A 108941-nucleotide genomic window follows, 5' to 3' on the forward strand; every position below is an offset into this window, starting at 1 on the left:
TTGAAACCTTGGCCCGCGTCACCGACAATCCAACCGTCAGGCTGCCCGCAGTGGCATCCTGATCAGGCCCGGACCTCTCCGAAGGTCGACGCTCCTACACCATGCCGTGGGGCACTATCACGCGAAGCGATGTCCGACCTTCGGGTTGTCAGGCAGAGCATCCAGCTTGCCCCGATCCCTGCCTTTGAGGTGAACAGGTTTGCCGAAGTTAGCCCGTACACGCTCATCCTGCTGGACCAATTTGTAGAGGCTTTCGGCAGCGTTCGTCAGTTTGCTCTTGTAAGTCTCCGCACCCGTGATCTCGTGCCACAGAAGGAAATTCGAGCGGAAATCACGACTGGACCAATTCGAGGGGGCTGCCCCGACCTCCTTTGCGAGCTTGCTGAGCTGCTCAGCGGTTAGTTTGGCGTGCGGGTTTGGCAAGGTTCAGCACCTCTTGGAAGGGAGGGATCGTGCTGCCCCTTTAATGCAGACACAAATATCGATCAAGCCCTTGAAAATAAACCTTAATTAAGGTCCGAATGAGACCCTGAATGGGGTTTCGCAGGGGCATGCAATCTGGCCCACCTTCCGCCCGCAAGGCATATAAGAAGCGACGCGGCGCTGCGTCCCCGTAGAGGCCGATTTTAGCTCCCTAGCGCTTACGGCCACCAAGGGACGCGGTAGATCACCCAAGCCCTCTCTGCGGCGCGTTGAGGCTTCCCGAAAAACGCATTGCAGCTGCTCACCACGCGGCACAGCCGAACCTTTGAGTGCCGGGACCTCGCTTTCCAACGCCAGCACTTGGGATCACTACGGATCCGCCAAGGAATAAGCAGCCAGAGAGGCTGTATGCTGACCGCAGGGCGTCTCGCTGCCTCTTCGTCAGGGGGGGGCAACCAAATGCAAGTCCGCGCCTCCTTGGGCGGTTTTGCGGTATGTCAGGGGCCTTGCAGGTCTTGCTCGAAGCGCGAAAGCACTCGGCACAGAGCTAGCGTCGAATGCGGCGTATAGGCTGAGTGCGTTGACAAGCTACAAGCTCTGTCCGTGATCCTAGCTATGCACGGTAACCGGGGTACCCCGGGTGGCACTCGCCCGGCATGCAGAGCTACCAGACTCGGAAGTTGCGCAGGTAGAAGGTAAGTGCTGTCTTGATTTCAAAGTGGGATTTCAGGCTAAATCAATGACAAGCAATGGAGAAAGCTATGTGTACGGTCACAACATTTATCAAGCTCTGCACGTGCGGAGACAAGATCCCGGAGGACAGCTATTGGGAGCTTTTCCCCGGTGGGGCAGTGGAGAAGCTTGCCGCCGTAGGATCTTTCGCACCGCCTCCTGACCTTCCGCTAGAAACAAGGTTCTTGAACGCGAAGATTGAAGAAGACCTGAACAGCCATAATTGCTTCGACTTTGCCTATACTGCGAAAGGCGACGACGTTCTGCGAGTTCACTTCGGAGGTAGAACATTAGAGTTCCACTACTCAGAGGGCCGTTCGAGCGATCGACCGGGGATGTGGGCTTCGTCGAGGACTCCAGTCTTGGGTGCAATCCAGCCTGAGAGAAAGGGTTCCATTAGCCTAGAGCATGGCGTGAGGTGACCGCAAAGGTATACCCCAACGAACATCATCAATGACGACATGAGGGACGTACGTAAGGGTTGATACAAGTCAACGGACATGTATTTATACAGTCACCACCCTAACGTACAGGCTTCCTTATGCCCCAGACCATTCTCTACGCCCGCGTCAGCACCGCCGACCAAACTCTCGATCATCAGAAGACACTGGCAGAGGCCGCAGGCTTCGCCATAGACGACGTGATCGCCGACCAAGGGGTCTCAGGCATTTCCACGCGACTATGCGACAGAGAGGGCGGAAAACGGCTGTATGACCGTCTCCGGGCTGGAGATACCCTCGTCGTGCGGTGGGTGGATCGTCTGGGACGGAACTACCAGGATGTGACTGACACGATCCGGGAGTTCATGCGCCGCAGAGTGATCATCCGAACCGTGATAAACAGGATGACCTTCGATGGATCTACAACAGACCCCGTACAGCAGGCCGTAAGAGACGCGCTGATCGCTTTCATGGCCGCGACGGCACAGGCCCAGGCAGAAGCGACAAAAGAGGCTCAGAAAGCCGGTATAGAGGCTGCCAAGCGCGATGGGATGAAGTACCGGGGGAAGAAGCCCAGCTATTCGAGAGAGCAGCTGGAGGAGGTATTTCGGCTTATTAGCGAGGGTGTTGGCACCTCCGCAACGTCTCAACAGACCGGGCTAACGCGGCAAACTGTTCTGCGGGCGAAAAACGACCCAGCCAAGGCGGAAGCCGCGCTGGATCGTTGGGGCCTTTAGATTGCGCATACCCTCGAAAGGTAAGGTCAACCTTCGAGCATGGGGCAATCAATCGTAACAGTTTGAGCCTATCATATACCCACCACGGGATTGGCAAAGGCGTCTTTGAGACCGACGAAGGTCTTCCACCTCATCTCGAAGCTCATCGAGTTCGCGGTCACGCTTATAGGCACTGTATGCGTAGGGGTCTTCTCGCATCATTCGATCTTCTCTAGCCGCTTCTGCAAAGCCACCCATGGTTGAAGCGTTACACCCAGCCAAGGTCGTGCAGCAGCTCAAAGCAAGAAGGAAACCTCGCGGAATCATTTTCGTCCTCCAGTCATTCTTCATCAGAGAAGATCAGCAAGAGTCCGCCGGCACCACATACGCGGCCCTATATTTGCGCAATGTGGCGCCAAGGCATCACACTCGTGTGAGTGGTTCCAATTTGTCGAGCCTATCGGCCCTGTGGACGCTAGCGCCGGAGCAGCAGGGGAGGTCGTGGGCGGCTAAGCGCTTTCGCAACGACCGAATCTTCTGGCACCTTGAGTTAAAACCCGAAGCGGAGACCGCCCGAATATTGAAACCACAAGCAGCAGAACCCCCGGGATTATTACTTATCCCCGCCCCCATCAAATGCGCGCTTGGTTTCCGGAGATTTAATCCTGAAAGCCTGACTAAGCAAAGCAGAGTACTCCTCCTGAACACTCCTCTTCACCCCTTCATCTCCGTACATTTCAGCAAATGCACGCCCTTCAAGCCAAGTTTTCTCGGCGAGCCAATCGTCAAATTTCGTAACTCCGCCCCCTTGATCCGGACGCTTCGAAACATTTTGAATTTTGTTCAACATCTCCTTGAGCGAGACCTTCTTTGCCGCATTTCCCACGCCAGCCACAGCGAATGCAGGTGAGTAAAACTGCGTCTGCCCCAGTTCGTGGAGCTTAACACCTCTATGTTGCGCGCTTGCGAGGTAGGCCAGAGTGATAATATCAATCCTCAAATCGCCGTGCGGCCAGAGGGCGACAAAAGTAGATATGATATCAATTGTCTGCAATATATCCCGCGCCGGAGTCGCATCACTCTTGAAAGCGGACGACAATACATTCTTTGCAGAGAGCCGCGGTGGAGTCGAAAAAATCTCCTCCGACAAGCCCAAACGATCTAGGCAAAACTCAACAAGCCCATCCAATTCGCTGTCTTGAAACTTATATGTTCGATCAATGAAACGCCTCAGGTACCTCCGACCATCGAAGCCCTCCCCATAGACACCTCGTACAGCGTGCGAGAGCTGCTCGGTGTCTGTTCCCAAGATAAAGACGATATCCTCTACAGAAAAAATGTGTTTAACACGCTCAAGAAGCTCTATGGCGTAGCTTGGGCGGCACCGATCCAGTTCGTCGACAAGTACAAAAATCGGCGCCTCAACTCCAGATATTCGGATGGCTTCTTGAGAAATTTCCGAGAGGGCTTTCTTGAAACGCCCCTGTGAACGCCGGTATTTTCTGAAATTATCGAGGATCTCAGACCCTGCTGCATCTATCGCGGCGTCTATTGCTTTTTGAGTACTGTCCGAGAAAACTTCCTCGCCAGAAGTCAGCTCATCACCTGGACCTGCCTCAGAGAAAAACGTTTTGAACTCTGAAAGCGCCTCCTGCCCTATCATCTTTGCAAGATAATGTTTGCCCCCAGCATAGGCAGCACGCCCGGCGACCTTAGCGGCGGAGAATGCCAGAGGCTTCAGATGGTCCTTCACCTGCGACATGGGCCTCCCGGCCGTTATGAGGGCGTGCTGGACCTCACTCTGAACTGCATCGACTACAGTCAGGAACGGGTCCTGAGAATAATCGTTCTCCCAAGCGTTGACGTATACTGCTATATGCCCTCTGATCCGTAGATCCTCTTTAAATCTATTTAAGAAGAACGTTTTCCCGCTACCCCACTCGGAATCCAAATTAAGCACATAGGTCCGCGGCCTGTTGGCCCGATCCTGCAGTGCGAGGTGGCCAATCGAAAATCTTCGAATATTTTCAGCATCGTTCCGCCTCCCGAGTTTATCGTCCAGCCAGATTTCTTCCAAACCCTCTTCGAGTTTAGACACACCCGAATTACTCACCTAACGGTCTCCTGCCAATTCTCGATAGAATGCCTCAGTCGCCTTTGAATTATTGAATATTTCAACTCAAGTTCGGCTTCAACTGTCGTTGCGATTGCCGCAACCCATCGCCCTGATCTCAACGAGGCCATGTCAACCTCTAAGATGGAGGTACACATGACATTACAGGCGACACTACACCCCCCAGGGAAAGTTTTACTAAATAATTGTTAATAAATGAAAATTTAAGAATCTCCACTACAGACAGCTAATCCGGTACTCGCCTCCATCCCTTCATGATGGCTCTGAACCCCTTGCTTTGCATGCAAAGCGAGCGGGTTTTCGCCAGCCGTCTCACGCGCCCCCCTCATATTCGTGGCAAGCAAGGCGCTACAGAGCCGACACTGGTGCGTGCTGTCACCACCTTACATTTCGGCGCAGAGCTAGGGTGTTCCCCGCTCCGCACCTGTTGCCGCCAGCCCTCAGCCGCGCTGCGGCACGCCCGGCAGGGCGCAGAGCATCTCGTAGAGGTAGTTCGCCGCGATCACCGAGGTGTTGCCCGCCGGATCGTAGGGCGGCGAGACCTCGACCAGATCGCAGCCCACGAGGTTCAGCCCCGCGCAGCCGCGGATGATCTCGAGCCCCTGCATGGTGGTCAGCCCGCCGACCTCGACGGTGCCGGTGCCGGGCGCGAAGGCCGGGTCGAGACTGTCGATGTCGTAGGTCAGGTAGACCGGCGCATCGCCGATCTTGGCGCGGATCTCGGCCATCAGCGGCGCCAGCGACTTGTACCAGCACTCCTCGGCCTGAATGCAGGTCCAGCCCTGCTTGCGCCCCCAGTCGAAATCGTCGGCGGCGTAGCCGGTACCCCGCAGCCCGATCTGGAACACCTTGTCGTTGATCAGGCAGCCATCCTCCCAGGCCCTGCGGAACGGGCAGCCATGGGCGACGGTCTCGCCGAACATCTCCTCGTTGGTGTCGGAATGCGCGTCCACGTGGATCAGCGCCACCGGCCCGTGGCGCTCCTTGATGGCGCGCAGGATCGGCCAGGTCAGCGTGTGATCACCGCCAAGCGTCAACGGGATCGCGCCGTGGGCGAGGATGCCGCGGTAATGCTCGGTGATGATGTCGACGGATTTCTTCAGGTCGAAGAGGTTGATCGGCACGTCGCCGATATCGGCCACCTGCAGGTGCTCGAAGGGGGCGGCGCCGGTGGCCATGTTGTAGGGCCGGATCATCCGGCTCTCGTCGCGGATCTGGCGCGGGCCAAGCCGGGTGCCGGGGCGGTTCGAGGTGCCGATATCCATCGGGATGCCGACGAAGCAGGCGTCGAGCCCCGCGGCGGTCTCGGCGGCGGGCAGCCGCATCATCGTGGCGGGGCCTCCGGTGCGGGGCATCTGGTTGCCCCCGAGGGGCTGGTTCAGGCTGCGCTCGGTCAACGCGTTCTCCTTGCTTCCGGGGCCGGCGCCTTGCCTGCCCATGGGTGTTCTTGTGGCGCCCTCAGAGGCCCTTCTCGCGCAGCCAGCCCGTGACGATCTCGCGCAGTCGCTCGCCCGAGAAGGACGGGAAATGGCCGCCATGCACCACCCGCGCCGGCAGGTCGGCCAGGCGCTTCATCGAGCGGATATAGGCCTCGGCATCGGCGTGATAGGTATCCTCGATCAGCGGCCCGTCATAGACGATATCGCCCGAGATCAGAACGCCCGAGGCAGCTTCCCAGAGCGCGATGCCGCCGGGGCTGTGGCCGGGGGTGTGGATGACCTCGAACTGCCGGTCGCCAAGGTCGATCACGTCGCCATCCTCGAGAAGCCGCGTCGCGGGCGCGCCCTTCACTGCGTAGCTCGTCGAGCTGTAGGGCACATCGGGCAGCGCGTCGAAGATGTCGTCGGTGACATAGGGGTCGGCCAGCGTGCTGGCACGGGTCGGGTAGGCGAGGATCTCGGCCTCTGCGGAGTGACAGAGCCGGCAGGGAAACTCGTGGTGGCAACCGACATGGTCGAAATGGGTGTGGCTCGCCACCGCGTCGAGCGGGCGCTCGGAGACCAGCGGCACCCATTCACGCAGGGAGACGACGCCCATGCCGCTGTCGACCATCAGGTCGCGGTCGCGGCCGCGCACGTGCCAGATGTTGCAGCGGTAGAATTCCTGGATATGGGGCTCGTCGATCCAGGTGATGCCGTCGTCGAGCTTGCGCTGGCGGTACCAGTCCTTGGGCGGGATCCGGGTCATGCGGCCTCCGAAGCGAGCACGACGGGGTTGCGCCCGAAGAGCTCGACCTCGTCGCCGAGGCCCGGGTGGGCGCCCTGCGGCAGGTGCGCGGTGAGCAGGATGTCGGGCGCGGCGAGCGGGCGGAAATGGCAGCGATGGTAGGAGCCGTAGAACGCCGCCTCGACCAGCGTGGCGCGGCCAAGACTGAAGCCCTCCGCAAGGCCGATATTCTCGGGACGTAGGCAGAGCATCCCCTCGGCGGGCGCGATGGCCAGCGGCCCGAGCGGGGAGCTGACGCCGCCGCCGGACGGCGTCACCGGCACGCGGTTGGTCTCGCCCATGAAATCCGCGGAGAACATCGTGCGGGGCCGCAGGTAGACCTCTTCGGGCGAGCCGCAATGCTCGACCCGGCCGTGGTTCATCACCACGATGCGGTCGGCGATGGCCATGGCCTCTTCCTGATCGTGGGTCACGTGCACGAAGGTGGTGCCGACGCGGCGCTGGATCGCCTTCAGCTCCTCCTGCATCTGCCGGCGCAGCTTCAGGTCGAGCGCGCCCAGCGGCTCATCGAGCAACAGCACATCCGGTTCGACCGCGAGCGCGCGGGCCAGCGCCACGCGTTGCCTCTGCCCGCCCGAAAGCTCGTGCGGACGGCGCCCGGCCTTGTCGGCCAGCCCCACCATCTCGAGCATTTCCAGCGCCTTGGCGTTGCGCGCGGCGCGCCCGACACCGCGCATCCGTAGGCCGAAGCCCACGTTGTCGCGCAGCGACATGTGCGGGAACAGCGCATAGTCCTGGAACATCGTGGTGGTCGGCCGGTCCTTCGGCGCCACATGGGTCATATCGCGCCCGCCGATCAGCACCTGCCCTTCCGAGGGCGTCAGGAAGCCGCCGATGATCGACAGCAGCGTGGTCTTGCCGCAGCCCGAGGGCCCCAGCAGCACGATGAACTCGCCCGCGGCGATCTGCAGGTCGACCCGGTGCAGGGCGGTGAAGGCGTTGAACCGGTGCTCGACGGCCTTGATGTGAACATCCGCGGTCATTTCGATCCCTTCCGGAAAAGCGTGAGTTCGAGCGCCACCACCACGATGACCGAGACGAGGAAGACCAGCGAGCCCACCGCGTTGGTGGCGGGCGAGAGGCCCGAGCGCAGCATCGACCAGATCTCGACCGGCAGGGTGACATCGAAGCGGGTCAGCAGGAAGGCGATGATGAACTCGTCCCAGCTGAAGGTGAAGGCGAGGAAGAAGGCGGCGGCCAGCGCCGGGGTCAGCATCGGAGCGGCGACGAACCAAAGCACCTGCCATTCCTTCGCACCGAGATCGCGCGCCGCCTTGAGAGCGCTCTTCTGGTGCTCGCCGATGGCGGCGTAGAGGATGGCGAAGCAGAGCGGCAGGTTGATCACCACGTGGCCGATGCCGGTGGCCAGCAGCGACGGCCGGACGCCCACCTTGTTGAACATCTGCAGGAGGCCCAGCGCGATGATCAGGTAGCTCACCGTCATCGGCGCGATCAGCAGGCCGCGCATCACCACCGAGCCCGGCAGCGCCACGCGGGCGAGCCCGGAGGCCGCGAGAAAGCTCAGCGTCAGCGCCACCAGCGCCGACAGCAGCGCCACGATCAGCGAGTTGCCCAGCGCCTCCATCAGGGCCCGGTCGGTGAGGATCTCGCGATACCAGTCGAGCGTCGCGCCCTTGAAGGGCGGCACCGGCAGGCGGCCATCCTGAAAGGAGAAGATCACCAGCGTCACCACCGGCAGCAGGATGAAGGCGAAGAGCGCCAGCAGGTAGGCCCAGGAGAGATAGCGCATCACAGCCGCTCCATCTTGAGCCAGCGCGCGCAACCCGCATAGGCCAGCGTCACGATCACCATGAGCACCACCGACAGCGCCGAGGCCATCGGGAAGTCGCCGCGCCGTCCGAGCTGCAGCATGATCAGCTGCGGCAGGCTGAGCTCGTTGTTGCCGCCAAGGATCTGCGGCGTGATGTAATCGCCGATACAGAGCACGAAGGTCAGGAAGGCGCCGGTCATCACCCCCGGCAGGGTCAGCGGCAGGATCACGAGCCGGATCACCTGCCAGCGCGAGGCGCCGAGATCTTCCGCCGCACGGGCGTAGTTCGGCGAGAGCTGGATCAGGTTGGAATAGATCGTCAGCGTCAGCAGCATGACGAAGAAATGCACGAAGCCGATCACGGTGGCGGCGCGGGTGGCCATGATCTGCACCGGCTCGGCCAGCAGTCCGAGGCCCACGAGCGCATTCATCACCACGCCCTTCTCGCCCAGCACCAGCGCCCAGGAGTATGAGCGCACCACGTAGGAGGTCCAGAACGGCAGCACCGCCAGCAGCAGTGCCATGCGCCGCCAGCGCGCCGGCACCCGCGTGGCGATGATCCAGGCCAGCGGCCAGGCCAGTAGCACCGAGATCAGGGTCACCACCACGGTGATCTCCAGCGACACGAAGATGCCCCGGAGCAGCGACGGATCGGTGAAGATCTTCAGGTAGTTGCCGAGGTCATGCCCCTGCACGATGTCGCGCCCCTCCATGTGGGCGAGGCTCATCATCACCATCGCCGCAAAGGGCACCACGAAGAACGCCAGCGTCCACAGCAGCGCGGGAGCGACCAAGGCCGCTCCCTGCTGTCTTTCCTGTCTCTCGATGCTCATCATCGGGCCTTAGTTCTGGAGCATGTCGGTCCAGAGGTCCTGCATCGCCGTATCGGTCTCGGCGTCGGGCACCGGGTAGAGCTGGGCGCGGGCGAGGTAGTCGGCCTGGTCGTCCCAGCGCAGGATCGCCTTCTGCTCGTCGCTCAGCACGTCGCCGGCGGCTTTGTTGGCGGGCATGCCCCAGTAGCAGGACGAGGTCGCGAGCCGCGCCTGCCCCTCGGGCGATGTCACGTACTTGATGAACTCGAGCGCCAGCTCGGGCTTTTCGGTGCCTTCGACGATGGCCAGCGACTGCGCCCAGAGCAGGCCACCCTCCTCGGGGATGGTCCAGTCGAGATCCGGGTTCTCGGCGTTCAGCACCGCGGTCAGCCACTCGCCGCCGCCGATCAGCACGTCGACCTCGCCGGTGGCGAGCGCGGTCTGGCTGCCGACCACGTCCGAGACCTGCTTGGACGCCGCGCCGAGCTTCATCAGCGGCTCGCGCAGGGTCTCGAGCGCTGCGGCATCGAGATCGGCGGTGGCAACACCCGCCTCGAGGCCCACGAGCCCCAGCACCGGCAGGTAATAGTCATAGATTGCGATGCGGCCGTCATACTTGCCCGACCACAGCGCATCGAGGCTCTCCATGTCGGCCGGATCCACCGCCGCCTTGTTGTAGGCGATGGTGTTGTAGCCGAATTTCTCGGTCACCGCGTAAGTGGTGCCATCGACGGTGGTGTGATCGGCGAGCACGGCTTCGGGGAAATAGCTGCCGGTGGCGAGGTCTTCGGTCGGCAGCGGCGCCAGCAGGCCACGCTCGACCGCACGGCCCACATCGACCGCGTCGATCACCATCACGTCCCAGTCGCCGGGTCGCGATTGCTCGAGCAGGGTCAGGCCCGCGGCGGTGCCCTCGTATTCCTTCACGTTGACGCGCACGTCATGCGCCTCTTCGAACGGCTGCAGCAGCTCGGGGTCGGCATGGTCACACCAGATCAGCGCGTTGAGGTCCTCGGCCTGCGCCGCGGAGGCGAGGCCGGCCGTCACGGCCAGCGCCGAGCAGGTCAGTTTGATGAGCATTTGTCCTCTCCTGTGGTTTTTGGCGGCACTTGGCGGCCGCGTCACACAAAAAAGTTGAGGCCATTCATTTTTACAGTCAATACTAATTTTGAAGACCCAGAGGAGACCCCATGGCCGGACTTCGCGAAAGACAGAAAGCGAAACGCAATCGCGCCATTCTCGAAGCGGCGAGCACGCTTTTTAAGCAGAATGGGTACGAGGCGGCCCGGATCGAGGCCATCGCCGAGAGCGCCGAGGTCTCGGTGGGGACGCTCTACAACTACTATGCCCACAAGGCCGACTTGCTGCTCGCCATCGTCTCGATGGAGGTCGAGGAGGTTCTGCATCAGGGCGAGAGCGTGGTCGCAGCACCGCCCGGCACGGCACAGGACGCGATCTGCGCGCTGATCGCGACCTATTACGATCACTCTCTGGTCTACCTGACCAAGGAGATGTGGCGCACCGCGATGGCGTTCTCGATCCAGAGTGCCGACACCAAGTTCTCGCGCCGCTACCACGCGCTGGACGCGGCGCTGTCCGAGCAGATGGTGGCGCTGATGGAACGGCTGCAGGGCGAGGGTCGGATCGACGCAGCGGCGGATGCACGGGCGCTTGGCGAGGTGATCTTCCTCGCGCTGAACGGGCTCTTCACGATCTACACGGTGTCCGAGGACATGAGCCTCGACGCGTTGAAGGCCGCCATGTTCCACAAGGTCGCGGCGCTGACGGAGCTGGTGGCGGTGCCGGAGGAAAAGCTGCGGGAGCAGGCGGCGCGGTAAGAGCCCCTGCCCTGCGGTCGATAGGGACAAACCGCAAAGCCAGCGCCGCCGCGCATCGTTGGGCCGCGGACTGGCGAGCCTACCGAGGAATCCCTTGATTTATCCCGGCCACGTCCGAAGGACCTCCAAGCTCGGCGCTTGCGTCACCAAATCGCCGGTCCGGGGGGCGGGTCATGCCGAAGGCATGCTATCAGCGTGACCGATGCCCGGCGGCGCGTGCCGCGCCTTGATTCCGCGCGAGGGCACCGCTTGACCGTCTGTAAGAAAAGCCCCCGCCTCTCGACGGGGGCCTCCCCAATGTCAGACCGTAGCCCGCCCGAGCAACCGCTCCAGCGGGTCGTGCTCGGCCACCAGATGCCCGCCGCCAACGTCATCCAGCCGCGGCACGTAGACCGCCTCTTCGCCGTCCCTCAGCTTCGAGGGCAGGAAGCGCAGCGACGCGCGCGGGTCGAGCGGCGAGGGCAGCTCGCCGGGGATGCGGATCCGGGCCCGGGCGCGCTCTGCCTCGGGGTCCGGGATCGGCACCGCCGAGATCAGCGCCTGCGTGTAGGGATGGCGCGGCGCGTCGCAGACCGTGCCGGCATCGCCCAGCTCGACGATGCGCCCGAGATACAGTACCATGATACGGTTCGAGATCGCCCGCACCACCGACAGGTCGTGGCTGATGAACAGCATCGACATGCCGAACTCGGCCTGCAACTCCTTCAGCAGCTGCACGATCTGCGCCTGGATCGAGACGTCAAGCGCGCTCACCGCCTCGTCGCATATGATCAGCCGCGGCCTGGTGATCATTGCCCGCGCGATGCCCACCCGCTGGTTCTGCCCACCCGAGAGCTCGTGCGGGTAGCGGTTGTACATGATCGGATCGAGCCCGACCCGCTGCATCATCGCCACCACCGCCTCGCGGCGCTCGCGGCCCGTCATCTCGGGGCGATGGGTCTTCAGCGGTTCGGCGATGGAATCCGAGATCGTCAGCCGCGGGTCGAGGCTCGCCAATGGGTCCTGGAAGACGATCTGCAGATCCTGGCGCTCGCGGGTGAGCGCCTTGCGGTCCATCTCGTTCAACGGCTTGCCCAGCCACGAGACCGCGCCCGCAGAGGGCTCGATCAGCTGCAGCACGGCGCGGGCCAGCGTGGACTTGCCACAGCCCGACTCGCCCACGATGCCCAGCGTCTCGCCCTCCTGCAGCGAAAAGCTCACGCCGTTCACCGCCTTCAGCGGCACCTTGCGACCGAACAGCCCGCCCTTCTGGTGGATGTCGAAATGCACCTTGAGGTCGTCGACATCGAGGATCGTCTTGCCGCTCACCTGCCCCGGCGCGTCGCCGGTATCGATGCGCGGCATCGCCTCGAGCAGCTTGCGGGTGTAGTCGTGCTCGGGCGCGGCAAAGATACGCTCCACCGCCCCCTCCTCGACGAAGGCGCCCTTGCGCATGACCTTCACCCGGTCGCACATCCGCGCCACCACGCCCATGTCATGGGTGATCAGCGCAATCGCCGTGCCCAGTTCGTGCTGCAGCCGCGCCATCAGGTCGAGCACCTCGGCCTGCACCGTCACGTCGAGCGCGGTGGTCGGCTCGTCGGCGATCAGCAGCTTGGGCTCGCAGAGCATCGCCTGCGCGATCATCACGCGCTGGCGCATCCCGCCCGAAAGCTCATGCGGATACTGGTCGAGCCGGCGCTCGGCTTCGGGGATCTGCACGCGGTTGAGCCAGTCGAGGCAATGCTTCCGCGCCGCAGCGCCGCGCATCCCCTTGTGGACCCGCAGCACCTCGGCCATCTGCACGCCGATCTTGAGATGCGGCGTCAGCGCCGTGAGCGGATCCTGGAAGATCATGCCGACATCGGCACCCCGGATGGCATTGAGCTTGCCGATCGGCAGGTTGAGGATCTCGTTCCCCGACAGCGTCACCGAGCCGCTGGCGCGGCCGTTGGGGGGCATCAGCCCCATCGCGGCCATGAAGCTCTGGCTCTTGCCTGAGCCACTCTCGCCCACGATGCCGAGGCATTCGCCCGGCGCGATGTCGAAGGACACGCCCTTGACCGCCTCGACGGTGCCGTCGGGCGTGTCAAAGGACACTTTCAGATCGGATACGGAAAGAACGGTCATGTCAGCGATCCTTCGGGTCGAGCGCGTCGCGCAGGCCGTCGCCCACGAAGAACATCGCAATGATCAGCGCAACGTAGAAGAAGAGCGGGAAGAGCAGCTGCCAGAGCGTGCCGTAGGCCATGGTCCCTGCCCCTTCGGCGATCAGCCGGCCGAGCGAGGTGTTGGGCTCGGAGATGCCCAGGCCGAGGAACGAGATGAACGATTCCGCGAGGATCATCTCGGGCACCAGCAGCGAGGCGTAGACGATCACCACGCCGGCGAGGTTGGGCAGGATGTGTCGCCAGATGATGGTGCCTTCCGACACGCCGGTGGCGCGCGCCGCCTCGATGAACTCGCGGCTCTTGAGCGCCAGCGTCTGGCCGCGCACGATGCGGCTCATGGTGAGCCAAGACACCGCGCCGAGCCCGAGGAACAGCGCCGTGAAGCTGCGCCCTGCCACCACGAGGATCAGGATCAGCACCAGCGTCAGCGGGATCGCCAGCAGGATGTCGACGAAGCGCATCATGATGCTGTCGAGCCTGCCGCCGTAATAGCCTGCCACGACACCCCAGAAGGTGCCGACGAGCAGCGCCATGGCGGCGCCGATCAGGCCCACCAGCAGCGAGGTCTGGGTCGCCTGGATGGTGCGGGCGAAGAGGTCGCGACCAAGGTCGTCGACGCCGAAATAGTGCCCTGTCTCGAGCGACGGGCCGCCCATGCCCTTCACGTCGCCCATAACGACCCAGTCGATCTCTTCGTTCGACCATTGCGAGAAGAACGGACCAAGGACCACGAAGGCCACGATCAGCACGAGGATGAAAAGGCTCGCCATGGCGGCCTTGTTGCGCAGGAAGCGGTTGAGCGCGTCGCGAAACAGCGACCGGCCCCGCACGGCGGTGAAATCGGTGATCTCGTCCGCCAGCTCCGCGGCTTTGGGGGAAGTGCCGAAGAATGCCATGTCAGTACCGGATCTTGGGATCGAACCACGCATAGGCGAGGTCGGTCAGAAGGTTTACGATGACGGTCAGGGCGCCATAGAGGATCGTCACGCCCAGCAGCACCGCATAATCGCGGGTCAGGGCGGAGTTCACATAGGCCTGCCCGAGGCCGCCGGTGGAGAAATACAGGTCGACGAAGACCGAGCCGGTCAGCACGTAGACGAAGACCGGACCAAGGTAGGAGACCACCGGCAGCAGCGTCGGCTTCATCGCGTGGCGCCAGATGATCGAGCGCTGCGGCAGGCCCTTGGCCCGCGCGGTGCGGATGAAGTTGGCGTTCATCACCTCGAGCATCGACGAGCGCGTGATGCGCGCGATCGAGCCCATGTAGGAGGTCGAGAGCGCGATCACCGGCATGATGAGATACTGCCACTGGCCACCGTTCCAGCCGCCGCCGGGCAGCCAGCCGAGCCAGAGCGTGAAGGTCAGGATCAGGATCGGGCCCATGATGAAGTTGGGCAGCGCCTGCGCCGCGATGCCAAGGCTGACGGCGAAATAGTCGATCCAGGTGTTGTGGCGGATTGCGGCGGCGATGCCGAGCGCGACACCCACCAGCGTGGCCGCGAGAAAGGCCAGCGAGCCGTAGGTCAGCGAGATCGGGAAGCCGGTCGCGATGATGTCGTTCACGTCGCGGTCCTTGTAGACGAAGGACGGCCCGAAATCGAAATGCAACACGATGTTGACGAAATAGTCCCAGAGCTGCTTCCACAGCGGCTGGTCGAGCCCGTAGCGGGCCTCGATATTGGCCAGAACGTCCGGCGGCAGCGGCCGCTCGGAGGTGAACGGGCCACCCGGCGCGAGGTGCATCATGCAGAAGGCGGCGATGACCAGAAGCGCAATGGTGGGAATGGCGACCAGAAGCCGCCGGATGATATAGATCAGCATGTCAGGGGTTCCCCGTGGGGGAGCGCCCCTGCCGGATGGCGGGGCGCTCGGGTCGGTTTACTCGGCGGCCTTGTAGAGGTCCTTGGAGTACCAGTTGAACTGGATGTTGTTCACCGGGAAGTTCTTCAGCGAATCGTCGATCATGTAGACGCCCGCATAGTGGTAGAGCGGGATCACCGGCATGTCCGCGGCGAGGATTTCTTCCGCCCGGGTGTAGAGCGGCGCGGTGTCCTCGGCGGTCAGCGCGTCCTCGAGCAGCTGGTCGTACTCGGCGTTCGCGTACTTGCCGTCGTTGTAGCCCGAGTCGGACTGCAGCAGGTCGAGGAAGGTCGACGCCTCGTTGTAGTCGCCGCACCATGCGCCGCGGGCCAGCTCGAAGTTCTGGTTGCCGCGCTCCTCGAGGAACACCTTCCACTCCATGTTGGAAAGCTGCGCCTCGACACCGAGTTTCTGCTTCCACATCTGCGACAGCACCACGGCCACCTTCTGGTGCGCCTCGGAGGTGTTGTAGACCATGTCGAAGCTCAGCGGATTGTCCTCGCCGAAGCCGGCCTCGGCCAGCAGTTCCTTGGCCTTCGCATCACGCTCGGCCTGGGTCATGCCCGCCATCTCGGTCTCGGGCGCGTTGAAGCCCGCGGTTGCCTCGGGGGTGAAGACGTAAGCCGGGGGCTGGCCACCGGCCATGACGTTGTTGACGATGATGTCGCGGTCCACCGCCAGCGCCAGCGCCTTGCGGACGTTGGGATCCTTGAAGGCCTCAGGGCCGCTCTCGGAAAGGTTGAAGGTGTAGTAGTAGTTGCAGAGCTTCGGGAAGCTGTGCGCCTCCTCGCCATACTCGTCGCGCAGGCGCGGGAACTGGCCGGCGGGAATGTCGGTCATGTCGAGCTCACCGGCGCGGTACCGGGTCAGCGCCACGTTCTCGTCGTTGATGATCAGCGCCACCGACTTGTCGAGGATGACGTTCTCGGCATCCCAGTACTGGTCGTTCTTCTCGCGCACGATGGACTCGCCGGGGTTCATCTCGGTCAGCACATAGGCGCCGTTGCCGACGAAGTTCTCGGGGCTGGTCCATGCCGAGCCGTGCTCTTCGATGACGCTCTGCGGCGACGGGAAGGTGGTCGAGTGCACCACCATCTGCGGGAAGTAGGGCAGCGGCGAGGTCAGGCGCACCTCGAGCGTGGTGTCGTCGATGGCCTCGACGCCGAGCTCCTCGGGGGCCATGTCACCGGCAACCACGGCATCGCCGTTCTCGAGCGACATCAGCGAGATGAACCACTGGTAGGGCGAGGCGGTGGCGGGATCGGCGGCGCGGCGCCAGGCATAGACGAAATCGCCGGCAGTGACCGGATCGCCGTTCGACCACTTGGCGTCGTCGCGCAGGTGGAAGGTGTAGGTCATCTTGTCGTCCGAGACCTCCCAGTCGGTGGCCACGCCGGGGACCAGTTCGCCGTTCTCATCCTGATTCAACAGGCCCTCGAACAGATCGCGCACCACGTCAGAGCCGTCGGTATCCTCGACGATCTGCGGGTCGATCGAGGAAATGTTGTCGAGGATTCGGTAGGTGAAGGTCTGATCCGCCGCCAGCGTGTCGCCGGTCTCGGGATGGGTCTCCTGCGCCACCGCGCTGGCGGCAAGGCCGGCGCTGAGGAACGTGGTCAGGGTCAGTCGGGTCAATCGCGTCATGGCATGTGCCTCCCTGTTCTGGGGTCGGGAGCGGTGCGCCCCCTTCTCGCCAAGGTAAAGTGAATTCGAGCCACAGCAATCATCACGTGAAACGTGTGGCTGCGCATTGCAGAACCACGGATCCTGCGGTCTCGATGACATGGGGCGGACCAACATCCGATTCCGCTGCCGCAGACAAGGGGGCACAACGCGACGTAATCGCGCATCGGGCGAAATGCAGCGACGATTGGGCGAGTCCTTGCCGCCGCCCATCGGGGCTCTCGGGACAGCCGCCGGCTGTGAAGCCCCCCTGGCACACGCATTGCGTGAGCATTCCAAGGCCCGCGACCGCGCCGAAATCGGCAACGCGGACGGATTTGCCGACAATCATGCCGCAGCTGCGAGATTGTTGGCACAGAAACGATCCAGGCGCTTAAAGGTCTATCTGTCGCCCAACTTTTTCCACGCTTCGCCCGCAGGCAAAAGCCGTTACGATCAGAAAGGTTAACAGAATGCTAGGTATGATAACGAGCGCCGCAGCGGGCCTCTTCTCCCCCTCCGCGGCGCAGCCTGTGGCCAAGCCTGCAGAGCCCGAAACCACCGCCCCCGTGACTGTTTCCGCGGTCGAAACCGCCATCGAGGAGACGACAGCCAGCGCTGGCGCGACGCCGGTCGCGGCAAACTCGGGTAGCGACGAAACCGCGAGCACCGCCGCCAAGCCGTCCGAGCGGTCTGGCGCCGCAAGCGCCAGGGCCGACGCCCCCTCGGGCGCCACCGGGACGGCAGCCGCCCCCGAGACCGCCTCGGAGGATGACCTTGCGGCGGCCCGTGCCGAGGCCATCGCCACGCAGGAGAGCTTCAAGAAGAGCCTGCTGGTGGCCAGCATGAGCACCGAAACCGGCGAATCCGCCCCCGAGCTCGGCGCACCCCCGAGCCGTGGCGCCGCGAGCTATGCCGCCGCCCGCAATGCGGAAGCGGAAGCCCCGAACGGCCGCAGCATCGCGGCCTGAGGGCTGGCAACGACACTGTCGTGGCGCGGCAAGATCGCGCCACGGTGCGCCCATCCGGCAGGTTCAGGGACCGGATCAGGGGGCGCTGCCCCCTCTTGGCGCAAGCGCCAATTCACCCCCGAGGTATTTTCCGAACCAGAGAAGACAGGGATGTCGCTCGGTCAGACCGGCTGATGCGCGCGTGCCCGGTCTTGGGTGCCGAGAGCGGCGCGCCAGCGGGCGGCATAGTCGCGGTAGGGCGCCGGGTCCGCCGGTCCGTCGTGGCGCGCGGTGGCGCTGCTGTGTCCGGGCGCGAAGAGCAGCGCCGCGCCGATCGAGGTGCCGGTGGCAGAGGCGGCGGTCTCGACCCCGCCGGGACGCAGGGCAGAGAGCATGTCGAGCACGTCGCGATTGCGCGCGAAGGGGCCCTCGATGAGCTGGGGCCCTTCGGCGCCGATGAGCCCGAGACAGGTGTCGGTCATCAGCCCGAGATAGAGTGACAGCGCGAAGAGGCGCTCTCCGTCGCTGCGCGGCTCGCGGCTCCAGCGATGCGTCCGGCCGGCGAAGGGGCCGCTTTCGGGGACCACCGCGGGCAGCAGCATGATGCCGTCGCGCAGCACCGCCTCGCGCTCGGCCCCGGTCGGGGCGCCGGTGAGGCCCTCGCTCATCAGCTGGTATTCGCGCCCCCCCATGAAGCGCGCCGAGGGCACCGGCTGACCGAAGGCGTCGACATTGATCAGCGTGTCGCGAGCGGGGTCCAGCGCCGGGGCCGTGGCGCCCACCGACATGGCGATCACCCAGGTGCCGGTGGAGACCACCGAAACCGGCCCGGCGCGGCCCAGCAGGTGGGGCAGCAGCGAGGCGTTGCTGTCGTGGATGCCGCAGACCACCTGCGTGTCGGCGGGCAGGCCGGTGCGATGGGCGATCTCGGCGCTGATCGGGCCCAGCACCTCGGTGGCGCGGCGCGGAGGGGCGATCTTTCCCTCGAGGCCAAGGCGGCCCGGCAAGTCGGAAAACCGGCCCTCGCGGGGGCGCCAGAGATCTGTGTGGCAGCCCAGCGAGGACATGTCCGTGGCCAGCGCGCCGCTGAGGCGGAAGCCCCAGTATTGCGGGTAGGTCACGACGTGGGCGATGCGGTCTTTCAGGGACGGGTCGCAGGCCAGCTGCCAATGCAGCTGCGCGCCCAGGTTCAGCCCCATAGGCAGGCGCGGACTGCCGGTCTCGGCAAAGGGCGGGCGCAGCGCGTCGTAGGCCTCGGCCATCGCATCAGGGCCGGTGTGTTCATAGTCCAGCATCGGTGCGGCGAGCCCGCCGTCCGCGTCGAGCAGCACCGCCGCAGCCCCGTGCGTGGTGACCGAGATGCCGTCGATCCCGTGGCTTTCGTGGAACGCCGCCAGATGCTCGAGGAAGAACGACCAGTGGCCCTCGAGGTCGAAATGCGGATAGGGCGGGCCCGGGCGCACGGCGTTGGGACGGGTGACCACGGCCAGTTCCTCGAGCCGTTCGAGATCGACCAGCGCGAGCTTGACGTTGGTCTTGCCCACGTCGATCACGGCGATGTTGCGCGGCGCGCTCATGGCAGGTGAAACACCGGTACGAGCGGCGTCTCTACGGGGCTGTTGTCGGGGTTGGTCTGCATGATGTCGGCCATGTAGGCCCACCATTTCTGCACCGCCGGATGCGCGGGCAGCGCCGCCATGCCGTGATCCTCACGCCGCCAGAGCACCGCGAAGAGATGCCGGGTTTCGGGGTCGTAATGGATCGAGTAATCCTCGACCCCGGCCGCTTTCAGCGCCTCGACGAGCTCGGGCCAGATGGCGTCGTGGCGGCGCTTGTACTCGTCGAGCTGGCCTTCGTTCAGGACCATGCGGAAGGCGTGCTTCTCCATGCTCATGCCCCCCAGCGCAGCTTCGACCAGAGCCGCGGCAGCGCGATCACCCCGATCAGCAGTGCGCCGATGACGATCGACATGACGATGCCCGGCACGTTCAGAAGGCCCAGCCCGAAGGTCACCATGCCCATCACGAAGGCCGCGATCACCACGCCCGGGATCGAGCCCGAGCCGCCAAGGATGCTGACCCCGCCCAGCACCACCATCGTGACGACCTCGAGCTCCCAGCCGAAGCCGATCGAGGGGCGCGTGGAGCCCAGTCGCGAGGTCAGGCAGATCGCAGCCACACCCGACATCAGCCCGGTGAGCAGGAACAGGACGAAGCGCACCCGCTGCACCCTGATGCCCGAGAACAGCGCCCCTGTGGGGTTGTTGCCGATAGCATAGACGGAGCGGCCGAAATTGGTCTTGTGCAGCAGCACGCCGTAGATCACCGCCAGCACCGCGAAGAGCACGAACTCGAAACTGATCACCCAGAAAACGTAGCCCTGCCCGAAGAAGGCAAAGCTCTCGGGGTAGCCGCGATAGGCCTGATCGCCGAGCACGATATAGGCGATGCCGCGGAACAGGCTCATGGTACCGATGGTGACCACGATCGAGGGCAGCGCCAGCCGCGTCACCAGCACGCCGTTGAACGCACCCGCCGCCAGCCCGGTGGCAAGGCCGATGGCCACCAGCCCCGGCGTGCCGACCCCGGCCTGCACCGCGGCCCCCATGGCGGTCGAGGCCAGCGCGATGATCGAGGCGACCGAGAGGTCGATGTCGCCGGCGATGATCAGCAGCGCCATGGCGAAGGCGATCATCGCCTTCTCGGTGAAGTTGAAGGTGGCGTCGCTCAGGTTCCAGGCGTTGAGGAAGTAGGGCGAGGCGAAGCAGTTGGCGATGAAGATCGCCACCGCCACCACCAGCAGCAGGCTCTCCCAGCTTTTCAGTCGCTTTGCCAGCGGCGAGACCAGCGTGTCGGGGATGTGATGGGTGGAACTCGTGCTCATGCTGCGGCCTCCGCCTGCTTGAGGATGACCCGGCCCTTGGTCCTGTTGGCCTGCGCGTTGAAGGCGACGGCGACGATGATCGCGCTGCCCGAGATCGCGAGCTGCCAGAAGGGCGAGATGTTGACGACCGGCAGGGCGTTCTTGATCACGCCGAGGAACAGCGCCCCGAGCACCGCGCCGAAGACCGAGCCGACGCCGCCGGCGATGGAGACGCCGCCGATCACCGCCGCGGCGACGGTGTCGAGCTCGAAGCCGCCGGCGATATCGACATAGGCCACCGCGTAGCGGCTGACCCAGAGATAGCCCGTCAGGCCCGCGAGCGCGCCGGAGATGGTGTAGGCGGTGAACTTGGTCCGACCGACGTCGATGCCGGTATAGACCGCCGCGTGAGGGTTGCCGCCCACCGCATAGACCGCGCGGCCGAGGCTGGTGCGGGTCATCAGCACGAAGAAGGCGAGGATCACGAGGATGGCGACCCAGCTCATCATCGGCAGACCCAGCAGCTCGGCGCGGGGGAAGGCCTTGAAGGCCGGCGACATCTCGTGCGCGTTCACCCACTTGCCGTTGGAGATCAGGAAGATGATGCCGCGGAAGATGGTCATCGTGCCAAGCGTCACGACGATCGGCGGGATGTCGAGCTTCCACACCAGCAGGCCGTTGATCATGCCCATGAGGGTGCCGAGCGCCACCGCAATGACGATGATGACCGCCACCGGCAGGCCCGGCATCATGATGTTGAGCATCGCCACGCACATGCCGGTGAGCGCGAGGTTGGCGGCGACCGAGAGGTCGATGCACTTGGTCAGGATGACGATCATCTGCCCCAGCGCCAGAAGCATCAGCGGCGAGGTGTCGTTGAACACCGCGATCAGGTTCGAGGGCGCCACGAAGGCCGGGAAGCGCATGGCGATCAGAACCAGAAGCGCCAGGATGGCGGCGGCAAGGATGGTTTCGCGCGCGGTGAGGATACGTTTCAGCATGTCAGCTCTCCCGAATGCCTGCGGCGTGACGGACAAGGGTTTCGGGGGTCATCTCGTCGCCCCCGAGCTCGGCGACCATGCGGCCTTCGCGCATGACGATGACCCGGTCGGACATGCCCAGTACCTCGGGGATCTCGGAGCTCACCATGATCACCGCGAGCCCCTGCCCGGCCAGTTCGGCCATGAAATCGTGCACCGCGGCCTTGGAGCCGATGTCGATGCCCTTGGTCGGCTCGTCGAGGATGATCACCTTGGGCTGGGTGGCGAGCCACTTGGCGATCACCACCTTCTGCTGGTTGCCGCCCGAGAGATTGCCCACATCGGTGTCGAGCGAGGCGGCGCGCAGGTCGAGCCGCTCGCAATAGGTGCGCGCCAGCTTGAACTCCTCCGCCAGCCGGATGAAGCCGCTGCGCGAGGTGCGCCCAAGTGACGGCAGCGTGACGTTCTGGAAGATCGGCATGGCGGTGATGGCCCCCTGCTGACCGCGATCCTCGGGGACATAGACGATCCCCGCCCCCACCGCGTCGGCGGGCGAGGCGATCTCGCGGGCCTCGCCGTCGATGCGGATGCGGCCCGAGGAGGGCCGGGTGATGCCGAAGAGCGATTGCATGACCTCTGAACGCCCTGCCCCGACAAGGCCGTAGAATCCGAGGATCTCGCCCCTGCGCAGCGAGAAACCGACGCCCTCGAACTCGGTCGGGTGGCAATAGTTCTCGACCGCCAGCACCTCGTCGCCAAGCTCCGGCGTGCGCTCGGGGAAGATATGCGCCACCTCGCGGCCGACCATCAGCTTGACCAGCGCGTCGTTGTCTGTGTCTTCGATGCGCCCCTCGCCGACATACTGGCCGTCACGGAAGACGGTGTAGTTGTCGGCGATGCGGAAGATCTCGTCGAACTTGTGGCTGATGAACAGGATCGCCTTGCCCTGCGCCTTGAGCTGATCGACCAGCTCGTAGAGCTCTTCGATCTCCTTGTGCGACAGCGCCGCGGTGGGTTCGTCCATGACCACAACGCGGGCATCGATCGACAGCGCACGGGCGATCGCAACCATGTGCTTGCTGGCGATGCCGAGGTCGCGCAGCCGGGTGGCCGGATCGATCTCGGCGCCGATCCCGGTCAGGATCTCGGACGAGCGGCGGTGGATCTCGGCCCAGTCCAGCAGGCCCCAGCGGGTGCGGGGCGCATGGCCGAGAAAGATGTTCTCGGCCACCGACAGCTCGTCGAACAGCACCGTCTCCTGATGGATCGCGGTGATGCCGGCGTCGGCGGCGTCCTGAGCGGTGGGAAAGCGGGTCTCCTCGCCGTCGACGAGGATGCGGCCCTCGGTCGGCTGGTAGATCCCCGTAAGGATCTTGACCATCGTCGACTTGCCGGCACCGTTCTCGCCGATCAGCGCGGTGACCTCGCCGGGATAGAGGTTGAGCGACACCTCGGAGAGGGCGCGCACACCGGGAAAGGTCTTGGTGATGCCGTCGAGGGCCAAAACGGGCGTCGGGCGGGTCACTGGATCTGTCTCTGCCTGGGTCTGTGTTTGCATCAGCATGTCGTGGCGCCCCGTCGATTGGAGGGAGCGCCCCGGCGCGGCTTTGGCGCCGGGGTCGCGTCTGGCATGTCCAAAGTGGACGCGATCAGAAGATCGACTTGAACTCGTCGATGTTGCCGGCGTCGTAGACGAAAGGATCGGCCATCGCGCCATTGCCCTCGTCATCGAGCGTCACCTCGCCCATGCGGCCCATCGGCAGGGTCGCGCCAGGCTCGGCGGTGGCCTCGCCCGAGGCGAGCGCGTGGGCGATCATCGTGGCCGAGTACCCGAGATCGATCGGGTTCCAGATCGCGAAGGACTGCGACGCGCCGGACTCGATGGCGCCGGCCATCTCGGAGGGCAGGCCGAGACCGGTCACGTTCACCTCCCCCGCCTTGCCGGCGTCGGCAACGGCCTGCGCGGCGGCCACGATGCCGACCGAGGTCGGCGCGATGATGGCGTCGAGATCGGGATAGGTCGCCATCAGGCCCTGCGCTTCCCGGTAGGACTTGTCGGCGAGATCGTCGCCATAGACGGTCGCGACCAGCTCGATGCCCTCGTATTCGGGCAGCACCTTCTTCATCTCCTCGATCCAGATGTTCTGGTTCGTGGCGGTGGCCGAAGCCGACAGGATCGCCACCTGGCCACCATCGGGCAGGTGATCGGCGGCGAGCTTGACGCACATGTTGCCGATCAACTCGTTCGAGGACGGGTTGAGGTGCATCTGCCGGCCCTCCGGCGCCACACCCGAATCCCAGCTGATCACGGTGATGCCACGCTGCATGGCCTTCTTCAGCGAGGGCACCAGCGCGTCGTAGTCGTTGGCCGAGATCGCGATGGCATCGACGCCCTGCGCGATCAGCGAGTTGATCACCTCGATCTGCCCCTCGGCGGTGGTGTCGGTCGGGCCGGTATAGATGATCTCGGTGTCGCCAAGCTCGGCCGCGGCCTCTTCGGCGCCCTTGGCTGCGGCCTCGAAGAAACCGATGCCCAGCGCCTTCACCACGAGCGCGATGCGCGTCTCGTCGGCCGAGGCCGCCGTTGCGCCGAAGCCCGCCGCCATCGTTGCGGCCAGCGCCACCGTTCCAAGTACCTTGTTGATCACGCGCATAAGTTCCTCCCGTATGAAGCGTGTTGGGCGAAGACCTAGGAGGCCGCCCCATCCTCCTCGTTTGCCGCCGCGACCGGCGCGACGATCAGCTCCACATCCGCCGCCTCGAGCATCGCGGCGGCACGATCCGAAATCCCGTCATCGGTGATCACCACCTTCGCCCGCTCGAGCGGACAGAGCACCAGCGACGAGCGCTGTTCGAATTTCGTGCTGTCCACCAGCACCACCAGCTCGTCGGCCTGGCCGATCAGCTTGTGCTCGGCCTGGATCAGCAGCGGATCCGCCTCCATCAGACCCAGCGGCCCGACCCCCTGCGCGCCCATGAACATGCGCCGCGCATAGAAGTTGCGGGTCACGTCGTTCTCGAACGGGCTCAGCACGATTTGCTGCTCGCGGTAGATCACCCCGCCCGACAGCATCACCGTGTTCTTGGAGTGCTTGAGCAGGTGCTCGGCGATGGGAAACGAGTTGGTGAAGACCTGCACCCGGCGGCTGGCCAGCGGATGCACCATCTGAAAGGTCGTGGTGCCGCCGTTGATAATGATCGGATCACCGTCGTTCACCAGCTCGCAGGCAGCGCGGGCGATGGCCTGCTTCTGCTTGATCCGCATGGTTTCGTTGACCGCGAAGGTGCGACCGGCAAGGCCCACGAACTGCGGCGGGGCGATGGCCTCGGCGCCACCGCGCACACGACGCAGCTTCTTTTGCATGTGAAGGGTGGCGATGTCGCGGCGCACCGTCGCTTCGGATACGCCCGTCAGGTTCACCAGATCGACCACGGTTGCGACCGGTCGCTCCTGAACCGCTGACAGAATCAGCCTGTGGCGTTCGCTTTCGTGCATGCCGTCCTCCCTCTTGGCGAGAAACTTGCGCGGATTCCCGATCATCGTCAATCATTTTCTGTCATCAATGATCATTCTGCGGCGCAGAATGATTGAACATGATTGTTTGTGATTGACAGAGACGCCCGCGGGGCGCAGGTTTTGAGCAAGATTGAATCGGGCGCGCCGCGCCAATGGGAGGAAGCCATGCTCAAGACGACCGCCGCCCCGCGGCTCGAAACCCTGTGGGACGACTCGCGCGCCGCGTCGATGTCGGAGCCCGAAAAGCTGCTTTATCGCTCCAACCTGCTGGGCTCTGACAAGCGCATCACCAACTACGGCGGCGGCAACACCTCCGCCAAGGTGATCGAGACCGACCCGCTGACCGGCGAGGAGGCCGAGGTGCTCTGGGTCAAGGGCTCGGGCGGTGATGTCGGCTCGATCAAGATGGATGGCTTCGCCACGCTCTACATGGACAAGCTGCGCGCCCTGAAGGGCAAGTATCGCGGTGTCGCGTTCGAGGACGAGATGGTCGGCTACCTGCCGCATTGCACCTTCAACCTGAACCCGCGCGCCGCCTCGATCGACACGCCGCTGCACGCCTACGTGCCGCGCAAGCATGTCGACCACATGCATCCCGACGCGATCATCGCCATTGCCGCCGCCAAGGACAGCAAGGCGCTGACGCAGGAGATCTTCGGCAACGAGATCGGCTGGCTGCCATGGAAGAAGCCGGGCTACGAGCTGGGGCTCTGGCTTGAGACGTTCTGCCTCGAGAACCCCGAGGCCAAGGGCGTCGTGCTCGAAAGCCACGGGCTCTTCACCTGGGCCGACGACGCCAAGGACTGCTACCTTCTGACGCTCGAGATCATCAACAAGGCCATCGCCTATTTCGACGACAAGACCCGCGATGTGCCGGCCTTTGGCGGCGCGGTGCACGAAAGCCTCGCGCCCGAGGCCCGGCGCGCTGTGGCCGCCCGGCTGATGCCGGCGATCCGCGGCTTCGTCTCGGGCAAGCAGCACATGGTCGGCCATTTCGATGACAGCGATGCGGTGCTCGAGTTCGTCAACGGCACGGACATGCGCGCGCTGGCGGCGCTTGGCACCTCCTGCCCGGACCACTTCCTGCGCACCAAGATCCGCCCACTGGTGGTGGAGTTCGACCCGGCGCAGAACAACGTCGATGCCGTGCTCGAGGGGCTCGAGGCGCAGATCGCCGCCTATCGCGAGGACTACGCCGCTTATTACGAGCGCTGCAAGCATGACGACAGCCCGGCGATCCGCGACCCCAACGCGGTGGTCTACCTCGTGCCCGGCGTCGGCATGATCACCTTCGCCAAGGACAAGGCCACGGCCCGGATCTCGGGCGAGTTCTACACCAACGCGATCAACGTGATGCGCGGTGCGTCGGCCGTCAGCGAATATTGCGGCCTGCCCGAGCAGGAGGCCTTCGACATCGAGTACTGGCTGCTCGAGGAGGCCAAGCTGCAGCGCATGCCCAAGCCCAAGAGCCTCGCGGGCCGGGTGGCGCTGGTCACCGGCGGTGCCGGCGGCATCGGGGCGGCGACCGCCGAGCGCTACCTCGCCGAGGGCGCCTGCGTGATGCTGGCCGATATCAGCGCCGAGAACCTCAAGGCCGCCCGGGACGGGCTCGCCCAGCGCCACGGCAAGGACGTGGTGCGCACGGTGCTTATGAACGTCACTGACGAGAACGCCGTGGCCGCCGCCCATGACGAGACCGCGGTCGAATTCGGCGGGCTCGACATCCTCGTGTCGAACGCCGGCATCGCCTCCTCGGCTCCGGTCGAGGAGACCTCGCTGGCGCTCTGGTCCAAGAACATGGACATCCTGTCCACCGGCTACTTCCTCGTCTCGCGCGAGGCATTCAAGCTGATGCGCGCGCAGGGACTCGGCGGCGCCATCGTCTTCGTCGCCTCGAAGAACGGCCTTGCGGCCTCGCCCAACGCCTCGGCCTACTGCACCGCCAAGGCCTCCGAGATTCATCTTGCCCGCTGCCTCGCGCTGGAAGGTGCCGAGGCCGGCATCCGGGTCAACGTGGTCAATCCCGACGCGGTGCTGCGCGGCTCGAAGATCTGGGAGGGCGAATGGCTCGAACAGCGCGCCTCGACCTATGGCACCGACAAGGAAGGCCTCGAAGAGATGTACCGCAACCGCTCGATGCTGAAGCGCTCGGTGCTGCCCGAGGACATCGCCGAGGCGGCGTATTTCCTTGCCTCTGACCTGTCGGCGAAATCCACCGGCAACATTCTGAACGTCGATGCCGGCAACAAGGAGGCGTTCACACGCTGAGCGCGGGCGGGCCTCGGCCCGCCCCACCCGCCGCCCGGAGGAGACCATGCGGCATGTTCCCACAAGACCACCACTCACGGACCCGGTTCCCGGCGCGCGGCCGACACCTTGCGGCGTCGCTCCGCGATGCCGCCGGCGCGCCACCCCCATCTTCCCAATGACAACGTCGCAGGCCGGACGCCGCAGATGACTGCGCGCGCGCCTGCCCTGCCGGGATGCCAGCCGCACCCCGCCCCCTGATAAGGAGACCCGCCATGACCACCAAGAGCTACGAGATGGCCCGCGAGGCCTTTGCCGCTTGGGATGTCGATACCGAGGCCGCGCTTGCGACGCTGGCCACGATCCCGATCTCGGTGCATTGCTGGCAGGGCGACGACGTGGTCGGCTTCGAAACCCGCCACGGCAGCTCCGGCGGCGGCATTCAGGCCACCGGCAACCACCCCGGCCGCGCCCGCACCCCCGACGAGCTGCGCGCCGATCTGGAGTTCGCCTACGCGAAGATCCCCGGCCGGCACCGGCTCAACCTGCATGCCTGCTACATGGACACCGACGAGTCGCCAGACCGTGACGAGATCGAGGTGAAGCACTTCCAGCCTTGGATCGACTGGGCCGGCGACCAGGGCGTCGGGCTGGATTTCAATCCGACCTTCTTCGCCCACGAAAAGGCCGACGACAACCTGACGCTCAGCCACCCCGATCAGGGCATCCGCGACTTCTGGATCGAGCACGGCAAGCGCAGCCGCGAGATCGCGGCGGCCTTCGGGCGCGCGCAGGGCAGCGCCTGCGTCAACAACATCTGGGTGCCCGACGGCTCCAAGGACAATCCCGTCGACCGCATGGGCGCGCGCAAGCGGCTCGAGACCTCGCTCGACGCCATGTGCGCCGAGACGCGCAATAAGGCCGAGATGCTGGACGCGGTGGAATCGAAGCTCTTCGGCATCGGCGTCGAGGCGATGACCGTGGGCAGCCACGAGTTCTACATGGGCTACGCGATCCGGCGCGACACCCTGCTCTGCCTCGACATGGGGCACTTCCACCCGACCGAGAACATCGCCGACAAGCTCAGCGCGGTGGCGCTGTCGGTCGATGAGATCCTGCTGCATGTCAGCCGTCCGATGCGCTGGGACAGCGACCACGTCATCCTGCTCGACGACAGCATCCGCGCCATGGCGCAGGAGTTGGTCTTCGGCGACCTGCTCGGGCGCACTCATATCGGGCTCGATTTCTTCGACGCCACGATCAGCCGCACCGCCGCCTGGGTGATCGGGGTGCGCAACATGCAAAAGGCGCTGCTCGAGTCGCTGCTGATGCCGCAGGCGCGGCTCAAGGCGGCCGAGACCTCGCTCGACTTCACCACACGGCTGATGCTTACCGAAGAGATGAAGGACATGCCCTTCGGCGCAGTCTGGGCCGAGTTCTGCGACCGCATGAGCGTGCCCTCGGGCGCGCCGCTCATCTCCGATCTCGACGCCTACCAGGCGTCTGTCGCCTCGCGAGGATAGAGACCATGGCACCGTTCACGCATCCGATTTCCTTCGTCAAGGAAGCCGCTCCGCTGGCGCATCTGTGCTGGAAGATGGGCTGGAACGAGGCCAATGGCGGCAATTTCTCGTGGCGGCTGCCGCGGGAGGAGATCGAGGCCATCCTGACTCGCCACTATCCCGAGCTCGCCCCCGGAGAGCCGGTGCCGATGCCGATCGACGAGCCTGCACTGGACGGGGAGTACTTCCTCGTCACCGGCTCGGGGCAGTTCTTCCGCCACGCGCTGGAAAAACCGAACCAGGTATTCGGCATCGTGCGCATCACCGAAGGCGGCACCGCCTGGCAGAAATGCTGGGGCTTCTCGTCGGGTGCCAAGCCCACCTCGGAGTTTGCCACCCACCTTGTGGCCCACGCCATCCGCAAGCGCGTCTCGGACGGGCGTGAGCGGATGATCCTGCATTGCCACCCGCCGGAATTCGTCGCGTTGAGTTTCCTCGAGCCGCTCGACACCAGGCGGCTGACCCGCGTGCTCTGGGAGAAAATGCCGGAATGCATCGTCATCTTCCCCGATGGCGTGCGCGTGGTGCCGCTGCTGCTGCCCGGCACGGTCGAGATCGCGCAGGCCTCGTCGGTCGAGCTCGCGCACAGCCGGGTGATCTCGTGGAGCCACCACGGCATCTTCGCCTCCGAGGAAAACCCCGACAAGATCTTCGCGCTCGTCGAGACCGTCGAGAAGGCGGCAGCGATCCACCGCAAGGTGCTCTCGGCGGGCGGCGCGAAGCAGGCGATCTCGACCGCCATGCTGCGCCAGCTTACCGAGAAGTTCGCCACGCTTCTGGTCGCGCCGCCGGTGCTGCTCGACGACTGACGCGCCTGCGGCCCGCGCCTAGTCGCGCGAGCCGATCACTGTGGTGATCTCGCCCAGTCCTTCGATGGTGACGACACAGCTGTCGCCCGGCACCAGCGCGCCAACACCGGCCGGCGTGCCGGTCATGATCAGATCACCCGGGGCCAGCTCGACGCTTTCCGACAGGAAGGCCACCACGTCCGCGACCGGCCAGATCATCTCGGACAGATCGCCATCCTGCTTCACCGTGCCATTCACCGACAGGCTGATGCGCCCCTCGGAGGGGTGGCCGATCTCGCTGGCCGAGACCAGCGGCCCGATCACCGCCGAACGGTCGAAGCCCTTCGAGAGATCCCACGGACGGCGCAGCTCCTTGGCGGCGTTCTGCATGTCGCGGCGGGTGAGGTCGTTGCCCACCGCGTACCCCCAGACGTGCTCGAGCGCCCGGTCGGCCGAGATCTCGCGCCCGCCGGCGCCGATGGCGACCACCAGCTCGGCCTCGTAATGCAGGTTCTCGGTCTGCTGCGGATAGGAAATGGTCGCGCCGTCACCCACCACCGCATCGGCGGGCTTGGTAAAGAAGAACGGCGGCTCGCGGTCCGGGTCGCGCCCCATCTCGCGGGCATGGGCGGCGTAGTTGCGCCCGACGCAGAAGATGCGGCGGACCGGGAAGCGGTCTTCGCTGCCGGCGATGGCGATGGAAGGCGTCTCCATCGGGGGGATGACAAAGCTCATGCGAACTCCCGTGTCTCGTGCTGTCTCTTGAGGCTTACGCCCGGAGCCGCCCCCGATACCAGCCCCTTTCCCCGGCCCTCCAGATTGACAGGCAAGGCGAAGCGGCGCTTGATCCCGGCAACAGGAAAGGGCGGCGGCGGGCGACGCGCCGTGTAGAAAGGTGCAAGATGAAGAAGACAGTGGCAGTGATCGGCGCCGGCATCGTGGGGGTCTCGACCGCGATCTGGCTGCAGCGTGACGGGCATGACGTGATCCTGATCGACAAGGCCGGCCCCGGAGAAGGCACCAGCCACGGCAATGGCGGCGTGCTGGCCTCCTGCTCGGTGATGCCGGTGCCGGGGCCCGGGCTCTGGACCAAGGCGCCGAGGATGCTGCTCGATCCCAACCAGCCGCTCTTCATGAAATGGTCCTACCTGCCCAAGCTGGCACCATGGCTGATGAAATACATGCGTCATGCCAATGCCGACAGCGCCCGCAGGCGGGCCGCGGCGGCGACCTCGATCATCGGCGACAGCCTGTCGGATCACCTTGCCCTCGCCACCGGCACCGGGGCCGAGAAATGGGTCGTGCCCGGCGATTACGTCTTCATCTACAACACCCGCGCCGACTACGAGGCCGACTCTTTCGGCTTCTCGGTGCGCAAGGAAAACGGCTTCGAGTGGGAGCTGCTCGAGGATCAGGCGTTCCGGGACTATGACCCGATCTGGGGCCCGCAGATGACTTGCGCCGCCCGCTTCCCCGATCACGGCCGCATCAGTGATCCCGGCCAGTACGTCAAGGATCTCGCGGCCCACGTGCAGGCGCAGGGTGGCCGGCTGGTCATTGGCGAGGTGAGCGACATCGCCCGCGAGAAGGGCGTGGTCAGCGGCGTGCGGATCGGGGGCGAGACCATCGCCTGCGACGCAGCGGTGCTGACCACCGGCGTCTGGTCCGGCCCGCTCGCCGCCAAGCTCGGCGTCAAACCCCCGCTCGAGTCCGAGCGCGGCTACCATCTCGAGCTCTACGAGCCCTCGGTGATGCCGCGCTCGCCGGTGATGATCGCCTCGGGGAAGTTCGTCGCGACCCCGATGGACGGCCGGCTGCGGCTCGCCGGCATCGTCGAGCTTGGCGGGCTCGACCTGCCGCCGTCGCGCGCCCCCTTCGCGCTGCTCGAAAAGCAGATCCGCGCCGCCATCCCGGGTCTCACCTGGAAGAAGACCGTGGAATGGATGGGGCACCGCCCCTCGATGTCCGATTCCCTGCCGGTGATCGGGGAATCCCCTGTCGTGGGGGGCGCTTACATGGGTTTCGGCCACGATCATGTCGGTTTGACAGGCGGTCCCAAGACCGGACGCCTCCTCTCGCAGTTGATCTCGGGCCATACCCCGAACATCAACCTTGCGCCCTACGCCCCGGATCGGTTTCACTGAAGAGACATAAAAACATTAGAACACAAACAGCAGGGAGTCTGAAAATGAAGACCATCAACACATTGCTCGCCGCCACCGCGCTGGCCGGGATCGGCGCCGCGGCACAGGCCGAGAAGTGGGACATGCCGATGGCCTACGCGGCCACCAACTTCCATTCCGAGGTCGGCGCGGCCTTCGCCTCCTGCGTCACCGAGGGCACCGGCGGCGATCTCGAGATCGTCACCCACCCGTCGGGCTCGCTGTTCGGCGGAGCCGAGATCAAGCGCGCGGTGATGACGGGCCAGGCCAATATCGGCGAGCGCCTGCTCTCGGCGCACCAGAACGAGAACGCGCTCTACGGCGTCGACTCGATCCCCTTCCTCGTGTCCTCCTTCGACGATCACGAAGCGCTCTGGGAGATCGCGTCGCCCTACGTCGCCTCGGCGCTGGAGGAAGACAACCTGCATTACCTCTACTCGGTGCCGTGGCCGCCGCAGGGCCTCTACACCAACATGGCGATCGAGGACATCGAGGACCTCAAGGGCGTGAAGTTCCGCTCCTACTCCACCGCGACCGCGCGCATGGCCGAGCTGACCGGCATGCTGCCGGTGCAGGTCGAGGCCGCGGAGCTGAGCCAGGCGCTGGCCACAGGCGTGGCCGAGAGCTTCATCTCCTCGGGGGCCACCGGCTATGACCGCGGCGTCTGGGAGCACCTGTCGCATTTCTATGAGGTCGACGCATGGCTGCCGCGCAACGCGGTCTTCGTGAACCTCGACGCGTGGAATGATCTGCCGGACGAGTCCAAGGCGGTAATGGAGGACTGTGCCGCCACCGCCGCTGCCGACGGCCTCGCCAAGTCGAAGGACTACACCAGCTTCACGCTGGAAGAGCTGAAGAAGAACGGCATGACGGTCGAGCGGGCCTCCGAGCACCTGATGGGCCAGCTGCAGGAGCTTGGCGCCACCATGACCGATGACTGGCTCGAGGCGGCCGGCGAAGACGGTCAGGCCATCGTCAACGCCTACAAGGGCGAGTAAGCGCCCCGGCGCGACAGCACCGCTTAGATCACAGGCCCGCCACGGCGCGGGCCTGTGCTTTCCGGCCCCTACCCCGGGGCCATCCCGACAAGACAAGGCGCACCCCTGCCCCGGCAGGATAATAAGTGCCAGGACCAACAGTGAGGGACAGGACATGGCCGCCGCGAAGGCGCTCAGGCGCATACTCGACACGCTCTATTTCATCGGGGGCGTCATCGCCTCGCTCTTCCTGATCGCGATCCTCTCGATCATCGTGCTGCAGATGCTGGCGCGCTGGAACGGGCAGGTGTTTCCCGGCGCCACCTCCTATGCCGGCTACTGCATGGCGGCGGCGTCGTTCTTCGCCTTCGCCTACGCGCTCAACCACGGCGCCCATATCCGGGTGTCGCTGTTCCTCACCGCACTCGGGCGGTTCCGCTGGTGGGGAGAGCTCTGGTGCTTCGGCATCGGCACCGCGATCTCGACTTGGTTCGCGTGGTACGCCATCCGAGGCAACCAGATCTCGCACCGCTGGAACGAGCTCAGCCAGGGGCTCGACGCCACCCCGATCTGGATCCCGCAGCTCTCGATGTCGATCGGCACGGTGCTGCTGGCCATCGCCTTCTGGGATCACCTCGTGCGGCTGATCTTCACCGGATCGCACGGCATCACCACCGATCTCGTCGATCAGAGCCAGGGAGAGTGACATGGAGCAGATGATCCCCATCGCCATCTTCCTCTTCGTGCTGTTCCTGCTTCTGGGCTCCGGGGTCTGGGTTGGCCTCGCGCTCATGGGCGTGGCCTATGTCGGCATGGAGCTCTTCACCTCGCGGCCCGCGGGCGACGCCATGATCACCAAGGTCTGGGCCTCGTCCTCGAGCTGGACACTCACCGCGCTGCCGCTGTTCATCTGGATGGGCGAGATCCTGTATCGGACGCGATTGTCCGAGGACATGTTCCGCGGCCTAAGCCCCTGGATGGCGCGCCTTCCGGGCGGGCTCGTACACACCAACATCGTCGGTTGCACCGTCTTTGCCGCGGTCTCGGGCTCGTCGGCGGCGACGCTGACCACGGTGGGCAAGATGTCGATCCCCGAGCTGCGCAAGCGCAACTACCCCGAGACCATGGTGATCGGCACGCTGGCCGGCGCCGCCACGCTCGGGCTGATGATCCCGCCCTCGCTGACGCTCATCGTCTACGGCGTCACGATCAACGAGAGCGTCACCAAGCTCTTCATGGCGGGCGTTTTCCCCGGTCTTGTGCTTGCGCTGATGTTCATGGGCTACGTGGCGGTGATGTCCTTCGTCTCGAAGGGCTTCAATCCCGACCCCGAGCCGAAGATGAGCGTCATGGAGAAGCTCAAGAACTCGCGCTTCCTGATCCCGGTGATCTGCCTGATCCTGGTGGTGATCGGCTCCATGTACATGGGCATCGCCACCGCCACGGAGGCCGCCGCCTTCGGCGTCATCGGCTCGCTGATCCTCGCCGCAACGCAAGGCTCGCTGAGCTGGTCGAGCTTCAGCGAGAGCCTGATGGGCGCGGTGCGCACCTCGGCGATGATCTCGCTGATCCTCGCCGGGGCCTCGTTCCTGTCGCTGTCGATGGGCTTCACCGGCATCCCGCGCGGCCTTGCCGACCTGATCGCCAGCTGGGAGCTGTCGCGCTTCGAGCTGCTGATGGCGCTCCTCGTGTTCTACATCATCCTCGGCATGTTCCTCGACGGGATCTCGTCGGTGGTGCTGACCATGGCCGTGGTCGAGCCGATGATCCGGGCGCAGGGCATCGACATCATCTGGTTCGGCATCTTCATCGTCGTGGTGGTCGAGATGGCGCAGATCACCCCGCCGATCGGTTTCAACCTCTTCGTGCTGCAGGGCATGACCGGGCACGAGATGAACTTCATCGCCAAGGCGGCGATCCCGATGTTCCTGATCATGGTGGTGATGGTCTTCGTGCTGATCGCCTTCCCCGAGCTGGCCACCTGGCTGCCGGACAACATCCGCAAAGGACCCGCCGGCTGAACGGCGCGCCCAAGAATTTTAGCTAAAATTCTTGCCCCCAAGATTTTTCGTACGAAAAATCTTGGGGCTCATCCCTCGGGCGGCCAGTGCGGCAGGAAGCTGTCCTTCTCGGTCGCGATGAACTGCCAGACCGTGCGCGCCGCCCCGCTGAGTGGCGTCTCTGCCGGATGCAGCAGGAACCAGTGCCGCATGATCGGCAGCCCCGGCAGGTCCAGCGTCACCAGCCGTCCGCTGCGCAGCTCCTCCACCACCGTGTGATACGAGATCAGCGCCACCCCCAACCCGGCGATCACCGCCTGCTTGATGGTCTCGTTGGTGCCCATCTCGGCGCGCTCATAGGTCTTGCCCTCTCCGATCCGGTCGAGAAAGCGCGTGGCCAGGATGCGTGTGCCTGACCCCTGCTCGCGCATCAGGATGGTCTCCCGCAGGAGCTCGTCCGGGGTGATCTCGGCCGCGCCCACCAGCGGATGATCCGGCGGCGCGATCAGCACATGCGGGTGATCCCCGAGCGACAGCGCATCGAGCACCGGCTCGCGCGGGGGGCGGCCCATGATCGCCAGGTCGAGTGCCCCGTCCTGCAGCGCGCCGATGATGGCGTCGCGGTTGCCGATCTGAAGCAGCACCTCGATCTCCGGGCAGGCCTTGCGCAGTCGCGCCACGATGGCCGGCGCGAAATACTTCCCTGTCGAGACCACGCCCAGCACCACCGTCCCGGCCATGCCCTTCTGCAGCGCATCGATTCGGCGCAGGGCGAGCCGGAACCCCGCATCGGCCCGCTCATGGGCGAGCAAGAGCGCCTCGCCTTCGGGGGTTGCGGCGAACGGGCCGGCCCCGTCCCGCGACAGCATGGCACAGCCAAAGGTCTGCTCCAGCGCCTTGAGCTGGCTGTGAACCGCCGGGGCGCTGAGCCCCAACTCCTCCGCCGCGCGGGAAATTGAGCCTGTCCGATCAACGGCTTCCAAGGCGCGGAGCTGTTTGAAGGTCAGCGAGGCCAATCTGCGCATTCAAGTTTTCCTAAAACAAGATCAGAAGTTTTAAATTTTCTAACAAGCGCCAATCGGGAAGATCAAGTCTCAGTCACCCGTCGAGGAGGAGGAGGCCTTGATGACCGACCGCAACCCCTATTCCGCCGATGCGCCAATCCCGGCCCGTCTGCGCCCCGCCATGGAAGCCATCGGCCGGGTCGGCCGCGATCTCGCCCGGCACATCGCCCGCGGCCCACTCGCCGGCCAGCTGGCCGCCGCCGTGGGCGACAATGCCGATGGTGACGAGCAGAAGGCGCTCGACGTCATGGCCGATACCGCCTTTGCCGCCGCCCTGCGCGGGACCGGCATCCGCTGGTACGCCTCGGAAGAGCAGGACCGCGTCATCGAGCTCGACCCCGCCGGTCGTCTGGCGCTGGCCATCGACCCGCTCGACGGCTCGTCCAACATCGAAACCAACGTCTCGATCGGCACGATCTTCTCGATCCGCGAGGCCGGCGAGGCGGGCGAGCCCAGCTTCCTGCGCCCGGGCCACGAGCAGATCGCAGCGGGCTACATCATCTATGGCCCGCAATGCATGATGGTGGTGACCTTCGGCGACGGTGTGCAGGACTACGTGCTCGACCTCGAGACCGGGCTCTTCACCTTGGTCAACAGCCGGCTGACCATTCCCGAGGAAAGCGCCGAATTCGCGATCAACGCCTCGAATTACCGCCACTGGGCAAGGCCCGTGCGCGCCTATATCGACGACTGCCTCGCCGGCAGTGAGGGGCCGCGCGCCAAGAACTTCAACATGCGCTGGATCGCCTCGCTTGTGGCCGAAACCCACCGCATCCTCGTGCGCGGCGGGCTGTTCCTCTACCCCCGCGATGACCGCCCGGGCTATGCCGATGGCCGGCTGCGCATGGTCTACGAATGCGCCCCGATCGCGATGCTGATCGAGCAGGCGCAGGGCCGCGCCACCGACGCCACCACCCGCATCCTCGACAAGGTGCCCGCGAGCCTCCACGCCCGCACGCCCTTCGTCTTCGGTTCGACCACCAAGGTCGACCGCGTCACCGCCTATCACGACCTGCCCGAGCAGGAAGTCTCCGCCCTCTTCGGTCACCGCGGCCTGTTCCGCGTCTGAGACCCGTCAGGAAAGTTCCATGAGCAAGAAGCATCCCATCATCTCGGTCACCGGCTCCTCGGGCGCCGGCACCACCACGGTCAAGGCGACCTTCGACCAGATCTTCCGCCGCGAGGGCATCAGCGCGGTGTCGATCGAGGGCGACGCCTTCCACCGCTACAACCGCGCCGACATGAAGGCCGAGCTCGAGAGCCGAAAGGCCGCCGGCGACGAGACCTTCTCGCATTTCTCCTATGACGCCAACGAGCTCGGCGAACTCGAAAGCATCTTCCGCACCTATGGCGAGACCGGCAGCGGCCGCACTCGCCACTACATCCACGACGAGAAAGAAGCCGAGCGCCACGACACACCGCCGGGCCATTTCACGGACTGGAAGCCGTTTGCCGACGGCAGCGACCTGCTGTTCTACGAGGGCCTGCACGGCGCGGTGAAGAACGACGAGGTAAATCTCTCGGCGCTGGCCGATCTCAAGATCGGCGTGGTGCCGGTGATCAATCTCGAGTGGATCCAGAAGATCCACCGCGACAAGGCCAGCCGCGGCTACACCACCGAGGCGGTGACCGACACCATCCTGCGCCGGATGCACGCCTATGTGCACTGCATCTGCCCGCAATTCGTCGAGACGGACGTGAACTTCCAGCGCGTGCCGGTGGTCGATACGTCCGACCCGTTCATCGCCCGCTGGATCCCCACCGCCGACGAGAGCCTCGTGGTGATCCGCTTCAAGAACCCGAGGGGGATCGATTTCCCCTACCTGACCTCGATGATCCAGAACTCGTGGATGAGCCGGGCCAACTCGATCGTCATCCCGGGTGGCAAGATGGATCTCGCCATGCAGCTGATCTTCACCCCGATGGTCCAGCGCCTCGTCCATGAATCCAAGCGTGCCTGAAGGAGCCCGTCCGATGACCATTCAGCAAGCGATCCCGACCACCACCGAAGACCTCATGGCCAACGCCATCCGTGCCCTCGCGATGGACGCGGTGCAGGCGGCGAACTCGGGCCATCCCGGTGCGCCGATGGGCATGGCCGACGTGGCCACCGTGCTGTTCAACCGCTTCATGACCGTCGATCCCAGGGACCACAGCTGGCCCGACCGCGACCGCTTCGTGATGAGCGCCGGGCATGGCTCGATGCTGGTCTACGCGATCAACCACCTGCTGGGCTATGACGACATGCCCATCGAGCAGCTCAAGCGCTTCCGCCAGCTTGGCAGCCGCACCGCCGGGCACCCGGAATACGGCCATGCCAAGGGCATCGAGACCACCACCGGCCCGCTCGGTCAGGGCATCTCGACCGCGGTGGGCATGGCGCTGGCCGAGCGCATGATGAATGCCCGGTTCGGCTCTGATCTGGTCGATCATTTCACCTATGTCATCGCCGGCGACGGCTGCCTGATGGAAGGCATCAGCCACGAGGCCATCGACCTCGCCGGACACCTGACCCTCTCCCGCCTGATCGTCCTCTGGGACGACAACGGGATCACCATCGACGGGGGCACCGACCTCTCGACCTCCACTGACCAGACGGCGCGCTTCGCGGCCGCCGGATGGCACGTTGTCTCCGTCGATGGCCATGACAAGGAGGCGGTCGCCGCCGCCATCGAGACGGCCCGCAGCGACCCGCGCCCCTCGATGATCGCCTGCAAGACGATCATCGGCTACGGCGCGCCCACCATGCAGGGCAGCCACAGCGTGCACGGCTCGCCACTTGGGCCCGACGAGATCGCCGCCACCCGCGAGGCGCTCGGCTGGCCGCATGCGCCGTTCGAGATCCCCGCCGAGGTGCGTGACGGCTGGCGCGCCGTGGCCGCGCGCGGCGCCTCATCCCGCGCCGCATGGAGCCGCCGCCTCTTCGACAGCCCCAACGCCGACGCCTTCCGCGCCGCCCATGGCCCGGCGGACAAGGCGGCACTCGAGGCGGCGATCTGCGCCTACAAGCACCGGCTCTCGTCCGACGCCCCCAAACTCGCGACCCGCAAGGCCAGCGAGATGGCGCTCGAGGTGGTCAACGGCACGCTCCCGAATACCGTGGGCGGCTCCGCCGACCTCACCGGCTCGAACAATACCAGGACCAAGGGCCAGAGCCCCGTCAAACCGGGCGACTATGCCGGCAGCTACATTCATTACGGCATCCGCGAGCATGGCATGGCGGCGGCGATGAACGGCCTCGCGCTGCATGGCGGGCTCAAGCCCTATGGCGGCACCTTTCTCGCCTTCGCCGATTATTGCCGGCCCGCGATGCGGCTGTCGTCGCTGATGGGCGTGCCGGTGGTCTACGTCATGACCCATGACAGCATCGGCCTCGGCGAGGATGGCCCGACGCATCAGCCGGTCGAGACCATCGCCTCGCTGCGCGCCATGCCCAACCACCTCGTCTTCCGCCCCGCCGACGCGGTCGAAACCGCCGAGGCCTGGCAGATCGCCATGACCGAGACCCGTCGCCCGAGCACGCTGGCGCTGTCGCGTCAGGGCCTGCCCACGGTACGTACCCGCCACACCGACGCCAACCTCACCGCCAGCGGCGCCTACGTGCTCCGCGACCCGGGAAAGCGCGACGTGACGCTGATCGCCACCGGCTCCGAGGTCGAGATCGCGCTCGACGCCGCCGATCTGCTGGAGGCCGAGGGCATTCGGGCCGCGGTGGTCTCGGCCCCATGTTTCGAGCTCTTTGCCGAAGCGCGGCCCGAGACCCGCGCCGCGGTGCTGGGAGAGGCCCCGCGCATCGGCATCGAGGCCGCGATCCGGCAGGGCTGGGACCTGATGCTGCGCCCCGAGGACGGCTTCGTCGGCATGACCGGCTTTGGTGCCTCGGCCCCGGCAAGTGAGCTCTACCGCCATTTCGGCATCACCGCAGAGGCCGTCGCCGGCCTCGCCAAAGACCTGAAATAAAAGACAAAGGGACATCAATGACTGTCACGGTTGCGATAAACGGCTTCGGCCGTATCGGGCGAAATGTGCTCCGCGCCATCGCGGAATCGGGCCGCACCGATATCGAGGTGATCGCCATCAACGATCTCGGTCCGGTCGAGACCAACGCCCACCTGCTGCGCTACGACAGCGTGCACGGGCGCTTCCCCGGCGAGGTCACGGTCTCGGGCAACAGCATCGATCTGGGCCGCGGCCCGATCATGGTGACCGCCGAGCGCGATCCCGCCGCCCTGCCCTGGGGCGATGTCGATATCGCGCTGGAATGCACCGGCATCTTCACCGCCCGCGACAAGGCGGCGCTGCACCTGAAGAACGGCTCCAAGCGGGTGCTCGTCTCGGCTCCGGCGGCGGGCGCCGACAAGACCATCGTCTACGGCGTCAACCACGACACGCTGGGCTCGGACGACCTCGTGGTCTCGAACGCGTCCTGCACCACCAACTGCCTGTCTCCGGTCGCCAAGGCCCTGAACGACGCCATCGGCATCGAGAAGGGGTTCATGACCACGATCCACAGCTACACCGGCGACCAGCCGACGCTCGACACCATGCATTCCGATCTCTACCGCGCCCGCGCCGCGGCGCAGTCGATGATCCCCACCTCCACCGGTGCCGCCAAGGCGGTGGGGCTCGTGCTGCCCGAGTTGAACGGACGGCTCGACGGCGTCGCGATCCGCGTACCAACGCCGAACGTCTCGGTGGTGGACCTCGTCTTCGAGGCGGCAAGGGATACCTCGGTCGACGAGGTCAACGCCGCGATCCGCACCGCCGCGGACGGGCCGCTCAAGGGCATCCTCGGCTACACCGACGCCCCCAACGTCTCGATCGACTTCAACCACAACCCGCATTCCTCGGTCTTCCACATGGACCAGACCAAGGTGATGGACGGCCGCATGGTCCGCATCCTGACCTGGTACGACAACGAGTGGGGCTTTTCGAACCGAATGGCCGATACCGCCGTGGCGATGGGAGGGCTGCTGTGATGCGCGTCACCCCGATCACCGAGGCGGAGGTCGCGGGCCAGCGCCTGCTGGTGCGCGCCGACCTGAACGTGCCTGTGGAGGGCGGCCGGGTTTCGGATGCCACCCGCATCACCCGCTTTGCCGAGGGCATGAAACCGCTGCTGGCCAAGGGGGCCCGGCTGGTCATCCTGACCCATTTCGGCCGGCCCAAGCCCAACGAGCTCGACCCGTCCTTCTCGGTCGACAAGCTGCGCCCGGCGCTTTCCGAGGCGCTCGGCGTGCCGGTGCGGTTCTCCGACAACTGCGCCACCGACAGCGCCGTTCTGCTGTCGCAGCAGCTGCGCGACGGCGAGGTGCTGCTCTGCGAGAACCTGCGCTACAACCCCGGCGAAACGACCAACGATCCCGCCTTCGCGGCAGAGCTGGCGCGGCTTGGCGATCTTTACGTCAACGACGCCTTCTCCTGCGCCCACCGGGCACATGCCTCCACCGCCGCTGTCGCCGGGCACTTGCCCGCCTATGCCGGCCCCTTGCTGGTCGAGGAGATGACCGCGCTGACGCAGGCGCTCGAGGCGCCCGAGCGCCCATCGGTGGCACTGGTCGGCGGGGCCAAGGTCTCGACCAAGATCTCGGTGCTGGAGAACCTCGTCGGCAAGCTCGACGCGGTGATCATCGGCGGCGGCATGGCCAACACCTTCCTCTATGCCCGCGGCTACCGGATGGGGACATCGCTGCACGAGGCCGATCAGGTCGCCACGGTGCGCCAGATCGAGACACTGGCCGAGGCCGCGGGCTGCGAGATCCTGCTGCCCGAGGACGTGGTCGTCGCCCGCGAATTCGCCGCCGGCGCCCCCTGCGAGACGGTGCCCGCCGACCAGTGCCCCGCCGACGCGATGATACTCGATGCCGGGCCGCAATCAGCCGAGGCCTTCATGGCGCGGCTGAACCACGCTCACACCATCCTCTGGAACGGCCCGCTGGGCGCGTTCGAGATCCCGCCCTTCGACGCCGCCACCGTGGCGGTGGCCCGCAAGGCGGCCAAGCTCAGCTTTGAGAGCCGCGCCGTCACCGTGGCGGGCGGCGGCGACACCGTCGCGGCGCTCAACGCCGCCGGGGTCACCGGCGACTTCACCTATGTCTCCACCGCCGGTGGGGCATTCCTGGAATGGCTGGAAGGCAAGACGCTGCCCGGCATCGCGGCGCTTTGCGCGCCCAAGCAAGCGGCCTGAGGGAGGACCGACCATGGCACTGATAACGCTGAGACAATTACTGGATCACGCGGCCGAGAACGGCTACGGCGTGCCCGCCTTCAACATCAACAACATGGAGCAGGGCCTCGCGATCATGGAGGCGGCCGAGGCCTGCGACGCCCCGGTCATCCTGCAGGCCTCGCGCGGGGCCCGGAAATACGCCGGCGACATCATGCTGCGCCACATGGTGCAGGCGCTGGCCGAGATGTTCCCCTCGAACCACATCGTGATGCATCAGGATCACGGCAACAACGACGCCACCTGCCTTTCGGCGATCCGGCACGGCTTTACCAGCGTGATGATGGACGGCTCGCTCGAGGAGGACATGAAGTCCCCGGCCTCCTACGCGTACAATGTCGAGATCACCCGCCGCGTCACCACCGCCGCCCACGCGGTCGGTGCCTCGGTCGAGGGTGAGCTGGGTGTTCTGGGCTCGCTGGAAACCGGCGAGGCCGCGGCCGAGGACGGCTCCGGCGCCGAGGGCAAGCTCAGCCACGACCAGCTGCTGACTGATCCCGATCAGGCGGTCGAGTTCGTCATGGCGACCAAGTGCGATGCGCTTGCCATCGCCTGCGGCACCTCGCACGGCGCCTACAAGTTCACCCGCAAGCCCGACGGCGACATCCTGTCGATGGAGACCATTCGCCGGATCAACGAGAAGCTGCCGAACACGCACCTGGTGATGCACGGCTCGAGCTCGGTGCCGCAGGCGCTGCAGGACCTGATCAACGCCAATGGCGGGCACATGCCGCAAACCTACGGCGTCCCGGTCGAGGAGATCGAGCGCGGCATCCGCATGGGCGTGCGCAAGGTGAACATCGACACCGACTGCCGCATGGCGATGACCGGCCAGTACCGCCGCATCGCGCAGGAAAAGCCCGAGGAGTTCGACCCGCGCAAATTCAACGCGCCGGCGATGGAGGAGCTGCGCGCGCTCTGCCGCGACCGGTTCGAGCGCTTCGGCACCGCCGGGCAGGCCTCCAAGATCCGCCCCGTCTCGCTCGACGACATGGCGGGCCGCTACGCCAGCGGCGCGCTCGACCCGCAGATTGCCGCGGCCAACGCCGCCTGACGCCACCCGAAAGACGCATCCAGAGGAGGAGAAAACCATGCTGGACGATGCCAAGACCGTGACCGACGCCAAGAAACGCTACAGCGCGGGCGTGATGAAATATGCCCAGATGGGCTATTGGGAGCCGGACTACACCCCCAAGGACACCGACATCATCGCGCTGTTCCGCATCACCCCGCAGGATGGCGTGGATGCGGTCGAGGCCGCCGCCGCGGTGGCTGGCGAAAGCTCCACCGCCACCTGGACGGTGGTCTGGACCGACCGGCTCACCGCCTGCGACAAGTACCGCGCCAAGGCCTACCGGGTCGATCCGGTGCCCAACAGCGAGGGCGAGTTCTTCGCCTACATCGCTTATGATCTCGACCTGTTCGAGGGCGGCTCGATCGCCAACCTGACGGCCTCGATCATCGGCAACGTCTTCGGCTTCAAGCCGCTCAAGGCGCTGCGCCTCGAGGACATGCGCCTGCCCACCGCCTACGTGAAGACCTTCCAGGGCCCGGCCACCGGCATCGTGGTCGAACGCGAGCGGCTCAACGTCTATGGACGGCCGCTGCTCGGCGCCACCGTGAAGCCCAAGCTCGGCCTCTCGGGGCGCAATTACGGCCGGGTGGTCTATGAGGCGCTCAAGGGCGGGCTCGATTTCACCAAGGATGACGAGAACATCAACAGCCAGCCCTTCATGCACTGGCGTGACCGGTTCCTCTACTGCATGGAGGCGGTGAACCGCGCCTCCGCCGCCACCGGCGAGGTCAAGGGCACCTATCTCAACATCACCGCCGGCACGATGGAAGAGATGTACGAGCGCGCCGAGTTCGCCAAGAGCCTTGGCAGCGTCATCGTGATGATCGACCTGGTGATCGGCTACACCGCGATCCAGTCGATGGCCAAGTGGGCCCGTGACAACGACATGATCCTGCACCTGCACCGCGCCGGACACTCGACCTACACCCGCCAGCGCTCGCACGGGGTGTCGTTCCGGGTCATCGCCAAGTGGATGCGGCTTGCGGGCGTCGACCACCTGCACGCGGGCACCGTCGTCGGCAAGCTCGAGGGCGATCCGGCCACCACCAAGGGCTACTACGACATCTTCCGCGAGGAACATAACCCGATGGCGCTGGAGAACGGCATCTTCTTCGACCAGGACTGGGCGTCGCTCAACAAGATGATGCCGGTGGCCTCGGGCGGCATCCATGCCGGTCAGATGCATCAGCTCCTGACCTATCTCGGCGAGGACGTGGTGCTGCAGTTCGGCGGCGGCACCATCGGCCACCCGCACGGCATCCAGGCCGGCGCCACCGCGAACCGGGTGGCGCTCGAGGCGATGGTCTTCGCCCGCAATGCCGGACGCGACATCTGGAACGAGGGCGAGGACATCCTGCGCGACGCGGCCCGCACCTGCACGCCGCTGAAGCAGGCGCTCGACACCTGGAAGGACGTCACCTTCGACTACGCCTCGACCGACGCGCCGGACTTCGCCCCGACGCCGGACGTCTCGATGTGAGCCCGTGCGGGGGCGCAGCCGCGCCCCCTCCCCTTAACGTTTCACGGGCATCAGCCCGACCCTCTGAAAGGACATGACATGCGACTGAGACAGGGCCAGTTCAGCTTTCTCCCCGACCTCACCGACGACGACATCCGCACCCAGGCGCAATACGCCATCGACAATGGCTGGGCGGTGTCGGTGGAATACACCGACGATCCCCACCCGCGGAACAGCTACTGGGAGATGTGGGGCCACCCGATGTTCGACAATCCCGACGCCGCGGCGGTGGTCTACGAGGTCAACGAGTGCCGCAAGGAGCACGGCTCGAAATACATCCGCGTGCTGGCCTTCGATGCCAGCGCCGGCTGGGAATCGATCCGCATGAGCTTCATCGTCAACCGCCCCGCCGAGGAGCCGGGCTTCCGCGTGGTGCGGCAGGAGGCCGAGGGCCGCAAGATCCGCTACACCATCGAGAGCTACGCCGTGCGCGAGCCCGAGGGCGCGCGCTACGCCTGAGCCGCTTGCGGGACGACAGACGCCGGACCGGGGGGCTTTGCGCCCCCCGGACCCCCCGCAGGATATTTTCAGCCAGAAGAAGACAGGGGATCCGCCCATGAATGCCGAGACCAAGGAGATGACACCCTCGAGCGTGGACCTGGCCGCCTCCTACGAGGAGTCGGGCGTGAAGGATATCTTGCGCGAACTCGACGAGACGTTGATCGGGCTCGCCCCGGTCAAGCAACGCATCAAGGAGACGGCGGCGCTCTTGCTGGTCGACAAGGCGCGGCGCGAGATGGGGCTGGCGACCGAGACGCCCACGCTTCACATGAGCTTCACCGGCAATCCCGGCACCGGCAAGACCACGGTGGCGCTGAAGATCGCCGACCTGCTGCACCGGCTGGGATACGTGCGGAAGGGGCACCTCGTGACGGTGACGCGCGACGATCTGGTGGGGCAGTATATCGGCCACACCGCGCCCAAGACCAAGGAGGTGCTGAAGAAAGCGATGGGCGGCGTGCTGTTCATCGACGAGGCCTATTATCTCTACCGGCCCGAGAACGAGCGCGATTACGGCCAGGAGGCGATCGAGATCCTCTTGCAGGTGATGGAGAACAACCGCGACGATCTCGTGGTGGTTCTGGCGGGCTATGCCGACCGGATGGATCGGTTCTTCGAATCGAACCCGGGCTTCCGCTCGCGCATCGCGCATCACATCGAGTTTCCCGATTACAGCGATGACGAGCTCGAGAGCATCGCCGAGATCATGCTGGCGGAGCAGAATTACGTCTTTGACGAGGGTGGCAAGCGTGCGATGGAGGAGTATATCGGGCAGCGACGCGCGCAGCCGCACTTCGCCAATGCGCGCTCGATCCGCAATGCGCTCGACCGGGCGCGGCTGCGGCAGGCCAACCGGCTGTTCGAGACCTCGGACGGCCCGCTCGACGCCACGGCGCTGAGCACCATCACGGAGGCGGACATCCGCGCCAGCCGCGTCTTCCGGGGCGGGCTCGACGTGGACCGCGCGCAAAGGGAGACATGCGCATGAGCTTCGACCGTTCGATCAAGATCGCCCCGTCGATCCTGTCGGCAGATTTCGCCAATTTCGGTGCCGAGATCCAGGCCATCGAGGCGCAGGGCGCCGACTGGGTGCACGTGGACGTCATGGACGGGCATTTCGTGCCCAACCTGACCTTCGGCCCGCCTGCGGTGAAGGCGTTCCGCCCGCATGTGAAGACTTTCATGGACGTGCACCTGATGATCGCACCGGTGGATCCCTATATCGAGGCCTATGCCGAGGCCGGTGCCGACATGATCACCGCACATGTCGAGGCCGGCCCGCACATCCACCGCACCCTGCAGGCGATCCGCGCGCAGGGCGTGAAGGCCGGCGTGGTGCTCAACCCCGGCACCCCGGCCGAAGCCGTGGCCGACGTGCTCGACCTCTGCGACATGGTGCTGATCATGACGGTGAACCCCGGCTTCGGCGGGCAGAAGTTCATCCATTCCGGCGTCGAGAAGACCCGCAAGATCCGCCAGATGATCGGCGACCGCCCGATTCACATCCAGATCGACGGCGGCATCACGCCCGAGACCGCGCCGCTGGTGGTCGAGGCCGGGGCCGACGTGCTGGTCGCGGGCTCTGCCGTGTTCAAGGGCGGCTCGGTCGACACGCCCGAGGTCTACGGCCAGAACATGCGTGCCATCCGCGAGGCCGCCGAGGGCGCCCGCGTGAAGGCGGCCTGAGCCATGCCGGTCGTCCCGCCCGTCTGCGATTTCGGCCGCCCCGCCCCCGGCTTCTCGCTGCCGGGTACGGACGGCCGGAGCCACACGTTCCGCGACGTCGCCGGGCCGAAGGGCACGCTGGTGATGTTCATCTGCAACCACTGCCCCTACGTGCTCGCCGTGCTCGACCGGATCATCCGCGATGCCCGCGACCTGCAGGCGATGGGCATCGGCGTGGTGGCGATCAGCGCCAACGATGCCGAGGCCTATCCGCAGGACAGCTTCGAGAACATGAAGGCGATGGCGGCGGAGAAGGACTTTCCCTTCCCCTATCTCTACGACGAGGGACAGGGCGTCGCCCACGCATACGATGCCGCCTGCACGCCGGATTTCTTCGGCTACGACGCATCGGGCGGGCTGCAATATCGCGGCCGGCTCGACGCCTCGCGCCGGGAGGCGGGCCCCGCCGACCTGCGCCGAGACCTCTATGAAGCGATGAAACAGGTCGCCGAGACCGGGCATGGCCCGAAGGAACAGATCCCCTCGATGGGCTGTTCGATCAAGTGGAAGCCCGCCTGAGACGCGAGCCCACCCTGCCCCAAAGCCACGAAGGACCGCCCATGACCGCTCCCCGGACCGCCCTCGTCTTCGACCTCGACGGCACACTGATCGACAGCGCCCCCGACCTGCACCTTGCCGCAAATCTCGTGCTGCGCGACGAGGGCCTGCCCGAGATCACCTTCGCGCAGGCGCGCAGCTTCATCGGCAAGGGTGCTGCCAATCTCATCAGCCGCGTGATGACGGCGGTCGGGCTGGGCGATGACCCGGACGAACACGCCCGCCTGCTGGCCAAGTTCATGGAGCATTACGAGGGCGAGCCCGCCAACACGGTGCTCTATCCCGGCGTGGTCGACGCGCTGGCCCGGCTCGAGGCGGCGGGTCACCCGATGGGGCTTTGCACCAACAAGCCGGGCGAGCCCACGCGCATCGCATTGCGGCATTTCGGGCTCGATCGCTTCATGCAGGCGGTTGCAAGCGCCGACACGTTGCCCGAGCGCAAGCCCGACCCGGCGCCCTTGCACCACGTGGCGCGCGCCCTCGGCGACGGCACGGCGCTCTACATCGGCGACAGCGAGGTCGATGCCGAGACCGCCCGGCGCGCCGGCCTGCCCTTCGCGCTCTATACCGAGGGCTACCGCAAGACGCCGATCTCGGAGCTCTACCACACCTACATCTTCGACCATTTCGACCAACTGCCGGATCTTGTTGCCCGCCACGGCGCCTCGGTCGAGGCATGAGCACGCCGCTCCGGGCGCTGATCTTCGACGTCGACGGCACGCTGTCCGAGACCGAGGAGGCACACCGGATGGCCTTCAACGACAGTTTCGACCACGCGGGTCTTGGCTGGCACTGGAGCCGAGAGGACTATCGCCGGCTGTTGAAGACCACCGGCGGCAAGGAGCGGATTCGGGCGTTTCTCGCCGAAAGCGGGAAGAGCGATGCGGGGCTGGACATCGCGGCGCTCCATGCCGCGAAGACGCGCCGCTACGTCGAGATCCTAGAAAACGGCGGGCTGGCCCTGCGGGAGGGGGTCGAGGCGCTGATGGTGGCGGCACGCGGGGCCGGGATGCGGCTCGCCATCGCCACCACCACCAGCCGGCCCAATGTCGAGGCGCTCTGCCGCTGCTGCTGGGGCAAACCTGCGGCGGAGCTCTTCGACGTGATCGCGGCGGGCGACGAGGTGGCGACGAAGAAGCCGGCGCCGGATGTCTACGCGCTCGCGCTGGAGCGGTTGGGATTGCCGTCAGGCGAGGTTCTGGCGCTGGAGGACAGCCGCAACGGCGTGCTCTCGGCGCAGCGCGCGGGGATTGCAGTGCTGGTGACGCCTTCGGTCTATACCGCAGGCGAGGATTTCGCCGGCGCCGAGATCGTCGCCTCGCTGGCCCCGGGTGAGCTGCCGTCGCGGATCCGCGACGCGCTCTCCGTGGGGGCCTGACGCCCCTCCCGATATGCCCTCAGCCGGCGGGTTTGACCGCCACGAGGTCGATCAGCGCAGACACCCCCTTGTGCCCGTGACCCTCGTCAAGCTCTGCCTCGTAGCTTTCCAGCACCCGGATTTCGAGCCCGGCGAAGGCCTCGCGCAGCAGCGCTTCGGTATAGAGGTTCTCAAGCGCCTTCGGCCCGCCGGTGCCATGGTCGAGCTGCTTCGGCGTATAGCCGTGCAGCATCAGCACGCCGCCAGGCCGCAGCACCCGCACCATGCGCCCGAAGAGTCGCGCCCGCGCCTCGGGACCGACGAACTGGATGAACACGCCGAGCACGAGATCATAGGCGGCCTCGGGCCAATCCCACGCCTCGAGATCGGCGACCTGATAGTCGACCTCGACCCCGGCCTCCTGCGCCAGTTTGCGTGCCTTGGCGATCGCCGAGGGCGCGCCGTCCCATGCGGTGACCGAAAGCCCCTTCTGCGCGAGGAAGACCGAGTTGCGCCCCTCTCCATCGGCCACCGACAGCGCGCTTGCACCGGGCGTCAGCCACTCCGCGTGTGCGAGCAGGAACGCCGCCGGGGCGCGACCAAAGACGTAGTCCTCGGTGTTGAAGCGCTCTTCCCACATTCTGACGTCTCCCTGCTGACCTGCCGGAATGGTAGCCGGCCGCCGCGCCCTTGCAAGCGCGGGGCTGTAACCTTCCCCACCGGAAAGTCATTTGACGCCAGCCGCACGCCATTGCCATAAGCTCTGAAAAATTTGGCAAAACACTGCACTTACCCGGGAGGATCCCAGATGAAACCCATGCTAGCCGCCGCAGCCCTCGCGGCCGCGCTCGCCATGCCGGCCCTGGCCGATCCCGATCCCGCCGACTGGGATGCGGTGACCGCCGAGGCGCAGGGCCAGACCGTCTACTGGAACGCCTGGGGCGGCTCGGACGTGATCAACGACTTCATCACCTGGATCGGCGAGCAGGCCGCCGAGCAGGGCGTGACGCTTGAGCATGTGAAGCTCACCGACACGGCCGAGGCGGTGAGCCGGGTGCTGGCCGAGAAGACCGCCGGCAAGGACGAGGGCGGCGCGATCGATCTCATCTGGATCAATGGCGAGAACTTCGCCTCGATGAAGGAGCAGGACCTGCTGTTCGGGCCCTGGGCCGAGGCGCTGCCCAACCGCGCCCTGACCGATCCCCAGAACAGCGCCCTGAGCGCCGACTTCACCGTTCCGACCGATGGCATGGAAAGCCCTTGGGGTATGGCGCAGCTGGTGTTCTTCCACGACAGCGCCCGCCTGCCCGAGCCGCCGCGCACCATGCCCACGCTGCTGGCCTGGGCGCAGGCCAATCCCGGCCGCTTCACCTTTCCGCAGCCCCCCGATTTCCTCGGCGCAACCTTCCTGAAACAGGCGCTGATCGAGTTCTCGCCAGACATGATGGCGCTTGAGGGCCCGGTGGAAGATGCCGATTACGAGGCCACCACCGCGCCGCTCTGGGCCTTCATGGACGAGTTGACGCCGAACCTTTGGCGGCAGGGCCGCGCCTATCCGCAGAACGGCGCGCGGCTGGTGCAGCTTATGGCCGACAACGAGATCGACATCGGCTTCGACTTCAATCCCAACGCCGCCTCCAACGCCATCGCCAACGGCCAGCTGCCCGACAGCGTGCGCAGCCACGTGCACGACGGCGGCACGCTGGGCAATGCCAGCTTCGTCGCCATCCCCTACAACGCCAACGCCAAGGCCGGCGCCATGGTCGTGGCCGACATCCTGCTCTCGCCAGAGGCGCAGGCCCGCATGGCCGACCCCGAGGTCTGGGGCCTCGGCACCGTGCTCGACGTGGCCGCGCTCGAGCCCGAGCAGCTGCTGCTGTTCGACCGCATCGAGTTCGGCCCGGCGACGCTGAAGCCCGAGGAGCTGGGCGAAACCCTGCCCGAGCCGCACCCGTCGTGGATGGTGAAGCTCGAGGAGGACTGGACCGCGCGCTACGGCGTCGCGCAATAATCCATGTCCCTGCTGCGGCGCGCCCCGGCCCTGACGCTGCTGGTGATGCTCGGCCCGGTGCTCGCCGGGCTGGCGGGCACGCTTCTGCCCGCCTTCGGCATCATGCCGGCGCTGGGGCGGGTCGAGCCGGGGCTGATGCCATTTTCCGAGCTCGCCGCCTGGCCGGGGCTGCCGCGTGCGGTGGCACTGAGCCTCGGTACCGGCCTCGGCTCGACCCTGCTGGCGCTGGCGCTAACCATGCTGATCTGCGCCGGCTGGCAGGGCACCCGCGCCTTTCGCTGGCTCGAGCGCGCGCTCTCGCCGCTCCTTTCGGTGCCGCACGCCGCCGCAGCCTTCGGCCTCGCCTTCCTGATCGCGCCCTCGGGCTGGATCGCCCGCGCGCTGGCGCAGCTGCTGGGTTGGGAGCGTCCGCCCGATCTGCTGATCCTTCAGGACCCGTGGGGGCTGTCGCTGATCGCCGGGCTGGTGGTGAAGGAGCTGCCCTTCCTGCTGCTGATGACGCTGGCCGCCCTGCCCGCGCTGCGCCCGGGCCAGAGCCTCGCCACCGCGCGCAGCCTGGGCTACGGGCGCAGCGCCGGCTGGCTCAAGACCGTGTTTCCGAGGCTCTACCCGCAAATCCGCCTGCCGGTCTACGCGGTGCTGGCCTTCTCCATGAGCGTAGTCGACGTGGCGCTGATCCTCGGACCGAACACGCCGCCGACGCTGGCCGTGCAGCTGCTGCGCTGGATGAACGATCCCGATCTCGCGCTGCGCCTGCGCGCTGCGGCCGGGGCGTTGCTGCAACTGGTGCTGACGCTGGGCGCGCTGGGGCTCTGGCGGCTGGGCGAGATGGCAGTGGCGCGGATCGGGCGGGCCTGGATCGAGGCCGGCGGACGCGCCCGGCACGATGCGCCGCTGCGCGCGCTCTCCTTCGGGGCGGGCGCGCTCTCGGCGCTGGCGATCATCCTCGGCCTAACGGCGCTCGGCGTCTGGTCGGTGGCGGGATTCTGGGGCTTCCCGGCGATGCTGCCCGACGCATTCACCGCGAAGAGCTGGATGAAGCAGGGGTCGCAGCTGCTCTCACCCGCCGCAGACACAGCGCTGATCGCGCTGGTCGCCACAGGGGTGGCGCTGGCGCTGGTGCTGGCCTGCCTCGAGGCAGAGCACCGCTTTGGCCTGCGGCCCTCGGCGCGGGCGCTGTGGCTGCTCTACCTGCCGCTCATCGTGCCGCAGATCGCCTTCCTGCCGGGGTTGCAGATTCTCGCGCTGGTGGGCGGGGTCGATGGCACGATCACGGCGGTGATCGCGGCGCATGTGATCTTTGTCCTGCCCTACGTGTTCCTGTCGCTGGCCGATCCCTATCGCGGCTGGGACCGGCGCAATGCCATCGTCGGCCACGCGCTCGGTGCCAGCCCGACGCGGGTGTTCTGGCGCCTGCGCCTGCCGATGCTGCTGCGCCCGGTGCTGACCGCCGTGGCGGTGGGCTGCGCGGTCTCAATCGGGCAGTTCCTGCCGACGCTGCTGCTTGGCGGCGGGCGGGTCCAGACGCTGACCACCGAGGCGGTGGCGCTCGCCTCAGGCGGGGCGCGGCGGGTGATCGGGGTCACTGCGCTGGCACAGACTGCCGCCGCCTTCCTGCCCTTCGCGCTGGCGCTGCTGATCCCGGCGCTGGTCTGGCGCAATCGGAAAGGACTGAAACATGGCTGACGGGCTGAGGCTCGACACGCTCGAGATCCGCCTTGGCGGGCGCTGCATGGTGGCGCTCGACGCGCATGTGGCGCCCGGCGAAGTGCTCACCGTGATGGGCCCGTCCGGCTCGGGCAAGTCGACGCTGCTGGCCGCGATCACCGGTGCGCTCGATCCGGCCTTCGCGCTCTCGGGGCGCATCCTGCTCGACGGTGAGGACGTCACCGCCCTGCCCACCGAGCGGCGAAGCATCGGCATCCTGTTTCAGGACGAGCTGCTGTTCCCGCATCTCTCGGTCGGCGGCAATCTCGCCTTCGGGCTGACGCCCTCGCTGCGCGGCCGCGCGGCACGGCGCAAGCGCATCGACAGCGCGTTGCAGGAGATCGGTCTGGAGGGCTTTGCAGCGCGCGATCCCGCCACGCTCTCGGGCGGGCAGAAGGCCCGTGTGGCGCTGATGCGCACGCTGCTGGCCGAACCCCGCGCGCTGCTGCTCGACGAGCCGTTCTCACGTCTGGATGCGGCGCGGCGCGGCCAGATCCGCGAGCTGGTCTTCGCCCGCGCCAAGGCCCAGCGCCTGCCGGTGCTTCTGGTGACCCACGACCGCGAGGATGCCTGTGCAGCAGGCGGTGCGGTGATCGAGCTCGGCGCCTAGAACCTCATCAGGAGGCGCGCTTGAGCCGGTCCTCGAGTTCCTTGGCGTACTCTGCCATCTTCACCCGGAAGCGCTTTTCGATGCCCGACTTTCCGAGCTTCATCGACTGCACCATCAACCGCGCCGACAGCGTCTTGGGCAGCAGCTCGACCTTCATCCCGACGCGGGTCCGGCTGCGCGACAGCGCCACGAAGTCGATCTGCGTCACGATCTCCAGCCCACCAGACACGGCGTGATAGCTGAGCGCATTGGGCGGATCGTATTCCGTCAGCGTGACATCGGTGGTGCGGGTCTTGCCACGGAAGCCGAACGTGGCCTGCCAGCTCATGCCACGGGCCGTGCCGGCCCCGCCCTCGGACGTGCGGCGCACGTCGATGCTGCGGCGCATGATCTGGCGCTCGATCTGCTCGAAATTGGTGGCCTGTGCAAAGACCTGCTCGAGCGGCGCCTCGATGTCCTCGCGGGTGGTGAATTCCATCTGCTCTCTGCCCCGTTCTGTCCGTGGGTGTGTTGGCGGTCAGTCTTGCCTCAATCCAGACGGTCCGCAAGCCAGTTGCGCAGCAGGAAATTCGCGATCGAGCCGCGCCTTGCAGGCTGCAGGCCCGGGTTCGAGCCGTCGAAGGCGGCGGCCAGTTCCTCGCGGCTGACCCAGCGCGCGGTCTCGATCTCGTTCGGGTCGATCTCGATCTCGTCACTCTCGGCCTCGCCATGGCAGCCGATCATCAACGACGCCGGGAACGGCCAGGGCTGGCTGGCCAGGTAGCGCACCGCGCCGACCTTGATGCCGGCCTCCTCGACCACCTCGCGGCGCACCGCAGCCTCCAGCGTCTCGCCCGGCTCGACGAAGCCCGCGAGGCACGAGAACATCCCCTCCGGCCAGCCCGGCGAGCGGCCCAGCAGGCAGGCATTGCCGCGGGTGATCAGCATGATCACCACCGGATCGGTGCGTGGGAAATGATGGGCACCGCAGGACGGGCAGATGCGCTGCCAGCCAGCCATGAACACATCGCTCTTGGTGCCGCAGCGGGCGCAGAAGCCGTGGCTCTGGTGCCAGCCAAACAGCGCGCGGGCGGTGGCACCAAGCTCGGCGTCGCGCGGGGTGAGCTGGGTCAGCAGCGCCCGCAGCTCGACGAAGTGCGCCCCGGGACAGGCCGGATGGGCCTGCTCGGTGCTGTCGAGGAAGCCGCCCTCGCCGGGCGCCTCGCCCTCCGGCTCCCAGCCCGAGATGTCATGGGAGAAGATGGCACCGCTGTCTTCGCGACCAAGGAACAGCGGCTCGCCGCGCGCCTCCGCCAGCACCGGGTGATCGAGCGGCAACCGGCAGAGGCCTGATCCGTCCTGCAACATCAGCACCTTGCCGCGCCAGAGCAGGATCGTGCGCGTCTCGGGGGCCTGCATCAGCGCCGCCAGCGCCGGAATGTCGCCGCGCAGCTCTGCCGCCCGGTCGAGCCCGGATCCGCCGAATGTCACCTCTTCCGCGTGTCTCATGTTCGCCCTGCCCCCTGTTCTGCGTCGCGCCGGCCCAAGGGTTCCCATGGCAAACCCGTCCGATCGAGCCAATCGGCCCATGGAATCCCATGACATGCCCGCCGCGACGTGGCAAACCTGTTTCCCGAGACCGCTTCCCCGACGGAAGCCTCTCCCGAAGGTTGAGTCCGGGCGTTTTGTCTTCTCGTGTGATCTTGGTGTTGGAAAACTGGACTAAGAGCGAATCGCACCAGCAGGAGAGCCCTCATGTCCCGTTTCCAACCTTCCGAACTCACCCGCCGTTCGTTCCTGGCGGGCACAGCCGCGGGCTCTGCCTTGATTGCACTGCACCCATATTCCGCCCGAGCCGCAGCCAACCAGGCGCATCTGCGGATCATGGAAACCACCGACCTGCACGTGCACGTGATGCCCTACGACTATTATTCCGATAAACCGGTCGACACGGTCGGCCTGTCGCGGACCGCCACGCTGATCAACGGCGTGCGCGCCGAGGCGACCAACTCCATGCTGCTCGACAATGGCGACTTCCTGCAAGGCAACCCGATGGGCGATTACGTCGCCTACGAGCGCGGCATGAAGGAGGGCGACACCCATCCGGTGATCGACGCCATGAACGCCGTGGGCTTCGATGCCGCCACCATCGGCAACCACGAGTTCAACTACGGGCTCGAGTTCCTGATGAAATCCACCGCCGGGGCGCAGTTCCCCGTGGTGCTGGCCAATGTCTCGAAGAGCCTCGGCGCCAACCCGCGCGAGGACGAGACGCTCTACAAGCCCTATGTCATCCTCGAGCGCCAGCTCACCGACGGGGCCGGCAACAGCCACCCGATCAGGATCGGCGTGATCGGCTTCACGCCGCCGCAGGTGATGAACTGGGACCGCAAGCATCTCGAGGGCAACGTTCAGGCCCGCGACATCGTCGAGACCGCCCGCGCCTGGGTGCCGCAGATCGTCGAGGAGGGTGCCGACATCGTCATCGCGCTGAGCCATTCCGGCATCGGTTCGGCCAATCACGAGGACGGCATGGAGAACGCCTCGGTGCCGCTCGCGGGCGTTGACGGCATCGACGCGGTGATGACCGGGCACAGCCACCTCGTCTTCCCCTCGCCCACCTATGCCGATTTCGCCGCCGTCGATGCCGGGGCCGGCACGATCCACGGCAAACCCGCGGTCATGGGCGGCTTCTGGGGCTCGCATATGGGCCTCATCGACCTGCTGCTCGAACGCGACGGCAACGGCTGGCGCGTGGTCTCTTCGACCACCGAGGCCCGGCCCATCGCCCAGCGCAACGAGGACCGCTCGGTCACCGCGCTGGTCGAGGACGCGCCCGAGGTCGTGGCCGCGGTCGAACAGGCGCATGAGGAAACGCTGGCCTATGTGCGCCGCGCCGTGGGCAAGACCTCGGCGCCGCTCTACAGTTACTTCGCGCTGGTGGCGGATGACCCGTCGGTGCAGATCGTGTCGAACGCGCAGACCTGGTATATCGAGCAGATGCTTCAAGGCACCGAGCACGAGGGTCTGCCGATCCTCTCGGCGGCAGCGCCATTCAAGGCCGGTGGCCGCGGCGGGCCGGAGTATTACACCGACGTGCCCGAGGGCGACATCGCGATCAAGAACGTCGCCGATCTCTACCTCTACCCCAACACGGTGCGCGCGGTGAAGGTGACCGGCGCCCAGCTCAAGGACTGGCTCGAACGTTCGGCGGGGATGTTCAACCGGATCGAGCCCGGCGCACAGGACGCAACGCTGCTGAACCCCGACTTCCCAAGCTACAATTTCGACGTGATCGACGGGGTGAGCTACCGGATCGACCTGTCGCAGCCGTCGAAATTCGATTCCGACGGCGCGGTCGTGGCCCCCGACGCCAACCGCATCACCGAGCTCACCTTCGACGGCGCGCCGGTCACCAAGGACATGGACTTCGTCATCGCCACCAACAACTACCGCGCCTCGGGCGGCGGCAGCTTCCCCGGCACCGGCGACACCATCATCTTCGAGGGCCCCGACACCAATCGCGACGTCATCGTGCGCTACATCGTCGATCAGGGCACCATCAACCCGAGCGCCGATGGCAACTGGTCCTTCGCGTCACTGCCCGACACCACGGTGCTGTTCGAGACCGGGCCGGCCGCGCGCGCCTATGCCGACAGCGTGCCGGGGTTGCGCCTCGAGGATGCCGGCGACACCGACGCAGGCTTCGCCCTCTTCCGCATCGCGTTGTGATCACCATCCCCGGCCCGAGAGTTCGGGCCGGGGTTGCGAATCCGTCACAAAGCCCCTAGATCACCCCTCGAGAGGTTGGCGCGGGCAGGCGCCTCGCCAACCCGGTCAGGTCCGGAAGGAAGCAGCCGTAACGAGCCCCGCTTGGGTCGTTGTCCAGCCTCTCACTTACGCTTTCACAAAGCGTACGAGCTAATGCTCTTCCCCCGAAACCTCTGTTCCCATGCTACGGGACGTCTGCTTTGTCATGAGCAGCGGAGCTGGACGCTCCATGAAAGCCCGACCGAGGCCATGCTCTCGCGCTGATTCTTGCGGGGCGCGACTCCTTGCGCCAGCCCACCGCAACATGCCCCGGCTCGAGCGGTTCTGCAGCAGACTGCCCGCGAGCCCACCGATTGCCGGGCTGCCGGGATGGCTCTGGTTCCAGAAGCCATTATCATCATGACAGCCCGGCGGAGACGCCGACAAACCCGGGCCCTAGGCGCCGGCTCCGCCTCTGCAGACACAGGAGGGCGATCGGCCGATTCGCAGGTGAATTCAAAGAGTCTCAGTTCGGGACAACTAGCGAATTTCCAATAATTTTTGGAAACACGCATTCCGTGTAAACCTGCCTCGATAAGAGCGGAATTCGGCCAATTGCCCCATGCTCGAGCGAGTTATCTGCGAGACGCTTCACGAAATAAGGCATAATCGTGACGGGCAACTTCATTCAGCCCCGGTACTTGTTTCCTCAGTAGTGAGAACTTTAGGCATGACTTACACAAAGACTATTCTGAACGCCGCAGCCATCGCTTTTGTCTGCGTCTTCACCACCCCGCAGCTTGCTATGGCAGACAAGGGTGGCATTCCCAACGCGAGCGCCTGCAACCCGGGCAACGCAAGCTTCTGCCCCAATGCCACGGTCCCCGAGATCGGGGCAGAAGGTGCCGCCGCTGCTGTGGCACTGGTGCTTGGAGCCCTCGTCCTCATGACAGCACGGAAGCGCCGTTCGGCCTGACCCCACGCTTGTCATGACTGTCGCAACTCACGGACAAACCACCGTTCGTGTTGCAACCGTTCCGGCGGTTCTGATCGCCGAGTACCTCTGCCTGTTCCTTGTCTTGGCTTGGCGCCACGACATCGACGCAGTCGAGGCCCTGCCAAGTTCGTGGCAGGGCCTCCTCTGGGCTGGCAGTGGATTTGCCGGAGCCATGATTGCAGCACTGGGCGCCTTCGCGGTGCTTTGGGACGGCAGCATCGCTGACCGCATGCGCGCCGCGCTTGCCGGCACGCGCCCGGTCACGGGCGGCAGCCTCTCTGTCCATTTCGCCAGCTATGCGGCGTTTGCCGGCCTGACGATCCTGATCCTTGCCCGGCCCGACGTGGCGGCGGACCTCGGCTGGCCATTGCTTGTCTTGTGGCTGGGCGTCGCGGTGAGCGTACCGACAAGCCTCGTGATCGCGGTGCTCGGTGCCTCAACGAAGGCTGTCCTGCGCGCCGCCGGTCCACACGTGGCGCTCGCCGCAGTGCTCGGCACCGCCACCGGCGTCGCCGCCGTCCAGATCCTTCCCTATTGGAGAGCGCTGTCGGATCCGACGCTGCGCCTCGTCACGGCGATGCTGGAAGCGGCCGGTTTCACGGTCCTCGTCGAACCGGCACTGCCCGGCATCCAGCTTGGCGATTTCGGCGCGCATATCGGCGCCACCTGCTCGGGCATCGAGGGTATGGCGATGATCACCGTGCTGCTCGCCGGCTACCTCTACCGCTTCCGCGAGGAGCACCGTTTCCCCCAGGCCCTGCTGGTGTTTCCCGCCGCGATTGCCATCTCCTTCGTGGCCAATGCCGCCCGCATCGCCATCCTGCTCTGGGTCGGAGACCGGATCGACCCGCAACTCGCGAAGGGCGCGTTCCATTCGATGGCAGGCTGGGTCTTCTTCTGCGGCATCAGCCTCGGCATCATCGCGACCCTGCGGCGGCTGCCCTGGATGACCCGCCATCTCCCTGTGGCACCGTCGCTTCGCGATGACAGTCTCGAGGTCACGGCCTACCTCCTGCCGTTCCTCGTGTGGCTTGCACTCTCGCTGGTCAGCGCCGCCTTCGGCCATCTGGGCGAGCTCGCCTATGGCCTGCGCGTCGCAGCTGTCGGCGCGGTACTCGTGCTCTACCGCGCGCCGCTGGCGGATGCGATCGGACGCCTTGGCCGGGTGCCTGCGCCGATCACTCTGGCGGCTGCCGCACCTTGGCTTTGCGGGACCGCCGTCTTCCTGTTCTGGCTCGCGCTTGCGCCAGTTGCGGAGCCGGCCGAAGCGGCCGCCCCGGCGACACTTACGGCACTCCCACCAGTGCTTCTTGCGCTGTGGATCGCCCTGCGTGTCATCGGCAGCGTGATCATCGTACCGGTCATCGAGGAACTGGCCTTCCGAGGGTATCTGCAACGGAGGCTGATCTCGGCGGACTGGCTGGCCGTCGCACAGGATCGCCTGACACCTTTCGCGGTCCTGGGAAGCGCCACGGCCTTCGGGATGCTGCACGGCGCATGGTTGGCCGGGATCCTGTCCGGCATCCTGTTCAGCCTGATGACACGGCTGCGGGGCCGCCTGATCGATGCCATCATCGCCCATGCCGTGGCCAATGCCCTGATCGCGATCTGGGTGATCGGCTTCGGACGCTGGGATCTCTGGTAGGGAACGGCACGGTGGCAGCTTCGACGCGCGGGCGAAATTGAACATAGCCGAGCGTCCCCGCTCCGCTCAGTCGCCGTGCCGGTGAAACACCGCCGCTTCCCGCTCGGCCGCCAGCGCCCAGCCCATCTGCGCCTCGGTCTCGACCGCACAAGGCCGCACCCCGCGCAGCCGTGACAGGGCCTCGTCCGGCGCCTCGCCCGCCTCGATCATCAGCCGCAGGGCCACCATGCCCGAGCGCCCGCAGCCGCCCCGGCAATGCACCAGCACCCGCCCGCCGCCCTGCAAGGCGTGCAGCGCGGCGCGGCTGACCTCGGGCCAACGATCTTCAAAGGCGGCGCAGGGCACGCCGAAATCCACGATCGGCAGGTGCTCCCAGCGCGCGCCGTGATCGGCGATGAAGCTGCCCACCGAGCCCGCCCCCGCAGCCTCGAACTCGGCGACGCTGACCAGCGAGATGACCAGCGAGGGCCGCCAGTCCGCCACGTGCTGGAGGTCACCCACGAGATCCCCGCCCGCCCCGGGAAGGGGCGAGATGGCGAGAATTCCGTCCAGAACCCTGAGCGCGTGCAGCATGGTCATACGGAGGCTCGATGCGTCGAACGTGTCATATGCGCCGATGCTGCCCGATTCGCCGCCTCTTGCGAACCTGCTTTCGCGCGCCGCCGAGCGGGCGCCACGCATCTGCAGGTCCTAGGCGGCGGCCCGGCACGGCATCACCCCTCCGCCAGCACGCGCCCCCGTGCCGAATATCAGCGCCAGTCCAAAGCCTCTGCCCGCACCGTCCCGACGCCCCCCGCCAGTGGAGCCGGCGCAGCCGGCCCGCTTTTCCGCGCCGCGCCCGGTTTACCTTGGAGGGCCGCGCGCATACCTTGGGTGCGTCCCGTCACCCGGAAGGCCCCCGATGTCCGAGCAATCGCCCAAGTACCAGGTTCTCGCCCGCAAGTACCGCCCCGAGACCTTTGCCGATCTCGTCGGTCAGGACGCCATGGTGCGCACGCTCAAGAACGCCTTCAAGGCGGGTCGGATCGCGCAGGCCTTCATCATGACCGGCATCCGCGGCACGGGGAAAACCACCACCGCCCGGATCATCGCCAAGGGCATGAACTGCATCGGCCCCGACGGCGAGGGCGGCCCCACCACCGAGCCCTGCGGCGAGTGCGAGCACTGCAAGGCGATCATGGAAGGCCGTCATGTCGACGTCATCGAGATGGATGCCGCCTCCAATACCGGCGTCGGCGACATCCGCGAGATCATCGACAGCGTCCACTACCGGGCGGCCTCGGCGCGCTACAAGATCTACATCATCGACGAGGTGCACATGCTCTCGAACAGCGCATTCAACGCGCTGCTCAAGACGCTGGAAGAGCCGCCCGAGCATGTGAAGTTCATCTTCGCCACCACCGAAATCCGCAAGGTGCCGGTGACGGTGCTGTCGCGCTGCCAGCGCTTCGACCTGCGCCGCATCGAGCCCGAGGTGATGATCTCGCTGCTGCGCAGGATCGCCACCGCCGAACAGGCCGAGATCACCGATGACGCGCTGGCGCTGGTGACCCGCGCCGCCGAGGGCTCGGCGCGCGATGCCACCTCTCTGCTCGACCAGGCGATCAGTCACGGCGCCGGAGAGACCACCGCCGAGCAGGTCCGCGCCATGCTGGGCCTCGCCGACCGTGGCCGGGTGATGGATCTGTTCGAAAAGATCATGTACGGCGATGCCCCCGGCGCGCTGACCGAGCTGTCGCAGCAATATGCCGACGGCGCCGACCCGCTGGCGGTGCTGCGCGATCTGGCCGAGATCACCCACTGGACCTCGGTGGTGAAGATCACGCCGGAGGCCGCCGAGGACCCGACGATCTCGCCCGACGAGCGCGCACGCGGCGAGACCATGGCCGCCAATCTCGGGATGCGGGCACTGACCCGCATGTGGCAGATGCTGCTCAAGGCGCTCGACGAGGTGGCGCAGGCCCCCAATGCCATGATGGCCGCCGAGATGGCGGTGATCCGGCTGACCCACGTGGCCGAGCTGCCCTCTCCCGAAGAGCTGCTGCGCAAGCTGCAGGACACCCCGCCGCCGCCTGCGCCGGGCCCCGGTGGTGGTGGCTATGCCCATGCCCCGGCCGGAGGCGGCGCACAGACGCAGGCCGGCGGCCACGTGCAGCCCACCCACCCCGCGCCTTCTGGCCCGGTCGCGACGCAGGGCAACGCGGTGCTGGCGGTGGCGGCCGATCACGCGCTGGCCCGTTTCCCGACCTTCGAGCACGTGGTCGAGCTGATCCGGGCCAACCGCGACATGACGCTTCTGATGGAAGTCGAGCGCTGCGTGCGGCTCGCTGCCTACCAGCCCGGACGGATCGAGTTCACCCCCACCAACAACGCCCGCGGCGATCTTGCCCAGCGCCTTGGCAGCGCGCTGCAGCGCTGGACCGGCAACCGCTGGGGCGTATCGCTGGTCAATGGCTGCGAGACGGCGACGATCTGGGAGCAGACCCACGCCGCCGAGCTGGCGATGAAGGCGGAGGCGGCGGAGCACCCGCTTGTACAGGCCGCGCTCGCGGCCTTTCCCAAGGCCGAGATCGTCGAGATCCGCACCCCCGAGGAAGCCGCGCAGGAGGCCACCGCCGAAGCGCTGCCCGAGGTCGAGGACGAGTGGGATCCGTTCGAGGAGGAGTGACCCGCCGGGGCCAATGCGACCGTCACGGAGACCGAATTGCAACGCCACGCCTTGATTCCACGCAAGGCAAGGCTCAACCGCCCATCACCTCGACCGTCCGCCTCAGCCCGTCCTCGATCCCGAGCGCGGGCGTCCAGCCAAGCAGCCGCTCTGCGCGCGAGATATCCAGCACGCTCGATTTCAGCTCGCTCTCCAGCGGCGCGCGCTCCAGCGTCAGCGCCCGTCCGGTGACCTGCTGCACCAGCGTCACCAGATCTGCCAGCGAGGTGCCCTGCCCGGTGCCGATGTTCAGCGTCGTGACCCGCTCGGGCAGGTCCGCCGTGCAGCTCCGCGCCACGGCGGCACAGAAATCCGACACGTGGACATAGTCGCGCAGGCTCTCACCCGTCCCGAAAAGCTTGAACGGCCGCCCCGTCGCCAGCGCGTCGAGCAGGATCGTCACCACGCCATAGCCCGGCCCCGCCAGCGGCGAGCCGTAGGCATTGGCCAGCCGCAGGATGGTCAGCCGGAAACCATAGCGGTTGGCGAGCATGACCAGCGCCTGCTCCACCGCCATCTTTTGCAGCGCGTAGAATGACTTGGGGTTGAGCGGGGCATCCTCCGGGATCGGCAGCGCATCGGTGTCGCCATAGACCCCTGCCGAGGAGACGTAGACCATGTGCCCGCGCCAGCCGCGCGCCAGCAACGCCTCGACGAACCGGGCCTGCGGCTCGATCTCGCGGCGGCTCAGTTCGGCGTAGTCCGCGAATGGCACACGCGGGCTAGCGAGCCCGGCGCAATGCACGATGGTGGCCTCGGTGTCGCGCTCCGGCAGCCAGCCGGGCGAAAGCACCTCGGCGGTCGAGATCTGCGGCAACCCCGCCGCCTGCCGCGGCAGGGCACGCCGGGCGACCCCGGTCGCATCATGACCCGAGGCGCGCAGGTGGTACAGGATCTCGCAGCCCAGAACGCCGGAACTGCCGGTGACGTAGATGCTCATCCCGGTCCCCTCAGGCGAACCGCACCGGCGACAGGGCGCCGAGGCTTCCATCGTCGATCGAGGCCGCACGTCCAGCGACGAGTGCCGCGGTCAACTCGGCCAGCGCAGGCGCGGTCTGGATGCCGTGCCCGCCCTGCCCGGCGAGCCAGAAAAAGCCCTCCGCCTCGCTATCGAAGCCGCAGACCGGGGTCTTGTCCGGCGCAAAACTGCGCAGCCCGGCCCAGCTCGAAACCATGCGCGTCACCGGCACCGTCACCGCGCTCTCGTAGCGGTACAGCCCCTCGGCCAGCACCATGTCGTCGGGCCACGCGTCCTGCGGCGGCACGGGATCGGCATCGGCAGGGCTCACCATGAGCTGCCCGCCCATGGGCTTGGCGTACCAGGTCTCGGCGATCGAGCCGAAAAGCGGCCAGAGGCCCACCTGGTGGCCCTCGGGCGCCGGCAGCACCGCCGCCGAGCGCCGGCAGGGCTGGATCGGGATCGGCTGCGCGCCGGCCATGCGCGCGATCTCGCCCGCCCAGGCACCGGCCGCGTTGACCACCACCGGCGCGGCGTGGGTCTCGCCGCCCGCCACGATCTGCCACAGCCCTGCCTCGCGGCTCAGTGCCGAGACCGGCGCCTTGCAGCGCAGCTGGCCGCCCCGCGCCCGGAACTGACGCAGGTAGCCCTGCAGCATGGCGTCGACGTCGATGTCGCGGGCCTCGGGTTCGAGAACCGCACCGGCAAAGTGGCCGGGTTTGAGGATCGGCACCAGCCGCTCGGCCTCGACGGCGCTCAGCCGCTCGAGCCCGGCACTTCCGGCGGCATACTCCTCGAGCAGGTCGAGCTCTTCGCCGGTCGCAAGCAGCAACTCGCCGCGCGGCGTCAGCAGCGGCGCCTCGACATCGATGTCGGGCGCCTCGAAGAAGCCCGCCGCCCGGTCGTTCAGCGCCCTGAGCGCCGCGTTGCCGTAGTTGCGGATGAAGATCGCCGCCGAGCGCGCGGTGGAATGCTGCCCCGTCCCCGGCTCGGCCTCGAGCAGCAGCACCTCTGCGTCTGCGGCAAGCGCCGCCGCGGCGCTCACACCGGCCATTCCGCCGCCGATCACGATGATGTCGGGCATGTCGTCTCCTTCACGTTCCGCCGCGCCGGGCTAGATGGCGCCCAACCGGGATAGACAGCCCGAGGGGACGGGGCAAGCGATGCAGACGAGACACACAGGCCAGCCTTTCATGGCTTGGCTGAAACGTGAACCGCGGGACGGGGCGCGAGATGCTATTCCCTTCCCTAGCGTCCACGATTGCACTGGGTTACTGTGGAGCGATCTCGCCCAAAGGGCGAGCAGCCCCATGGCCCGAGAAAGGAATTTTTCAGTGACCATCCGGCGCCTTGCTGCCGCCTCCGGCACCGCCCTCTGTCTCGCCTCCAGCCCCGTCGTCGCGCTTGATGACGTGAGGTTTACCAGCCCCTCCATGTCCGACGATCTGAGCGACCAGATCCGCAACAACTCTGCGCTGGCTGCCGCCGAGGTCGAGGCCGAAGACGGCCAGATCTCGGGACAGGACGTGCTCGCCGCGGCGCTGTCGGATTACGGCATCCTGCTCGAGACGCTCTATGCCAATGGCTATTACGGCGGTGTCATCAGCATCCTGATCGACGGCCGCGAGGCCTCGGAGATTCCGCTGCTCAGCACGCCCGACACGGTCGGCACCGTCACGGTGCGGATCGACACCGGTCCCTCCTTCGAGTTCGGGCGGACCGAGCTGACCCCGCTGGCGCCGGAGACCGAGCTGCCCGAAGCGTTCGCCCGTGGCGAGACCGCCCGCGCCTCGGTGGTGGGCGATGCCGCCGAGGCCGGGGTCGACGGCTGGCGCGATATCGGACACGCCAAGGCCGAGGTCACCGACCAACAGGTCACCGCCAATCACCGCACCAGCGAACTCGACGTGGCGATGCGCATCGCCCCCGGACCCGAGTTGCGCTTCGGCCGGCTCGACACCGACGGCTCCAGCGCGGTGCGCACCGCGGCGCAGCGGCGCATCGCCGGTCTGCCCAGCGGCGAGCGGTTCGATCCCGAAGAGGTTCAGGACGTCACCAACCGCCTCACCCGCACCGGCGCCTTCTCGAGCGTCACCGTGCGCGAGGCCGAGCAGCCGAACCCGGACGGCACGCTCGACATGATCGTCGACGTGGTCGACAACAAGCCCCGCCGCTTCGGTTTCGGCGCCGAGATCTCGTCGCTCGAAGGGCTGAGCCTCACCGCCTTCTGGCTGCACCGCAATCTCTGGGGCGGCGCCGAGCGGCTGCGCATCGACGGCGAGGTCACCGATATCGGTGCCTCCGGCAGCGACGCGCTCGATGCCAGCCTGACCGCGCGGCTCGAGGTTCCGGCGGCCATCGCCGAGCTCGGCCCCAATACCGACGCCTTCTTCGAGGCCTCGGTCTCGACCCTGAACGAGCCGACCTACTCGGCCGATACCGCCGAGCTGACCGCCGGTCTCACCCGGCGTTTCAACGACGACCTGACCGGCGAGATCGGTGTCGGGCTGCTCTATTCGCAGACCGAGGACGATCTTGGCGAGCGCGAGTTCCTGCTGTTCACGCTGCCGCTCTCGCTGACATGGGACAAGCGCGACATCGACCTCGACCCGACCTCGGGCTGGTATCTCGATGCCGAGCTGACACCGTTCTACAATCTCGACGGCGAGGGCCACGGCGCACGGCTCTTTACCGATCTGCGCGGCTATTACGGCTTCGGCGAGAGCAAGAGCACCGTGCTCGCCGGCCGGCTTCAGCTTGGCTCGGTGGTGGGCGCCGAGCTCGAGGACACCCAGCCCGAGTTCCTGTTCTATTCGGGCGGCGCCGGCACCGTGCGCGGCCAGCCCTACCAGTCGCTCACCGTCGAGTTCGACGGCAACGAGACCGGCGGTCGCAGCTTCCTCGGACTGTCGACGGAATTGCGGCAGGACATCAACGACACATGGGGCGTGGTCGCCTTCGCGGACGCGGGCTACATCAGCGAGGCCAGCGCCCCCGGCACCGAGGGCGACTGGCACGCGGGCGCCGGTCTCGGCGTGCGCTACTCGACCCCGATCGGTCCGCTCAGGGTCGATGTCGCCGGCCCGGTCTCGGGCGATACCGGCGAAGGGGTACAGCTTTACATCGGCATAGGTCAGGCATTTTGAAACGGTTTCTCCTCCTCCTCTCCCTGCTTCTCGGACTGTCCCTGCCCGCGATGGCGCAGGAAGACGACGAGGGCACCCGGCTTGAACGTCTGATCGAGAACGCGCTTTCGGGCGACGGCATGGACGTGACGGTGCGCGGCTTCCGCGGCGCGCTGAGCTCGCAGGCCACGATGGAGCGCCTGACCATTGCCGACGATCAGGGCATCTGGCTGACGCTGGAGAACGCCGAGCTCGACTGGAGCCGCCTTGCGCTGCTGCGCGGCCGGCTTCAGGTCGACGAGCTGAGCGCCGAGCGGCTGGACCTGGCCCGCCTGCCCGCCTCCGGCTCTGCCGCGCCGGCCCCGGAGGCCAGTGGCGGCAGCTTCGCGCTGCCCGACCTGCCGGTCTCGGTCAATGTCGGCCGCTTCGCCATCGACGCCGTCGAGCTTGGTGCGCCGGTGATCGGCGAGGAGGTCACGCTCAATGTCGAGGGCACCGCACAGCTCGCCGATGGCGAGGGCAATGTCGAGCTTGCCGTGGTGCGGCAGAACGGCCCCACCGACGCGCTGAATTTCACCGGCAGCTATGCCAATGACAGCCGCGAGCTGCTGGTCGATCTCGTGCTCGAGGAAGGCTCCGGCGGCTTGCTGACCACCAAGATGGGCCTGCCCGGCGCCCCGCCGATCCGCCTCGCGGTGCAGGGCGAGGGCGTGGTCGACGATTTCACCGCCGATCTCACGCTCGCCACCGATGGCGAGGACCGCTTTGCCGGTCAGGTCACGCTGGAAGGCGTCGAAGAGCAAGGCCACCGCTTTGCCGCCGATCTCGAGGGCGATCTGCGACCGCTGCTGCCGGAAGAGCAGCGCGCCTTTCTCGGCGACAACCAGCTGCTGCGCACCAGTGGCATCCTCGAGACCGGCGGCGCCATCGAGCTCGACGAGTTGACGCTCGAAACCGCCGCCATGTCGCTTGACGGCGAGGCGCGCATCGGCGCCGAGGGCTGGCCCGAGCGGCTGCGCCTGTCGGGCCGCATCGCCTCCGAGGATGGCAGCCCGGTGCGGCTCGCCTTCGCTCAGGACGAGACGCTGCTCGAACAAGCGACGCTGTCATTGTTCTTCGACGCCTCGGTGGGCGACGAATTCACGCTTGAGCTGGCGCTGCAGGGGCTCGACCGCCCCGAGATGTCGCTTCAAAGCGCCCAGCTCTCCGGCGCCGGCGTCATCGCCAAGAACGAGACCAGCAGCCTGCCCGGCGCGGTGCGCGGGCAGCTGAACCTCGACGTGACGGGGCTGGCCTTCTCGGATGCCTCACTGGCCGAGGCAACCGGTGACGCGATGACCGGCGCGCTGCAGTTCGACTGGCAACAGGGCTCGCCGCTCGAGATCACCGGCATCGACCTGACCGGCGCGGGCATTGGCGTGCAGGGCGACGTGGTGCTCTCGGGGCTGACCGAAGGCGCCGACCCGGCCATCGAGCCGGACCTCCAGATCCGCGCCGAGAATCTCGCTCGTTTCTCCGGCCTTGCCGGGCGCACTCTGGGCGGCGACGCCGATGTGCGCGTCTCGGGCCGGGCCGAGCCGGTCTCGGGCCGTTTCGACATCACCGTGGCGGGCAACGCCACCGATCTCGCCGCAGGCATCCCGCAGGTCGACGGCCTGCTGGCCGGCAACCTGACGCTTGACGCCACCGCGGCGCGCACCGAGCAGGGCACGTTCCTGCGCAACCTCGATCTCGACGGGCCGGGCATCGTCGTCACCGCCGACGCACAGCTGCAGACCGGCGCAAGCACCGGCCAGTTCGACCTCACCCTGCCCGACCTGTCGCTGGTCGATCCCGCGATGAGCGGCGCGGCCACGCTGACCGGCACCCTCGACGAGGGCGAAGACGCCTACGCGCTCGACCTCGTGGCCTCTGGCCCCGGCAACACCCAGTTCGACGGCGTGGTCACTGCCGGCAAGGGCGAGGATGGCGGCGTCGTGTCGGTGGGCTTCACCGGTGACGCTTCGGCGGCCGATCTTTCTGCCTTTGCCGCCATCGCAGACCGCCCGCTGGACGGGGCGGCAAGCTTTCAGGGCACCGGCAGCTACACGCTCGAGAACGGCTATTTCGACGCCGACGGGTCGTTGCAGACCCGCGATGTGGAGATCGGCATCGACCCGGTCGACGGGCTGCTGCAGGGCACCACCGACGCCGAGGTCAACGTGACCCGCGATGCGGACGGCATCACCATCCGCCGCGCCGAGGTCGATGGCCCCGGCCTCGAGATGACCGCCACCGGCACGCTGCTCGACGCCGGCAGTTCGGCGAGCTTCGACATCACCCTGCCCGATCTCACCCGGCTGCGTGCCGAGGGTCTCGCGGGCCGCGCCACCCTGCGCGGCACGCTTGAGGAAAGCGCCGAGGCCTACCTGCTGAACCTCGCCGCGACCGGCCCGGCTCAGACCCAGATCGACGGCAACGTGACCGCGACCAAGGCCGAAGATGGCGGAATCGCGGACGTGAGCTTCGACGGCACCGCAGCCGGCGGCGACCTGTCGGCCTTTGCCGACCTCGCAGGCCGCGAGCTCGACGGCTCTTTCAGCTTCGACGGCGAAGGCGCCTACGCGCTCGAGAGCGGCTATTTCGATGCCGACGGCACGCTCGAGACCAATGACCTTGCGATCGGCATCCAGCAGGTCGACGGGCTTCTGCGCGGAACCACCCGCACCGAGATCGACGTTTCGCGCGATGCCGAGGGCATCACCATCCGGCGCGCCGATGTCGACGGGCCGGGCATCCAGCTCACCGCCAACGGCAACCTCGTGGGCGACGGCAGCACTGCCACCTTCAACCTCACACTGCCCGACCTGAGCCCGGTCGCGCCCGGCATGTCGGGCAGCGTCTCGGTCTCGGGCGACCTGCAGGAAAGCGCCGAGGCCTACCGGCTCGACTTTACCGCACGCGGTCCCGGGCAGACCCTGGCCGGCGGCATCGTCACCGCGAGCAAGACCGACGAAGGCCAGATCGGAACCGTGGGCTTCGACGGCACCGCCTCGGTGGGTTCTCTGGCGGCCTATGCGCCGCTCACGGGGCAGACCCTGCGCGGCTCGGTGAGCTTCGACGGCGCGGGCAGCTACACGCTGGCCACGGGTGCATTCAGCGCCGATGGTACGCTCAACACGCGCGACCTCGCCACCGGCATCGAGATCGCCGACAGGCTTGCTGGCGGCAGCGGCAGCGCCGTGGTCTCGGCCAGGCGCGACGACGACGGCAACATCACCGTCGAAGAGCTCGACGTGACCACCTCGCAGATCACCGCCACGATGAACGGCACGCTGAGCCAGTCCGGCGACAGCGCACTGAGCTATGACGTGGCGCTGAACAATCTGGGCGTGATCGTGCCGCAGCTTCCGGGCCGAGCCACCGCCAGCGGCACGCTTGGCGGCTCCGGCAGCGGGCCGTGGCAGGTCGACACCCGGATCAGCGCCCCCGGCGGCACGCAGGCGACGGTCTCGGGCACGCTGGCGCAGAGCTTCGACAGCGCCAACCTGTCCATCGCCGGCAACGCGCCACTGGCGCTCGCCAACCAGATCGCCGAGCCCAACCTGCTCTCGGGCATGGCGCAGCTGAACCTGCGCCTCAACGGGCCTCTGGCACCGTCCTCGCTGGCGGGCACCGTCACGGTGAACGGCGCCGAGGTGGTGCTGCCGGGGCCGGGCCTCTCGCTCAACGGCATCAACATCAACGCCAATCTCGGCGGCGGTCAGGTGCGGCTCGACGTCACCGGCCAGCTCGCCACCGGCGGGCGTCTCGAGACCTCCGGCACCATCGGGCTGAACGCGCCCTACGGCGCAGACCTCACGGTCCAGATGCGCGAGCTGCTGCTAGAGGATCGCCGGCTCTACCAGGCCACCGCCGGCGGGCGGGTGACGGTGCAGGGTCCCCTGCTCACCGGACCGACCATCGGCGGCCGCATCGACATTGAACAGGCCGAGCTGCGCATCCCCGAGACCGGCCTCGGGCCGGGCAGCCGCGGCTTCACGCTCACCCATCTCTCCGAGCCCGCCCCGGTGCGCCAGACCCGCGCCCGCGCCGGATTGATCGAGACCGGCAGCTCCCGCGGCGGCCCCGCCTACACCCTGCCGCTCGATCTCGAAATCCGGGCGCCGTCACGGATCTTCGTGCGCGGCCGCGGCCTCGATGCCGAGCTTGGCGGCTCGCTGAGGATCACGGGCACTTCGCAGGACATCGTGCCGGTGGGCCGGTTCGATCTGATCCGCGGCCGGCTCGACATCCTCGGCCAGCGCCTTACGCTCGACACCGCGATCCTGCGCCTGACCGGTGATTTCGTCCCAACCATCGAGGTCGAGGCCACCGCCGAGCGCGACGGCACGGTGGTGACCGTGTCGATCGAGGGCGAGGCGACGGAGCCCGAGGTGACCTTCAGCTCCAACCCCTCGCGCCCCGAGGAAGAGGTGCTGGCCCTGCTTCTGTTCGGGCGCGACGTGACCGAACTGTCGGCGCTGCAGGCGCTGCGCATCGCGGCGGCGGTCAACACGCTGGCCGGTCAGGGCGGTGAAGGCATCGTCGGCAACCTGCGCAGAGGCTTCGGGCTGGATGATTTCGACGTCACCACCGATGACGAGGGCAATGCCGGGCTGCGTCTGGGCAAGTATATCAGCGACGATCTCTATACCGACGTGGAGGTCGATTCCGGCGGCGAGACGTCGATCAACCTGAACTACCAGATCAACCGAAACGTCAAGGCTCGCGCCAGTGCCGACACCGGCGGCGACAGCGGCCTCGGGATCTATTTCGAGAAAGACTACTGACCTCGCGGGGCGGGCCTTCGGGCCCGCGACCCTGCGGGTCGGCTGCCAGCGATCAGGTCAAGACCACGCTCCGCGACAGCCGGGGGGAGTGGCGGGGTGGCAGGATATACCCCCGCCCCTCGAAGCCCGGCCAGGAGACACCGAAAGACCCGGCGCGGAAACGCCGGGTCTTGTTTCTTGCGCGGAGAACAAGGCTCAGAGGAACTTGAACCCGAAGACCTCCTTGATGCCCGAGAGCACGAAGGTCGGGACCGCCGCAATGAAGGCGCAGGCCAGCAGGATGCTCAGCGGCAGGCTGGCGGTGCCCAGCACGTAATGGCCGAAGGGCGAGTAGACGGCGATGGCCGAGAGCGCCAGCGAGATTCCCACCGCCATCAGCAGCTTGGGATTGCCGAAGGGCGACTTGCGGAACAGCGTCGTGGTCGTGCGGGCATCGAAGACATGCCAAAGCTGCGCGAACATGATGGTCACGAAGGCCATGGTCTGCGCCATCTCGAAGCCAAGTTCCATCGCCAGCCCCTGCGAGAAGGTGTAGTAACTGATGCCGCCCACGGCGAGGCCGCGGATCAGGATGCGCTCCTTCATGCCGTCGGAGAACAGGTCATGGTCCCGGGTCCGCGGGGCGCGCCGCATGACGTTGTGCTCGGCCTCCTCGAATCCCAGCGCCAGCGCCGGGATCCCGTCGGAGACGAGGTTGACCCAGAGGATCATCAGCGGGGCGAGCGGGATCAGCGGCTCGTTGCCCATGAGCAGGAAGGCGAACAGGATGGTTGACACCTCGGCCACGTTCGAGGTCAACGCCTGGCGCACGAACTTGAGCAGGTTGTCATAGATCCTGCGGCCCTCGCGCACGGCGCTGACGATGGTCGAGAAGTTGTCGTCGAGCAGCACCAGCGCGGCGCTGTCCTTGGCGACCGAGGTGCCAGTGATGCCCATCGCCACGCCGATGTCGGCGGTGCGCAGGGCCGGCGCGTCGTTGACCCCGTCGCCGGTCATCGCGGCAACCTCGCCATTGGCCTGCATCGCCTTGACGATACGCAGCTTGTGCTCGGGCGTGACGCGGGCGAACACGGCGGCGTTCTTCGCGACCTCGGCCAGCCGCCTGTCATCCATGCCATCGATCTCGTGCCCGGTATGCACGGTCTGCGCCTCGGAGGTGCGGATGCCGATCTGCTCGGCGATGGCCTGCGCCGTCACCGCGTGGTCGCCGGTGATCATCACCGTGCGGATGCCTGCGGAGGTGGCGTCGGCCACGGCGCGTTTCACCTCGGGGCGCGGCGGATCCATGATACCGTGGACACCCAGCAGCACGATGTCATGCTCGGGGTCCGCGGGATCGAAGGTGCCGTCCTCGGCATAGCGGAAGGCCACGGCAAGCGTGCGCAGCGCGCGGCCGCCGAAATCTTCGATCACCTCCTCGACCTGCGCCCGGATACCATCGTCGAGAGGCCGGATCTCGCCATTCAGCAAGATCCCCTTGGCGCGGGACATGATGACGTCGGGCGCCCCCTTGGCGACCAACACCTTGCGACCGTCGGGCGTGCGCACATGCATGCTCATCATCTTGCGCGTGCTGTCAAAGGGAAAGGACTGGAGGATGTCGTAATGGTCCTTCTTCAACGCGTCGCGGCTGATGCCGACCTTGGCGCCGGCGACGACCAGCGCGCCCTCGGTCGGGTTGCCCTGCACCGCGTGGCGGCCATCCTTGAGCATCAGCTCGGCCTCGTTGCAGTAGACCGAGACCTCGAGCATATGGGCCAGGTCCTGTTCCTCGGCGATCACAGCGGCACGGCCCTCGGCGTCGAGGAAGTCGCCCGTGGGGTCGAAGCCCTCGCCAGTCAGATCCCATGTCTTGCCGCCGGCCCAGAGCCGCATCACCTGCATCTGGTTCTGGGTCAGCGTGCCGGTCTTGTCGGAGCAGATCACCGAGGTGGTGCCCAGCGTCTCGACCGCCGCCAGCTTTCGCGCCAGCGCGTTGTTGTGGACCATGCGCTGCGACCCCAGCGTCAGAACGATGGTGACGACCGTCGGCAGGCCCTCGGGAATGGCGGCGACCGAGAGCGAGATCGCGGTGGTCAGCATCTCCGACAGGCTCATCCCGTGGAAGATCCCGATGCCGATGACCACGGCCACCACGCCCAGCGCCGCGGCGATCAGCACCTTGGAGAGCTTCTCGATGCGCTCCTGCAGGGGCGTCTTGGGCTCTTCGGTGGTGGCCATCATATGCGCAATATGGCCGACCTCGGTCTGCATCCCGGTCGAGGTCGCGATGCCAAGGCCGGTTCCACTGGTCACCTTGGTCGACATGAAGCCCATGTTGAGCCGGTCCGCCAGCGTCAGCTCGGGATCGTCGATCGCCAGGATGTGCTTGTCGACGGGCTCGGATTCGCCGGTCAGCGCAGCCTCGTCCACCGCCAGACGGGCGGCCTCGAGGAAGCGCACGTCGGCGGCGATGATGTCGCCGGCCTTGAAGCGCAGGATGTCACCGGGGACGATGTCGGCGGCGGGGATCTCGGCCCATTCGCCGTCGCGTTTGACGAAGGCCAGCGGCGCGGCCATCTCGCGCAGCGCGGCGAGCGAGCGGGCGGCACTGAACTCCTGGTAGAAGCTGATCACCGCGTTCAGCACCACGATCACGGCGATGGCGATGGCATCGACCATGTGGCCGGTCAGAAGCGAGATCACCGCGCCGATCATCAGGATGATCAGCAGCGGATTCTTGAACTGGCCGAGCAAAAGCGTCAGGGGCGAGGTCTGCTTGCCCTCGGCAAGCCTGTTGGGCCCGTGCCGCTCGAGGCGTTGCTGTGCCTCCGACATGGAGAGACCGGTGCCGGCGTCACAGTGCAGACCGGCCGCAACGTCTTCGCCGCTCCGGGTCCAGGGCGCAGCGGTTCCGATGCCGGCCTCATGGTCGGGAACACTCTGGGCGGTCCGGTCTCTCATGATCGTTTCCTTCTCAAACTGGGGGTGGCCCGCGCCTGCACGCGCACCAGTCCAAACGGGGCGACCTCCCGGTCGATGGCGATGCCGGTTTCGCCGCACCGTACGGCGGCATCCCCGAGGGCACGGATCACGGCGCGCTCGCCGCTGGCGCAGACAACGGTCTGCGCCGCCTCCACCTTGGGCCCCATCGCGCCTGCGGGGAAGTCGTTAGCGCCCATCCGGTCGGTCAAGGCGCGGCGGATTGCTGCCTCATCGGGCGTTCCCCGCTCAAGGCAGACCGCACCCGCATCGTTTGCCCGCCCGAACGTGCCAGCATCGCGTTCAGGGGGCAGCCGGCCAAGCACGCCGTAGATCCGCACCACGAAGGGCAGTCCGAACAGGGCCGAGATCGTAGAACGCACGCGGCTCGGGGTCGGCAGCGATTCGCCCTCGGCGGAAATGGCTGCGGCTTTCTCTCGCACAAGGAAACCCGCCGCAGGCTCACGACGACCGACTCGCCGCGTCTGCCAGCGGCCCAGTCCTGCTGCCGAACGTGGCGGGCACATGCTGGCGCGCTGATCCTTAGGCGATTGCCCTCACCCGCGCTCAGCGCCGAGTCTCTGAAACCTCGCCCCTGACACTCCAAGCACTGCGACACTGCTACAGAGCCCGCGCACATATTGCGGATTGCAGTCCACGGCGCGTGGATAAGCGTCTGGTTTTCCGAGCAGAAAATAAGAAAGCCCGCTGCGCTATGCAGCGGGCTTCCCGGAAACTGGCGGACCGAGGAGGATTCGAACCCCCGACCCCTTGATTCGTAGTCAAGTACTCTATCCAGCTGAGCTATCGGTCCGTGGAGGCGGGGTTTAGACTTACCCGCGAAGATGCGCAAGGGGGGCCAGAATGTTTTTCGAAGAAATTTCGTTCAGCCCATTTCTCCCATCGGCAGACGGATCTCGAAACAGGTGCCGCTCTCGTCCGAGCGCGCCAGCTGCAGCGTGCCGCCGTGGTTGCGCACCAGCTCGGCGACGATGGCAAGGCCAAGCCCCGCCCCGCCCTTGCGCACACCGCCCTGGAAGGGCTGGAACAGGTGCTCCCGCGCCTTGGGCGGCAGGCCGGGGCCGGTATCGGTCACCTCGATCACCCATTCGGTATCGTCTGCCCAGGCGGCGACACTGATCTCACCGGGCTGGCCGGTGCCGGTGATCGCCTGCCGCGCGTTGCGCACCAGGTTGCCGATCACCCGGTAGATCTGTTCCGGATCGCCCCGCATCTGCATCGTGGCGGGGATATCCTCGGAGAGGCTCACGTCATGCTCGTCGATCGCCAGACGCTCGGCCTCGAGCACCTCGTTGACCAGTTCGGCGAGATTGAACTGGGTCAGCACCGGGGCCGGCTCTTCGGCGCGCCCGAAGGCCAGCGTGTTCTCGCAGAGCGACACCGCGCGGGTGATCGAGCCCACCAGCTTCGGGGCCATGCGCTTGACCGACGGGTCCTCGGACATCTCGATGCGGTCGGTGAAAAGCTGCGCCGAGGTCAGGATGTTGCGCAGGTCGTGGCTGACCCGCGCCACCGCGCCGCCAAGCTGCGCCAGCCGCTCCTTCTGCCGCAGGCTCGCGGCAAGCTGGGTCTGCAGCGACTGAAGCGCCTCCTCGGCCTCGCGCAGCTCTTTCACGCTGGCCGAGGGCTTGATGATGCGGCGCGCATCCTCCGGCGCCTCGGCAAAGCGGATCATGTGGCCGACCACGCCCTTGATCGGGCGCACCAGCAGCCGTCGCACAGCGAGGAACAGCAGCAGCGCGGTGATCACCGAGATCACCGCCGAGAGCAGCAGGATGCGCACGCCGTAATCCAGCATGGCGCTGCGCAGCGGTCCGGCCTCCATGGTGATCTCGATGAGCTGGCCGGCCTGTTGCGACGGGTAGCCCAGCACCCGGATGACTTCGGGCTCGGGGCTCGCCAAGCGCACCAGCGCGTCATGCATGAGCGTGACCGGCCCGGCCTCGCGCAGGTCGAAGCTCTCGGCCACGGGCCCGGGGACCTCTGACGACAGCATCAGTTCGCGCGTGGCGTTGCGCTGAAGGGCAACGTTGTAGACTCCGGCATTGGCCAGCAGCTCGCGCTCGAGATCGGGGTCGAGCATGTCGTCCGCCAGCAGCGCCAGAGAGGCGATCTGCGCCCGCTCGAGACGGTCGGTGAGATAGTCGGCGCGGAATCGGGCGACGGAGGGCACGAAGATCAACACCTCGGCCAGCATCACGAACACCGTCGTGAGGATCAGGAAGCGGCCGGAAAGAGAGTTGAGCATCAAGAGTACTGCTTGTCCCGTCAGGGCAGCCAGCGCTGCACCAGTCTTACAATTCTTTTCACTGTTTCGTTTTCAAACAGACGGGGAGAGAAATAGGTTCCCGCGACGCGTTTGTTAAGCTCTGCGATGGTGGGATAGGGCACAACCATCCCTGCAATCGCGCCCATTTTGAGTTTCGAGGCGATCGCAAGCGCCCAGAGCCCGATCAGGTCGCCCGCCTGCGCGCCCGCGATCGAGGCGCCGACCGGGCGCCCCTTGACCACCATCACCTTGAGCAGGCCGGTGGTCTGGCGCTGTGCGATGGCGCGGTCGTTGTGCTGGTAGGGCAGACGCACGACCTCGAGCGCATCGCCATGCTCGAGCCGCGCCTCGGCCTCGGTCAACCCGACCTGCGCCAGCTCGGGCGCGGTGTAGGTGGCGCGCGGCAGGATCCGGGGCTTCACCTTGATCGGCAGGCCAAAGAGCGCGTTCCGCACGATCAGCCCGCCGTGATAGCCCGCCACATGGGTGAATTGCGGCCCGCCGGCAGCGTCGCCGATGGCATAGACCTGGCGATTCGTCGTGCGCAGCCCCTCGTCGATTTTGATGCCGGCCTTGGTGGTCTCGATCCCGGCCTTCTTGAGCCCGAGCCCCTCGATGTTGGCCTTGCGCCCGACCGCGACCAGCAGATGCGAGCCCTGCACCGCGCCGTTGACGGTTTCGACCGCGATGGCCCCGTCACTGCCGCGGATCCGCTGCGCCGGCGTCTCCTCGAGGATCTCGACACCCTCGGCACTCAGTTCCTCGAGCACGATGGCGGCCATCTCGGGATCTTCGCGACCGAGCGCTTTCTGCGCCTCGATCACCGTGACACGGCTGCCAAGCCTGCGATGCGCCTGCGCCATCTCGAGCCCGATGGGGCCGCCGCCGATGATCACCAGGTGCTCGGGCCGCTCGCGCAGCTGCCAGAGCGTCTCGTTGGTCAGGTAGGGGACATCGGACAGGCCCGGAATCGGCGGCACGAACGGAGAGGAGCCGGTGGCCAGCACGATGCGCCGGGCCGAGATGACATGCGCGCCCGCCTGCACCTCGGTGGGCGAGATAAAGCGGCCATGCTCCCGGATCACCGTGACGCCGAAGCCCTCGAAGCGCTCCTGGCTGTCCATCGGCTCGATTCGGGCGATGGTCTCGGCCACGTGGGTCTGCGCGGCGGCATAATCCACCTGCGGCGTCACGCTCGCCACGCCGAAGGGCGCGGCATGGGCCATCGAGGAGGCGCGCGCGGCGCTGGCGATCAGCGCCTTCGACGGCACACAGCCATAGTTGAGGCAGTCGCCGCCCATCTCGCCGCGCTCGAGCAGCACCACCGAGGCGCCCATCTGCGCGGCGCCTGCCGCCACCGAAAGCCCGCCGGAGCCCGCGCCGATCACCAGAAGATCCGTCTTCATCACTATTTCCCCTTCAAATCTCGGTCTTGCCGCGCACCGCCTTGATCACCATCGGCAGCGCGGCCAGAGCCGCGAGGCCCAACAGCGGCAGGATGATATGCGGCGCCCAGAGCAGGCTCAGGTCCGGCGCTTCGCCGCGGTCGAAGACCTCGCCCACGCCGACCCCGATCGAGGTAAAGACCAGTGCGCCGGGGATGATTCCCAGCGCCGTGGTCAGCACGAAGTTGCGGAACTGTACGCCGACCAGCGCCGGCAGAAGGTTGGCCACGAAGAACGGCACCACCGGCACCAGCCGCAGCAGGAACATCACGCTGATCTCGTTCTCGCGCAGCCGTTCCCGTACCCTTGAGAGCTTGCCCTCCGAGGCGTCCATCTTCTCCGAGAGCGTGGCGCCAAGCCCGGCCCGGGCGGCGAGGAAGATCAGCACCGCGCCCACGGTGGCGGCCAGCACGTTGAGCACGGTGCCGGCGGCAAGCCCGAAGAGGAAGCCGCCGGTGACCGAGGCCACCGCGGCGCCGGGCAGAGAGAAGGCGACGATGGCGACATAGGCCAGCACGAATCCCCCGGCGATCAGCAGGTAATGCTGGTCTCGCAAGGCCAGCAGCGCCTCGCGATTGTCGCTCAGCGTGTCAAAGCTGAGGTAATCCCGCAGCGTGAAGAAGCCGGTGACGGCGACGATCAGGATGATCGCCAGCGGCAGGTGGCGGGTCAGGCTGCGCTTCGGCGTCTCGGCCATGTCAGCCTCTTGGGTCTGGTGCGTGTCGGTCATGCCATCCAAGATGCGTCAGGCGGTCGCATCGCAACAGCCCTCTCACGTCGCCTTGATCGGCGGTGACGGGAAACCCGGGGTTTTGACCTCCCCCTGCCCAAACTGTAACATATGGGGAGGTCCCCGCCCTGCCCCGCGCCGGAATGTTGCAATCCTGCGAGATAGAGGTTTGACACGCGCGCCTCACCTCCCTATAGGACGGGCTTCGAATGACATGGCCCGGCGAATCCGTCCTGGGCTGCCCGAGAAACGGAGTAGAGCGCGATGAAACGCACCTTTCAGCCGTCGAACCTGGTTCGCAAGCGCCGTCACGGCTTCCGCGCCCGCATGGCGACCAAGGCCGGCCGTCAGATTCTGAACGCGCGCCGTGCCCGCGGCCGCAAGAAGCTGAGCGCCTGAGTCGCACGCTTCGCCTTGGCGAAGTGGGACGCATGGATCGACAGAAAAGCCGCTTTGGATGCGTCCGAAGCGGCTTTTCGTCGTGATCTGAGGGCGCTGGAATGAGCGAAGACATCAAGGCCAGGATCGAAACCCTGCGCAAGCGGCCCGAATTCCTCGCGGCCGCCCGCGCCCGGCGTCAGCCGGCCAACGCGATGCTGGTGCAGGCGCGCGAGCGCGATGACGGCTCCGACACGGTGCGCGTGGGCTTCACCTGTTCCAAGAAGGTCGGCAACGCCGTGGCCCGCAACCGTGCCAAGCGCCGGATGCGCGAGGTGGCGCGGCTCACCCTGCCCACGAAGGGCGTTCCGGGCTGGGACTACGTGCTGATCGGCCGCCGCGATGCCACTGCCGAGCGGCCCTTCGAGCTGCTCATCAAGGATCTGGAATACGCCCTGCGCAAGATCCACGGCCCCTCGAAGTGAGTCCACTGGCCCATATCGTGGCCTTGCCGGTGCGGTTCTACCGCCTCGTGTTCTCGCCTTGGGTCGGTCATGGCTGCCGATTCCAGCCGAGCTGCTCGGCCTATGCGATGGAGGCGCTGGAAAAGCACGGCGCGTTCAAGGGCAGCTGGCTCGCCGCCCGTCGCATCCTGCGATGCCACCCGTGGGGCGGCTCGGGGATCGACAATGTCCCCGAACCGCGAAAGCGCGACTAGCGCCTCAGGATGCGGCCTCAACCACGCCGCAGGCGATGCGCGATCCGGCACCAGCCTCTTCTCCGTAGCTGTCGGGCCCTTCATGGATGATGAAGGCCGAGCCATCGTCGTCGAGGATCGGAGCGCTGTCGCCGTCGAGCGTCAGCGCGGTGCTCGTGACCTCTGCCGCGACGTCGCCATCCGCCGTCGCGTAGACGTTCGGCAGGTCGCCCGGATGCGGCTCATTGCCCGAAAGCATGCCATGCGCCTTGCCGTCCGGCGCATAGTGGCCGCCGGCCGAGGTGAAATCCGAGGCAGAACAGTCGCCGGTCTCGTGCAGGTGGAAGCCATGCCAGCCTTCCGGGATCCCGTCGGCCTCGACATGGATCAGAACGCCCTCGGCGGTCTCGTAGATTTCGGCCATGCCGACGGTGGCGCCTTCGGCGTCCTTGAGCATGGCCATCGCGGCGGGCGACTGGCCGCCCATGGCGTCCTGGGCGTGGGCGCCCGCGGCGAGGCCGGTGGCGGTGACCGCTGCGAGAAGCAGGGATGCGGTTTTCATGGGATCCTCCTTGGCTGATCTCGTGCACAACGCCCGCCGCGCCCGCGGCGTTCCCGCAGAGCTCTTGCCTGACGCGCATTCCCCGCGTATCTGCCAGCGCATGTTCGATGAAGCCGACGATATTCACCCGCTGTTCTACGGCGCTCCCAAGAGCACCGAGTTCAAGAAGCTGCGCAAGCGCATCGTGCAGAACGCGCGCGAGGCGGTGGAGCAGTATGGCATGGTCGAACGCCGCGAGGATGGCGGCATGCCGAAGTGGCTGGTCTGCCTGTCCGGCGGTAAGGACAGCTACACCCTGCTCGCGGTGCTGCACGAGCTGAAATGGCGCGGCCTGCTGCCGGTCGAGCTTCTGGCCTGCAACCTCGACCAGGGCCAGCCGGGCTTTCCGGCGACAGTGCTGCCGAAGTTCCTCGAAGACATGCAGGTGCCGCACCGCATCGAGTACCAGGACACCTACTCGATCGTCGTCGACAAGGTGCCGCAGGGCCGCACCTTCTGCGCGCTGTGCTCACGCCTGCGCCGCGGCAATCTCTACCGAATCGCCCGCGAAGAGGGTTGCTCGGCGGTGGTGCTGGGCCACCACCGCGATGACATCCTCGAGACCTTCTTCATGAACCTGTTCCACGGCGGGCGGCTGGCCACCATGCCGCCGAAGCTGGTCAACGAAGAGGGCGACCTCTTCGTCTATCGCCCGCTGGCGCACGTGGCCGAGGTCGATTGCGAAAAGTTCGCCCGCGCGATGAACTACCCGATCATCCCCTGCGATCTCTGCGGCAGCCAGGACGGGCTGCAGCGCCAGCAGGTGAAGCAGATCCTCGACCAGTGGGAAAAGAACAGCCCCGGCCGCCGGCAGGTGATGTTCCGCTCGCTGATGAACATCCGGCCCTCGCACATGCTCGACCCCAAGCTCTTCGATTTCGCCGGGCTGATGCGCGATGCGGCGGAGCCGAACGGCGACGATCCCGATATTCCCGATTTGCGTTAAGTCCGGAGTTACTTCCGTGCGCTAGTCCTGCCCCCGCCGTCCACGGCAAGAGGGAGGCTGGCCATGAGACCGATGCTCCGGGTCGCACTGATGCGGCACCACGCGCGGATCGCGCGCTGGCTTCATGGCAGCCACATGCTGGCCTTCCTGCCGGCGCTGGCACTGGCCGGCTTCTGGATCGGGGGCGAGGTCCTGCTGATCTTCATCGCCATCGGGGTGCCTTTGACCTACGCGCTGACCGGGCAGGATGCCCCCGGCACGCTCGACCCAGACCAGCCCCTGCCCGATCTCGTTGATCTGGCCACGGCCACCGCGCTGGCCGATCACATGATCGCTCGCGCCGCCGGGGCAAAGCTCGGCACCGCCTGCTTCCTGGTCGAGGCCGAGGGGCTCGACGTCATCCGCCGCCGTGCCGGAGACATGGTCGCGCAGGAGCTGCAGGAAACCCTGCTGCAGCGGCTGCGCGGCCAGCTGCGCCGCGGTGACAGGGTGGCGCGGATCGGCGACTCGCGCTTCCTGGTGCTGCTCTCGCCCTCGCTGCGGCTCGACCTCGAAGCGCTGCTCCTGATGGCCAATCGCATGCAGCGCGCGCTCGAGGAACCTGCCGAAACCGAAGGCGGAACGCACTTCCTTTCGGTCGCCGTCGGCTTCTGCGCCTCGTCGCGCCTGCGCGACCATGCCGGCGGCGCCCAGCTGATCGATGCCGCAGCCACCGCCCTGACCGAGGCGCTGGCCAACGGCCCCTCCGCGGTGCGTGCCTGGTCCGAGAGCATGCGGGTCCAGCGCCGCGCCCGCAAGACGCTGCTCGAAGAGGTCGAGCGCGCGCTGGCCAAGGGCCAGATCCGGCCGTGGTTCCAGCCCCAGCTCTGCACCTCCACCGGCGCGATCAGCGGCGTCGAGGCGCTGGCGCGTTGGCTGCACCCGGAACGCGGCATCGTACCGCCGGTCGAATTTCTCACTGCGCTCGAAGAGGCCGGCCAGCTCGATCGGCTGAGCGAGGTGATGCTCGACCACAGCCTCTCGGCGCTGCGCCGCTGGGACGAGACCGGGCTCGCCATCCCCCGGGTCAGCGTGAACTTTTCCGATGTCGAGCTGCGCAACCCCCGGCTGGTCACCCGCCTGAAATGGGAGCTCGACCGCTTCGGCCTGCCCGCCTCGCGGCTCGGGGTCGAGGTGCTGGAAACGGTGATCGCCGACGCGCCCGAAGGCGTGGTCGCCCGCAACATCACCGCGCTGTCGCAGCTTGGCTGCCAGATCGACCTCGACGATTTCGGCACCGGCCACGCCTCGATCACCGCGCTGCGCCGCTTTGCCGTGCACCGGCTCAAGATCGACCGCAGCTTCGTCACCCGGGTCGACCGCGACGAGGAACAGCGCCGGATGCTGGCCGCCGTGCTCGGCCTCGCAGACCGGCTCGGCCTCGAGACCGTGGCCGAAGGGGTCGAGAGCGTGGCCGAGCACGCGCTGCTGGCGCAGCTCGGCTGCGACCACGTGCAGGGCTTCGGCATCGCCCGCCCGATGCCCGCCGACCAGCTCGCCGACTGGGCCCGCGGCTATGCCGAGCGGGTCGCGGCGGCGCAGAACATCGGGCGCAGCACCGGCACCGCCTAGCCCTGCGCACCGTCGCGTATCTGGTCACAAAACCCGCCCCACACCCGGAATCGGCTTGACCTTTGGGGGTCCTGCCTGTTGAACCCGGCGTGACTTTTCCAAGGACAGGGCGGCGCCTTCGCATGGACGATCAGAACAAGAACCTGCTCATCGCAACCGGTCTGAGCTTCGTGGTGATCCTCGTCTGGTTCCTGCTCTTCCCACCCCCGGAAGAGCAGCTGCAGGACCAGGCCGGCCCCAACGCCGTCGAAACCGTCGAAGGCGACACCGCCACGACGCCGTCCGCCGCGCCGTCCGCGACCACCGGCGGCGGCGACACCGCTGCGGCCCCCGCGCAGGCCGAAACCGTCGACGCGCCGCGCGTCGCGATCGACACCGACCGCCTCGGCGGCTCGATCTCGCTCACCGGCGGTCGCATCGACGAGCTGATCCTGAAGGACTACACCGTCACCCTCGACGAGGACTCGCCCAACGTGCAGATCCTCGAGCCGGTGGGCGGCGGCAACCCCTATTACGCACTTTACGGCTGGGCCCCGGGCTCGGGCCTCGGGCTCGACGACGTGCCCGGCGCCAACACCGCGTGGGAGCTCGAGAGCGGCGACAGCCTGAGCGTCGACAGCCCCGTGACCCTGCGCTGGGACAGCCCCGCCGGCCTCGTGTTCCGCCGCACCATCTCGATCGACGAGGACTTCATGTTCTCGGTCACCCAGTCGGTCGAGAATGCCGGCGAGGGCACCGTCTCGGCCGCGCCCTACGGCATCATCGCCCGCCATGGGGAGCCCGCGGACCTGAAGAACTTCTTCGTCCTGCACGAGGGCGTGGTGGCGATTGCCGACGGCAAGCTGTCCGAGATCGGCTATTCCGACATGCCCGACATGGACGTGAACCAGAGCGAAGGCGCCCGCGCCGAGGTCACGCAAGTGACCGAGAACGGCTGGATCGGCTTTACAGACCACTACTGGATGACCACGCTGATCCCCCAGCAGGGCGCGCCGTTCAAGCAGGCCGCCAAGTATGACGAGCGCCGCGACATCTACCAGACCGAGGCGGTGCTGCCGACCATGACCCTCGCCCCCGGCGAGACCCAGGAGGTCACCACCCAGCTCTTCGCCGGCGCCAAGGAATACGAGACCATCCGCGACTACGAGGATGACGGCGTCGTGCGCTTCATCGACTCGATCGACTGGGGCTGGTTCTTCTTCCTCACCAAGCCGATCTTCTGGATGCTGCACCAGATCCACCTGCTGATCGGCAACATGGGTTGGTCGATCATCGGCCTGACGCTGATCATCAAGGCGATCCTGTTCCCGCTGGCCTACAAATCCTACGTCTCGATGGCGAAGATGAAAGAGCTTCAGCCGGAGATGGAGAAGCTCAAGGAGAAGGCCGGCGACGACCGCCAGAAGCTCCAGCAGGAGATGATGGCGCTCTACAAGAAGGAAAAGGTCAACCCGGCCTCGGGCTGCCTGCCGATCCTGCTGCAGATCCCGATCTTCTTCTCGCTCTACAAGGTGATCTTCGTGGCGTTCGAGCTGCGCCACGCGCCCTGGTTCGGCCCGTTCCAGGACCTCTCGACACCGGATCCGACCTCGCTGTTCAACCTCTTCGGCCTGCTGCCCTGGGCGGCCCCGGCCCCGGGTACCACGCTGGCGCTGGTGTTCATCGGCATCCTGCCGCTGCTGCTCGGCATCTCGATGTGGCTGCAGCAGAAGCTGAACCCGGCGCCCGCCGACCCGACGCAGAAGATGATCTTTGCCTGGATGCCGTGGGTCTTCATGTTCATGCTCGGCGGCTTCGCCAGCGGGCTCGTGGTCTACTGGATCACCAACAACACGATCACCTTCACCCAGCAGTACCTGATCATGCGTAGCCAGGGCTACAAGCCCGACGTGTTCGGCAACATCGTCTCGGGCTTCAAGCGCAAGCCCAAGGCCGACGGCGACGCCAAGGGCAAATGACCGCAAGGCTCGCCCAGATCGCGCGCTACCCGATCAAGGGGATCGGAACCGAACCCCTTGAGACGGTGATCCTGGACCAGGATGCGCCCATGCCCGGAGACCGGGCATGGGCGCTTCGCCACGAGACCGCCCCCGAAGAGCTCGGCTGGCTGCCGCGCAAGAACTTCCTGGTGGTCGCAAGCGGCCCGGCACTCGCCCCGGTCCGGGCCCGCACCGAGACCGACGGCCGCATCGCGCTCTCCCACCCCGACCGGCCGGACGTCGCCATCGCGCCAAGCAGCGACGGCCCGGCGCTGATCGACTGGGTGCGCCCTCTCTGGCCGGACACCGCGCCGGCGCCGCGCCTGCTGGTCCCCGCGCCCCCGCAAGGGATGGGGGACAATGGCCGCGCCGAGCTGTCGATCGTCAGCCTTGCCAGCCTGCGCGCCCTCGAGGAGCGCATCGGCCAGCCACTGCAGATCGCGCGTTTCCGCGGCAACCTGATCCTCGACGGGCTTGCCCCCTGGGCCGAGTTCGACTGGATCGGCCAGCGCCTGCGCATCGGCGATGTCGAGCTTGAGATCACCGAGCGCATCACCCGCTGCCGCGCCACCGAGGCCAGTCCCGAGACCGGCCAGCGCGATGCCGAGCCGGTGCGCGCCCTGCACACCGGCTGGGGGCATCGCGATTTCGGGGTCTATGCGCGGGTCACGAAGGGCGGCATGATCGCCACAGGCAACGAGGTTTCCCTGATATGACATCGCTCCCCTTCCCGCTCGCCGAAGAGCCCGAGGACGACGCCCGCGAGGCCGCGCGCAAGCTGTTTGCCGGCGAGGTCGATTTCCTCAAGGGCGTGGTCGGCATGGACGGACTGCCCCCCGACGACCGGGTCGAGGTCTGCTTCGCCGGCCGTTCCAATGTCGGCAAGTCGAGCCTGATCAACGCCCTGACCGGCCGGAAGGGGATTGCCCGGGCGTCGAACACGCCGGGCCGCACCCAGGAGATCAACTTCTTCACACTCGGCGAGGAGCGCTATCTCGTCGACCTGCCGGGTTACGGCTTTGCCAACGCACCGGTGGCAGTGGTCGAAAAGTGGCAGCGGTTGCTCAAGCAGTATCTCTCGGGGAGGGTCTCGCTGCGACGGGCCTTCGTGCTGATCGACGCGCGCCACGGCGTCAAACCGGTCGACGAGGAGATCATGACCCTGCTCGACCGCTCGGCGGTGACCTTCCAGGCGGTGCTGACCAAGGCCGACAAGGTCAAGGAAAAGGACCGCGAAAAGGTTCTGGCCCAGGTGCGCGAAAAGCTCGCCAAGCATCCGGCAGCGTTTCCCGAGCTGGTCCTGACCAGTTCCGAGAAAGGCGACGGCATCGCCCTTCTGCGCGCCATCATCGCAGGGCTCGACTGAGAAAACTCTTCGCAGAAGAGTTTTTGCCCGCCCGCCGCGCCCAGAGATTTTTCGTACGAAAAATCTTGCGTCCCGCGCGGTCATCCCGGACACAGGAAGGCAAATCGACCGCATCGGAAGGATGCCTTCTAGACATGAAGCAGCAAAAGATGAACCGAGACTGGATCGCCACAGCCCGCACGCTCAACGAAGCCCTCCCCTACATGCAGCGCTATACCGGCGCCGTGGTTGTGGTGAAATTCGGCGGAAACGCCATGGGCGACGACGAGGCCATGGCCGAGTTCGCCCGGGACATCGTGCTGATGCGGCAGGTCGGCGTGAACCCGGTGGTCGTGCATGGCGGCGGTCCGATGATCAACGACATGCTCAAGCGGCTCAACATCGAGAGCCGCTTCGTGCGCGGAAAGCGGGTCACCGACAAGGCCACCGTCGAGGTGGTCGAGATGGTGCTCACCGGGCTCGTCAACAAGCGCATCGTGCAGGCCATCATGGACGAGGGCGGCCGTGCGGTGGGCCTCTCGGGCAAGGATGACGATCTCATCGTCTGCGAACCCGACGATCCCGAACTGGGCTTTGTCGGTCGCCCGATCGAGATGAACGTGCAGGTGTTGCGCGACCTCTTCGACGCCGGGATCATCCCGGTTGTCGCTCCGGTGGCCACCGGCACCGAGGTCACCGAGACCTACAACGTCAACGGCGACACCGCCGCCGGCGCCATTGCCGGCGCTCTCAAGGCCGACCGGCTGCTGCTGCTCACCGACGTCTCGGGCGTCAAGAACGCCAGCGGCGAGGTCGTCACCGCCATGACCCCCGAGGACGTGCGCGCGATGACCGCCGATGGCACCATCGCCGGCGGCATGATCCCCAAGACCGAGACCGCGCTGAAGGCGATCGAGGAAGGCGTGCGCGCGGTGGTGATCCTCGACGGTCGGGTGCCCAATGCCTGCCTGCTGGAGCTTTTCACCGAGCACGGTGCCGGCTCGCTGATCCGCTCGGCCGACCTGCCACCGGTGCGCGAGCGCGAGTGAGCCTCGCGGCGCTGTCCGGCGCCGCCCGCGCCTGCGGCCTCGCCCTGCGCGGGGCGTTTCACCCCCTGCCCGACGATCACGCCCCCGAGGGCACTGGCACGCTGGTGCTGATTGGGCCCGACGAGCCGGGCCTCTGGACTCTGTTCGAGGCCTCGCCCGAGTACGAGGACGGTCGGCCAGACCCGCTTGACCGATGGTCGGCACGGGTTCTGGGCGGGCTGGCGCAGCGCTTCGGCGGCACAGCGGTGCTGCCATCGGACGGGCCGCCCTGGCCGCCCTTCCTGCGTTGGGCCGAGCGCAGCGGACAGGCCTTCCCCTCGCCCATCGGGCTTTCTGCGCACGCGGAGGTCGGGCTGATGATCAGCTATCGCGGCGCCATCGCCCTGCCCGAGCGTCTGCCCCTCCCGGCCGCCAGCCCCTCCCCTTGTGAGACCTGCGCCACCCGTCCCTGCACCACCGCCTGCCCGGTCGGTGCGCTCGGCACCGGCGCACCCTACGACGTGCCCGCCTGCCAGCGCTTTCTGCACAGCGCGGAGGGTCAGAGCTGCCGGACGCGAGGCTGCCGCGCCCGCCGCGACTGCCCGCTGTCGCAAAACCTTCAAAGGCAGGACCAACAGGCGGCTTTTCACATGGCCGCCTTCATGGGAAACTGGGACGACAACAAGGGAGAGAGCGCATGAAACGACTGATCCTCATGCGACATGCAAAGTCGGACTGGTCGACCGGCGGTGCAGATCATCAGCGTCCGCTCAACAAGCGCGGCCGCAACAGCGCCAAGGCGCTCGGGAACTGGCTGCGCGCGCAGGGACTGGCCCCGGATCAGGCGCTCTGTTCGAGCGCCTCGCGCACCCGCGAAACCCTCGCCCTGCTCGATCTGGAGGTCAGGACGCGCTACGAGGACCGGCTCTACCACGCCGGCCCTGTGGCGATGCTCAAATGCCTTTCCGAGGCCGAAGGCGACACGGTGATCATGGTCGGCCACAACCCCGGCATCGCCGAGTTCGCCGACGAGCTGATGGCCACTCCGCCGCGCCATCCCCGCTTTGCCGACTACCCGACGGGCGCGACATTGGTGGCCGATTTCGAGATCGACGACTGGTCAGCGCTCGAACCCGGCACCGGCACCGCGACGGGCTTTGTCATCCCGCGCGAACTGCTCGAAGAAAGCGAGGCCTGAACAAGCGGGGCCGAAACGGCCTCACTTGCTCTCGTCGGTCATCTCGGGCGGGTGATCGTAAAGCGCCCAGCCGTACTCGCGCCCCGACTCCGGCAGGTCCTTGCGGCGGATCTTGTCCTGCATGTAGGTCTTGGCGATGAAATTCGCGGTGATCGGCGCGGTCAGGAACAGGAACAGCGTGATCAGCAGTTCGTGAAACGACAGCTGGTTCTCGATCAGCAGGAAATAGAGCATCGAGCTGATCAGCGCACCGCCGACTCCCACGGTGGTCGCCTTGGTCGGCGCGTGCAGACGCTGCATGGTGTCCTTCAGCCGGATCAGGCCAATCGAGCCCACCAGAGCGAAGAAGCCGCCGACAACGAGAAAGAAGGCCACCAGAAGCTCGGCCAGCAGGGACAGGTCTTGATCCATCGGATCCTCCTCACTCGATGATGTCGCCGCGCAGCACGAAGCGGCACAAGGCGACGGTTGAGACGAAGCCGACCATGGCGATCAGCATCGAGGCCTCGAAGTAGAGCGCGGTGCCCTGCCAGATGCCGTAGAGCACGATCAGCGCGATGAAGTTGATCACCATGGTGTCGAGGGCAAGGATGCGGTCGGCCTGGGTCGGCCCCACCAGCATGCGCCACATGGTCGAGAGCAGGCCGAAGCCGAAACAGGCGAAGGCGAAGATCAGGGCGTAGGTGACGATCATCGGAAGATCTCCATCAGGCGGCGCTCGTAGCGGGTCTTGATCTCATCCCGGACCGCGTCCGGGTCATCGGTGTCGAGCGCGTGCACCAGCAGGCTGCCGCCGTCGGCGGCCAGTGTCGCCGAGACGGTGCCCGGCGTCATTGTGATGGTGCCCGCGAGAACGGTGATTGCCTCGGGCGAACGCAGCTCGAGCGGCACGACGACCCATTGCGAGCGGATCTTGTCGTGGCGCTTGAAGAGCACGATCGCAGCGACCTCGAAATTGGCCACGATGATGTCCCAGAGCACCACGAGCGCATATTCGGCGGCCATCAGCGGTGCGCGCAAGGCCGGGCGGTTGGGCCAGTAGGGCGCGGTCATCACCGGGATGACGATGCCGAACACCACGCCGAGGAACAGGTTGCCCGGCGTGACCTTGTTGACCAGCATGAGCCAGACGATCACCAGCGTCAGTGACAGGATCGGGTGCGGAAAGACGCGTCGCAACATGGTCAGTAGCCCTCCTCAGACGCCGCGCCGGTCTCGGCGCCATCCTCGTCATAGGCCCCCGCTTCAGTCTCATCGTCATAGGATGACTTGGACGACGGGTCCTTGGTGCCCTCCTGGTCGACCAGCACCGCGGTCACATAGGCGCTGGGATCGAAGAGCTGCTCTGCGGTGGCCTCCATGTGGCGCGACACCGGCCCGGCAAAGATCGTCAGCGCCGCCAGCGAAGCCAGCGCAAGGATGCTCGGCGCGGCCAGCATCGGGCCGATGGTGTTGGCGGGCGGGCGCTCTTCCTCCGGCTCGGGCTCCGGCGCGGCGAATTCCGCCGAGGTCGATTTCCAGAACAGCAGGCTGCCGGCGCGGGCGAAGCCCACGATGGTCAGCAGCGAGCCCACCAGCACCACGGCCCAGACCAGCCACGTGTAGTCCGACACCCGGAGCGCATCGAGCACCAGAAGCTTGCCGAGAAAGCCGCTCAGCGGCGGCATCCCGGCGATGCCGATGGCGGCGGCGAAGAACAGCGCCGCGAGGAAGCCGTTCTGAACCGTCGCCGGCGCCGCCTTGAGCAGGTCGCCGCTCTCGCGCCGGGCCAGCAGCAGATCGGCCACGAGGAACAGCGCCGCGGTCGCCATGGTCGAGTGCAGCAGGTAATAGAGCGCCGCAGTGGCGGCATAGGGCGTGAAGGCCGAGACCGCCAGCATCAGCGTGCCGGTCGAGCCCAGCACCGCGAAGGCGATGAGCGGCATCAGCCGCCGCGACCCTAGCACGCCGAAGCCACCGATGGCCACGGTGATCAGCGCCGCCGGCAGCAGCCAGTCCTGCGACAGGCTGCCGATGGCGTCGGCATCAGGCCCGAAGACCACGGTGTGCATGCGCAGGATGGCATAGGCGCCGACCTTGGTCATGATCGCGAACAGCGCCGCCACCGGAGCAGGAGCATTGGCATAGGTGCCCGGCAGCCAGAACTGCACCGGGAACATCGCCGCCTTCACCGCGAAGACGATCATCAGCAGCATCGCCGCCACCCGCACCAGCGCCGCCTCCTCGACCGGGATCTCGCGCACCTTCACCGATAGGTCGGCGATGTTGAGCGTGCCGGTGGTGGCGTAAAGCGTGCCGAGCGCGATCAAAAACAGGCTCGAGCCGGCGAGGTTCATGATCACGTATTGCAGGCCGGATTTCAGCCGCGCCTTGCCGCCGCTGTGGATCGCCAGCCCGTAGGAGGCGATGAGCAGGATCTCGAACAGCACGAAGAGGTTGAAGGCGTCGCCAGTCAGGAAGGCACCGCAGATGCCCATCAGCTGGAACTGCATCAGGGCGTGGAAATGGCGGCCCCGCGTGTCCCAGCCGCTGGCGGCGGAGTGCATCAGCACGATCAGCCCCAGCACAGAGGTCAGCAGGATCAGCAGCGCCGACAGCCGGTCGAGCACCAGCACGATGCCAAAGGGCGCGGGCCAGGCGCCAAGGCGGTAGACATGCACGCTGCCATCGGCCGAAAGCATGAACAGCCCGGCGGCGATGGCGGTCAGCATCACCGCTCCGGCCAGCGAGGCGGCGCGCTGCAGGGTGATGTCGTGCCGCATGACGAAGGCGATGATCGGCGCGAGAAGCGCCGGCAGCACCACGGGGGCGATGATCCAGTGATTCACGTGTCACCCTCCCCGTTCGCGTCCTCGGAGAGGTCGACTCGGTCATCGCCGGATTCCAGCGCCGCGCCCAGTGCGATCAGCACCAGCACCGCGGTCATGCCGAAGGAGATCACGATCGCCGTCAGCACCAGCGCCTGCGGCAGCGGATCGGTATAGGCCGAGGCGGCGTCGTTGAGGACCGGCGGCACACCCACGGCCAGACGACCGGTGGCGAAGACGAAGACGTTGACCGCATAGGTCAGCAGCGTCAGTCCGAGGATGACGGGGAAGGCCCGCAGCCGCAGGATCAGGTAGACCCCTGCGGCGGTCAGGCCGCCAATCGTGGTTGCCACGACAAGTTCCATGTTATGCGTCGTCCTTCTTGTCGGCCTCGATCGCGGCATCGACGCGCCGCGACGGGTCGTAGTCCATCGGCTCGAGGTTCACCGTCTCGCCGGCATAGCGCGCCATCCGCGACAGGCTATAGAGCATCAGCATCACCGCCCCGAGCACCGTCAGGAATACGCCGAGATCGAACAGCATGGCAGTGGCCAGCTCGAACTCCTCGAAGGGCGGGATGGTGAAATAGCCGAAGGCACTGGTCAGGAACGGCGCCCCGGCAAGCCAGGCCCCCGCACCGGTCAGCCCGGCGATGATCACGCCCCAGCCGATCATCGCGTGATACTCGAAACGCTTGCGCTCCTGCGTCCAGGCGAAGCCCGAGGCCATGTACTGCATCAGAAGCGCGATCGAAATCACCAGCCCCGAGACGAAGCCGCCGCCGGGCATGTTGTGGCCGCGCAGGAAGATGTAGACCCCGACCAGCGCCGCAATGGGCATCATCACCCTTGTCGCCACCACCATCATCAGCGGGTGCCGGTCGCGTGAACGGTCCGGCGGGAAGGTCCAGTTGCGCAGTCGGCGCGAGGCCGGCCCGTTGAGCAGCGCCTCCATCAGCGCGTAGAGCGTCAGGCCCGCGATGCCGAGCACCACGATCTCGCCATAGGTGTCGTAGCCCCGGAAGTCGACGAGGATCACGTTCACCACGTTGGTGCCGCCGCCGCCCTTGTAGGAATTGGCGAGGTGGTAGTCCGAGATCGAGCTCACGTCGGTCAGCAGGAAGCTGTAGGCCAGCGCCGCGACCGCCGCCCCCGCGATGACGGCGATGACGCCGTCGCGGATGCGCATCGAAAGCGGGCTCTCGAGCGGCGTGTACTTGGGCAGGAAGTGCAGCGCCAAGAGCATCAGCATCACCGTCACCGTGTCGACCGAGATCTGCGTCAGCGCGAGATCCGGCGCCGAGAGATAGACGAAGCCCGCAGAGACCATGAGCCCGACCACGCTCACAAGGATCAGGGTGCGGAAACGGTTGCGATGGGCAAAGACCGTGGCCAGCGTTGCCAGCATGGTCAGCACGAACCCCACGCCGACCAGCGGCGGGACGGGGAGCATCTCGCGGGTCTGCGCCGGCAGCCCGCCACCCCGGAAGGCCGCGAAGCCCAGCAACACCGTCGCCACCACGAAGATCGCGAGATAGCGCGAGATGGCACCGTTATGGGTGCTTTCCACCAGCCAGCGCGCGCCCAGAACGGTGCGTGCAACAACCCGGTCGAACATCGCCTTGGCCTCGGGGCGCGGCGCGCGGATCCAGGCCTTGTCGAGCGGGCGATGCAGCCAGAGCAGGAAGGCGCCGCCGATCACCGCGACGATCGACATGAACAGCGCCGGGTTCACCCCGTGCCAGAGCTTGAGCGAATAGTACGGCAGCTCACCGCCGCCGATCACCGCCGTGCTCGCCGCCGCCACGATCGGGCCGGCGATCAGCGACGGCGCGAGACCGATGGCCACCACCAGCACCGCGAGGAAGCCCGGCGCCAGCAGCATCCCGGTGGGCGGATCATGCGGGTGATGCGGGTAGTCGTCGCGCACCGGGCCAAAGAAGGTGTGGCCGATGAAGCGGAAGGAATAGGCCACCGAGAACAGCGCGCCGGTTGTGGCGAGGATGATGATCGGCCATTTGCCGCCCCACCAGTCGGTATGCGCCACTTCCTCGAGCATCATCTCCTTCGACATGAAGCCGTTGAGCGGCGGGATGCCCGCCATCGACAGCGCCGCCACAACGGCGATCAGCGCCGTGGCAGGCATCAGGCTGGCGAGCCCGCCAAGGCGCTTGATGTCGCGGGTGTGGGTCTCGTGATCGACGATGCCCGCGCTCATGAACAACGCCGCCTTGAAGGTCAGGTGGTTGATGATGTGGAACACCGCCACCACCGCCGCAAGCTTGGTGCCAAGCCCCAGCAGCATGGTCAGCAGGCCGAGATGGCTGACCGTCGAGAACGCCAGCAGCGCCTTGAGGTCGTCCTTGAAGAGCGCGATCAGCGCGCCGATCACCATGGTGATCAGGCCCACGGTCGAGACGATGTAGAACCACTCGTCGGTACCGGCGAGCGCCGGCCACATGCGGGCCATCAGGAACACGCCGGCCTTCACCATCGTGGCCGAGTGCAGGTAGGCCGACACCGGAGTCGGCGCCGCCATCGCGTGCGGCAGCCAGAAATGGAACGGGAACTGCGCCGACTTGGTGAACGCGCCGAGCAGGATCAGGATCAGCGCCGGAAGGTAGTATTCCGAGGCACGGATCTCGTCCCCGTGCTGCAGGATCACCGAAAGATCATAGCTGCCGACGATATTGCCGAGGATCAGCATCCCCGCGATCATCGCAAGCCCCCCTGCCCCGGTCACGGTGAGCGCCATGCGGGCACCTTGACGCCCCTCGGGCAGGTGCTTCCAGTAGCCGATCAGCAGGAAGGACGACAGCGAGGTCAGCTCCCAGAACACCAGCAGCAGCAGGATGTTGTCCGACACCGAAATACCGAGCATCGCGCCCTGAAACAGCAGCAGATAGGTGTAGAACTGCCCCATCGGGTCGTCGCCCGAGAGGTAGAACCGGGCGTAGAGCGTGATCAGCAGACCCATGCCGAGGATCATCCCGGCAAACAGCAGCCCCAGCCCGTCGAGGAAGAAATTGGCGTTCAGGCCAAGCGCCGGCAGCCACTCGATCTTGGCGCTGACGGTGCCGCCCGCCATGACCTCGGGCGCGAGAACGCCAAGGAAGACCAGCGCCAGAATGGTCGGAACCGCGGTGAACATGGCGCATGCATCGCGCCCCGCACGGATCATAAGCCCCGGCACCAAGGCACCGATAAAGGGCAATATCACCATCACGGCCAAAAGTCCGCTGCCTGAAACCATCCCTGTTCCTTCGTCTTCTCCGCCGGGGCCTCTGCGGGCCGATGACGGTTTGCGTTCGCGTTTATTGTCGTACTTTTAGTAGGTATTCTTTCCCACTATTCAATATTTGCGCACAAAAATCGCCCCTTGCAGGGGCCAGTTTTGGCGATTGTTTCGCTTGACGAACCACACCCCTCCGTGATTGCCCGCCTCGTCCATTTGCTGCAGGGTATCGTCATGCGCCTTTTCGATAGAAAAACATGATCGCCAAGCTCGAGATGCTCATCGCCCTTGCCCGCGAGCAGCACTTTGGCCGCGCCGCCGAAAGCCTGGGCATCACCCAGCCGTCGCTCTCCACCGGCATCCGCCAGCTTGAGGAGCAGCTCGGCGTCAAGCTCGTCAGCCGCGGCTCGCGCTTCGGCGGGCTGACGCCCGAGGGTCAGCGCGCATTGATCCGCGCCCGGCAGATCGTCGGCGACACGCGGCGGCTGCGCGACGAGATGCGCGCCTCTCGCGAGGGGCTGGCCGGTCACCTGCGGCTGGCGGTGATCCCCACCGCGCTGACATGGGCCTCGAGGCTCGTTACCGGCTTCACCGCGCGCCATCCGAACGTGAGCTTCACCGTGCTGTCGCGCGCTTCGGCCGAGATCCTGTCGTTGCTTGATGATCTCGAGATCGACGTCGGCATCACCTATCTCGACAACGAGCCGCTGGGACGGGTCACCAGCCGCCCGCTCTATCAGGAAAGCTACACCCTGATCTGCCGCCCCGATCATCCTTTCGCGCAGGGTGGCGCGATCGGCTGGGACGCGCTTGGCGCGGCGCGGCTCTGCCTGCTGACGCCCGACATGCAGAACCGCCGCATCATCAACCGCCATTTCATGGAAGCCGGCATCGGCCCGGCAGCGCTGATCGAATCGAACTCGACGGTGGTGCTGGTCGCCAACGTGCTGCACGGCGACTGGGTCACGATCCTGCCCGATGACCTCGCCCGGTTTCTCTGCGAGGGCAAGCCGCTGGCGGTGGTGCCGCTCAAGAGCGAGGGCGCGGCGCCCGCCGTTGGCCTCATCGCGCCGCACCAGGAGCCCTATACCCCCGTTCTGCAAGCGCTTCTCGACGAAGCCGAGGGCCTGACACGACCCTCGGCTTGATAGTGATAGCCTATCATTCGACGGAACAGCGATATTGATTCACCAATCGTGCATCTGGCAAAACCGGAGAAATCCAAGGGAGGAGAAGCCCGAATGCGCCACTCGCACCCGACATCGGAAGATTTGCAGGCCCTGATCGACGCGCAGATGCCGCTCGAAGGGCCTCTGCTGCCGATCCTGCACGCCATTCAGGAGGCCTATGGCCATGTGCCCGAGGCGGCACTGCCGCTGATCGCCGAGACGCTGAACCTGACGCAGGCCGAGGTGCATGGCGTGATGTCGTTCTACCACGATTTCCGCAAGGCTCCCGCCGGGCGTCACGTGGTCAAGATCTGCCGCGCCGAGGCCTGCCAGTCGATGGGCGCGGGCGCGCTTTCCGATGCGGTTCTCGAGAAGCTCGGCATCGGCTGGGGCGGCACCACGGCAGACGGGCGGGTGACCGTCGAGGCGGTCTATTGCCTTGGGCTCTGTGCCTGCGCACCGGCGGCGATGATCGGAGACCGGCTCATCGGGCGCGCCGACGCCGCCCGCATCGACGCCGAGCTGGAGGGCGCCGCATGAAGATCTGGGTTCCCATGGACAGCGCCGCCAAGGCGCTTGGTGCCGAAGCCGTGGTCGCGGCGATCCGCGCCGAGGCGGACAAGCGCGGCATCGAGGTCGAGATCGCGCGCAACGGCTCGCGCGGGATGATCTGGCTCGAGCCGCTGGTCGAGGTCGAGACGCCGGAGGGCCGCATGGCCTTTGGCCCGATGACCCCGGCGGATGTCTCGGCACTGTTCGAGGACGGTCACGAGAAAGCGCTCGGCCTGACCGATGAGCTCGACTGGATGAAGCGCCAGACGCGCCTGACCTTTGCCCGCTGCGGTCTCACCGATCCGCTGTCGCTGGAACAGTACGAGGCGCATGGCGGCCTTGCGGGCCTGCGTCGCGCCATCGGCATGACGGCCGAGGCGATCATCGACGAGGTCAAGCTCTCGGGCCTGCGAGGCCGCGGGGGCGCGGGCTTCCCCACCGGCATCAAGTGGGACACGGTGCGCATGGCCCATGCGGACCGCAAGTACATCGTCTGCAACGCCGACGAGGGCGACAGCGGCACCTTCGCCGACCGCATGATCATGGAGGGCGACCCGTTCTGCCTGATCGAGGGCATGGCCATCGCCGGCCTCGGCTGCCACGCCGAGAAGGGCTTCGTCTACCTGCGCTCGGAATATCCCGACGCCATCGCGGTGCTGAGCCGCGCCATCGAGATCGCCCGCGCCGCCGGTGTGCTGGGCGCGGATGTGCTGGGCTCGGGGCATGCCTTCGACATGGAGGTGCGCGTCGGCGCCGGGGCTTATGTCTGCGGCGAGGAGACCTCGCTGCTGAACTCGCTCGAGGGCAAGCGCGGCGTGGTCCGCGCCAAGCCGCCGCTGCCGGCGCTCGAGGGCGCCTTCGGCAAGCCCACCGTGGTCAACAACGTGATTTCGCTGGCCACCGTGCCGGTGATCTTCGAGAAGGGCGCCGAGCACTACGCCAATTTCGGCCTCGGACGCTCGAAGGGCACGATCCCGCTGCAGATCGCCGGCAACGTGCGACACGGCGGGCTGTTCGAGACCGCCTTCGGCATGAGCCTCGGCCAGATCGTCGAGGATCTGGGCGGCGGCACCGCCTCGGGCCGCGCGGTCAAGGCGGTGCAGGTCGGCGGGCCTCTGGGCGCCTACCTGAGCCCGGACCAGTTCGACACGCCTTTCGGCTACGAGGAGTTCGACGGACAGGGCGCGCTGATCGGCCATGCGGGCCTCGTGGTGTTTGACGACAGCGCCGACATGCTGGGCATGGCGCGCTTCGCCATGGAGTTCTGCGCCGTGGAGAGCTGCGGCAAGTGCACGCCCTGCCGCATCGGCGCGGTGCGCGGTGTCGAGACGCTCGACCGCATCGCCGCCGGCGATGCTGACGCGATCCCGCTGCTGACCGATCTCTGCGAGACCATGCAGGACGGCTCGCTCTGTGCGCTGGGGGGCTTCACGCCCTACCCCGTGATGTCGGCGCTGCGCCTGTTCCCCGAGGAATTCGGGGCGGTCCGGGAAGCGGCGGAATGAGGGGTTTCGCCTCGCCTTCGGCGAGCCGACCGGTCGGGGGGCCAGCCCCCCGAACCCCCCGAGGTATTTATGAACCAAAGAAGATGCGGGAGGCGTTGAGATGAAGGACTTCATCATTCCCTGGGACGACCGGGACATGGGCACGCCCGCAAAGGCGGGCAAGCCGGTGCATCTGACCATCGACGGAATCGACGTCACCGTCCCCGCGGGGACCTCGGTGATGCGCGCCGCGATGGAGGCCGGGATCAAGGTTCCGAAGCTCTGCGCGACCGACTCCGTGGAGGCCTTCGGCTCCTGCCGGCTCTGCGTGGTGGAGATCGAGGGGCGGCGCGGCACGCCGGCCTCCTGCACCACGCCGGTGCATGCCGGGATGAAAGTGCACACCCAGTCCTCCAAGGTAAAGAAGATCCGCAAGGGGGTGATGGAGCTCTATGTCTCGGATCACCCGCTCGACTGCCTGACCTGCGCCGCCAACGGCGATTGCGAGTTGCAGGACATGGCCGGCATGGTCGGTCTGCGCGACATGCGCTACACGCCCGGCGAGAACCATTACGACCCCTCCGGCACCGGCGCCCGCAGCCAGGCCGAGGCGCGGCTGCGCATGCCCGAGGGCGAGGCCAACCCGCGCTACCTGCCGAAGGACGAGAGCAACCCGTATTTCACCTACGATCCCTCCAAGTGCATCGTCTGCTCGCGCTGCGTGCGGGCCTGCGAGGAGGTGCAGGGCACCTTCGCGCTGACCATCGAGGGGCGCGGCTTCGAGAGCCGGGTCTCGGCCGGGGCCTCTGGCGACGATTTCCTCAGCTCCGATTGCGTCAGTTGCGGCGCCTGCGTGCAGGCCTGCCCCACCGCCACGCTGCAGGAGAAGAGCGTCGCCGAGCTTGGCACGCCCGACCGCGAGGTCGTCACCACCTGCGCCTATTGCGGCGTCGGCTGTTCGTTCAAGGCCGAGCTCAACGGCGACCAGCTGGTGCGCATGACGCCGTGGAAGCACGGCAAGGCCAATCGCGGGCATTCCTGCGTCAAGGGCCGCTTCGCCTACGGCTATGCCGAGCACCCCGACCGCATCCTCAACCCGATGATCCGCGACAGCATCGACGAGCCGTGGCGCGAGGTGAGCTGGCCAGAGGCGCTTGCCTTTGCCGCCCAGCGCATGACCGGCATCCGTGAAAAATACGGCCGCCGCAGCCTCGGCGTCATCACCTCGAGCCGCTGCACCAACGAGGAGACCTACCTCGTGCAGAAGCTCACGCGGGCGGTGTTCCTCAACAACAACACCGACACCTGTGCGCGGGTCTGCCATTCGCCCACCGGCTACGGGCTGGGCCAGACCTTCGGCACCTCTGCCGGCACGCAGGATTTCGACAGCGTCGAGAAGGTGGACGTGGCGCTGGTCATCGGCGCCAACCCGACCGACGGCCACCCGGTCTTTGCCTCGCGGCTGAAGAAGCGGCTGCGCGAGGGCGCCAAGCTCATCGTCATCGACCCGCGCCGCATCGACATGGTGAAGTCGGCCCACATTGAAGCCGCGCATCACCTGCCGCTGACCCCGGGCACCAACGTGGCCGTGGTCACCGCGCTGGGGCACGTGATCGTCACCGAAGGGCTCTATGACGAGGCCTTCATCCGCGAGCGCTGCGACTGGGACGAGTTTCAGGCCTTCGCCGAGTTCGTGTCGGACAAGCGTCATGCGCCGGAATCCACCGCGCTGCTCACCGGTGTCAACGCGCAGGAGCTGCGGGCGGCGGCACGGCTCTTTGCCACGGGCGGCAACGGGGCGATCTATTACGGGCTGGGCGTGACCGAGCACAGCCAGGGCTCGACCACCGTGATGGCGCTGGCCAACCTCGCCATGATGACCGGCAATATCGGCCGCGAGGGCGTGGGCGTGAACCCGCTGCGCGGCCAGAACAACGTGCAGGGCTCGTGCGACATGGGCTCCTTCCCGCACGAACTGCCGGGCTATCGGCACGTCAAACTGCCCGAGGTCCGCAAGGTTTTCGAAGACGCCTGGGGCGTGGAGATCGACCCCGAGCCCGGCCTGCGCATTCCCAACATGCTCGACGCCGCGGTCGAGGGCACCTTCAAGGGGCTTTACTGCCAGGGCGAGGACATCCTGCAATCGGATCCCGACACCCGCCACGTGGCGGCGGGGCTTGCCGCGATGGAGTGTGTCATCGTGCATGACCTCTTCCTCAACGAGACCGCGAACTACGCCCATGTCTTCCTGCCCGGCTCGTCCTTCCTCGAGAAGAACGGCACCTTCACCAATGCCGAGCGCCGCATCAACCGCGTGCGCAAGGTGATGGCGCCCAAGAACGGCTACGAGGACTGGGAGGTGACCCAGATGCTCGCCAACGCCATGGGCGCGGGCTGGGCCTATACCCACCCCGAGCAGATCATGGCCGAGATCGCCGCCACCACGCCGAGCTTTGCCAACGTGACCTACGACCTGCTCGAGCAGAAGGGCTCGGTGCAGTGGCCCTGCAACGAGGAGCACCCCGAGGGCACGCCGATGATGCACGTGGATGGCTTCATGCGCGGCAAGGGGCGGTTCATCGTCACCGAGTACGTGGCCACCGCCGAGCGCTCGGGCCCACGCTTCCCGCTGCTGCTCACCACCGGGCGGATCCTGTCGCAGTACAACGTGGGCGCGCAGACCCGGCGCACCTCGAACAGCGTCTGGCACGAGCAGGACCTGCTCGAGATCCATCCCCACGATGCCGAGAACCGCGGTCTCAAGGATGGCGACTGGATCAAGCTCGCCAGCCGCTCGGGCGAGACGACGCTGAAGGCGTCGGTCACCGACAAGATGAGCCCGGGCGTGGTCTATACCACCTTCCACCACCCCGACACGCAGGCCAACGTGGTCACCACCGACTATTCCGACTGGGCGACCAACTGCCCGGAATACAAGGTGACCGCGGTGCAGGTCTCGCCCAGCAACGGCCCGACCGACTGGCAAGAGGATTACGCCGCGCAGGCCGAGCGCTCGCGGCGCATCCTTCCGGCGGCGGAATGAGCCGGCTGAGCGCCAGCAGGCCCGGGGTGGCGGTGCATCGCGAGGGGACGCGCTCGGTCGTGCGCTCCCTGCCAGAGGAGGTGCCGGTGGCGATGGTGTTCGACGGCACCACGCAGGCGGTGATGATGGCAACCCCGGCGGAGATCGCCGATTTCGCCTATGGTTTCGCGCTGAGCGAGGGCATCATCGCCCACCCCGGCGAGGTGGCCGAGTTCGAGGCGGTGACCCACGCGCGCGGCATCGAGGCGCGGTTCTGGCTGCATGAGGCGCCCGGGCGCGACCTCAGGGAGCGTCAGCGCAGCATGATGGGGCCGACGGGATGCGGGCTCTGCGGAATCGACAGCCTCGATCAGGCGCTGCGCCCCCTGCCCCGGCTGCCCGAGGGTGGCCCGTGCCTTACCCGAGCCGAGGTGGCGCGCGCCACCGACGCGCTGCGCGGCCACCAGCCGCTGCACGATCAGACCCGGGCGGTGCACGCAGCAGGCTTCCTGCTACCGGGCAAGGGCATCGTCATGGCGCGCGAGGATGTTGGGCGGCACAACGCGCTCGACAAGCTGATCGGCGCGCTGGCGCGGCAGGACATGGACGCCTCTGAGGGCGCGGTGGTGCTGACCAGCCGCGTCTCGGTGGACATGGTGCAGAAGACCGTGCTGGCCCGCTGCCCGATCCTGATCGCCGTCTCCGCCCCCACCGCGCTGGCGCTGAGCATGGCCGAGGACGCCCACCTCACGCTGGCCGCCTTTGCCCGTGGTGGCGGCTTCGATCTTTACGCCGCGCCCGAGCGCATCGTCGATGGAGCATCCCATGTCGCCTGAAAAGATGGTCATGATGGCCAACCAGATCGCCACCTTCTTCGCCACCCAGCCGGGCGATGACGGCGCCACCGGCGTGGCGACCCACATCAACGATTTCTGGGAGCCCCGGATGCGCGCGCAACTGCTCGACCATGTCGAGGCCGGCGGCGCGGGCTTGCACGAGCTGGTCATCGCGGCGGTGCCGGAAATCCGGGTGCCGGCCGAGAAAGCTTGATCCGGCGCAAGTCACGGCTGCCGCAAAGCCGCTAGACTCGCGGCCATGGAGGATCCCCCATGGCCCAGCTCGCCTATCGCGCGGAGGCTCTGACACGCACCTATGGTGAGGGTGCCTCGGCGGTGCATGCGCTGCGCGGGGTCGATCTTGAACTGCCCGCAGGCGAGGTCGTGGTGCTGCTCGGCCCCTCGGGCAGCGGCAAGTCGACGCTTCTGAATATCCTTGGCGGGCTCGACCGGCCAAGCTCGGGCCGGGCGTGGTTCCGCGAGCACGAGCTGACCGCGATGAGCGACCGCCAGCTCACCCGCTACCGGCGCGACCATCTCGGCTTCATCTTCCAGTTCTACAACCTCATGCCCTCGCTCACCGCCGAGGAGAATGTCGAGCTGGTGACCGAGATCGCCCGCGACCCGATGACCCCGGCCGAGGCGCTGGCGCTGGTCGGGCTCGAGGGCCGGCGCGGGCATTTCCCAAGCCAGATGTCGGGCGGCGAGCAGCAGCGCGTCGCCATCGCCCGCGCTGTCGCCAAGCAGCCAGACGTTCTGCTTTGCGACGAGCCCACCGGCGCGCTCGACAGCACCACAGGGCGCGAGGTGCTGGGCGTGCTGCAGCATCTCAACCAGAGCCTCGGCACCACGGTGATGATCGTCACCCACGCCGCCGCCACCGCCGCCATGGCCGACCGGGTGATCCGCTTCGCCGATGGCGCCATCCGCTCGGTCGAGACCAACGCCAGCAAGCTCAGGGCGGAGGAGATCGAATGGTAGGCCCGCTCGATCGTAAGCTGATCCGCGACCTGTGGCGGATGAAGGGGCAGGCCGTCGCCATTGCCGTGGTGATGGCGCTCGGTGTGATGATGCAGGTGATGATGTCGGGGCTGGTAAGCTCGCTCGACGAGACCCGGCGCGGCTATTACGAGCGCTACCGGCTGGCCGATATCGTGGCGCCTGTGACCCGCGCGCCGAACCACGTGCTGCACCAGATCGCGGCGCTTCCGGGAGTCGGCGCGGTCGAAGGCCGGGTCAGCGGCGCGGCGCTGATCGATCTGGCCGGACAGGCGGTGCCGCTGCAGGCGCAGGCGCTGTCGTTGCCCTATGAGGGCGATACCGCGCTCAACGCCATCCGGCTCGAAGCCGGGCGGCTGTTCGAGCGCGGGCGGCCCGACGAGGCGGTGCTGCTCGACAGTTTCGCCGCCGCCCACGGGCTGCGGCCCGGCGACACGCTCAGTGCCACCATGAACGGCGCGCTGCGCGCGTTCCGCATCACCGGGCTCGCCCGCGCACCGGAGTTTCTCTACACCGCCGCGCCGGGCGAAATGGTCCCCGATGACAGCCGCTTCGGCGTGCTATGGCTGTCGCCCGCCACCATGGAGGCGGCCTTCGACATGGACGGCGCCTTCAATCAGGCGCTGGTCGGGCTGGCGCGCGGCGCCGAAGAAGCCCCGGTGATCGACGCCATAGACCGGCTGCTCGACCGTTACGGTGCCACCGGAGCCTTCGGACGCGAGGACATGTTCTCGAACCGCTTCGTCTCGGAAGAGATCGACGGTCTGCGCGACAGCGCCCGCGCCATCCCGCCGATCTTCATGGCCGTCGCCGCCTTCCTGCTCAACATCGTCATCGCCCGCATGGTGCAGGCCGAGCGCGAGGAGATCGGCCTGCTGAAGGCGTTCGGCTACCGCTCCGGCGAGATCGGGCTGCACTACCTCAAGCTGGTGCTGGCCATCGCGCTGCTGGGGGCGCTGCTGGGCTGCCTGCTGGGGGTCGCGGCGGGGCGCGGGATGGTCGGGCTCTACCTGCAGTTCTTCAAGTTTCCCTTCCTCGTGTTCCGGCTGGAACCGGCGGCCTTCGCCATCGGCATCGCAGTGAGCGTGCTTGCCGCGACCGCCGGTGGCGCCATCGTGCTGCGCCGGATCTTCGCCCTCGACCCGGCCGAGGCGATGCGCCCGCCGGCGCCTGCCGACTATGCCAGCGCCGGGCGCTGGCGCGGGCTCACCGCCTGGCTCGACCAGCCCTCGCGCATGGTGCTGCGGCGCTTCACCCGGACGCCCTTCCGCATGGCCGGCGCCATCATCGGCATCACCTGCGGCATGGCGTTGTCGGTTGGGATGATCACCATCCACGCCGGTTTCGCCCATGCCATCGAGCTGAGTTTCGAGGTGATGGACCGGTCCGAGGCGCAGGTGACCTTCACCCACGCAGTCTCGGACAAGGTGCTGTTCGAGCTGAAAAGCCACCCCGGCATCACCCGCGTCGAGGGCCGCCGCGACGTGCCGGTGATCCTGCGCAACGGGCGCCAGAGCCATCGCGGCAGCATCACCGCCCTGCCCCACGACCCGGTGCTCTACCGCGCCCTGACGCCGGGCCTCGCGCCGATCCCGATGCGCGACGAGGGCCTGGTCCTGAGCCGGGCACTGGCCAACAAGCTCGACCTCGCCGTTGGCCAGAGCCTCACGGTGGAGGTGCGCGAAGGGGCGCAGCCGGTGCTCGACCTGCCGGTGGCGGCGATCTCGGACACGGTGCTGGGCGCGCCGGCCTACATGGCGCTCGACGGGCTCAACCGTGCGCTTGGCGAGCCCGGGCGGGTCTCGGGCGCGGCGCTGCTGCTCGACGAGGCCGAGGCGGGTGCGGTCTATGTCTGGCTCAAGGATCTGCCGACGGTCGCGGGGGTGAGCCTGAAGCACGAGCAGCGCGTCGCCTTCGAGGAGTTGATGGACCAGGGCGCCGGCTGGACCCGGTTCATCATGTCGGCCATCGCCTTCGTGATCACCTTCGGCATCGTCTACAACGCCGCCCGAATCGCGCTGGCCGAGCGGCTGCGCGATCTCGCCTCGCTGCGGGTGATCGGCTTCTCGCGCGGTGAGGCCGCCTACGTGCTGCTGGGCGAGCTTGGCATCGTGACGCTGCTGGCGCTGCCGCTCGGCGCAGCGCTTGGCGCCGGGCTCTCCCACCTGCTCGCCGCGGCCTATTCCTCCGAGATCTACACCATCCCAGTGGTGTTCCACGCCACCACCTTCGGCAGCGCCGCGCTGGTGGTGATCGGCGGCGCGCTGGTCTCGGGACTTCTGGTGAAACGCGACGTCGACCGGGCCGATCTGGTCACGGCGCTCAAGACACGGGATTGATGACATGGCAGACACCCGCAACCGCACCCGCCTGATCCTGTGGAGCCTGATCGTGCTGTTGCTCGGCGGCGCGCTGGTGGCGGCGTTCTGGCCGCGCCCGGCGCTTGTCGACCTTGGCGAGGTCACGCGCGGGCCGCTCACCGTCACCATCGACGAGGAGGGCCGCACGCAGGTGCATGACGTCTACATCGTCTCGACCCCGGTGGCGGGCCGCCTGCTGCGGGTCGGCGCGATCGCCGGCGACGCGGTCGAGCAGGGCCAGACCGTGGCGCATATGCGCCCGGTGAATCCCGATGCGCTCGACGTGCGCACCCGCGAGCAGGCAATGGCGCTGCTCGACGCTGCCAAGGCGGCACTCAAGGTGGCCGAGGCCGAGGTCAACGCCGCCGCCGCCAATGCCGATCTCACCGAGGCCGATTTCCAGCGCAGCGAGGCACTGGCGGCGCGCGGCGCGGTCAGCACCGCCGCGCTCGACCGGGCACGTTCGGAAGCGCGCTCCGCGGCGGCACAGCTCGAAACCGCCAAGGCCGCCGTTTCGATGCGCGAAGCCGAGCTGGCCAACGCCCGCGCCCAGCTCATCAGCTTCGAGGATCTTGGGCTGGCGGCGGCGGTGGCGGGCAACCACGCCAACGACATCTCGCTGGTGGCGCCGATCTCCGGGCGCATCCTTCGGGTGCTGCAACAGAGCGAGACCATCCTCGGCGCCGGCAGCGCGGTGCTCGAGATCGGCGATATCGCGACAGATCTCGAGATCGTGGTCGAGCTGATCTCCTCGGATGCGGTGCAGGTGAGCCTTGGCGACCGGGTGATGATCGACGATTGGGGCGGCGATGCGGTGCTCGATGGCGAGGTCACCCGGATCGCGCCGCAGGGCCTTACCAAGGTCTCGGCGCTGGGGGTCGAGGAGCAGCGCGTCGAGGTCACGGTGCGCTTCAGCGGCCCCCCCGAGGAGCGCTCTGGCCTCGGGCACGGCTACCGCGTGGTGACGCGGATCGTGGTCTGGGAAGAGGCCGACACGTTGCAGCTGCCGCAGAGCGCGCTGTTCCGGCAGGACGGCGGCTGGGCGGTGCTGCGCGCCCGCGACGGGCGGGCCGAACAGGTGCCGGTGGACCTGGGGCCGGGAAATGGCAGTGCCGCGCAGGTGCTCTCTGGGCTCGACGCGGGCGACCAGGTGGTGCTCTACCCCGCCGCCGATCTGGCCGATGGCGCCCGGATCGCGCCCCGCAGCGCGGAGTGAGGGATCAGCTCGCCAGCATCTTGAGGCCCTGCGTCACGTCCGAGCGCACCGCGAGCCGCAGCCCCGGCTCGTCGCCGGCCTTGAGGGCTGCGATGATCAGGCGATGGAACTGCGGCGCCTCGGAACGGCGCAAGCGTCCGTAAAGCGCGCGCATCGTGGGGCCGAGCTGCAGCCAGACGGTTTCGGCCATGGCCAGCATCGCCGGGGCCTGCGCCCGCAGGTAGAGGGTGCGGTGGAACTCGAGATTGGAGCGGATATAGCCCACCGCGTCGCGGTCGCGCACCACCTCGGCGATGGTGCCATTAATGGTCTGCAGCCGGTCGATCAGCGCGATGTGCGCGCGCGGCAGCGCCCGCGAGGCCAGCTCGACCTCGATCAGCGAGCGCAGCGCCGCCAGCTCCTCGATTCGCTCGTTCGACAGCTCCGGGGTCTGCACCCGTCCCGAGGAGGACATGCTGAGCGCGCCCTCGGCCACCAGCCGCCGCACCGCCTCGCGCGCCGGGGTCATCGAGACCTCGAACTCCTTGCCGATGCCGCGCAAGGTCAGCGCCTCTCCGGGCGCGATCTGGCCCAGCATGATGCGGGTGCGCAGGCCGCGATAGACGCGGTCATGGGCGGAAGAGACGATTTCGGTGGGGCGGGTGGCTGGGTTCATGATCCGCGCAATGTGATCACAAATCGCGATGCCGTCAATCGCCCTCGTGCGCTGGCAGTCCGGTCAGTCGCCAAAGCGGTAGCGGTGCAGGCTGCCGCCCTCGTCGTGCAGCCAGCGCCGCTGCGGGCGCCAGTCGCCGTAGAGCGCCTCGACCGTGTTCCAGAATGCCTTGGAGTGGTTCATCTCGGCCAGGTGCGAGACCTCGTGCGCGGCGACGTAGTCGAGCACGTCGCGCGGCGCGAGAATGAGCCGCCAGCTGTACATCAGCGCGCCTTGCGAGGTGCACGAGCCCCAGCGCGAGCGCGTGTCGCGCAGGGTGAGTCGGGTATAGGGCCTCCCCAGCCTTGCGGCGTAACGGTCCGAGGCCTCGGCCAGCCGCTCGCGCGCCAGCGTGCGCAACCAGCCCTGCAGCCGCGCGGCGACACGTTCCTCGGGGCCTGGCACTTCTACGCAGATCTCGCCCAGAATCACGCTGCGCCCGCCGCCGGGACGGATCTCGCGCATAACGCCCTCGATGGGCAGCACCGCGCCAAGCTCGATACGCGCGTCGTCGCCGCGCGCCGCGAGATGCCCCCTGAGCCACGCCTCCTTCTCGCGCAGGAAGCCCACCGCCTCGCGCTCAGGGACCCGGCGCGGAAGCGTCAGCGTGACCCGTCCGTCGATCTGACTGAGCCGCAGCGACAGGCGCCGTGCCTGCGCCGAACGGCGCAGGGTCACCGCGATCGGCGGGTTGCCAGGAAGTGTGATCTGCCCCATATGCTCTGCCTCGGATGCAATACGGCCAAAGCCTTTGACACCGCTTCCCTGATATGGCAGAGGGCGCGGATTGTCGACATGACCGGACAGGATGAAAGGGATCTCCCATGCCCAAGGAAGAATGGGGTACGAAGCGCGTGTGCCCGACCACCGGCAAGCGTTTCTACGACCTGAACAAGGACCCGATCGTCAGCCCCTATACGGGCGAGGTGCTCGAGCTGGACACCGGCAAGCGCACGATGCTCGTCGCGGACGCGGCCGATGGCGCGAAGCGCAAGCCCGACGCTGAGAACGACGAAAGCGATGACCTGCTGGATGATGATGTCGAGGTCGATCTCGACGATGATGATGTGCTCGAGGACGACGATGACGACAACGTCTCGCTCGACGACATCACCGATGTGGCCAGCGAAGACGACGAGAGCTGAGGCTCGAAAGTTTTTCGTCGCGGGCGGTGATTTTTTCCCTTGAACCCGCCCGCGGCTTTGCGTAGATCACGCCGCACGACGCCGAGAGCGTCACACAAGATGGGGCCTTAGCTCAGCTGGGAGAGCGCTTGCATGGCATGCAAGAGGTCAGGGGTTCGATCCCCCTAGGCTCCACCATCTACCTTTTGAAAAGCACCAGATAGTTCGGCCTTTCTCGTCAGAGGATTTGCCTCTGCCGCGCAGACGGGTGCTGTTTTCCCTACGAAAATTCTTGCTGCTTTGATACGCGCCCGTGGCGTGTTGATCGCTTCGCAGCGCTTTCTCCTGTCAAATCCGAGGATGGCCCATGAGCGACCATTTCTTCGTCGTGACGGGCGGCCCTGGTGCGGGCAAGACCAGCCTGATCACCGAACTCGCCCGCCGTGGCTTTCATACGATTCCCGAAACCGGCCGCGCGGTCATTCGCGAGGAGATGGCGCGCGGCGGAGATGCACTCCCCTGGGCGGATCGCATGGCCTATGCCGAACGGATGCTGGAGCGGGACCTGCGCGCTTACGAGGACGCTCAGGCCCTCTCAAGCCCCGTAATCTTCGATCGCGGCACTCCCGACATTCTGGGCTACCTGACCCTCTGCGGCCTCCCCGTGCCACCCCACGTCGCTGCAGCGGCCAAGGCAACCCGCTACAACGCCCGCATCTTCCTAGCGCCGTTCTGGGACGATATCTTCACGCAGGACGCCGAGCGCAAGCAGACCCGCGCCGAGGCCGAAGCGACAGGTGCCGTCATGCGCGACACCTACACCGCGCTCGGTTACGAGATCACAGAGCTGCCGCGCACCGACATCGTAACACGCGCCGACTTTGTTTGTGCGCAGCGAGTCAACTGACCGTAATCGCGAGATGCCCTGGCAAAACTGCTGAACCGGACAAACCGCATGGTCCCTCCCGCCTCCCGCTGCCTGGATAGTGCCCCACGGCATGGTGTAGGAGCGTCGACCTTCGGAGAGGTCCGGGCCTGATCAGGATGCCACTGCGGGCAGCCTGACGGTTGGATTGTCGGTGACGCGGGCCAAGGTTTCAA

Annotated in this window: 95 protein-coding genes, 2 tRNA genes and 1 other RNA gene; 56 read left to right on the forward strand and 42 right to left on the reverse strand. The window is 66.9% G+C overall.

The genetic code is table 11. The annotated features are described in order from the left end of the window. Positions 1–117: 117 nt before the first annotated feature. Entirely contained in the window at positions 118–423 is a 306-nt protein-coding gene (locus tag JF542_RS20815) for a hypothetical protein (protein ID WP_207077267.1), read from the reverse strand. Between the two features lie 1273 nt (positions 424–1696). Here JF542_RS20815 and JF542_RS20820 point away from each other — a divergent pair. Next, positions 1697–2332 (forward strand): recombinase family protein, encoded by a 636-nt coding sequence (locus JF542_RS20820; protein ID WP_207077268.1) that lies wholly within the window; start codon positions 1697–1699, stop codon positions 2330–2332. Positions 2333–2924: 592 nt separating this feature from the next. On the opposite strand, the gene JF542_RS20825 is transcribed toward JF542_RS20820, so the two are convergent. The 7 genes from JF542_RS20825 to JF542_RS20855 form a co-directional block, all read right to left on the reverse strand. Further along, positions 2925–4424 (reverse strand): P-loop NTPase fold protein, encoded by a 1500-nt coding sequence (locus JF542_RS20825; RefSeq protein ID WP_207077269.1) that lies wholly within the window; start codon positions 4422–4424, stop codon positions 2925–2927. A 461-nt stretch (positions 4425–4885) separates the two neighbouring features. Beyond that, the gene (gene speB, locus JF542_RS20830) at positions 4886–5884 is read right to left on the reverse strand and encodes an agmatinase (RefSeq protein WP_207077270.1); all 999 of its coding nucleotides are present in this window, start codon (positions 5882–5884) and stop codon (positions 4886–4888) included. A 19-nt stretch (positions 5885–5903) separates the two neighbouring features. After that, on the reverse strand, positions 5904–6632 hold the full coding sequence (locus JF542_RS20835) for an MBL fold metallo-hydrolase (protein ID WP_207077271.1): 729 nt from the start codon (positions 6630–6632) through the stop codon (positions 5904–5906). Further along, the gene (locus tag JF542_RS20840; RefSeq protein ID WP_207077272.1) at positions 6629–7654 is read right to left on the reverse strand and encodes an ABC transporter ATP-binding protein; all 1026 of its coding nucleotides are present in this window, start codon (positions 7652–7654) and stop codon (positions 6629–6631) included. The genes JF542_RS20835 and JF542_RS20840 overlap by 4 nt, the downstream gene beginning before the upstream one ends. Then, positions 7651–8421, reverse strand: coding sequence for an ABC transporter permease (locus tag JF542_RS20845; RefSeq protein WP_207077273.1), 771 nt, complete (start codon positions 8419–8421; stop codon positions 7651–7653). Before JF542_RS20845 ends, JF542_RS20840 begins: the two co-directional genes overlap by 4 nt. After that, positions 8421–9236 (reverse strand): ABC transporter permease, encoded by an 816-nt coding sequence (locus JF542_RS20850; protein WP_242533872.1) that lies wholly within the window; start codon positions 9234–9236, stop codon positions 8421–8423. Before JF542_RS20850 ends, JF542_RS20845 begins: the two co-directional genes overlap by 1 nt. A 48-nt stretch (positions 9237–9284) precedes the next feature. Next, on the reverse strand, positions 9285–10334 hold the full coding sequence (locus JF542_RS20855) for a polyamine ABC transporter substrate-binding protein (protein WP_007797263.1): 1050 nt from the start codon (positions 10332–10334) through the stop codon (positions 9285–9287). Positions 10335–10444: 110 nt separating this feature from the next. Between JF542_RS20855 and JF542_RS20860 the strand changes: the two genes are divergently transcribed. Beyond that, a complete protein-coding gene (locus JF542_RS20860) occupies positions 10445–11092 on the forward strand; it encodes a TetR/AcrR family transcriptional regulator (protein WP_207077275.1) in 648 nt (215 codons plus the stop codon). Positions 11093–11392: 300 nt separating this feature from the next. Here the strand turns inward: JF542_RS20860 and JF542_RS20865 are convergent, their stop codons facing one another. The 4 genes from JF542_RS20865 to JF542_RS20880 are packed head-to-tail and all read right to left on the reverse strand — an operon-like array spanning position 11393 to position 16746. Then, positions 11393–13201 (reverse strand): ABC transporter ATP-binding protein, encoded by a 1809-nt coding sequence (locus JF542_RS20865; RefSeq protein WP_207077276.1) that lies wholly within the window; start codon positions 13199–13201, stop codon positions 11393–11395. A 1-nt stretch (position 13202) separates the two neighbouring features. Further along, positions 13203–14138, reverse strand: coding sequence for an ABC transporter permease (locus tag JF542_RS20870; protein WP_207077277.1), 936 nt, complete (start codon positions 14136–14138; stop codon positions 13203–13205). Between the two features lies 1 nt (position 14139). Next, the gene (oppB, locus tag JF542_RS20875; RefSeq protein WP_007797248.1) at positions 14140–15063 is read right to left on the reverse strand and encodes an oligopeptide ABC transporter permease OppB; all 924 of its coding nucleotides are present in this window, start codon (positions 15061–15063) and stop codon (positions 14140–14142) included. A gap of 57 nt (positions 15064–15120) precedes the next feature. Further along, on the reverse strand, positions 15121–16746 hold the full coding sequence (locus JF542_RS20880) for a peptide ABC transporter substrate-binding protein (RefSeq protein ID WP_207077278.1): 1626 nt from the start codon (positions 16744–16746) through the stop codon (positions 15121–15123). Between the two features lie 491 nt (positions 16747–17237). Between JF542_RS20880 and JF542_RS20885 the strand changes: the two genes are divergently transcribed. After that, a complete protein-coding gene (locus tag JF542_RS20885; RefSeq protein WP_207077279.1) occupies positions 17238–17735 on the forward strand; it encodes a hypothetical protein in 498 nt (165 codons plus the stop codon). Between the two features lie 161 nt (positions 17736–17896). Here JF542_RS20885 and JF542_RS20890 read toward each other — a convergent pair whose 3' ends face one another. From JF542_RS20890 to JF542_RS20920, 7 genes are all read right to left on the reverse strand, one after another. Further along, positions 17897–19291: an FGGY-family carbohydrate kinase gene (locus JF542_RS20890; RefSeq protein ID WP_207077280.1), complete on the reverse strand. Its 1395-nt coding sequence runs from the start codon at positions 19289–19291 to the stop codon at positions 17897–17899. Beyond that, positions 19288–19602, reverse strand: a complete 315-nt coding sequence (rhaM, locus tag JF542_RS20895; protein ID WP_110740008.1) for an L-rhamnose mutarotase — start codon at positions 19600–19602, stop codon at positions 19288–19290. Before rhaM ends, JF542_RS20890 begins: the two co-directional genes overlap by 4 nt. 2 nt (positions 19603–19604) lie before the next feature. After that, positions 19605–20597, reverse strand: coding sequence for an ABC transporter permease (locus JF542_RS20900; RefSeq protein WP_007797233.1), 993 nt, complete (start codon positions 20595–20597; stop codon positions 19605–19607). Beyond that, the gene (locus JF542_RS20905) at positions 20594–21577 is read right to left on the reverse strand and encodes an ABC transporter permease (protein WP_207077281.1); all 984 of its coding nucleotides are present in this window, start codon (positions 21575–21577) and stop codon (positions 20594–20596) included. The genes JF542_RS20900 and JF542_RS20905 overlap by 4 nt, the downstream gene beginning before the upstream one ends. A 1-nt stretch (position 21578) precedes the next feature. Continuing rightward, positions 21579–23120, reverse strand: coding sequence for a sugar ABC transporter ATP-binding protein (locus tag JF542_RS20910; protein WP_207077282.1), 1542 nt, complete (start codon positions 23118–23120; stop codon positions 21579–21581). An 85-nt stretch (positions 23121–23205) separates the two neighbouring features. Beyond that, a complete protein-coding gene (gene rhaS / locus JF542_RS20915; RefSeq protein WP_007797225.1) occupies positions 23206–24210 on the reverse strand; it encodes a rhamnose ABC transporter substrate-binding protein in 1005 nt (334 codons plus the stop codon). Between the two features lie 35 nt (positions 24211–24245). Continuing rightward, positions 24246–25052, reverse strand: a complete 807-nt coding sequence (locus JF542_RS20920) for a DeoR/GlpR family DNA-binding transcription regulator (RefSeq protein WP_207077283.1) — start codon at positions 25050–25052, stop codon at positions 24246–24248. A 186-nt stretch (positions 25053–25238) separates the two neighbouring features. Here JF542_RS20920 and JF542_RS20925 point away from each other — a divergent pair, with 186 nt between their 5' ends. The 3 genes from JF542_RS20925 to rhaD all read left to right on the forward strand — a co-directional run bounded on the left by JF542_RS20925 (position 25239) and on the right by rhaD (position 29691). Beyond that, the gene (locus JF542_RS20925) at positions 25239–27341 is read left to right on the forward strand and encodes a bifunctional rhamnulose-1-phosphate aldolase/short-chain dehydrogenase (RefSeq protein WP_207077284.1); all 2103 of its coding nucleotides are present in this window, start codon (positions 25239–25241) and stop codon (positions 27339–27341) included. A gap of 254 nt (positions 27342–27595) precedes the next feature. Beyond that, a complete protein-coding gene (locus tag JF542_RS20930; RefSeq protein WP_207077285.1) occupies positions 27596–28843 on the forward strand; it encodes an L-rhamnose isomerase in 1248 nt (415 codons plus the stop codon). A 5-nt stretch (positions 28844–28848) separates the two neighbouring features. Continuing rightward, positions 28849–29691 (forward strand): rhamnulose-1-phosphate aldolase, encoded by an 843-nt coding sequence (rhaD, locus tag JF542_RS20935; protein WP_207077286.1) that lies wholly within the window; start codon positions 28849–28851, stop codon positions 29689–29691. 18 nt (positions 29692–29709) lie between these two features. Here rhaD and JF542_RS20940 read toward each other — a convergent pair whose 3' ends face one another. Continuing rightward, positions 29710–30405 carry a fumarylacetoacetate hydrolase family protein gene (locus JF542_RS20940; protein WP_207077287.1) on the reverse strand — a complete coding sequence of 232 codons (696 nt, stop codon included), beginning with the start codon at positions 30403–30405 and terminating at the stop codon, positions 29710–29712. A gap of 167 nt (positions 30406–30572) precedes the next feature. Between JF542_RS20940 and JF542_RS20945 the strand changes: the two genes are divergently transcribed. The 4 genes from JF542_RS20945 to JF542_RS20960 all read left to right on the forward strand — a co-directional run bounded on the left by JF542_RS20945 (position 30573) and on the right by JF542_RS20960 (position 34830). Next, a complete protein-coding gene (locus JF542_RS20945; RefSeq protein ID WP_207077288.1) occupies positions 30573–31814 on the forward strand; it encodes an NAD(P)/FAD-dependent oxidoreductase in 1242 nt (413 codons plus the stop codon). A 44-nt stretch (positions 31815–31858) separates the two neighbouring features. Beyond that, the gene (locus JF542_RS20950) at positions 31859–32830 is read left to right on the forward strand and encodes a TRAP transporter substrate-binding protein (RefSeq protein WP_207077289.1); all 972 of its coding nucleotides are present in this window, start codon (positions 31859–31861) and stop codon (positions 32828–32830) included. A gap of 154 nt (positions 32831–32984) precedes the next feature. Then, positions 32985–33515, forward strand: a complete 531-nt coding sequence (locus JF542_RS20955) for a TRAP transporter small permease (protein ID WP_207077290.1) — start codon at positions 32985–32987, stop codon at positions 33513–33515. 1 nt (position 33516) lies between these two features. Further along, entirely contained in the window at positions 33517–34830 is a 1314-nt protein-coding gene (locus tag JF542_RS20960; RefSeq protein ID WP_207077291.1) for a TRAP transporter large permease, read from the forward strand. A 68-nt stretch (positions 34831–34898) separates the two neighbouring features. Here JF542_RS20960 and cbbR read toward each other — a convergent pair whose 3' ends face one another. Continuing rightward, the gene (cbbR, locus tag JF542_RS20965; protein ID WP_207077292.1) at positions 34899–35834 is read right to left on the reverse strand and encodes a LysR family regulator CbbR; all 936 of its coding nucleotides are present in this window, start codon (positions 35832–35834) and stop codon (positions 34899–34901) included. 100 nt (positions 35835–35934) lie between these two features. On the opposite strand from cbbR, the gene JF542_RS20970 reads away from it, so the two are divergent. From JF542_RS20970 to JF542_RS21030, 13 genes are all read left to right on the forward strand, one after another. Beyond that, positions 35935–36942 (forward strand): class 1 fructose-bisphosphatase, encoded by a 1008-nt coding sequence (locus JF542_RS20970; protein ID WP_207077293.1) that lies wholly within the window; start codon positions 35935–35937, stop codon positions 36940–36942. Between the two features lie 19 nt (positions 36943–36961). Beyond that, positions 36962–37834 (forward strand): phosphoribulokinase, encoded by an 873-nt coding sequence (locus JF542_RS20975; RefSeq protein WP_207077294.1) that lies wholly within the window; start codon positions 36962–36964, stop codon positions 37832–37834. 13 nt (positions 37835–37847) lie between these two features. After that, complete coding sequence (gene tkt, locus JF542_RS20980; protein WP_207077295.1) at positions 37848–39833, forward strand: transketolase; 1986 nt, start codon at positions 37848–37850, stop codon at positions 39831–39833. A 17-nt stretch (positions 39834–39850) separates the two neighbouring features. After that, the gene (gene gap, locus JF542_RS20985; RefSeq protein WP_207077296.1) at positions 39851–40852 is read left to right on the forward strand and encodes a type I glyceraldehyde-3-phosphate dehydrogenase; all 1002 of its coding nucleotides are present in this window, start codon (positions 39851–39853) and stop codon (positions 40850–40852) included. Beyond that, the gene (locus JF542_RS20990) at positions 40852–42060 is read left to right on the forward strand and encodes a phosphoglycerate kinase (RefSeq protein ID WP_207077297.1); all 1209 of its coding nucleotides are present in this window, start codon (positions 40852–40854) and stop codon (positions 42058–42060) included. Before gap ends, JF542_RS20990 begins: the two co-directional genes overlap by 1 nt. 13 nt (positions 42061–42073) lie before the next feature. Further along, positions 42074–43153 (forward strand): class II fructose-bisphosphate aldolase, encoded by a 1080-nt coding sequence (gene fba / locus JF542_RS20995; RefSeq protein WP_207077298.1) that lies wholly within the window; start codon positions 42074–42076, stop codon positions 43151–43153. Between the two features lie 37 nt (positions 43154–43190). Next, entirely contained in the window at positions 43191–44654 is a 1464-nt protein-coding gene (locus JF542_RS21000) for a form I ribulose bisphosphate carboxylase large subunit (protein ID WP_207077299.1), read from the forward strand. 78 nt (positions 44655–44732) lie between these two features. Further along, on the forward strand, positions 44733–45152 hold the full coding sequence (locus tag JF542_RS21005; RefSeq protein WP_007797172.1) for a ribulose bisphosphate carboxylase small subunit: 420 nt from the start codon (positions 44733–44735) through the stop codon (positions 45150–45152). Between the two features lie 97 nt (positions 45153–45249). Next, complete coding sequence (gene cbbX, locus JF542_RS21010; RefSeq protein ID WP_207077300.1) at positions 45250–46182, forward strand: CbbX protein; 933 nt, start codon at positions 45250–45252, stop codon at positions 46180–46182. Continuing rightward, a complete protein-coding gene (gene rpe, locus JF542_RS21015) occupies positions 46179–46880 on the forward strand; it encodes a ribulose-phosphate 3-epimerase (protein ID WP_207077301.1) in 702 nt (233 codons plus the stop codon). The genes cbbX and rpe overlap by 4 nt, the downstream gene beginning before the upstream one ends. A 3-nt stretch (positions 46881–46883) precedes the next feature. After that, on the forward strand, positions 46884–47438 hold the full coding sequence (locus JF542_RS21020; RefSeq protein WP_207077302.1) for a thioredoxin family protein: 555 nt from the start codon (positions 46884–46886) through the stop codon (positions 47436–47438). 41 nt (positions 47439–47479) lie between these two features. Then, positions 47480–48157 carry a phosphoglycolate phosphatase gene (gph, locus tag JF542_RS21025; RefSeq protein WP_007797160.1) on the forward strand — a complete coding sequence of 226 codons (678 nt, stop codon included), beginning with the start codon at positions 47480–47482 and terminating at the stop codon, positions 48155–48157. Then, entirely contained in the window at positions 48154–48855 is a 702-nt protein-coding gene (locus tag JF542_RS21030) for an HAD-IA family hydrolase (RefSeq protein WP_207077303.1), read from the forward strand. Before gph ends, JF542_RS21030 begins: the two co-directional genes overlap by 4 nt. A gap of 19 nt (positions 48856–48874) precedes the next feature. Here the strand turns inward: JF542_RS21030 and JF542_RS21035 are convergent, their stop codons facing one another. Then, a complete protein-coding gene (locus tag JF542_RS21035) occupies positions 48875–49474 on the reverse strand; it encodes an SAM-dependent methyltransferase (RefSeq protein WP_207077304.1) in 600 nt (199 codons plus the stop codon). A 168-nt stretch (positions 49475–49642) separates the two neighbouring features. Here JF542_RS21035 and JF542_RS21040 point away from each other — a divergent pair, with 168 nt between their 5' ends. Genes JF542_RS21040 through JF542_RS21050 form a run of 3 tightly spaced genes read left to right on the forward strand, consistent with a single transcriptional unit; the run spans position 49643 to position 53162 of the window. Next, on the forward strand, positions 49643–50845 hold the full coding sequence (locus JF542_RS21040) for an ABC transporter substrate-binding protein (RefSeq protein WP_007797150.1): 1203 nt from the start codon (positions 49643–49645) through the stop codon (positions 50843–50845). A 3-nt stretch (positions 50846–50848) separates the two neighbouring features. Further along, on the forward strand, positions 50849–52531 hold the full coding sequence (locus JF542_RS21045) for an ABC transporter permease (protein ID WP_207077305.1): 1683 nt from the start codon (positions 50849–50851) through the stop codon (positions 52529–52531). Continuing rightward, on the forward strand, positions 52524–53162 hold the full coding sequence (locus JF542_RS21050) for an ATP-binding cassette domain-containing protein (RefSeq protein ID WP_207077306.1): 639 nt from the start codon (positions 52524–52526) through the stop codon (positions 53160–53162). Before JF542_RS21045 ends, JF542_RS21050 begins: the two co-directional genes overlap by 8 nt. 7 nt (positions 53163–53169) lie before the next feature. On the opposite strand, the gene JF542_RS21055 is transcribed toward JF542_RS21050, so the two are convergent. Beyond that, complete coding sequence (locus tag JF542_RS21055) at positions 53170–53640, reverse strand: SRPBCC family protein (RefSeq protein ID WP_007797141.1); 471 nt, start codon at positions 53638–53640, stop codon at positions 53170–53172. 50 nt (positions 53641–53690) lie between these two features. Further along, entirely contained in the window at positions 53691–54650 is a 960-nt protein-coding gene (gene nudC, locus JF542_RS21060) for an NAD(+) diphosphatase (RefSeq protein WP_207077307.1), read from the reverse strand. 246 nt (positions 54651–54896) lie between these two features. Here nudC and JF542_RS21065 point away from each other — a divergent pair, with 246 nt between their 5' ends. The 4 genes from JF542_RS21065 to xrtE all read left to right on the forward strand — a co-directional run bounded on the left by JF542_RS21065 (position 54897) and on the right by xrtE (position 59533). Next, a complete protein-coding gene (locus JF542_RS21065) occupies positions 54897–56873 on the forward strand; it encodes a bifunctional 2',3'-cyclic-nucleotide 2'-phosphodiesterase/3'-nucleotidase (RefSeq protein WP_207077308.1) in 1977 nt (658 codons plus the stop codon). Positions 56874–56942: 69 nt separating this feature from the next. Next, positions 56943–57039: signal recognition particle sRNA small type (ffs, locus tag JF542_RS21070), an RNA gene on the forward strand. Between the two features lie 582 nt (positions 57040–57621). Continuing rightward, a complete protein-coding gene (locus tag JF542_RS21075; protein WP_007797135.1) occupies positions 57622–57867 on the forward strand; it encodes a hypothetical protein in 246 nt (81 codons plus the stop codon). A gap of 193 nt (positions 57868–58060) precedes the next feature. Next, positions 58061–59533: an exosortase E/protease, VPEID-CTERM system gene (gene xrtE, locus JF542_RS21080; RefSeq protein WP_207077309.1), complete on the forward strand. Its 1473-nt coding sequence runs from the start codon at positions 58061–58063 to the stop codon at positions 59531–59533. Positions 59534–59599: 66 nt separating this feature from the next. Here xrtE and JF542_RS21085 read toward each other — a convergent pair whose 3' ends face one another. Then, positions 59600–60112, reverse strand: a complete 513-nt coding sequence (locus JF542_RS21085; protein WP_040545271.1) for a protein-tyrosine phosphatase family protein — start codon at positions 60110–60112, stop codon at positions 59600–59602. Between the two features lie 322 nt (positions 60113–60434). Here JF542_RS21085 and JF542_RS21090 point away from each other — a divergent pair, with 322 nt between their 5' ends. Next, positions 60435–62201: a DNA polymerase III subunit gamma/tau gene (locus tag JF542_RS21090; protein WP_007797125.1), complete on the forward strand. Its 1767-nt coding sequence runs from the start codon at positions 60435–60437 to the stop codon at positions 62199–62201. Between the two features lie 73 nt (positions 62202–62274). On the opposite strand, the gene JF542_RS21095 is transcribed toward JF542_RS21090, so the two are convergent. Next, a complete protein-coding gene (locus tag JF542_RS21095) occupies positions 62275–63180 on the reverse strand; it encodes an NAD-dependent epimerase/dehydratase family protein (protein ID WP_207077310.1) in 906 nt (301 codons plus the stop codon). A gap of 10 nt (positions 63181–63190) precedes the next feature. Next, positions 63191–64282, reverse strand: a complete 1092-nt coding sequence (locus JF542_RS21100) for an NAD(P)/FAD-dependent oxidoreductase (RefSeq protein ID WP_207077311.1) — start codon at positions 64280–64282, stop codon at positions 63191–63193. A gap of 250 nt (positions 64283–64532) precedes the next feature. On the opposite strand from JF542_RS21100, the gene JF542_RS21105 reads away from it, so the two are divergent. Further along, positions 64533–66344, forward strand: coding sequence for an autotransporter assembly complex protein TamA (locus JF542_RS21105; RefSeq protein WP_207077312.1), 1812 nt, complete (start codon positions 64533–64535; stop codon positions 66342–66344). Then, positions 66341–71134: a translocation/assembly module TamB domain-containing protein gene (locus JF542_RS21110; RefSeq protein ID WP_242533874.1), complete on the forward strand. Its 4794-nt coding sequence runs from the start codon at positions 66341–66343 to the stop codon at positions 71132–71134. Before JF542_RS21105 ends, JF542_RS21110 begins: the two co-directional genes overlap by 4 nt. 195 nt (positions 71135–71329) lie before the next feature. On the opposite strand, the gene JF542_RS21115 is transcribed toward JF542_RS21110, so the two are convergent. From JF542_RS21115 to JF542_RS21140, 6 genes are all read right to left on the reverse strand, one after another. Next, the gene (locus JF542_RS21115) at positions 71330–74077 is read right to left on the reverse strand and encodes a cation-translocating P-type ATPase (RefSeq protein WP_207077313.1); all 2748 of its coding nucleotides are present in this window, start codon (positions 74075–74077) and stop codon (positions 71330–71332) included. After that, positions 74074–74538 (reverse strand): amino acid kinase family protein, encoded by a 465-nt coding sequence (locus tag JF542_RS21120; protein ID WP_207077314.1) that lies wholly within the window; start codon positions 74536–74538, stop codon positions 74074–74076. Before JF542_RS21120 ends, JF542_RS21115 begins: the two co-directional genes overlap by 4 nt. 294 nt (positions 74539–74832) lie before the next feature. After that, positions 74833–74909 (reverse strand) — tRNA-Arg (locus JF542_RS21125). Between the two features lie 72 nt (positions 74910–74981). Then, positions 74982–76364: a sensor histidine kinase gene (locus tag JF542_RS21130; RefSeq protein ID WP_207077315.1), complete on the reverse strand. Its 1383-nt coding sequence runs from the start codon at positions 76362–76364 to the stop codon at positions 74982–74984. Positions 76365–76384: 20 nt separating this feature from the next. After that, positions 76385–77791: a dihydrolipoyl dehydrogenase family protein gene (locus JF542_RS21135; protein WP_207077316.1), complete on the reverse strand. Its 1407-nt coding sequence runs from the start codon at positions 77789–77791 to the stop codon at positions 76385–76387. A gap of 13 nt (positions 77792–77804) precedes the next feature. Next, the gene (locus JF542_RS21140) at positions 77805–78560 is read right to left on the reverse strand and encodes a TVP38/TMEM64 family protein (protein WP_207077317.1); all 756 of its coding nucleotides are present in this window, start codon (positions 78558–78560) and stop codon (positions 77805–77807) included. Between the two features lie 264 nt (positions 78561–78824). Here JF542_RS21140 and rpmH point away from each other — a divergent pair, with 264 nt between their 5' ends. From rpmH to yidD, 3 genes are all read left to right on the forward strand, one after another. Continuing rightward, positions 78825–78959 carry a 50S ribosomal protein L34 gene (rpmH, locus tag JF542_RS21145; RefSeq protein ID WP_007796915.1) on the forward strand — a complete coding sequence of 45 codons (135 nt, stop codon included), beginning with the start codon at positions 78825–78827 and terminating at the stop codon, positions 78957–78959. Between the two features lie 101 nt (positions 78960–79060). After that, positions 79061–79423 (forward strand): ribonuclease P protein component, encoded by a 363-nt coding sequence (rnpA, locus tag JF542_RS21150; protein WP_207077318.1) that lies wholly within the window; start codon positions 79061–79063, stop codon positions 79421–79423. Next, complete coding sequence (gene yidD, locus JF542_RS21155) at positions 79420–79656, forward strand: membrane protein insertion efficiency factor YidD (protein WP_207077319.1); 237 nt, start codon at positions 79420–79422, stop codon at positions 79654–79656. Before rnpA ends, yidD begins: the two co-directional genes overlap by 4 nt. Positions 79657–79660: 4 nt before the next feature. Here the strand turns inward: yidD and JF542_RS21160 are convergent, their stop codons facing one another. Continuing rightward, positions 79661–80197 carry a superoxide dismutase family protein gene (locus JF542_RS21160; protein WP_007796923.1) on the reverse strand — a complete coding sequence of 179 codons (537 nt, stop codon included), beginning with the start codon at positions 80195–80197 and terminating at the stop codon, positions 79661–79663. Positions 80198–80297: 100 nt separating this feature from the next. Between JF542_RS21160 and ttcA the strand changes: the two genes are divergently transcribed. The 8 genes from ttcA (at position 80298) to JF542_RS21200 (ending at position 88343) form a co-directional block, all read left to right on the forward strand. Beyond that, positions 80298–81182, forward strand: a complete 885-nt coding sequence (ttcA, locus tag JF542_RS21165) for a tRNA 2-thiocytidine(32) synthetase TtcA (RefSeq protein ID WP_207077337.1) — start codon at positions 80298–80300, stop codon at positions 81180–81182. A gap of 63 nt (positions 81183–81245) precedes the next feature. Further along, entirely contained in the window at positions 81246–82793 is a 1548-nt protein-coding gene (locus tag JF542_RS21170) for a GGDEF domain-containing phosphodiesterase (RefSeq protein ID WP_207077320.1), read from the forward strand. 122 nt (positions 82794–82915) lie between these two features. Continuing rightward, positions 82916–84751, forward strand: a complete 1836-nt coding sequence (yidC, locus tag JF542_RS21175; RefSeq protein ID WP_207077321.1) for a membrane protein insertase YidC — start codon at positions 82916–82918, stop codon at positions 84749–84751. Continuing rightward, the gene (locus tag JF542_RS21180) at positions 84748–85488 is read left to right on the forward strand and encodes an MOSC domain-containing protein (protein ID WP_207077322.1); all 741 of its coding nucleotides are present in this window, start codon (positions 84748–84750) and stop codon (positions 85486–85488) included. Before yidC ends, JF542_RS21180 begins: the two co-directional genes overlap by 4 nt. Continuing rightward, complete coding sequence (yihA, locus tag JF542_RS21185) at positions 85485–86138, forward strand: ribosome biogenesis GTP-binding protein YihA/YsxC (protein WP_207077323.1); 654 nt, start codon at positions 85485–85487, stop codon at positions 86136–86138. The genes JF542_RS21180 and yihA overlap by 4 nt, the downstream gene beginning before the upstream one ends. A gap of 134 nt (positions 86139–86272) precedes the next feature. After that, a complete protein-coding gene (gene argB, locus JF542_RS21190) occupies positions 86273–87166 on the forward strand; it encodes an acetylglutamate kinase (protein WP_007796939.1) in 894 nt (297 codons plus the stop codon). After that, positions 87163–87846, forward strand: coding sequence for a ferredoxin (locus JF542_RS21195; RefSeq protein ID WP_207077324.1), 684 nt, complete (start codon positions 87163–87165; stop codon positions 87844–87846). The genes argB and JF542_RS21195 overlap by 4 nt, the downstream gene beginning before the upstream one ends. Next, positions 87843–88343: a SixA phosphatase family protein gene (locus JF542_RS21200; protein ID WP_207077325.1), complete on the forward strand. Its 501-nt coding sequence runs from the start codon at positions 87843–87845 to the stop codon at positions 88341–88343. The genes JF542_RS21195 and JF542_RS21200 overlap by 4 nt, the downstream gene beginning before the upstream one ends. Before the next feature lie 21 nt (positions 88344–88364). Here the strand turns inward: JF542_RS21200 and JF542_RS21205 are convergent, their stop codons facing one another. From JF542_RS21205 to JF542_RS21230, 6 genes are read right to left on the reverse strand one after another with little or no spacing between them, the layout of a single operon-like run. Next, positions 88365–88754, reverse strand: a complete 390-nt coding sequence (locus JF542_RS21205; protein WP_007796946.1) for a Na+/H+ antiporter subunit G — start codon at positions 88752–88754, stop codon at positions 88365–88367. Positions 88755–88764: 10 nt separating this feature from the next. Continuing rightward, complete coding sequence (locus tag JF542_RS21210) at positions 88765–89034, reverse strand: K+/H+ antiporter subunit F (RefSeq protein ID WP_040545258.1); 270 nt, start codon at positions 89032–89034, stop codon at positions 88765–88767. Further along, positions 89034–89525 (reverse strand): Na+/H+ antiporter subunit E, encoded by a 492-nt coding sequence (locus JF542_RS21215; RefSeq protein ID WP_007796950.1) that lies wholly within the window; start codon positions 89523–89525, stop codon positions 89034–89036. The genes JF542_RS21210 and JF542_RS21215 overlap by 1 nt, the downstream gene beginning before the upstream one ends. A 2-nt stretch (positions 89526–89527) precedes the next feature. Next, a complete protein-coding gene (locus JF542_RS21220) occupies positions 89528–91171 on the reverse strand; it encodes a monovalent cation/H+ antiporter subunit D (RefSeq protein ID WP_007796953.1) in 1644 nt (547 codons plus the stop codon). After that, positions 91168–91515 (reverse strand): Na+/H+ antiporter subunit C, encoded by a 348-nt coding sequence (locus JF542_RS21225; protein WP_007796956.1) that lies wholly within the window; start codon positions 91513–91515, stop codon positions 91168–91170. The genes JF542_RS21220 and JF542_RS21225 overlap by 4 nt, the downstream gene beginning before the upstream one ends. A gap of 1 nt (position 91516) precedes the next feature. Then, positions 91517–94402 (reverse strand): monovalent cation/H+ antiporter subunit A, encoded by a 2886-nt coding sequence (locus JF542_RS21230; protein WP_207077326.1) that lies wholly within the window; start codon positions 94400–94402, stop codon positions 91517–91519. Between the two features lie 239 nt (positions 94403–94641). Between JF542_RS21230 and JF542_RS21235 the strand changes: the two genes are divergently transcribed. The 9 genes from JF542_RS21235 to JF542_RS21275 all read left to right on the forward strand — a co-directional run bounded on the left by JF542_RS21235 (position 94642) and on the right by JF542_RS21275 (position 106022). Beyond that, positions 94642–95532, forward strand: a complete 891-nt coding sequence (locus tag JF542_RS21235) for a LysR family transcriptional regulator (protein ID WP_207077327.1) — start codon at positions 94642–94644, stop codon at positions 95530–95532. Between the two features lie 93 nt (positions 95533–95625). Continuing rightward, positions 95626–96093, forward strand: coding sequence for a formate dehydrogenase subunit gamma (locus JF542_RS21240; RefSeq protein WP_007796966.1), 468 nt, complete (start codon positions 95626–95628; stop codon positions 96091–96093). Then, positions 96090–97610 (forward strand): formate dehydrogenase beta subunit, encoded by a 1521-nt coding sequence (locus JF542_RS21245; RefSeq protein WP_207077328.1) that lies wholly within the window; start codon positions 96090–96092, stop codon positions 97608–97610. The genes JF542_RS21240 and JF542_RS21245 overlap by 4 nt, the downstream gene beginning before the upstream one ends. A gap of 100 nt (positions 97611–97710) precedes the next feature. After that, positions 97711–100632 carry a formate dehydrogenase subunit alpha gene (fdhF, locus tag JF542_RS21250; protein ID WP_207077329.1) on the forward strand — a complete coding sequence of 974 codons (2922 nt, stop codon included), beginning with the start codon at positions 97711–97713 and terminating at the stop codon, positions 100630–100632. Next, positions 100629–101447 carry a formate dehydrogenase accessory sulfurtransferase FdhD gene (gene fdhD / locus JF542_RS21255; protein WP_207077330.1) on the forward strand — a complete coding sequence of 273 codons (819 nt, stop codon included), beginning with the start codon at positions 100629–100631 and terminating at the stop codon, positions 101445–101447. The genes fdhF and fdhD overlap by 4 nt, the downstream gene beginning before the upstream one ends. After that, complete coding sequence (locus tag JF542_RS21260; protein WP_007796975.1) at positions 101437–101661, forward strand: formate dehydrogenase subunit delta; 225 nt, start codon at positions 101437–101439, stop codon at positions 101659–101661. The genes fdhD and JF542_RS21260 overlap by 11 nt, the downstream gene beginning before the upstream one ends. A 59-nt stretch (positions 101662–101720) precedes the next feature. Beyond that, entirely contained in the window at positions 101721–102428 is a 708-nt protein-coding gene (locus tag JF542_RS21265) for an ABC transporter ATP-binding protein (protein ID WP_207077331.1), read from the forward strand. Beyond that, positions 102422–104785 carry an ABC transporter permease gene (locus JF542_RS21270; RefSeq protein WP_207077332.1) on the forward strand — a complete coding sequence of 788 codons (2364 nt, stop codon included), beginning with the start codon at positions 102422–102424 and terminating at the stop codon, positions 104783–104785. Before JF542_RS21265 ends, JF542_RS21270 begins: the two co-directional genes overlap by 7 nt. A gap of 4 nt (positions 104786–104789) precedes the next feature. Next, entirely contained in the window at positions 104790–106022 is a 1233-nt protein-coding gene (locus JF542_RS21275; protein ID WP_207077333.1) for an efflux RND transporter periplasmic adaptor subunit, read from the forward strand. A 4-nt stretch (positions 106023–106026) separates the two neighbouring features. Here the strand turns inward: JF542_RS21275 and JF542_RS21280 are convergent, their stop codons facing one another. Next, entirely contained in the window at positions 106027–106677 is a 651-nt protein-coding gene (locus JF542_RS21280) for a GntR family transcriptional regulator (protein ID WP_007796988.1), read from the reverse strand. Between the two features lie 63 nt (positions 106678–106740). Then, positions 106741–107433, reverse strand: coding sequence for a M48 family metallopeptidase (locus JF542_RS21285; RefSeq protein WP_207077334.1), 693 nt, complete (start codon positions 107431–107433; stop codon positions 106741–106743). A gap of 107 nt (positions 107434–107540) precedes the next feature. Here JF542_RS21285 and JF542_RS21290 point away from each other — a divergent pair, with 107 nt between their 5' ends. From JF542_RS21290 to JF542_RS21300, 3 genes are all read left to right on the forward strand, one after another. Beyond that, positions 107541–107861 (forward strand): TIGR02300 family protein, encoded by a 321-nt coding sequence (locus JF542_RS21290; protein WP_007796995.1) that lies wholly within the window; start codon positions 107541–107543, stop codon positions 107859–107861. Positions 107862–107962: 101 nt separating this feature from the next. Then, a tRNA-Ala gene (locus tag JF542_RS21295) sits at positions 107963–108038 on the forward strand. A gap of 169 nt (positions 108039–108207) precedes the next feature. After that, on the forward strand, positions 108208–108747 hold the full coding sequence (locus JF542_RS21300) for an AAA family ATPase (RefSeq protein ID WP_207077335.1): 540 nt from the start codon (positions 108208–108210) through the stop codon (positions 108745–108747). The last annotated feature ends 194 nt before the right edge of the window (positions 108748–108941 follow it).

The sequence above is a fragment of the Salipiger bermudensis genome (assembly GCF_017309175.1).
Classification (GTDB): Bacteria; Pseudomonadota; Alphaproteobacteria; order Rhodobacterales; family Rhodobacteraceae; genus Salipiger; species Salipiger bermudensis.

What these genes read in the sequence shown, in the direction of transcription:
- JF542_RS20820 (WP_207077268.1), top strand. Translation starts at nt 1,697, where the DNA reads ATGCCCCAGACCATTCTCTACGCCCGCGTCAGCACCGCCGACCAAACT.
- speB (WP_207077270.1), bottom strand. Translation starts at nt 5,884, where the DNA reads ATGGGCAGGCAAGGCGCCGGCCCCGGAAGCAAGGAGAACGCGTTGACC.
- JF542_RS20835 (WP_207077271.1), bottom strand. Translation starts at nt 6,632, where the DNA reads ATGACCCGGATCCCGCCCAAGGACTGGTACCGCCAGCGCAAGCTCGAC.
- JF542_RS20840 (WP_207077272.1), bottom strand. Translation starts at nt 7,654, where the DNA reads ATGACCGCGGATGTTCACATCAAGGCCGTCGAGCACCGGTTCAACGCC.
- JF542_RS20845 (WP_207077273.1), bottom strand. Translation starts at nt 8,421, where the DNA reads ATGCGCTATCTCTCCTGGGCCTACCTGCTGGCGCTCTTCGCCTTCATC.
- JF542_RS20855 (WP_007797263.1), bottom strand. Translation starts at nt 10,334, where the DNA reads ATGCTCATCAAACTGACCTGCTCGGCGCTGGCCGTGACGGCCGGCCTC.
- JF542_RS20860 (WP_207077275.1), top strand. Translation starts at nt 10,445, where the DNA reads ATGGCCGGACTTCGCGAAAGACAGAAAGCGAAACGCAATCGCGCCATT.
- JF542_RS20865 (WP_207077276.1), bottom strand. Translation starts at nt 13,201, where the DNA reads ATGACCGTTCTTTCCGTATCCGATCTGAAAGTGTCCTTTGACACGCCC.
- JF542_RS20870 (WP_207077277.1), bottom strand. Translation starts at nt 14,138, where the DNA reads ATGGCATTCTTCGGCACTTCCCCCAAAGCCGCGGAGCTGGCGGACGAG.
- oppB (WP_007797248.1), bottom strand. Translation starts at nt 15,063, where the DNA reads ATGCTGATCTATATCATCCGGCGGCTTCTGGTCGCCATTCCCACCATT.
- JF542_RS20880 (WP_207077278.1), bottom strand. Translation starts at nt 16,746, where the DNA reads ATGACGCGATTGACCCGACTGACCCTGACCACGTTCCTCAGCGCCGGC.
- JF542_RS20885 (WP_207077279.1), top strand. Translation starts at nt 17,238, where the DNA reads ATGCTAGGTATGATAACGAGCGCCGCAGCGGGCCTCTTCTCCCCCTCC.
- JF542_RS20890 (WP_207077280.1), bottom strand. Translation starts at nt 19,291, where the DNA reads ATGAGCGCGCCGCGCAACATCGCCGTGATCGACGTGGGCAAGACCAAC.
- rhaM (WP_110740008.1), bottom strand. Translation starts at nt 19,602, where the DNA reads ATGGAGAAGCACGCCTTCCGCATGGTCCTGAACGAAGGCCAGCTCGAC.
- JF542_RS20900 (WP_007797233.1), bottom strand. Translation starts at nt 20,597, where the DNA reads ATGAGCACGAGTTCCACCCATCACATCCCCGACACGCTGGTCTCGCCG.
- JF542_RS20905 (WP_207077281.1), bottom strand. Translation starts at nt 21,577, where the DNA reads ATGCTGAAACGTATCCTCACCGCGCGCGAAACCATCCTTGCCGCCGCC.
- JF542_RS20910 (WP_207077282.1), bottom strand. Translation starts at nt 23,120, where the DNA reads ATGCTGATGCAAACACAGACCCAGGCAGAGACAGATCCAGTGACCCGC.
- rhaS (WP_007797225.1), bottom strand. Translation starts at nt 24,210, where the DNA reads ATGCGCGTGATCAACAAGGTACTTGGAACGGTGGCGCTGGCCGCAACG.
- JF542_RS20920 (WP_207077283.1), bottom strand. Translation starts at nt 25,052, where the DNA reads ATGCACGAAAGCGAACGCCACAGGCTGATTCTGTCAGCGGTTCAGGAG.
- JF542_RS20925 (WP_207077284.1), top strand. Translation starts at nt 25,239, where the DNA reads ATGCTCAAGACGACCGCCGCCCCGCGGCTCGAAACCCTGTGGGACGAC.
- JF542_RS20930 (WP_207077285.1), top strand. Translation starts at nt 27,596, where the DNA reads ATGACCACCAAGAGCTACGAGATGGCCCGCGAGGCCTTTGCCGCTTGG.
- rhaD (WP_207077286.1), top strand. Translation starts at nt 28,849, where the DNA reads ATGGCACCGTTCACGCATCCGATTTCCTTCGTCAAGGAAGCCGCTCCG.
- JF542_RS20940 (WP_207077287.1), bottom strand. Translation starts at nt 30,405, where the DNA reads ATGAGCTTTGTCATCCCCCCGATGGAGACGCCTTCCATCGCCATCGCC.
- JF542_RS20945 (WP_207077288.1), top strand. Translation starts at nt 30,573, where the DNA reads ATGAAGAAGACAGTGGCAGTGATCGGCGCCGGCATCGTGGGGGTCTCG.
- JF542_RS20950 (WP_207077289.1), top strand. Translation starts at nt 31,859, where the DNA reads ATGAAGACCATCAACACATTGCTCGCCGCCACCGCGCTGGCCGGGATC.
- JF542_RS20955 (WP_207077290.1), top strand. Translation starts at nt 32,985, where the DNA reads ATGGCCGCCGCGAAGGCGCTCAGGCGCATACTCGACACGCTCTATTTC.
- JF542_RS20960 (WP_207077291.1), top strand. Translation starts at nt 33,517, where the DNA reads ATGGAGCAGATGATCCCCATCGCCATCTTCCTCTTCGTGCTGTTCCTG.
- cbbR (WP_207077292.1), bottom strand. Translation starts at nt 35,834, where the DNA reads ATGCGCAGATTGGCCTCGCTGACCTTCAAACAGCTCCGCGCCTTGGAA.
- JF542_RS20970 (WP_207077293.1), top strand. Translation starts at nt 35,935, where the DNA reads ATGACCGACCGCAACCCCTATTCCGCCGATGCGCCAATCCCGGCCCGT.
- JF542_RS20975 (WP_207077294.1), top strand. Translation starts at nt 36,962, where the DNA reads ATGAGCAAGAAGCATCCCATCATCTCGGTCACCGGCTCCTCGGGCGCC.
- tkt (WP_207077295.1), top strand. Translation starts at nt 37,848, where the DNA reads ATGACCATTCAGCAAGCGATCCCGACCACCACCGAAGACCTCATGGCC.
- gap (WP_207077296.1), top strand. Translation starts at nt 39,851, where the DNA reads ATGACTGTCACGGTTGCGATAAACGGCTTCGGCCGTATCGGGCGAAAT.
- JF542_RS20990 (WP_207077297.1), top strand. Translation starts at nt 40,852, where the DNA reads ATGCGCGTCACCCCGATCACCGAGGCGGAGGTCGCGGGCCAGCGCCTG.
- fba (WP_207077298.1), top strand. Translation starts at nt 42,074, where the DNA reads ATGGCACTGATAACGCTGAGACAATTACTGGATCACGCGGCCGAGAAC.
- JF542_RS21000 (WP_207077299.1), top strand. Translation starts at nt 43,191, where the DNA reads ATGCTGGACGATGCCAAGACCGTGACCGACGCCAAGAAACGCTACAGC.
- JF542_RS21005 (WP_007797172.1), top strand. Translation starts at nt 44,733, where the DNA reads ATGCGACTGAGACAGGGCCAGTTCAGCTTTCTCCCCGACCTCACCGAC.
- cbbX (WP_207077300.1), top strand. Translation starts at nt 45,250, where the DNA reads ATGAATGCCGAGACCAAGGAGATGACACCCTCGAGCGTGGACCTGGCC.
- rpe (WP_207077301.1), top strand. Translation starts at nt 46,179, where the DNA reads ATGAGCTTCGACCGTTCGATCAAGATCGCCCCGTCGATCCTGTCGGCA.
- JF542_RS21020 (WP_207077302.1), top strand. Translation starts at nt 46,884, where the DNA reads ATGCCGGTCGTCCCGCCCGTCTGCGATTTCGGCCGCCCCGCCCCCGGC.
- gph (WP_007797160.1), top strand. Translation starts at nt 47,480, where the DNA reads ATGACCGCTCCCCGGACCGCCCTCGTCTTCGACCTCGACGGCACACTG.
- JF542_RS21030 (WP_207077303.1), top strand. Translation starts at nt 48,154, where the DNA reads ATGAGCACGCCGCTCCGGGCGCTGATCTTCGACGTCGACGGCACGCTG.
- JF542_RS21035 (WP_207077304.1), bottom strand. Translation starts at nt 49,474, where the DNA reads ATGTGGGAAGAGCGCTTCAACACCGAGGACTACGTCTTTGGTCGCGCC.
- JF542_RS21040 (WP_007797150.1), top strand. Translation starts at nt 49,643, where the DNA reads ATGAAACCCATGCTAGCCGCCGCAGCCCTCGCGGCCGCGCTCGCCATG.
- JF542_RS21045 (WP_207077305.1), top strand. Translation starts at nt 50,849, where the DNA reads ATGTCCCTGCTGCGGCGCGCCCCGGCCCTGACGCTGCTGGTGATGCTC.
- JF542_RS21050 (WP_207077306.1), top strand. Translation starts at nt 52,524, where the DNA reads ATGGCTGACGGGCTGAGGCTCGACACGCTCGAGATCCGCCTTGGCGGG.
- JF542_RS21055 (WP_007797141.1), bottom strand. Translation starts at nt 53,640, where the DNA reads ATGGAATTCACCACCCGCGAGGACATCGAGGCGCCGCTCGAGCAGGTC.
- nudC (WP_207077307.1), bottom strand. Translation starts at nt 54,650, where the DNA reads ATGAGACACGCGGAAGAGGTGACATTCGGCGGATCCGGGCTCGACCGG.
- JF542_RS21065 (WP_207077308.1), top strand. Translation starts at nt 54,897, where the DNA reads ATGTCCCGTTTCCAACCTTCCGAACTCACCCGCCGTTCGTTCCTGGCG.
- JF542_RS21075 (WP_007797135.1), top strand. Translation starts at nt 57,622, where the DNA reads ATGACTTACACAAAGACTATTCTGAACGCCGCAGCCATCGCTTTTGTC.
- xrtE (WP_207077309.1), top strand. Translation starts at nt 58,061, where the DNA reads ATGATTGCAGCACTGGGCGCCTTCGCGGTGCTTTGGGACGGCAGCATC.
- JF542_RS21085 (WP_040545271.1), bottom strand. Translation starts at nt 60,112, where the DNA reads ATGACCATGCTGCACGCGCTCAGGGTTCTGGACGGAATTCTCGCCATC.
- JF542_RS21090 (WP_007797125.1), top strand. Translation starts at nt 60,435, where the DNA reads ATGTCCGAGCAATCGCCCAAGTACCAGGTTCTCGCCCGCAAGTACCGC.
- JF542_RS21095 (WP_207077310.1), bottom strand. Translation starts at nt 63,180, where the DNA reads ATGAGCATCTACGTCACCGGCAGTTCCGGCGTTCTGGGCTGCGAGATC.
- JF542_RS21100 (WP_207077311.1), bottom strand. Translation starts at nt 64,282, where the DNA reads ATGCCCGACATCATCGTGATCGGCGGCGGAATGGCCGGTGTGAGCGCC.
- JF542_RS21115 (WP_207077313.1), bottom strand. Translation starts at nt 74,077, where the DNA reads ATGAGAGACCGGACCGCCCAGAGTGTTCCCGACCATGAGGCCGGCATC.
- JF542_RS21130 (WP_207077315.1), bottom strand. Translation starts at nt 76,364, where the DNA reads ATGCTCAACTCTCTTTCCGGCCGCTTCCTGATCCTCACGACGGTGTTC.
- JF542_RS21135 (WP_207077316.1), bottom strand. Translation starts at nt 77,791, where the DNA reads ATGAAGACGGATCTTCTGGTGATCGGCGCGGGCTCCGGCGGGCTTTCG.
- JF542_RS21140 (WP_207077317.1), bottom strand. Translation starts at nt 78,560, where the DNA reads ATGACCGACACGCACCAGACCCAAGAGGCTGACATGGCCGAGACGCCG.
- rpmH (WP_007796915.1), top strand. Translation starts at nt 78,825, where the DNA reads ATGAAACGCACCTTTCAGCCGTCGAACCTGGTTCGCAAGCGCCGTCAC.
- rnpA (WP_207077318.1), top strand. Translation starts at nt 79,061, where the DNA reads ATGAGCGAAGACATCAAGGCCAGGATCGAAACCCTGCGCAAGCGGCCC.
- JF542_RS21160 (WP_007796923.1), bottom strand. Translation starts at nt 80,197, where the DNA reads ATGAAAACCGCATCCCTGCTTCTCGCAGCGGTCACCGCCACCGGCCTC.
- ttcA (WP_207077337.1), top strand. Translation starts at nt 80,298, where the DNA reads ATGTTCGATGAAGCCGACGATATTCACCCGCTGTTCTACGGCGCTCCC.
- JF542_RS21170 (WP_207077320.1), top strand. Translation starts at nt 81,246, where the DNA reads ATGAGACCGATGCTCCGGGTCGCACTGATGCGGCACCACGCGCGGATC.
- yidC (WP_207077321.1), top strand. Translation starts at nt 82,916, where the DNA reads ATGGACGATCAGAACAAGAACCTGCTCATCGCAACCGGTCTGAGCTTC.
- JF542_RS21180 (WP_207077322.1), top strand. Translation starts at nt 84,748, where the DNA reads ATGACCGCAAGGCTCGCCCAGATCGCGCGCTACCCGATCAAGGGGATC.
- yihA (WP_207077323.1), top strand. Translation starts at nt 85,485, where the DNA reads ATGACATCGCTCCCCTTCCCGCTCGCCGAAGAGCCCGAGGACGACGCC.
- argB (WP_007796939.1), top strand. Translation starts at nt 86,273, where the DNA reads ATGAAGCAGCAAAAGATGAACCGAGACTGGATCGCCACAGCCCGCACG.
- JF542_RS21200 (WP_207077325.1), top strand. Translation starts at nt 87,843, where the DNA reads ATGAAACGACTGATCCTCATGCGACATGCAAAGTCGGACTGGTCGACC.
- JF542_RS21205 (WP_007796946.1), bottom strand. Translation starts at nt 88,754, where the DNA reads ATGGATCAAGACCTGTCCCTGCTGGCCGAGCTTCTGGTGGCCTTCTTT.
- JF542_RS21215 (WP_007796950.1), bottom strand. Translation starts at nt 89,525, where the DNA reads ATGTTGCGACGCGTCTTTCCGCACCCGATCCTGTCACTGACGCTGGTG.
- JF542_RS21225 (WP_007796956.1), bottom strand. Translation starts at nt 91,515, where the DNA reads ATGGAACTTGTCGTGGCAACCACGATTGGCGGCCTGACCGCCGCAGGG.
- JF542_RS21230 (WP_207077326.1), bottom strand. Translation starts at nt 94,402, where the DNA reads ATGGTTTCAGGCAGCGGACTTTTGGCCGTGATGGTGATATTGCCCTTT.
- JF542_RS21235 (WP_207077327.1), top strand. Translation starts at nt 94,642, where the DNA reads ATGATCGCCAAGCTCGAGATGCTCATCGCCCTTGCCCGCGAGCAGCAC.
- JF542_RS21240 (WP_007796966.1), top strand. Translation starts at nt 95,626, where the DNA reads ATGCGCCACTCGCACCCGACATCGGAAGATTTGCAGGCCCTGATCGAC.
- JF542_RS21245 (WP_207077328.1), top strand. Translation starts at nt 96,090, where the DNA reads ATGAAGATCTGGGTTCCCATGGACAGCGCCGCCAAGGCGCTTGGTGCC.
- fdhF (WP_207077329.1), top strand. Translation starts at nt 97,711, where the DNA reads ATGAAGGACTTCATCATTCCCTGGGACGACCGGGACATGGGCACGCCC.
- fdhD (WP_207077330.1), top strand. Translation starts at nt 100,629, where the DNA reads ATGAGCCGGCTGAGCGCCAGCAGGCCCGGGGTGGCGGTGCATCGCGAG.
- JF542_RS21260 (WP_007796975.1), top strand. Translation starts at nt 101,437, where the DNA reads ATGTCGCCTGAAAAGATGGTCATGATGGCCAACCAGATCGCCACCTTC.
- JF542_RS21265 (WP_207077331.1), top strand. Translation starts at nt 101,721, where the DNA reads ATGGCCCAGCTCGCCTATCGCGCGGAGGCTCTGACACGCACCTATGGT.
- JF542_RS21270 (WP_207077332.1), top strand. Translation starts at nt 102,422, where the DNA reads ATGGTAGGCCCGCTCGATCGTAAGCTGATCCGCGACCTGTGGCGGATG.
- JF542_RS21275 (WP_207077333.1), top strand. Translation starts at nt 104,790, where the DNA reads ATGGCAGACACCCGCAACCGCACCCGCCTGATCCTGTGGAGCCTGATC.
- JF542_RS21280 (WP_007796988.1), bottom strand. Translation starts at nt 106,677, where the DNA reads ATGAACCCAGCCACCCGCCCCACCGAAATCGTCTCTTCCGCCCATGAC.
- JF542_RS21285 (WP_207077334.1), bottom strand. Translation starts at nt 107,433, where the DNA reads ATGGGGCAGATCACACTTCCTGGCAACCCGCCGATCGCGGTGACCCTG.
- JF542_RS21290 (WP_007796995.1), top strand. Translation starts at nt 107,541, where the DNA reads ATGCCCAAGGAAGAATGGGGTACGAAGCGCGTGTGCCCGACCACCGGC.
- JF542_RS21300 (WP_207077335.1), top strand. Translation starts at nt 108,208, where the DNA reads ATGAGCGACCATTTCTTCGTCGTGACGGGCGGCCCTGGTGCGGGCAAG.